This is a genomic window from Streptomyces sp. NPDC041191, from assembly GCF_055591945.1.
Genome location: NZ_JBVIZC010000001.1, coordinates 388,269 through 500,292 on the forward strand (window position 1 = coordinate 388,269; position 112,024 = coordinate 500,292).

The 112,024-nt window shown below is 73.3% G+C and carries 97 protein-coding genes, 1 other RNA gene and 3 pseudogenes (1 of these 101 running past the window's edge); 47 read left to right on the top strand and 54 right to left on the bottom strand.

All coding sequences use genetic code 11. The features are described from left to right. A partial coding sequence (locus ACZ6AQ_RS01725) for a GNAT family N-acetyltransferase (RefSeq protein ID WP_468756696.1) occupies positions 1-496 on the bottom strand: 496 nt, incomplete at its 3' end. Between the two features lie 50 nt (positions 497-546). Between ACZ6AQ_RS01725 and ACZ6AQ_RS01730 the strand changes: the two genes are divergently transcribed. Together ACZ6AQ_RS01730 and ACZ6AQ_RS01735 are read left to right on the top strand one after the other, a co-directional pair. Continuing rightward, positions 547-1,467 (top strand): TIGR01777 family oxidoreductase, encoded by a 921-nt coding sequence (locus ACZ6AQ_RS01730; protein WP_468756697.1) that lies wholly within the window; start codon positions 547-549, stop codon positions 1,465-1,467. A gap of 360 nt (positions 1,468-1,827) precedes the next feature. Continuing rightward, positions 1,828-3,138: an NAD(P)/FAD-dependent oxidoreductase gene (locus ACZ6AQ_RS01735; protein WP_468757058.1), complete on the top strand. Its 1,311-nt coding sequence runs from the start codon at positions 1,828-1,830 to the stop codon at positions 3,136-3,138. A gap of 15 nt (positions 3,139-3,153) precedes the next feature. Here ACZ6AQ_RS01735 and ACZ6AQ_RS01740 read toward each other — a convergent pair whose 3' ends face one another. Beyond that, positions 3,154-4,620, bottom strand: a complete 1,467-nt coding sequence (locus ACZ6AQ_RS01740) for a regulator (RefSeq protein ID WP_468756698.1) — start codon at positions 4,618-4,620, stop codon at positions 3,154-3,156. 326 nt (positions 4,621-4,946) lie between these two features. Between ACZ6AQ_RS01740 and lipB the strand changes: the two genes are divergently transcribed. The 4 genes from lipB (at position 4,947) to ACZ6AQ_RS01760 (ending at position 8,013) form a co-directional block, all read left to right on the top strand. After that, a complete protein-coding gene (gene lipB / locus ACZ6AQ_RS01745) occupies positions 4,947-5,744 on the top strand; it encodes a lipoyl(octanoyl) transferase LipB (RefSeq protein ID WP_468756700.1) in 798 nt (265 codons plus the stop codon). 119 nt (positions 5,745-5,863) lie between these two features. Continuing rightward, positions 5,864-6,820, top strand: coding sequence for a lipoyl synthase (lipA, locus tag ACZ6AQ_RS01750; RefSeq protein WP_468756701.1), 957 nt, complete (start codon positions 5,864-5,866; stop codon positions 6,818-6,820). A 262-nt stretch (positions 6,821-7,082) separates the two neighbouring features. Further along, positions 7,083-7,298, top strand: coding sequence for an SCO2195 family GlnR-regulated protein (locus tag ACZ6AQ_RS01755; RefSeq protein ID WP_388696430.1), 216 nt, complete (start codon positions 7,083-7,085; stop codon positions 7,296-7,298). Positions 7,299-7,308: 10 nt separating this feature from the next. Then, positions 7,309-8,013, top strand: coding sequence for a DUF4191 domain-containing protein (locus ACZ6AQ_RS01760; RefSeq protein WP_468756702.1), 705 nt, complete (start codon positions 7,309-7,311; stop codon positions 8,011-8,013). A 130-nt stretch (positions 8,014-8,143) separates the two neighbouring features. Here ACZ6AQ_RS01760 and ACZ6AQ_RS01765 read toward each other — a convergent pair whose 3' ends face one another. Then, positions 8,144-8,611: an RDD family protein gene (locus ACZ6AQ_RS01765; RefSeq protein ID WP_468756704.1), complete on the bottom strand. Its 468-nt coding sequence runs from the start codon at positions 8,609-8,611 to the stop codon at positions 8,144-8,146. A gap of 243 nt (positions 8,612-8,854) precedes the next feature. On the opposite strand from ACZ6AQ_RS01765, the gene glnA reads away from it, so the two are divergent. Further along, positions 8,855-10,279, top strand: a complete 1,425-nt coding sequence (glnA, locus tag ACZ6AQ_RS01770; protein ID WP_388696421.1) for a type I glutamate--ammonia ligase — start codon at positions 8,855-8,857, stop codon at positions 10,277-10,279. Positions 10,280-10,358: 79 nt separating this feature from the next. On the opposite strand, the gene ACZ6AQ_RS01775 is transcribed toward glnA, so the two are convergent. Beyond that, positions 10,359-10,634: a hypothetical protein gene (locus tag ACZ6AQ_RS01775; protein ID WP_468756705.1), complete on the bottom strand. Its 276-nt coding sequence runs from the start codon at positions 10,632-10,634 to the stop codon at positions 10,359-10,361. 147 nt (positions 10,635-10,781) lie between these two features. Between ACZ6AQ_RS01775 and ACZ6AQ_RS01780 the strand changes: the two genes are divergently transcribed. Beyond that, positions 10,782-11,141: an ArsC/Spx/MgsR family protein gene (locus ACZ6AQ_RS01780; protein ID WP_388696412.1), complete on the top strand. Its 360-nt coding sequence runs from the start codon at positions 10,782-10,784 to the stop codon at positions 11,139-11,141. 94 nt (positions 11,142-11,235) lie between these two features. On the opposite strand, the gene ACZ6AQ_RS01785 is transcribed toward ACZ6AQ_RS01780, so the two are convergent. Next, entirely contained in the window at positions 11,236-12,195 is a 960-nt protein-coding gene (locus ACZ6AQ_RS01785; protein WP_468756707.1) for a Gfo/Idh/MocA family protein, read from the bottom strand. Between the two features lie 390 nt (positions 12,196-12,585). On the opposite strand from ACZ6AQ_RS01785, the gene glnII reads away from it, so the two are divergent. From glnII to ACZ6AQ_RS01815, 6 genes are all read left to right on the top strand, one after another. Next, positions 12,586-13,626 (top strand): glutamine synthetase, encoded by a 1,041-nt coding sequence (glnII, locus tag ACZ6AQ_RS01790; RefSeq protein ID WP_468756709.1) that lies wholly within the window; start codon positions 12,586-12,588, stop codon positions 13,624-13,626. A gap of 351 nt (positions 13,627-13,977) precedes the next feature. Beyond that, positions 13,978-14,520: a winged helix-turn-helix domain-containing protein gene (locus ACZ6AQ_RS01795; RefSeq protein WP_468756710.1), complete on the top strand. Its 543-nt coding sequence runs from the start codon at positions 13,978-13,980 to the stop codon at positions 14,518-14,520. Between the two features lie 113 nt (positions 14,521-14,633). Further along, positions 14,634-15,644, top strand: coding sequence for an NAD-dependent epimerase/dehydratase family protein (locus tag ACZ6AQ_RS01800; RefSeq protein WP_468756711.1), 1,011 nt, complete (start codon positions 14,634-14,636; stop codon positions 15,642-15,644). 183 nt (positions 15,645-15,827) lie between these two features. Continuing rightward, positions 15,828-16,631, top strand: coding sequence for a tyrosine-protein phosphatase (locus ACZ6AQ_RS01805; RefSeq protein WP_468756712.1), 804 nt, complete (start codon positions 15,828-15,830; stop codon positions 16,629-16,631). Between the two features lie 157 nt (positions 16,632-16,788). Further along, positions 16,789-17,673 (top strand): metal-dependent hydrolase, encoded by an 885-nt coding sequence (locus ACZ6AQ_RS01810; RefSeq protein WP_468756714.1) that lies wholly within the window; start codon positions 16,789-16,791, stop codon positions 17,671-17,673. After that, positions 17,673-18,734 (top strand): PDR/VanB family oxidoreductase, encoded by a 1,062-nt coding sequence (locus ACZ6AQ_RS01815; RefSeq protein ID WP_468756716.1) that lies wholly within the window; start codon positions 17,673-17,675, stop codon positions 18,732-18,734. Before ACZ6AQ_RS01810 ends, ACZ6AQ_RS01815 begins: the two co-directional genes overlap by 1 nt. Before the next feature lie 19 nt (positions 18,735-18,753). On the opposite strand, the gene ACZ6AQ_RS01820 is transcribed toward ACZ6AQ_RS01815, so the two are convergent. Continuing rightward, the gene (locus ACZ6AQ_RS01820) at positions 18,754-19,425 is read right to left on the bottom strand and encodes a hypothetical protein (RefSeq protein WP_468756718.1); all 672 of its coding nucleotides are present in this window, start codon (positions 19,423-19,425) and stop codon (positions 18,754-18,756) included. 37 nt (positions 19,426-19,462) lie between these two features. On the opposite strand from ACZ6AQ_RS01820, the gene ACZ6AQ_RS01825 reads away from it, so the two are divergent. Further along, entirely contained in the window at positions 19,463-20,197 is a 735-nt protein-coding gene (locus tag ACZ6AQ_RS01825) for a TetR/AcrR family transcriptional regulator (protein ID WP_468756719.1), read from the top strand. Positions 20,198-20,395: 198 nt separating this feature from the next. Here the strand turns inward: ACZ6AQ_RS01825 and pulA are convergent, their stop codons facing one another. The 6 genes from pulA to ACZ6AQ_RS01855 form a co-directional block, all read right to left on the bottom strand. Then, positions 20,396-25,687, bottom strand: a complete 5,292-nt coding sequence (gene pulA / locus ACZ6AQ_RS01830) for a pullulanase-type alpha-1,6-glucosidase (protein ID WP_468756721.1) — start codon at positions 25,685-25,687, stop codon at positions 20,396-20,398. Between the two features lie 521 nt (positions 25,688-26,208). Beyond that, the gene (locus tag ACZ6AQ_RS01835; RefSeq protein WP_388696384.1) at positions 26,209-27,294 is read right to left on the bottom strand and encodes a LacI family DNA-binding transcriptional regulator; all 1,086 of its coding nucleotides are present in this window, start codon (positions 27,292-27,294) and stop codon (positions 26,209-26,211) included. Further along, positions 27,282-28,949, bottom strand: coding sequence for a glycoside hydrolase family 13 protein (locus ACZ6AQ_RS01840; protein WP_468756722.1), 1,668 nt, complete (start codon positions 28,947-28,949; stop codon positions 27,282-27,284). The genes ACZ6AQ_RS01835 and ACZ6AQ_RS01840 overlap by 13 nt, the downstream gene beginning before the upstream one ends. Positions 28,950-28,996: 47 nt before the next feature. Next, positions 28,997-29,869, bottom strand: a complete 873-nt coding sequence (locus ACZ6AQ_RS01845) for a sugar ABC transporter permease (RefSeq protein ID WP_468757059.1) — start codon at positions 29,867-29,869, stop codon at positions 28,997-28,999. Continuing rightward, entirely contained in the window at positions 29,863-30,876 is a 1,014-nt protein-coding gene (locus tag ACZ6AQ_RS01850) for a carbohydrate ABC transporter permease (RefSeq protein WP_468756723.1), read from the bottom strand. The genes ACZ6AQ_RS01845 and ACZ6AQ_RS01850 overlap by 7 nt, the downstream gene beginning before the upstream one ends. Before the next feature lie 20 nt (positions 30,877-30,896). Beyond that, a complete protein-coding gene (locus ACZ6AQ_RS01855) occupies positions 30,897-32,171 on the bottom strand; it encodes an extracellular solute-binding protein (protein ID WP_468756725.1) in 1,275 nt (424 codons plus the stop codon). A gap of 334 nt (positions 32,172-32,505) precedes the next feature. Here ACZ6AQ_RS01855 and ACZ6AQ_RS01860 point away from each other — a divergent pair, with 334 nt between their 5' ends. Together ACZ6AQ_RS01860 and ACZ6AQ_RS01865 are read left to right on the top strand one after the other, a co-directional pair. Next, positions 32,506-33,546 carry a LacI family DNA-binding transcriptional regulator gene (locus tag ACZ6AQ_RS01860; protein WP_468756726.1) on the top strand — a complete coding sequence of 347 codons (1,041 nt, stop codon included), beginning with the start codon at positions 32,506-32,508 and terminating at the stop codon, positions 33,544-33,546. Positions 33,547-33,614: 68 nt separating this feature from the next. Beyond that, positions 33,615-34,529, top strand: a complete 915-nt coding sequence (locus tag ACZ6AQ_RS01865) for a phosphatase PAP2 family protein (protein WP_468756727.1) — start codon at positions 33,615-33,617, stop codon at positions 34,527-34,529. A 238-nt stretch (positions 34,530-34,767) separates the two neighbouring features. On the opposite strand, the gene ACZ6AQ_RS01870 is transcribed toward ACZ6AQ_RS01865, so the two are convergent. Beyond that, positions 34,768-37,755: a bifunctional [glutamine synthetase] adenylyltransferase/[glutamine synthetase]-adenylyl-L-tyrosine phosphorylase gene (locus ACZ6AQ_RS01870; RefSeq protein WP_468756729.1), complete on the bottom strand. Its 2,988-nt coding sequence runs from the start codon at positions 37,753-37,755 to the stop codon at positions 34,768-34,770. 280 nt (positions 37,756-38,035) lie between these two features. On the opposite strand from ACZ6AQ_RS01870, the gene ACZ6AQ_RS01875 reads away from it, so the two are divergent. After that, a complete protein-coding gene (locus ACZ6AQ_RS01875) occupies positions 38,036-40,159 on the top strand; it encodes a PIG-L family deacetylase (RefSeq protein ID WP_468756730.1) in 2,124 nt (707 codons plus the stop codon). Between the two features lie 81 nt (positions 40,160-40,240). Here the strand turns inward: ACZ6AQ_RS01875 and ACZ6AQ_RS01880 are convergent, their stop codons facing one another. Then, entirely contained in the window at positions 40,241-41,485 is a 1,245-nt protein-coding gene (locus tag ACZ6AQ_RS01880; RefSeq protein ID WP_468756732.1) for a cytochrome P450 family protein, read from the bottom strand. A gap of 403 nt (positions 41,486-41,888) precedes the next feature. On the opposite strand from ACZ6AQ_RS01880, the gene ACZ6AQ_RS01885 reads away from it, so the two are divergent. Further along, positions 41,889-42,320: a VOC family protein gene (locus ACZ6AQ_RS01885; protein WP_468756734.1), complete on the top strand. Its 432-nt coding sequence runs from the start codon at positions 41,889-41,891 to the stop codon at positions 42,318-42,320. A gap of 152 nt (positions 42,321-42,472) precedes the next feature. Here ACZ6AQ_RS01885 and ACZ6AQ_RS01890 read toward each other — a convergent pair whose 3' ends face one another. From ACZ6AQ_RS01890 to ACZ6AQ_RS01920, 7 genes and pseudogenes are all read right to left on the bottom strand, one after another. Then, positions 42,473-42,967, bottom strand: coding sequence for a GNAT family N-acetyltransferase (locus ACZ6AQ_RS01890; protein ID WP_468756735.1), 495 nt, complete (start codon positions 42,965-42,967; stop codon positions 42,473-42,475). A gap of 86 nt (positions 42,968-43,053) precedes the next feature. Beyond that, on the bottom strand, positions 43,054-43,440 hold the full coding sequence (locus ACZ6AQ_RS01895; RefSeq protein ID WP_468756736.1) for a hypothetical protein: 387 nt from the start codon (positions 43,438-43,440) through the stop codon (positions 43,054-43,056). 53 nt (positions 43,441-43,493) lie between these two features. Then, positions 43,494-43,946, bottom strand: coding sequence for an NUDIX hydrolase (locus ACZ6AQ_RS01900; protein WP_468756738.1), 453 nt, complete (start codon positions 43,944-43,946; stop codon positions 43,494-43,496). A 24-nt stretch (positions 43,947-43,970) separates the two neighbouring features. Then, a complete protein-coding gene (locus ACZ6AQ_RS01905) occupies positions 43,971-44,609 on the bottom strand; it encodes a hypothetical protein (RefSeq protein ID WP_468756740.1) in 639 nt (212 codons plus the stop codon). A gap of 82 nt (positions 44,610-44,691) precedes the next feature. After that, positions 44,692-44,781 (bottom strand): annotated as a pseudogene (locus ACZ6AQ_RS01910) (glutamine synthetase); the annotation flags it as partial. Between the two features lie 1,261 nt (positions 44,782-46,042). After that, a complete protein-coding gene (locus tag ACZ6AQ_RS01915) occupies positions 46,043-47,467 on the bottom strand; it encodes a hypothetical protein (protein WP_468756741.1) in 1,425 nt (474 codons plus the stop codon). A gap of 13 nt (positions 47,468-47,480) precedes the next feature. Next, positions 47,481-48,371 carry a serine/threonine-protein kinase gene (locus ACZ6AQ_RS01920; RefSeq protein WP_468756742.1) on the bottom strand — a complete coding sequence of 297 codons (891 nt, stop codon included), beginning with the start codon at positions 48,369-48,371 and terminating at the stop codon, positions 47,481-47,483. 314 nt (positions 48,372-48,685) lie between these two features. Between ACZ6AQ_RS01920 and ACZ6AQ_RS01925 the strand changes: the two genes are divergently transcribed. After that, complete coding sequence (locus tag ACZ6AQ_RS01925) at positions 48,686-49,132, top strand: GntR family transcriptional regulator (RefSeq protein ID WP_468756743.1); 447 nt, start codon at positions 48,686-48,688, stop codon at positions 49,130-49,132. Between the two features lie 11 nt (positions 49,133-49,143). After that, entirely contained in the window at positions 49,144-49,713 is a 570-nt protein-coding gene (locus ACZ6AQ_RS01930) for an HD domain-containing protein (protein ID WP_468756744.1), read from the top strand. On the opposite strand, the pseudogene ACZ6AQ_RS01935 reads toward ACZ6AQ_RS01930, so the two are convergent. The 3 genes and pseudogenes from ACZ6AQ_RS01935 to ACZ6AQ_RS01945 all read right to left on the bottom strand — a co-directional run. After that, a pseudogene (locus ACZ6AQ_RS01935) lies at positions 49,701-49,796 on the bottom strand (NUDIX hydrolase); the annotation flags it as partial. The gene ACZ6AQ_RS01930 and the pseudogene ACZ6AQ_RS01935 overlap by 13 nt on opposite strands. 74 nt (positions 49,797-49,870) lie before the next feature. Then, positions 49,871-50,719, bottom strand: a pseudogene (locus tag ACZ6AQ_RS01940) (XRE family transcriptional regulator); the annotation flags it as partial. 78 nt (positions 50,720-50,797) lie between these two features. After that, positions 50,798-52,159 carry a glutamine synthetase family protein gene (locus tag ACZ6AQ_RS01945; RefSeq protein ID WP_388696341.1) on the bottom strand — a complete coding sequence of 454 codons (1,362 nt, stop codon included), beginning with the start codon at positions 52,157-52,159 and terminating at the stop codon, positions 50,798-50,800. A gap of 776 nt (positions 52,160-52,935) precedes the next feature. Between ACZ6AQ_RS01945 and ACZ6AQ_RS01950 the strand changes: the two genes are divergently transcribed. The 3 genes from ACZ6AQ_RS01950 (at position 52,936) to ACZ6AQ_RS01960 (ending at position 54,785) form a co-directional block, all read left to right on the top strand. Next, positions 52,936-53,613, top strand: coding sequence for a DUF3105 domain-containing protein (locus ACZ6AQ_RS01950; RefSeq protein ID WP_468756746.1), 678 nt, complete (start codon positions 52,936-52,938; stop codon positions 53,611-53,613). 2 nt (positions 53,614-53,615) lie between these two features. Continuing rightward, on the top strand, positions 53,616-54,239 hold the full coding sequence (locus ACZ6AQ_RS01955) for a DUF305 domain-containing protein (protein WP_468757060.1): 624 nt from the start codon (positions 53,616-53,618) through the stop codon (positions 54,237-54,239). Positions 54,240-54,365: 126 nt separating this feature from the next. After that, complete coding sequence (locus ACZ6AQ_RS01960; RefSeq protein WP_388696334.1) at positions 54,366-54,785, top strand: CBS domain-containing protein; 420 nt, start codon at positions 54,366-54,368, stop codon at positions 54,783-54,785. Positions 54,786-55,034: 249 nt separating this feature from the next. Here ACZ6AQ_RS01960 and ACZ6AQ_RS01965 read toward each other — a convergent pair whose 3' ends face one another. Both ACZ6AQ_RS01965 and ACZ6AQ_RS01970 read right to left on the bottom strand, forming a co-directional pair. After that, on the bottom strand, positions 55,035-56,270 hold the full coding sequence (locus ACZ6AQ_RS01965; protein ID WP_468756747.1) for an MFS transporter: 1,236 nt from the start codon (positions 56,268-56,270) through the stop codon (positions 55,035-55,037). Positions 56,271-56,586: 316 nt separating this feature from the next. Then, a complete protein-coding gene (locus ACZ6AQ_RS01970) occupies positions 56,587-57,603 on the bottom strand; it encodes an endonuclease/exonuclease/phosphatase family protein (RefSeq protein WP_468756749.1) in 1,017 nt (338 codons plus the stop codon). A 366-nt stretch (positions 57,604-57,969) separates the two neighbouring features. On the opposite strand from ACZ6AQ_RS01970, the gene panB reads away from it, so the two are divergent. The 3 genes from panB to ACZ6AQ_RS01985 all read left to right on the top strand — a co-directional run bounded on the left by panB (position 57,970) and on the right by ACZ6AQ_RS01985 (position 60,835). Beyond that, positions 57,970-58,845, top strand: a complete 876-nt coding sequence (panB, locus tag ACZ6AQ_RS01975; RefSeq protein ID WP_468756750.1) for a 3-methyl-2-oxobutanoate hydroxymethyltransferase — start codon at positions 57,970-57,972, stop codon at positions 58,843-58,845. A gap of 131 nt (positions 58,846-58,976) precedes the next feature. Beyond that, positions 58,977-59,969 (top strand): ATP-binding cassette domain-containing protein, encoded by a 993-nt coding sequence (locus ACZ6AQ_RS01980; protein ID WP_468756752.1) that lies wholly within the window; start codon positions 58,977-58,979, stop codon positions 59,967-59,969. Further along, positions 59,966-60,835: an ABC transporter permease gene (locus tag ACZ6AQ_RS01985; RefSeq protein WP_468756754.1), complete on the top strand. Its 870-nt coding sequence runs from the start codon at positions 59,966-59,968 to the stop codon at positions 60,833-60,835. Before ACZ6AQ_RS01980 ends, ACZ6AQ_RS01985 begins: the two co-directional genes overlap by 4 nt. Positions 60,836-60,876: 41 nt before the next feature. On the opposite strand, the gene ACZ6AQ_RS01990 is transcribed toward ACZ6AQ_RS01985, so the two are convergent. After that, complete coding sequence (locus ACZ6AQ_RS01990) at positions 60,877-64,209, bottom strand: AfsR/SARP family transcriptional regulator (protein WP_468756755.1); 3,333 nt, start codon at positions 64,207-64,209, stop codon at positions 60,877-60,879. Positions 64,210-64,507: 298 nt separating this feature from the next. Here ACZ6AQ_RS01990 and ACZ6AQ_RS01995 point away from each other — a divergent pair, with 298 nt between their 5' ends. Further along, positions 64,508-65,302 carry a site-2 protease family protein gene (locus ACZ6AQ_RS01995; protein WP_468756757.1) on the top strand — a complete coding sequence of 265 codons (795 nt, stop codon included), beginning with the start codon at positions 64,508-64,510 and terminating at the stop codon, positions 65,300-65,302. A gap of 6 nt (positions 65,303-65,308) precedes the next feature. Here the strand turns inward: ACZ6AQ_RS01995 and ACZ6AQ_RS02000 are convergent, their stop codons facing one another. Both ACZ6AQ_RS02000 and npdG read right to left on the bottom strand, forming a co-directional pair. Continuing rightward, positions 65,309-65,545: a hypothetical protein gene (locus ACZ6AQ_RS02000; RefSeq protein WP_388696313.1), complete on the bottom strand. Its 237-nt coding sequence runs from the start codon at positions 65,543-65,545 to the stop codon at positions 65,309-65,311. 59 nt (positions 65,546-65,604) lie between these two features. Next, positions 65,605-66,363, bottom strand: a complete 759-nt coding sequence (gene npdG, locus ACZ6AQ_RS02005) for an NADPH-dependent F420 reductase (protein WP_468756758.1) — start codon at positions 66,361-66,363, stop codon at positions 65,605-65,607. A 184-nt stretch (positions 66,364-66,547) separates the two neighbouring features. Here npdG and ACZ6AQ_RS02010 point away from each other — a divergent pair, with 184 nt between their 5' ends. Beyond that, complete coding sequence (locus tag ACZ6AQ_RS02010; RefSeq protein ID WP_468756760.1) at positions 66,548-67,150, top strand: hypothetical protein; 603 nt, start codon at positions 66,548-66,550, stop codon at positions 67,148-67,150. Between the two features lie 264 nt (positions 67,151-67,414). Beyond that, on the top strand, positions 67,415-68,719 hold the full coding sequence (locus ACZ6AQ_RS02015; RefSeq protein ID WP_468757061.1) for an MFS transporter: 1,305 nt from the start codon (positions 67,415-67,417) through the stop codon (positions 68,717-68,719). 138 nt (positions 68,720-68,857) lie between these two features. On the opposite strand, the gene ACZ6AQ_RS02020 is transcribed toward ACZ6AQ_RS02015, so the two are convergent. Beyond that, positions 68,858-69,088, bottom strand: a complete 231-nt coding sequence (locus ACZ6AQ_RS02020; protein ID WP_468756761.1) for a hypothetical protein — start codon at positions 69,086-69,088, stop codon at positions 68,858-68,860. 59 nt (positions 69,089-69,147) lie between these two features. Between ACZ6AQ_RS02020 and map the strand changes: the two genes are divergently transcribed. After that, complete coding sequence (map, locus tag ACZ6AQ_RS02025) at positions 69,148-70,005, top strand: type I methionyl aminopeptidase (protein WP_468756763.1); 858 nt, start codon at positions 69,148-69,150, stop codon at positions 70,003-70,005. A gap of 62 nt (positions 70,006-70,067) precedes the next feature. Here map and ACZ6AQ_RS02030 read toward each other — a convergent pair whose 3' ends face one another. Continuing rightward, a complete protein-coding gene (locus ACZ6AQ_RS02030) occupies positions 70,068-70,196 on the bottom strand; it encodes a hypothetical protein (protein WP_468757076.1) in 129 nt (42 codons plus the stop codon). On the opposite strand from ACZ6AQ_RS02030, the gene ACZ6AQ_RS02035 reads away from it, so the two are divergent. Further along, positions 70,144-70,770: a biliverdin-producing heme oxygenase gene (locus tag ACZ6AQ_RS02035; protein WP_468757062.1), complete on the top strand. Its 627-nt coding sequence runs from the start codon at positions 70,144-70,146 to the stop codon at positions 70,768-70,770. The genes ACZ6AQ_RS02030 and ACZ6AQ_RS02035 overlap by 53 nt on opposite strands. Before the next feature lie 18 nt (positions 70,771-70,788). Here the strand turns inward: ACZ6AQ_RS02035 and ACZ6AQ_RS02040 are convergent, their stop codons facing one another. Beyond that, entirely contained in the window at positions 70,789-71,457 is a 669-nt protein-coding gene (locus ACZ6AQ_RS02040; RefSeq protein ID WP_388696297.1) for a PhzF family phenazine biosynthesis protein, read from the bottom strand. Between the two features lie 290 nt (positions 71,458-71,747). On the opposite strand from ACZ6AQ_RS02040, the gene efeO reads away from it, so the two are divergent. The 4 genes from efeO (at position 71,748) to ACZ6AQ_RS02060 (ending at position 76,197) form a co-directional block, all read left to right on the top strand. After that, entirely contained in the window at positions 71,748-72,905 is a 1,158-nt protein-coding gene (efeO, locus tag ACZ6AQ_RS02045; RefSeq protein WP_468756764.1) for an iron uptake system protein EfeO, read from the top strand. Positions 72,906-72,919: 14 nt separating this feature from the next. Continuing rightward, on the top strand, positions 72,920-74,224 hold the full coding sequence (gene efeB, locus ACZ6AQ_RS02050) for an iron uptake transporter deferrochelatase/peroxidase subunit (protein WP_468756765.1): 1,305 nt from the start codon (positions 72,920-72,922) through the stop codon (positions 74,222-74,224). 109 nt (positions 74,225-74,333) lie between these two features. Continuing rightward, positions 74,334-75,227 carry an iron uptake transporter permease EfeU gene (gene efeU / locus ACZ6AQ_RS02055; RefSeq protein ID WP_468756766.1) on the top strand — a complete coding sequence of 298 codons (894 nt, stop codon included), beginning with the start codon at positions 74,334-74,336 and terminating at the stop codon, positions 75,225-75,227. After that, the gene (locus tag ACZ6AQ_RS02060; protein WP_468756767.1) at positions 75,184-76,197 is read left to right on the top strand and encodes an SCO2278 family lipoprotein; all 1,014 of its coding nucleotides are present in this window, start codon (positions 75,184-75,186) and stop codon (positions 76,195-76,197) included. The genes efeU and ACZ6AQ_RS02060 overlap by 44 nt, the downstream gene beginning before the upstream one ends. Before the next feature lie 167 nt (positions 76,198-76,364). Here the strand turns inward: ACZ6AQ_RS02060 and ACZ6AQ_RS02065 are convergent, their stop codons facing one another. Together ACZ6AQ_RS02065 and ACZ6AQ_RS02070 are read right to left on the bottom strand one after the other, a co-directional pair. Continuing rightward, positions 76,365-77,144: a bifunctional DNA primase/polymerase gene (locus ACZ6AQ_RS02065; protein ID WP_388696285.1), complete on the bottom strand. Its 780-nt coding sequence runs from the start codon at positions 77,142-77,144 to the stop codon at positions 76,365-76,367. Positions 77,145-77,248: 104 nt separating this feature from the next. Beyond that, positions 77,249-77,989 (bottom strand): TetR/AcrR family transcriptional regulator, encoded by a 741-nt coding sequence (locus tag ACZ6AQ_RS02070; protein WP_468756769.1) that lies wholly within the window; start codon positions 77,987-77,989, stop codon positions 77,249-77,251. Positions 77,990-78,184: 195 nt separating this feature from the next. Here ACZ6AQ_RS02070 and ddaH point away from each other — a divergent pair, with 195 nt between their 5' ends. Then, a complete protein-coding gene (ddaH, locus tag ACZ6AQ_RS02075; protein ID WP_468756771.1) occupies positions 78,185-79,015 on the top strand; it encodes a dimethylargininase in 831 nt (276 codons plus the stop codon). 96 nt (positions 79,016-79,111) lie between these two features. On the opposite strand, the gene ACZ6AQ_RS02080 is transcribed toward ddaH, so the two are convergent. Both ACZ6AQ_RS02080 and ACZ6AQ_RS02085 read right to left on the bottom strand, forming a co-directional pair. Then, a complete protein-coding gene (locus ACZ6AQ_RS02080) occupies positions 79,112-80,089 on the bottom strand; it encodes a small ribosomal subunit Rsm22 family protein (RefSeq protein ID WP_468756772.1) in 978 nt (325 codons plus the stop codon). 9 nt (positions 80,090-80,098) lie between these two features. Beyond that, positions 80,099-81,511, bottom strand: coding sequence for a multidrug effflux MFS transporter (locus ACZ6AQ_RS02085; protein ID WP_468756773.1), 1,413 nt, complete (start codon positions 81,509-81,511; stop codon positions 80,099-80,101). A gap of 88 nt (positions 81,512-81,599) precedes the next feature. On the opposite strand from ACZ6AQ_RS02085, the gene ACZ6AQ_RS02090 reads away from it, so the two are divergent. Further along, positions 81,600-82,604, top strand: a complete 1,005-nt coding sequence (locus ACZ6AQ_RS02090; RefSeq protein ID WP_468756774.1) for a Gfo/Idh/MocA family protein — start codon at positions 81,600-81,602, stop codon at positions 82,602-82,604. Here ACZ6AQ_RS02090 and ACZ6AQ_RS02095 read toward each other — a convergent pair. Continuing rightward, complete coding sequence (locus ACZ6AQ_RS02095) at positions 82,591-84,222, bottom strand: alkaline phosphatase D family protein (RefSeq protein ID WP_468756775.1); 1,632 nt, start codon at positions 84,220-84,222, stop codon at positions 82,591-82,593. The genes ACZ6AQ_RS02090 and ACZ6AQ_RS02095 overlap by 14 nt on opposite strands. 135 nt (positions 84,223-84,357) lie before the next feature. Here ACZ6AQ_RS02095 and ACZ6AQ_RS02100 point away from each other — a divergent pair, with 135 nt between their 5' ends. Beyond that, the gene (locus tag ACZ6AQ_RS02100; protein ID WP_468756776.1) at positions 84,358-85,101 is read left to right on the top strand and encodes an SDR family oxidoreductase; all 744 of its coding nucleotides are present in this window, start codon (positions 84,358-84,360) and stop codon (positions 85,099-85,101) included. Between the two features lie 344 nt (positions 85,102-85,445). Then, a complete protein-coding gene (locus ACZ6AQ_RS02105; protein ID WP_468756778.1) occupies positions 85,446-86,942 on the top strand; it encodes a hypothetical protein in 1,497 nt (498 codons plus the stop codon). 188 nt (positions 86,943-87,130) lie between these two features. On the opposite strand, the gene ACZ6AQ_RS02110 is transcribed toward ACZ6AQ_RS02105, so the two are convergent. Continuing rightward, positions 87,131-87,484, bottom strand: coding sequence for a hypothetical protein (locus tag ACZ6AQ_RS02110; protein ID WP_468756780.1), 354 nt, complete (start codon positions 87,482-87,484; stop codon positions 87,131-87,133). Between the two features lie 281 nt (positions 87,485-87,765). Between ACZ6AQ_RS02110 and ACZ6AQ_RS02115 the strand changes: the two genes are divergently transcribed. Next, on the top strand, positions 87,766-88,059 hold the full coding sequence (locus ACZ6AQ_RS02115) for a DUF6087 family protein (protein ID WP_468756782.1): 294 nt from the start codon (positions 87,766-87,768) through the stop codon (positions 88,057-88,059). 156 nt (positions 88,060-88,215) lie between these two features. On the opposite strand, the gene rnpB is transcribed toward ACZ6AQ_RS02115, so the two are convergent. Then, positions 88,216-88,614, bottom strand: an RNA gene (gene rnpB, locus ACZ6AQ_RS02120) — RNase P RNA component class A. A 104-nt stretch (positions 88,615-88,718) separates the two neighbouring features. After that, complete coding sequence (locus ACZ6AQ_RS02125; RefSeq protein ID WP_468756784.1) at positions 88,719-90,161, bottom strand: RNB domain-containing ribonuclease; 1,443 nt, start codon at positions 90,159-90,161, stop codon at positions 88,719-88,721. A 355-nt stretch (positions 90,162-90,516) separates the two neighbouring features. Here ACZ6AQ_RS02125 and yaaA point away from each other — a divergent pair, with 355 nt between their 5' ends. After that, positions 90,517-91,284, top strand: coding sequence for a peroxide stress protein YaaA (gene yaaA, locus ACZ6AQ_RS02130; protein WP_468756785.1), 768 nt, complete (start codon positions 90,517-90,519; stop codon positions 91,282-91,284). Positions 91,285-91,347: 63 nt separating this feature from the next. Then, positions 91,348-91,989 carry a bifunctional 4-hydroxy-2-oxoglutarate aldolase/2-dehydro-3-deoxy-phosphogluconate aldolase gene (eda, locus tag ACZ6AQ_RS02135; protein ID WP_468756787.1) on the top strand — a complete coding sequence of 214 codons (642 nt, stop codon included), beginning with the start codon at positions 91,348-91,350 and terminating at the stop codon, positions 91,987-91,989. Between the two features lie 54 nt (positions 91,990-92,043). On the opposite strand, the gene ACZ6AQ_RS02140 is transcribed toward eda, so the two are convergent. From ACZ6AQ_RS02140 to ACZ6AQ_RS02150, 3 genes are read right to left on the bottom strand one after another with little or no spacing between them, the layout of a single operon-like run. Then, a complete protein-coding gene (locus ACZ6AQ_RS02140) occupies positions 92,044-93,513 on the bottom strand; it encodes a bifunctional RNase H/acid phosphatase (RefSeq protein ID WP_468756789.1) in 1,470 nt (489 codons plus the stop codon). Next, positions 93,513-94,256, bottom strand: coding sequence for a zinc ribbon domain-containing protein (locus ACZ6AQ_RS02145; RefSeq protein WP_468757064.1), 744 nt, complete (start codon positions 94,254-94,256; stop codon positions 93,513-93,515). The genes ACZ6AQ_RS02140 and ACZ6AQ_RS02145 overlap by 1 nt, the downstream gene beginning before the upstream one ends. Further along, positions 94,253-95,071, bottom strand: coding sequence for a Nif3-like dinuclear metal center hexameric protein (locus ACZ6AQ_RS02150; protein ID WP_468756790.1), 819 nt, complete (start codon positions 95,069-95,071; stop codon positions 94,253-94,255). The genes ACZ6AQ_RS02145 and ACZ6AQ_RS02150 overlap by 4 nt, the downstream gene beginning before the upstream one ends. Before the next feature lie 444 nt (positions 95,072-95,515). Here ACZ6AQ_RS02150 and ACZ6AQ_RS02155 point away from each other — a divergent pair, with 444 nt between their 5' ends. Further along, the gene (locus ACZ6AQ_RS02155; RefSeq protein ID WP_468756792.1) at positions 95,516-96,670 is read left to right on the top strand and encodes a hypothetical protein; all 1,155 of its coding nucleotides are present in this window, start codon (positions 95,516-95,518) and stop codon (positions 96,668-96,670) included. Positions 96,671-96,921: 251 nt separating this feature from the next. Here ACZ6AQ_RS02155 and ACZ6AQ_RS02160 read toward each other — a convergent pair whose 3' ends face one another. The 6 genes from ACZ6AQ_RS02160 to ACZ6AQ_RS02185 all read right to left on the bottom strand — a co-directional run bounded on the left by ACZ6AQ_RS02160 (position 96,922) and on the right by ACZ6AQ_RS02185 (position 107,427). Beyond that, positions 96,922-97,776, bottom strand: a complete 855-nt coding sequence (locus ACZ6AQ_RS02160; RefSeq protein WP_468756794.1) for a MaoC/PaaZ C-terminal domain-containing protein — start codon at positions 97,774-97,776, stop codon at positions 96,922-96,924. Positions 97,777-98,115: 339 nt separating this feature from the next. Beyond that, complete coding sequence (locus ACZ6AQ_RS02165; RefSeq protein ID WP_468756795.1) at positions 98,116-98,946, bottom strand: glycoside hydrolase domain-containing protein; 831 nt, start codon at positions 98,944-98,946, stop codon at positions 98,116-98,118. Between the two features lie 293 nt (positions 98,947-99,239). After that, on the bottom strand, positions 99,240-100,178 hold the full coding sequence (locus ACZ6AQ_RS02170; RefSeq protein WP_468756796.1) for a DUF6891 domain-containing protein: 939 nt from the start codon (positions 100,176-100,178) through the stop codon (positions 99,240-99,242). A gap of 54 nt (positions 100,179-100,232) precedes the next feature. Then, complete coding sequence (locus ACZ6AQ_RS02175; RefSeq protein ID WP_468756798.1) at positions 100,233-101,690, bottom strand: MFS transporter; 1,458 nt, start codon at positions 101,688-101,690, stop codon at positions 100,233-100,235. Between the two features lie 159 nt (positions 101,691-101,849). Next, entirely contained in the window at positions 101,850-102,521 is a 672-nt protein-coding gene (locus tag ACZ6AQ_RS02180) for a hypothetical protein (protein ID WP_468756800.1), read from the bottom strand. A 10-nt stretch (positions 102,522-102,531) separates the two neighbouring features. After that, the gene (locus ACZ6AQ_RS02185; protein WP_468756801.1) at positions 102,532-107,427 is read right to left on the bottom strand and encodes a ricin-type beta-trefoil lectin domain protein; all 4,896 of its coding nucleotides are present in this window, start codon (positions 107,425-107,427) and stop codon (positions 102,532-102,534) included. Between the two features lie 494 nt (positions 107,428-107,921). On the opposite strand from ACZ6AQ_RS02185, the gene ACZ6AQ_RS02190 reads away from it, so the two are divergent. Beyond that, positions 107,922-108,629: an Lsr2 family DNA-binding protein gene (locus tag ACZ6AQ_RS02190; protein ID WP_468756803.1), complete on the top strand. Its 708-nt coding sequence runs from the start codon at positions 107,922-107,924 to the stop codon at positions 108,627-108,629. Between the two features lie 28 nt (positions 108,630-108,657). Here ACZ6AQ_RS02190 and ACZ6AQ_RS02195 read toward each other — a convergent pair whose 3' ends face one another. The 4 genes from ACZ6AQ_RS02195 to ACZ6AQ_RS02210 are packed head-to-tail and all read right to left on the bottom strand — an operon-like array spanning position 108,658 to position 110,719. Further along, positions 108,658-109,179, bottom strand: a complete 522-nt coding sequence (locus ACZ6AQ_RS02195) for an SMI1/KNR4 family protein (RefSeq protein ID WP_468756804.1) — start codon at positions 109,177-109,179, stop codon at positions 108,658-108,660. 13 nt (positions 109,180-109,192) lie between these two features. Further along, positions 109,193-109,627 (bottom strand): hypothetical protein, encoded by a 435-nt coding sequence (locus tag ACZ6AQ_RS02200; RefSeq protein ID WP_468756805.1) that lies wholly within the window; start codon positions 109,625-109,627, stop codon positions 109,193-109,195. A gap of 2 nt (positions 109,628-109,629) precedes the next feature. Beyond that, the gene (locus tag ACZ6AQ_RS02205) at positions 109,630-109,911 is read right to left on the bottom strand and encodes a DUF397 domain-containing protein (protein WP_468756807.1); all 282 of its coding nucleotides are present in this window, start codon (positions 109,909-109,911) and stop codon (positions 109,630-109,632) included. Then, the gene (locus ACZ6AQ_RS02210; protein ID WP_468756808.1) at positions 109,871-110,719 is read right to left on the bottom strand and encodes a helix-turn-helix domain-containing protein; all 849 of its coding nucleotides are present in this window, start codon (positions 110,717-110,719) and stop codon (positions 109,871-109,873) included. The genes ACZ6AQ_RS02205 and ACZ6AQ_RS02210 overlap by 41 nt, the downstream gene beginning before the upstream one ends. 135 nt (positions 110,720-110,854) lie before the next feature. Here ACZ6AQ_RS02210 and ACZ6AQ_RS02215 point away from each other — a divergent pair, with 135 nt between their 5' ends. After that, positions 110,855-111,211 carry an ATP-binding protein gene (locus tag ACZ6AQ_RS02215; protein ID WP_468756809.1) on the top strand — a complete coding sequence of 119 codons (357 nt, stop codon included), beginning with the start codon at positions 110,855-110,857 and terminating at the stop codon, positions 111,209-111,211. A 46-nt stretch (positions 111,212-111,257) separates the two neighbouring features. Continuing rightward, entirely contained in the window at positions 111,258-111,887 is a 630-nt protein-coding gene (locus ACZ6AQ_RS02220; protein WP_468756810.1) for a class I SAM-dependent methyltransferase, read from the top strand. An 81-nt stretch (positions 111,888-111,968) separates the two neighbouring features. Here ACZ6AQ_RS02220 and ACZ6AQ_RS02225 read toward each other — a convergent pair whose 3' ends face one another. Beyond that, positions 111,969-112,024 carry the 3' portion of a hypothetical protein gene (locus ACZ6AQ_RS02225; protein WP_468756811.1) on the bottom strand. Its footprint extends 1,954 nt past the window's final position, so only the last 56 of its 2,010 coding nucleotides appear in the window; the start codon falls outside the window, past its right edge; the stop codon is at positions 111,969-111,971.

A 112,024-nucleotide genomic window follows, 5' to 3' on the forward strand; every position in this document is an offset into this window, starting at 1 on the left:
CCGTCAGCGACCGCCCCATGCACACGTCGTCCACGTACTCCCCGTCGAGCAGGAACTCCCCCGGCAGGACGCCCTCCACCGCGAAGCCCTCGGAGGCGTAGAGCGCGCGGGCCGGCGCGTTGTGGCCGAGGACCCGCAGGGTGAGCCGGGTGGCGCCCTCCTCCCGCGCCCGGTCCACGGCCGCCCGCAGCAAAGCCCGCGCGACGCCCTTCCCCCGGGCGGACTCGGCGACCACGAGTCCCTGGATCTGGCGCACGTGCGCGTGGGAGGGCAGCGGGATCGGCTGGACGACCCGGACGTAGCCCACGAGCACGTCCGCGCGGAGCGCCACGAGGTAGTCCCCGGGCAGGTGGCGCGCGTCGAAGAAGGGCTCGTACGGCGGGACGGGCGCGGGCACCACCGCGTGCAGGGTGGACCAGGTGTCCCGGTCCAGCGCGCCGAGCGCGGCGTCGTCGTCGTGTTCGGCGGTGCGTATCCGAGTCTCCGGGACGGTCATGGCCGACACTGTGCCACGTCCGGCCCGGCTTCCCGCGCGGCGGGGGCAGGATGGGTCCCATGCAGCCTTCAGCCCCCCGCAAGCGCGTCGCCGTCACCGGCGCCTCCGGTCTCATCGGCTCGGCCCTGGTTCGCTCCCTGCGCGCCGACGGCCACGACGTCCTCCGCCTCGTCCGCCGGCCGGCCCGCACCGCCGACGAGGTCGCGTGGGACCCCCGGCGGCTGTACGTGGACGCCGCCGGACTCGTCGGCGTGGACGCGGTCGTGCACCTGGCGGGCGCCGGGGTCGGCGAGCGCCGCTGGAACGAGGCGTACAAGAAGGAGATCCGGGACAGCCGGGTGCTCGGCACGACGGCGGTCGCGCGGGCGCTCGCCTCGCTCGCGGAGCCGCCGGAGGTCCTGGTGTGCGGCACGGCGCTCGGCTGGTACGGGGACACCGGCTCCCGGGCGGTGGACGAGAGCGCGCCCGCCGGGACGGGTTTCCTGCCGTCGGTGTGCGTGGAGTGGGAGGCCGCGGCGGCCCCGGCGGAGGAGGCCGGCATCCGGGTCGCGTACGCCCGCACCGGTCTGGTGGTGGCGCGCGAGGGCGGGGCGTGGGGGCGGCTCTTCCCGCTCTTCCGCGCCGGGCTCGGCGGCCGGATGGGCGACGGGAGCCAGTACTGGTCGTTCATCTCCCTCCACGACGAGGTGGCCGCCCTGCGCCACGTCGTGGACACCCCGTCCCTGTCGGGTCCGGTGAACCTGACGGCCCCCGAGCCGGTCACCAACCGCGAGGTGACGGCGGCGATGGGCCGGGTCCTGCGCCGGCCGACCCTCCTGACCGTCCCGGCACCGGCCCTGCGGATCGCCCTCGGGGACTTCGCACAGGACGTGCTGGGGAGCCAGCGGGTCCTGCCGGGGCGCCTGCTGGAGTCCGGCTTCGCCTTCGCGTTCCCGACGGTCGACGACGCGATCCGGGCGGCGGCCCGCTGACCCCCGCCCCTCCCGCCCCCTCCGCGCCCCCTCTCGCCCCTTCCCCTCGCCCCACGGCCCGGCGCGGGCCGGCCGGCCCCTGCGGAAGCACCGTCCGGGCTCGATGCGACCCGTGAACTCCGGTATCCCGGAGGGTCGTTGGGGGAATAGGCCCCCCACCGGCCGCGCCGACCCGGGGAGGGGCACGTGCTCAGCAGCGCAGACCACACGGACGAGACCGCCAGCACGGACAGCACGGACAGCACGGACAGCACACACCGCGCACACCGCACAGCCAGTACAGCCAGTACGGCCCGTACGGCCCGTACGACCGGCGCGGGGCACAGCCGCCGCACGGACGCCGCGGAGGGCGTCGACGTCGTGATCGTGGGGGCCGGGACCGGGGGGCTCGCCGCCGCCCACCTGCTGACCGGCGCCGGGCTCTCCGTCGCCGTCCTGGAGGCGGAGCCCCGGATCGGGGGCCGGATGGCGACCGAGTCCGCCGACGGCTTCCGGCTCGACCGGGTGGGGCCGCTGCTCACCCTCTCGCACGAGGAGCTGCGGGCCCTGCCGGGGCTCGCGGGGCTCCCGCTGCGTCCCTTCGCGCCGGGGGTCCTCGTGCACAGCGACGGCCGGTACGCGCGATGGGGCGCCCCGCACCCGCTCCGGGCGCCCGGGGCGTCCCGGGCGGCGGGCGGACGGAGCGCGGGGGGAGCGTTCGGTACGACGCGCGCCCTCGCGAGCGCCCCCCGGCATCCGGCGACCCCGCTCGACCAGGCGCGCCTCGGCGCGTCCCTCGTCCGGCTCGCCGCGACCCCGGCGCAGCGGCTGCTCGCCCGCCCGGAGCGGACCGCGCTCGACGCCCTGAACGCGCGGCTGCCCTCCCGGACGGTCCAGGGGGTGCTGCGGCCGCTGCTCGCGGCGCTCCTGGCCGACCCGGACCTCGCCACGTCCAGCAGGCGGGCGGACCTCGCGCTGCGCGCCTTCGCGCGGGGCCGGCTCGCCGTCCCGGAGGGCGGTTCGGCCGCACTCCCCGAGCGGCTCGCCGCCGCCCTGCCGCCGGACACGGTCCGTACCGGCGTCCGGGTCACGGGGGTGTCCGTCTCCCGGGTCACGACGGCGGAGCACGGAGTGTTCCGCTGCCGGTCGGTGGTCGTCGCCACGGGGGCGCGTACGGCGGCGGCACTGCTGCCCGGCCTGCGGACGCCCGCGTTCCACACCGTGACGCTCCTCCACCACACGGCACCGGTCGCGCCCACCGGGGACCCGGTGCTGCTCCTGGAGTCGGACCCGGACGGGCCGGTGGCCCACACGGCCGTGATGAGCGCGGTGGACCCGCGCCGCGCTCCGGCGGGCCGGACGCTGATCACCTCGACGGTGCTCGGGGCGCCGCCGGACGACACGGAGCGCCGGGTGCGCAAGCACCTCGCCACGCTGTACGGCACGTCGACCGACGAGTGGGAGCTGCTGGCCCTCCACCACACCCGGGACGCCGTCCCGGCGATGCGGCCCCCGCACGACGGCCACCGCCCGGTCCGGCTGCTCGCGGGCCTCTACGTCTGCGGCGACCACCGGGCCACGAGCACCCCCCGGGGCGCCCTCCTCTCGGGCCGGCGCGCCGCCCGCGCGCTCCTGGGGGACCTGGGGGTGCGGCCCCCCGCGCGGGACGCGGGGTCCAGGGAGACGGCCTGACCGCGCGCGGCCGGGTCAGCCGAGGGCGGCGACCCGGTCGCGGTAGGCGCGGACCGCGGCGGCGTCGCGGTGGGGTTCGAGGCGGCGCTCGAAGTCCCGTACGTACTCCGCGGCGCGGGCCGAGCGCATCTCGGCGGCCTCCCGGGCGGCCTCGGCACCGAGCGCGCACGCCTGTTCGAGGTCGCCCAGGGCGAGGCGGGAGGTGGCGAGGACGACCCGGCAGAAGAGCCGGCTGCGGGCGAAGCCGGGGGCGCGGAGCTGGAGGGCGCGTTCGGCGTGCTGGGCGGCGAGGCGGTACTGCTGGAGGTCGCGGTGGCAGTGCCCGGTCTCACCGGCGAGCTGCGCCTCGTCGAACGGCCTGGCCCAGTGGGGCACCTCGTCGCCGGGACGGGCCGCCTCCAGGGCCCGGTCGGCCCGCGCCAGCGAGGCCCCGCACGCGCGCGCCTCCCCGAGCACGGCGTGTCCGCGCGCCTCGACCGCGTGCAGCATCGCCTGGACGACGGGCGGCGCGGCGGGCCCGACGCCCTGCTGGGCGACCCGGGCGAGCTGCACGGCCTCCCGCCCGTGGCCGAGGTAGACGGCCTGACAGCTCATGGTGAGGAGCACGTACGAGCCGTACGCCCGGTCCCCGGCCGCCTGCGCGAGGCGCAGCGCCTGGACGAAGTAGCGCTGGGCGAGGCCGTGGGCGGCGATGTCGTACGAGGTCCAGCCCGCGAGCCGGGTGAGGTCGGCGACGGCGGCGAAGAGGCGGCGGCCGGTGGCCTCCCCGTACGTGCCGCGCAGCATCGGCTCGGCCTCGTGCTCCAGGTAGCGGACGAGGGCCTGGCGGGCGTGGCCGCCGCCGTAGGCGTGGTCGAGGGCCCGGAAGAGCTCGCCGACCGAGTGGAGGGCGGCGATGTCGCCGCCGGAGACCCGCTGCCCGGGGCCCCGGTCCGTGCCGCGCTGGCGGGGCACCGAGCCGCGGCCCTGGGGCGGCACCCGGGGATCGCGCGGGGACGTCCCGGCGGCGGAACGGGAGGCGGGCTCCCCGCGCGCGACCCGTTCGTCGGCGCGCCCGATCAGCCAGTCCCTGCTGGGGACGACCAGGCCCGCCGGGGTGAAGGCGATCTTGCGGAGTTCGGCGTGGCTGCCGGAGTCCTTGCGCCACAGGCCGCTGACGATGTCGACGGCCTCCTCGGGGGTGGCCGCGAACTCCAGGCCGGCGTAGACGGGGGCGCAGGCGTCGAGGCCGAGGTCCTGGGCGGACAGCCGGCGGCCGAGACGGCGGGTGAAGACCTCCGCGATGAGGGCGGGGGTGGTGCCGCGCGGCTGCTGGCCGCGGAGCCAGCGGGTCACGGAGGTCTTGTCGTACCGCAGGTCGAGCCCGTGCTCCAGGCCGAGCTGGTCCACCCGTCTGGCGAGGCCCGCGTGGGAGAACCCCGCTTCGGCGATGAGCGCGGCGAGCTGGCGGTTCGGGATGCGCTGCGGGGGTCGTTCCGTCATCAGCTGTGCGGTCTCCTGCCTTCCGGGCCCGGGCGGCAGCCCCCTCGGACCCCCATGGAACGGCGCGAATTTAGCGGCCCCCACGGGCCGTACCACCACCTTCGCCCTACATTCATCCGATCGTGTGAGGATCGGCGGCCCCCTGACGCGGGCGCCCGGCGGGGACGGCCCCGGCCCGGCGCCGGGAGAGCACGGCCCGCGGCACCCCCGCACGGGTGTTCCCGGTGCCGCCGTACAGTGGCATGGGCGCGAACGACGCAGGGCGCCGAGCCGGCCCGGGACGATCCCCGGTCCCCGGCTCCCGGCGCCCAGGAGGAGGCATGGCCGTGAGTGAGCTGCGATTCGTCCGTCTCGGTTTCGGCGAAGAGGCCGTCGACTACCGGGCGGCCTGGGAGAAGCAGCGCGAGGTGCACGCCGCGCGGTTCGCCGACGAGACCGGGGACACCTGCCTGCTCCTGGAGCACCCGCCGGTCTACACCGCCGGCCGGCGCACGACGGAGAGCGAACGCCCGCTGGACGGGACGCCGGTGGTGGACGTCGACCGGGGCGGCAAGATCACCTGGCACGGCCCCGGCCAGCTGGTCGGCTACCCGATCATGAAGCTGCCCCGCCCCGTGGACGTCGTCGCGCACGTGCGCCGCCTGGAGGAGGCCCTGATCCGCACGGCCGCCGACTTCGGCCTGGAGACCACCCGGATCGAGGGGCGCAGCGGGGTCTGGGTGCTCGGCGACCCCGTGCGGGAGCGGCCCCGGCTCGGCGGCCTGTCGCTCGACTTCGACCCCCGGCTGAACGACGAGGAGTTCGACCCGCGCCTGAACGGGCCCGAGTACGCCCCCTCCAACGCCGGCCAGCGCCGCGAGGACCGGAAGCTGGCGGCGATCGGCATCCGGGTCGCCAAGGGCGTCACCATGCACGGCTTCGCGCTCAACGTGAACCCGGACAACGCGTGGTTCGACCGGATCATCCCGTGCGGCATCCGCGACGCGGGCGTCACCTCCCTCGCCAACGAGCTGGGCCGGGACGTCACGGTCGAGGAGGTGCTGCCGGTGGTGGAGAAGCACCTGCGGGAGGTCCTGGAGCACGCGGAGCTCGCGCCGCGGGCCGTGGAGCCCGCGTCCGCCTGACCACGTCCCGCCCCCAGGAATGCGGGGCGCGGGCCAGAGGTTGGCCGGACGTAGGCAAGGCATGGAAGCCACGGGCGTACCCTGGTGTACGCCGAAGAATCGAAGCTACAGGAGCCGATGTGTCCGCAGTCGCACCCGACGGACGCAAGATGCTGCGCCTGGAGGTCCGGAACGCCCAGACCCCCATCGAGCGCAAGCCCGAGTGGATCAAGACCCGGGCGAAGATGGGGCCCGAGTACACGAAGATGCAGGGCCTCGTGAAGAGCGAGGGCCTGCACACGGTCTGCCAGGAGGCGGGCTGTCCCAACATCTTCGAATGCTGGGAGGACCGCGAGGCGACCTTCCTCATCGGCGGCGACCAGTGCACCCGGCGCTGCGACTTCTGCCAGATCGACACGGGCAAGCCGCAGGCCCTCGACCGCGACGAGCCGCGCCGCGTGGGCGAGTCGGTCGTCACGATGGACCTGAACTACGCCACGATCACCGGCGTCGCGCGCGACGACCTGGAGGACGGCGGCGCCTGGCTGTACGCGGAGACCGTGCGCCAGATCCACCGGCAGACGGCGGAGCGCGAGACGGGCCGCACCAAGGTCGAGCTGCTCGCCCCCGACTTCAACGCGGTCCCGGAGCTCCTGGAGCAGGTCTTCGACTCCCGCCCCGAGGTCTTCGCGCACAACGTGGAGACGGTGCCGCGCATCTTCAAGCGCATCCGCCCCGGCTTCCGCTACGAGCGCTCCCTGGACGTCATCACGCGGGCGCGCGACTACGGTCTGATCACGAAGTCGAACCTGATCCTCGGCATGGGCGAGACCCGCGAGGAGATCAGCGAGGCGCTCCAGCAGCTCCACGACGCGGGTTGCGAACTGATCACGATCACCCAGTACCTGCGCCCCTCGGTCCGCCACCACCCGGTGGAGCGCTGGGTGAAGCCGCAGGAGTTCGTGGAGCTGAAGGAGGAGGCCGACGAGATCGGCTTCTCCGGCGTGATGTCGGGCCCGCTGGTGCGTTCCTCGTACCGGGCCGGGCGGCTGTACCAGCAGGCGATGGAGAAGCGGGCCGCCGCACCGGCCGCGTAGCCCGTGTGAACCCCGGCACAGACGCCCGCCGGGGGTTACGGGACGGATTCGACGCGGTCCGTACGGCCCCGCAGCTCAGCGGGGCCGTACGGACCGCGTCGGCGTTCCGGCGCTGGGCCGACCGGCCGCACGCGGGTTTCACCCGTGTTTGACCCCCGGGTCACGCCCTGGTAACACCGATCTGTGAGCGTGGTTCCACACAGCGCCACCCCCCGCACGTGCCCCCGCCCCGTCCCACCCGCCATCGAGGGAGGACCCCGTCATGCCGGCCGCACCGACGCACGTCCGCGTCACCGCGATCCCGTCCGTCACCGACGCCCTGAGGGCCGTCGAGTCGCTGCTCCTGGGAGCCGGGCAGCGCACCGCCCGGCGCAACGCCTGGAACTCCGTCCTGGAGGACCGCCGCCGCGCCAGGGACCGGGTCGAGGCCCAGCGCGTGATGGAGGTCGCGTCCGGCCGGGCCTCCCGGGCCACGTAAACTTCGAAGCATGGCGAGGAAGGCAAACACGAGCAGCGCTGACGCTGCCAATCCCGGGCGACTGAAGCAGATCGCCCTCACGTACAAGATGACCCGGAAGGCCGACCCGAAGGTCGGTCTCGTCGTCGCGGGCGTGGGCATCGGCGTACTCGGTGTCCTCCTCGCGATCGGCTTCCTGATCGGTCATCCGGTCTACCTGGGCATCCTGGGCTTCGTCCTGGGCCTCCTGGCGGCGGCCGTCGTCTTCGGGCGGCGCGCGGAGCGGGCGGCCTTCGGGCAGATGGAGGGCCAGCCGGGCGCGGCGGCGGCGGTGCTGCAGAACGTCGGGCGCGGCTGGACGACGACCCCCGCGGTCGCGATGAACCGCAGCCAGGACGTCGTGCACCGCGCGGTCGGCCGGGCCGGCATCGTGCTGGTGGCCGAGGGCAACCCGAACCGGGTCAAGACGCTCCTCGCGGCGGAGAAGAAGCGCATGAACCGCGTCGTGCCGGACGTGCCCGTGCACGACCTCGTCGTCGGCGACGGCGAGGGCCGGGTGCCGCTGAAGAAGATCCGCACGACCATGCTCAAGATGCCCCGCGTCCTCACCGGCCCGCAGGTCACCACGGCCAACGACCGGCTGCGGGCGATGGGCGACCTGATGAGCAACATGCCCCTGCCGAAGGGCCCCATGCCCAAGGGGATGCGGATGCCCCGCGGCGGAAAGACGCGCTGACGCGCCCTGCCCGACGCGTGAGGGGCCCCGGACCGTGCGGTCCGGGGCCCCTCACGCGTCGGGCAGGGTTCAGGCCGGGAACGGTGACCGCGTCCCGGGGCACGGCGGGCCCCTCACGCGCGCACGGGGTTCAGATGCGGACCTGGACGGCGCCGGAGAGGCGGTCGTGGAGGCCGCGGCCGTCGCGGTCCCAGATGAGGGCCGGGACCGCCAGGCAGACCAGGAGCGCGCGGAGCGCCGCGCGGAGCGGTCCGAGCCGGCCGCCGTTCACGGAGACGACACGCAGGCGGAAGAGCAGCTTGCCGGGCGTGGAGCCGACGGTGCCGACCGTCAGGGCGCTCAGGACGAACAGGATGACGAGGGCCCAGTTGCCCGTGGCCTGGTGGTAGCCGTCGGTGATCAGCCCGTATGCGATCAGCGTGCAGAGGGCCCAGTCGAGGGCGAGGGCGCCGAGCCGGCGCCCGGGGCGGGCGATCGAACCCGGCCCCTCCTCGGGCAGTCCGAGTTGCTGACCGCGGTAACCGAAGTCGACGCCGGCCTCCTCGGCCGCCGCGCGGGGGCCGGAGAGCCAGGATCCGAGTGCGTGCCTGTTGTCCACCCGACCACGGTACTGTGCCCGTTTTCGATTGCTTCGGCCCGGGTCGGGGAAGGCGGGGTGACGGCACCCCGGGGCGTGGCGGACGCACGGCCGACGCTCGCCCCGGTTAACTTCCACGAAACAAATGGGTCATGCTGGAGAAATCCCGTCTGCCTATGGTCGGGACCAGCGTGTACCACCGCACCGACCGCACGACCGAGCCGCAACCCCGCCCCTCCCCGGGACGGGACCAGGAGGAGTGGGATGTCCGAGAAGCACGGGTTCCAGAACGCCGACGAGGTCAGCAAGTTCATCAAGGACAACGACGTCAAGATGGTCGACGTCCGCTTCTGCGACCTTCCGGGCGTGATGCAGCACTTCACGATCCCGGCGACGGCCTTCGACCCGGCGGAGGAGCTGGCCTTCGACGGCTCGTCGATCCGCGGCTTCCAGGCGATCCACGAGTCCGACATGTCGCTCCGCGCCGACCTGTCGACGGCCCGGGTGGACCCCTTCCGCCGCGACAAGACGCTCAACATCAACTTCTTCATCCACGACCCGATCACGGGCGAGCAGTACAGCCGTGACCCGCGGAACATCGCGAAGAAGGCCGAGGCGTACCTCGCCTCCACCGGCATCGCCGACACCGCCTACTTCGGTCCCGAGGCGGAGTTCTACGTCTTCGACTCGGTGCGCTTCGAGACCTCGGCGAACCAGGGCTTCTACCACATCGACTCCGAGGCCGGCGCCTGGAACACCGGTGCGGTGGAGAACAACCGCGGCTACAAGGTCCGCTACAAGGGCGGCTACTTCCCGGCCCCGCCGGTCGACCACTTCGCCGACCTGCGTTCGGAGATCTCCCTGGAGCTGGAGAACGTCGGCCTCCAGGTCGAGCGCCAGCACCACGAGGTCGGCACCGCCGGCCAGGCCGAGATCAACTACAAGTTCAACACGCTGCTCGCCGCGGCCGACGACCTGATGCTCTTCAAGTACATCGTGAAGAACGTCGCCTGGCGCAACGGCAAGACCGCGACCTTCATGCCGAAGCCGATCTTCGGCGACAACGGCTCGGGCATGCACGTCCACCAGTCGCTGTGGTCGAACGGCGACCCGCTGTTCTACGACGAGACGGGCTACGCGGGCCTCTCGGACACCGCCCGCTACTACATCGGCGGCATCCTCAAGCACGCCCCGTCGCTGCTCGCCTTCACCAACCCGACGGTGAACTCGTACCACCGTCTGGTCCCGGGCTTCGAGGCCCCGGTCAACATGGTGTACTCGCAGCGCAACCGCTCCGCCGCCATGCGCATCCCGATCACGGGCTCGAACCCGAAGGCCAAGCGCGTCGAGTTCCGCGCGCCGGACCCGTCCTCGAACCCGTACCTCGCCTTCTCGGCGCTGCTCCTCGCGGGCCTCGACGGCATCAAGAACAAGATCGAGCCGATGGAGCCGATCGACAAGGACCTGTACGAGCTGGCTCCGGAGGAGCACGCCAACGTCCCGCAGGTCCCGACCAACCTGGAGGCCGTCCTCACCGCCCTGGAGGAGGACAACGAGTACCTCCAGGCCGGCGGCGTCTTCACGGCGGACCTGATCGAGACCTGGATCGACTACAAGCGCACGCACGAGATCGCCCCGATCCAGCTGCGCCCGCACCCGCACGAGTTCGAGCTGTACTTCGACCTGTAGGCCGGAACCCCGGCAGTGAAGGCCGCCGCTCCCGGAAGTCCGGGGCGGCGGCCTTCGCCGTCCGGTCGTGCCCTCCCCGTCAGCGCCCGTAGCGGATCAGGGCGCGGACCATGCGGCAGGTGGTGTCCGAGGGCGGGTGGATGCCGAGCTGCTCGGCCGTGGTGCGTATCGTCGCGTTCGTGGCCTTCGACGGGACGTAGACGCCGGCGTCGAGGAGGGCGATCGCGAGGCGCATGGCCTTCAGGCGCCGGTTGTGCGTGACGTACCACTCGCGGGGCCGGCCGGCGGGGAGCGGCTGCTTCCGGAGCGGCTTCCAGGGTTCGAGGGACGGCGTCCGGATCACGGCGAGAGCCATGGGCTACCTCCTGGCGAACGGTGGGTGCGGGCCCTCCGCGGGACCCTCACCTTCACCCTCGATTTTACTGCCCCCCACTGACAATCGGCCCTGGCCAGACCGGGTTTTCGGGGGCGCGGCGGCGGGTCCGGGGGTACCTTGTGCGCCATGGAGATCTGGATCAATCCCGCCTGTTCCAAGTGCCGCGGCGCCCTCACCCTCCTCGATGCCGAGGGCGCCGACTACACCGTGCGCCGCTACCTGGAGGACGTGCCCTCGCCGGACGAGATCCGGGAGGTGCTCGGGCGGCTCGGGCTCGAACCGTGGGACATCACCCGGACCGGGGAGGCCGAGGCCGGGGAGCTGGGGCTGAAGGAGTGGCCCCGGGACGCGGAGCACCGCGACCGGTGGGTCGAGGCGCTCGCCGCGCACCCGAAGCTCATCCAGCGGCCCCTCATCACCGCCGAGGACGGCACCGCCGTCGTGGGCCGGTCCGAGGAGGCCGTGCGGGACGCGCTGTCCCGCTGAGCCCCGGGTCCCGGGGCGGTGGGCGGTCCGGGCCGGACCGTCCAGGCCCCGGGACCGGCCGCCCCGCCGTGGCGGTGCCGGGTGCTCCGGGGACTCAGGCTCCCGCCGCGCCGGCCACCGGCCCGGCCGCCGCCGTGCCCGGCTCCGTCCCCGCCGCGGCCGTCTGCCGTTCCGCCTCCGTCAGGATCTCCGTCAGGCGCAGGCCGAAGCGGGCGTCGCAGGGGTGGGGGACGCCCGTGCGGGCCGCCGTGACGAGGGCGTCCACGGCCGCGCCGAAGGCGTCCACCGCGCCGCCCCACCGGGGCAGCTCGGTCCGGCCCCGCGTGCCGTACAGGGCGAGGGCCGCCTCCGCCGCCTCCGGCGGGGCGCCGAGCGTGAGGGTCGCCGTGCTGCTCGCCCCCGAGGCGTGGCGCAGCACCAGATGGTGGGTGTCGCCCGGCCCCGGCACGGCGGTGATCCCGGTGACGTCGCCGAGGACCGGCAGGTAGACCGAGAGGACGTGCGGGCCGACGTCCCACAGGCCGCCCTTCTCGCGCCGCCAGGGCGACGCCGCGTAGGCGCTGGCCGAGCCGGGGCCGTAGAGCGAGCCCAGCCAGTGCGCCTCGCCGAGGAACCAGCCGTCGGCCGCCGCCTGCTCCTCGATCCAGGCCGCCGTCGCCTCCGCGAACCGCAGCGTGCAGAAGACCACCGACGCGGCCCCGGCCGCCTCCACCGCCTGCACCACCTCGCGGGCCCCGGCCACCGTCGTGGCGACCGGCTTGTCGAGGAGGACGTGGCAGCCGGCGGCGGCGGCCCGTACCGCGAGCGGCGCCTGCACGTCCGGCGGGAGGGCGACGGCCACGGCGTCGCTCGCCGCGAAGAGGGCGTCCACGTCCGCGTACGCGCGCGTGCCCGACGCGGCGGCGAGCGCCTCCGCCGCCTCCGGACGTCTGCCCCACACCCCGCTGAACTCGACGTCCGGGTGCCCGGCGATCGCGGGCGCGTGGGTGCGGCCGGCCCAGGGGCCGGTGCCGAGGAGTCCGATGCGGGGCCGTGCCCCGAGCTGCTTCGCCATGATCCCAGTCTGCCGGGTGGGGCGGTGGTAGGGGCGGGAGGGACCGGGGGGAGCGGGGGGACGGGGTGGCCGGGACCTGGGGCTCCCTGGCGCGCACCGTCGCGCGGAAAGCACGGAAAGCGCGGGACTCGCAGAAAGCGCGGGACCCGCAGAAAGCGCGGAAAGCCGGGTAACACGCGGTTCACACACGGGCAACCGACGGGAAATCCTGTGTTGCGAAGCTCCGGTCCGGAAGCACCGGCACGGACCGCCCCGGGCGGGGCCGTGCGGAGACCGCGGCTTCCCGCGGTGCCGCGAGCCGCCGCGAGCCGCCGCGGGCAGCCGCCCTCGTCCGCCTCCGGGCGCGGGGAACCCCCAGCAGCACGCCACGCCCCCTAAGGATGAGCCCCCGTGACCTTCAAGGCCGAGTACATCTGGATCGACGGCACCGCGCCGACCGCGAAGCTCCGTTCCAAGACGAAGATCATCACGGACGGGACCCCGGTGCTCGGCGAGCTGCCGCTCTGGGGCTTCGACGGTTCCAGCACGAACCAGGCCGAGGGCCACGCCTCGGACCTCGTCCTCAGGCCGGTCTTCGTCTGCCCGGACCCGGTCCGGGGCGGTGACGACGTCCTCGTCCTGTGCGAGGTGCTCCACACGGACATGACGCCGCACCCGTCGAACACGCGCGTCGCGCTGGCCGAGGTCTCCGCCCGGTACGCCGCGCAGGAGCCGGTCTTCGGCATCGAGCAGGAGTACACCTTCTTCGAGGGGACCCGTCCGCTCGGCTTCCCGGTCAACGGCTTCCCGGCCCCGCAGGGCGGTTACTACTGCGGCGTCGGCGTGGACGAGATCCACGGCCGTCCGGTCGTGGAGGCGCACCTGGAGAACTGCCTCAAGGCCGGTCTCGGCATCTCCGGCATCAACGCCGAGGTCATGCCGGGCCAGTGGGAGTTCCAGGTCGGTCCGCTGGCGCCCCTGGAGGTCTCCGACCAGCTGTGGGTGGCCCGCTGGCTGCTGTACCGGACGGCCGAGGACTTCGGCGTCGCCGCGACGCTTGACCCGAAGCCGGTGAAGGGCGACTGGAACGGCGCGGGCGCGCACACCAACTTCTCGACGAGGGCGATGCGCGAGGGACCCGAGGGGTACGACGCGATCGTCACCGCGTGCGAGTCGCTGGGCGAGGGCTCGAAGCCGCTCGACCACGTCAAGAACTACGGCGCGGGCATCGACGAGCGCCTGACGGGTCTGCACGAGACCGCCCCGTGGGACGCGTACACCTACGGCGTCTCGGACCGCGGCGCCTCGGTCCGCATCCCGTGGCAGGTCGAGCGGGACGGCAAGGGCTACATCGAGGACCGCCGCCCGAACGCCAACATGGACCCGTACGTGGTGACCCGCCTTCTGGTGGACACCTGCTGCGAGGCCCTGGAGAAGGCCGGACGGGTCTGATCCCGGCACCCCGGAAGGGGCGTCCGCCGTTCCGTACGGTGGGCGCCCCTTCCGTCATGTGGGACGCACGTCACCGGATCAGGGCCGTCCGGGGGTCGTCCCGGCGTTTCCCTTCTGCTTCAATAGGGATATGGCCCATCCGCAGGACGACACCGTGACGAACCGTCACGACCTCGAGCCGTTCTGGCCTTCCCGGCAGCACCACGACTTCGACCGGGTGTGTTGCCGCGCGAGGAACGCGTCGGCCCTCTAAAGCCCCGATCGGTCCGATCCGATCCCCGGCCTCCGGCCGACGCGCACGACGTACGACGCCTGTCCGTCCGTTTCTCCGCGCGAAAGAGCTGATCCGCCATGGCCCACACCCAGAGCGCCTCCCTCACGGCCGTCCGTCCCGGCCGGCACCGACTCCGTGCCGTCGATCCGAACGAGGTCGTCGACCTCTCCCGGGTGGCGGACTTCCTGCCGCCCGGCGCCACCCTGCTGCCCGCGCCGCAGCACGTGCTGCCGGCGCTGCCGGGCCGTCCCCCGATGGTCGGGTACCTCGTCCTCGTCCCGGCCGACCAGCAGCCGCACCTGCCCGTGGCCGCCCCCGCGCCCGACGCGGCCGGGGAGCGGGGGCCGGTGACCATCGACGCCGTGCGGCGGATCGCCGTCGTGGACGGGGAGCCGATGGACCTGACGTACCTGGAGTTCGAGCTCCTCGCCCACCTGGTGGCCCACCCCCACCGGGTGCACACCCGCGACCAGTTGGTCACCACGGTGTGGGGGTACGGTCACGTCGGCGACGGGCGTACGGTCGACGTCCACGTGGCCCGGCTGCGCCGCAAGCTGGGCGCCGAGCACCGCCACACGATCCAGACCGTGCGGCGGGTCGGCTACAAGTACACGCCCTGACCGCCCCGTTCGCCCCTCCGCCCGCCCCTCCGTCCGTCCGTTCCTCCCCCGGCGGAATCCTCCCGGAGCGGAACCCCCTGGCACCGCTCTCCCCGGCGGGGCAGGCTCGGGCCATGAAGCTGCTGATGCTCGGAGGTACGGAGTTCGTGGGCCGCGCGGTCGCCGGGGCCGCGCTCGGCCGGGGGTGGGAGGTGACGGTCTTCCACCGGGGCCGGCACGCCGCCCCGGCGGGGGCCCGGTCCCTCCTCGGCGACCGCACCGCCGGGCCGGACGGGCTCGCCGCGCTCACCGCCGGTTCCTGGGACGCCGTCGTGGACACCTGGTCGGCGGCGCCCTCGGCGGTGCGGGACGCGGCCCGGCTGCTCGCGGACCGGGCCGGGCGGTACGCGTACGTGTCGAGCCGTTCCGTGTACGCGTGGCCCCCGGCCGCCGGGCTCGCCGAGGACGGCCCGCTGGTGGCGGGGGCGCCGGACGACGGCGACGTGCCGTACGCGGAGGCCAAGCGGGGCGGGGAGCTGGCGGCCGGGGCCGCCTTCGGCGCCGACCGGACGCTGCTCGTCCGCGCGGGCCTGATCCTCGGCCCGTACGAGAACGTGGGCCGGTTGCCCTGGTGGCTGAACCGGATCGCGCGCGGCGGCCCGGTCCTGGCCCCCGGACCGAGGACGTCGCCGATCCAGTACGTGGACGTCCGCGACCTGGCCGTGTGGACGCTCGACGCGGTGGCGGCCGGCCTCTCGGGGCCGTACAACCTCGTCTCGCCGCCCGGGCACACGACCATGGGCGGGCTCCTCGACGCCTGCGTCCGGACCACCGGTTCGGGCGCCGAGCTGCGCTGGACCGCGCCGGACGAGCTGCTCGCGGCGGGGGTGGAGCCGTGGACGGAGCTGCCCGTGTGGCTGCCGCCGGGCGAGACGTACGACGCGATGCACACCGCCGACGTCTCCCGGGCGCTCGCGGCCGGGCTGCGCTGCCGGCCGGTGGAGGAGACGGTCGCGGACACCTGGGCGTGGCTGGAGTCCCTCGGCGGGGTCGCGCCCCAGCGACCGGACCGCCCGGGGGCCGGGCTCTCGCCGGAGCGGGAGGCGGAGGTGCTGGCGGCACTGGCGGCGTCGTCCGGGAGGTGAGGGGGCGGCAAGCGTCCGGGCGGCCCGTCGGCGCGGCCGGGCGGGAGGCCCCGGCAGCCCTGGAGGCCCCGGCGACCCGCGCGGCCGGCGCCCCGGGAGGCCGCCAGAACCTGCCCCTTCCGGCGCGATCGCTTACGGTCGGCAGGAAGGTGTGAAGCGGGACGAACCGGAGGAGTCGACGTCATGGCCGCCATTCCCGCCGTCTCCGTCGCCAACCTCCGCGACCTCGGGGGCCTGCCGCTCTCCGGCGGGCGGGCGGTCCGTCCGGGGCTCGTGTTCCGTTCCGCGCAACTCGACCGGCTGGATCCCGGTGATCCCGCCGTGGCGGGCCTGGGCCTCCGCACGGTCGTGGACCTCCGGACGGACGGGGAGCGCAGGGAGCGGCCCGACCGGCTGCCGTCCGGGGCGCGGCCGCTCGTCGCGGACGTGCTCGCCGACTGGCTCGCCACCAGCGGGCTGCCGCCGGCCGCGCGCCTGAAGAGCCTGCTCTCGCAGCCGGCCCTGGCCGAGGAACACCTGGGCGGGGGCCGGATGCGGGAGGCGTTCGCCCGTACCTACCGGGCCTTCGTGTCCGCCGGTTCCGCCCGCGCCTCCTACGGCGTCCTCCTCGCGGAGCTGGGCGCGCCGGACGCCGGGCCGCTGCTCTTCCACTGCACGGCGGGCAAGGACCGGACGGGGTGGGCGGCGACGGTCGTCCTGTCCCTGCTCGGGGCGGACGAGGAGACGGTGCGGGAGGAGTACCTGTCGGTCAACCCGGCGGTGCGGCGGGCGTTCGCGCCGCTGATCGAGGGGTTCACGGCCCAGGGCGGCGACCCGCAGCTGGCGCTCGACCTGGTCGGGGTGGTGCCGGAGTACCTGGACGCGGCGCTCGACGAGGTGGCGGTGCGGCACGGGTCGATGGAGGCGTACGTGCGGGACGGGCTCGGCGTGCCGGACGAGGTGGTCGGGCGGATGCGCGAGCGGCTGACGGGCGCGCGCGGGGAGTGACGGCGGCGGTCGCGGCCGGCGCCGGGGGTTCGCCGTCCCGTGGCGTGCGGGACCGCCGGGCCCCGGCCCCTTTCCGGAGCGCCGGCGGCTCCCCCACCCGCGAAAAGACTCCCGTCGGCACCTGTTCCCCGCGCGTACTCATCAGTACATTGACAACATGTCCAACAAGCAGCCCGCGCCGGTGGCGTCGGAGCACGCCGAACTCAGGGCCCGCAAGGTCTCCTTCGACTGGGAGGAAACACCGCTCCACTGGGTTCCGGGCGATCCGTTCACCACCCACACCATCAACGTGCTGCACCTGCTGCTCCCGGCCGGCGAGCGCTGGTTCGTGCGCGTCTACGAGCAGGCCCTGCCGTACGTCACGGACGACCGGCTCCGCGAGGACGTCATCGGGTTCATCGGCCAGGAGGCGGTCCACTCCCAGGCCCACGACGACGTCCTGCCGCACCTGCGGAAGCTGGGGCTCGACCCCACCCCGTACACCGCGCAGGTGGACTGGTTCTTCGAGAAGCTGCTCGGGGACCGCACCCTGCCGCCCGGCCGGCCGCGCCGCTGGTGGCTGCGGGAGCGGGTCGCGATGATCGCCGCCATCGAGCACTACACCGCCTTCCTGGGCGACTGGGTCCTCAACGCCGACGCCCTCGACCGGGTCGGCGCCGATCCGACCATGCTCGACCTGCTGCGCTGGCACGGCGCCGAGGAGGTCGAGCACCGCGCGGTCGCCTTCGAACTCTTCATGCACCTCGACGGCGGCTACCGGCGCCGCGTCCGCACCTGGGCGATCGCCTTCTCCGCCCTCGTCTTCCTCTGGCAGCGCGGCATCCGCTTCTTCCTGGAGAACGACCCGCTCCTCGACGCCCCGAAGGCGTCCGTGGCGGACTTCGTGCGCAGGGGTCGGCGGGGCGTGCTGCCGTCCACCCCGGCGGTGCTGCGGTCCGCCCCCCGCTACCTCAGCCGCTCCTACCACCCCTCCCAGGAGGGGAGCACCGAGCAGGCCCTGGCCTACCTGGCCTCCTCCCCCGGCGCCAACGGGGGCCGCTGATGCCCCGGTTGACCGCCGTCGCCCTCGCCGCCGGAACCGCCCTGCTGGTCCGCCGCGCCGTCCGCCGCCGCATGTCCACCGCCCCGCTGTGGCCGATGCCCGCCCTCGACGTGCCCGTGTCCGGGTACGGCCGGGGCCGCACCGTCCCCCGCAAGGTCACGGTGGCCCGCCGCACCGTGCCCGCGGAGGGCGTCGTGGAGCTGCGCCTCGAAGGCGCCGGCCTGCCCGCCTGGCAGCCGGGCGCCCACGTCGACCTGGTCCTGCCCTCCGGGCTCGTCCGGCAGTACTCGCTCTGCGGCGACCCCGCCGACACCGGCGCGTACACGGTGGCGACCCGGCTGATCGGGTCCGGGGAGGGCGGGCGGGGCGGTTCGCGCGAGGTCCACGAACAGGTGCGCGAGGGCAGGGAGATCGAGATCCGGGGACCCCGGAACCGCTTCCCGCTCGTCGCGGCCCCCGCATACGTCTTCGTCGCCGGGGGCATCGGCATCACCCCCGTCCTGCCCATGCTGCGCGCCGTGGAGGCGGCCGGGGCGGAGTGGCGGCTCGTGTACGGCGGGCGGAGCCGGGCGACCATGCCGTACCTCGCCGAGGTCGAGGCGCTGGGCGGCGACCGGGTGACCGTCGTCGCCGAGGACGAGTCCGGCTACCCCGATCTGGGCTTCCTCGGGCAGGTTCCGGACGGGACGGCCGTCTACTGCTGCGGACCCGACGGCCTGATGGACGCGGTGGGCGCGGCGATGCCCGCGGGGCGGGCCCCGCGCCTGGAGCGCTTCTCGGCCGCCGCGCCGACCGACGGCGCCCCCTTCGAGGCCGAACTGCGCCGCTCCGGGCGCACGGTGGCGGTGGCGGCCGGCCAGTCGCTCCTGGACGCGGTGCGCGCGGAGCTGCCCGACGTGCCGTACTCCTGCCGCCAGGGCTTCTGCGGGACCTGCCGGCAGCGGGTCCTGGAGGGCGGGATCGACCACCGGGACGACCTGCTCACCGACGCCGAGCGGGACGGCTCGATGCTGCTCTGCGTTTCGCGCTGCACGGGGAAGCGGCTCGTGCTCGACCTCTGAGCCCCGGGACCGGCCGGCCCTACGGGAGGACCAGCCAGTCCAGGGCGAGCGCGGTGGCGAGGCCCCCCACCAGGAGCCAGGTCGCGAGCCGCGTACGGCCGTTGCGGGACAGCTCGATCACGATCCCGCAGAGGATCATGGCGAGCCCGTACACGCCGACGACCAGGACGGACGTGCGGCTCGCGAGGCGGACGACGAGGACCACGGCGAGGGCGACGAGGAGGACGGAGGCGGCGGCGACGCGCAGCCGCCTCGCCTGCCGGGGGGTGAGGCCGCCGACGGCGTCGTCCTCTTCGGCATCGTCCTCTTCCGCGTCGCCCTCTTCGAGTGCGTCCTCTTCGCGGAAGCCCTGGACGGCCTCTTCGCGGACACCCTTTTCGCGCACGCCCTCTCCACGGACGCCCTCTTCGCGGACGCCCGCCGGATCTTCCCCGGAAGCCGCTCCGGAGCCCTCCCCGGCGGCCCTCCCGGCCGGCTCCTCCGTGTCCTCGCCCTCCGCGTCCTCGTCCTCCGGCCTCCCGCCGGACGTCTCGCGCGGCGCGGGGACGCCGGGGGTCGCCGCGGCCCCGCCGGTCCCCGCGGAGTTCGCGGTCTTCGCCGTCTCCGCGGAGTTCGCGGGGTTCGCGGTCTTCGGGGTCCCGGAGACCTCCGGGGACTCGGCCAACGGGGTGTCCTGGTCGGGAGCGCTCATGGGGCAGGAGCGTAACGGACCCCGTTAGGCTGTTCGCATGACGACCGGGGTGCGCCGCAGGATGGGCGTCGAGGAGCGCAAGCAACAGCTGATCGGGGTGGCCCTCGAACTCTTCGGCCACCGCTCGCCCGACGAGGTGTCCATCGACGAGATCGCGGCGGCCGCGGGGATCTCGCGGCCGCTGGTCTACCACTACTTCCCCGGCAAGCAGAGCCTCTACGAGGCCGCGCTCCGGCGGGCCGCCGACGAGTTGGCGGCCCGGTTCGCGGAACCGCACCGGGGTCCGCTCGGGGCGCGGCTGCTGCGGGTGATGGGCCGCTTCTTCGACTTCGTGGAGGGCCACGGCCCGGGTTTCGCGGCCCTGATGCGCGGCGGCCCGGCGGCGGGCTCGTCCACGACGAACGCGATGATCGACGAGGTCCGGCAGGCCGCGTACGAGCAGATCCTCGCGCACCTCGGGGTCGAGGAGCCGTCCGCGCGCCTGGAGTTGGTGGTCCGGTCCTGGGTGTCGCTCGCCGAGACGACGGCGCTGCTCTGGCTGGACGGGCGGCGGGTGCCGCGCGCGGAGCTGGAGTTGCAGCTCGTGCACGACTTCGCCGCGCTGGCGGCGGTGAGCGCCGCGTACGACCCCGGGATGGCGGAGATCCTGGTCGGCATCCTCGCCGACGAGCCGGCCGACAGTCCCTTCGGGGAGCTGATGGCCCGCCTCGCCGCGTTCGTGCCCGCACCGGGCGCGGCTCCCGCCGCACCGGACCGGCGGGAGCCGCGCTGACGGCGGTGCGGGGGTCCTTCCGGCGGGCGGCCGGGCGGACCGCGGCCCGGCCGGGCCGCCTCGCGGACGGTCCGCGGCCGCGCGCGTACGACGGGGCCGCCGGCCGCCGTGCCGTCGGCGGGGAGCCGGGAAGGCTCGCCGCCGACGGCACGCGCCGCGGGGTCGCCCCGACGGAGCGGGCGCTCCCCCGGGAGCCGGTCATCCGGCCCTGAACACCGCCACCGTCCGCGCCGGGACCGTGAAGGTGCCCGAGCCCTTCTCGTAGGAGGCGGTCCGCACGACCGCGTCGGAGCCCTTCGCCTGGACCGGGTGCAGGGCGTAGCCCCTGCCCGCCAGGCCGGTGACCGTCTGCTTCCGCGTCTCCGGGCTCGCGTTGAAGACGACGACCAGGTCGCCGAGGCGCATGGTGATCACGCCCGGGGTCTCGCCGGGGCCGGAGAGCGGGAAGGACAGGGCCGCCCGCACCCGGTCGGCGGTGGCCAGGGAGAAGACCGGTTCGGTGGTGCGGATCTTCTGGAGGTCCCGGTACGCGGCCGAGGCCCCGTCGATCTGCGCGCAGCCGGGCGTGAGGGACGGGTTCGCCAGGAGCGGCTTCGCGAAGCCCCACTTGGACCTGTTGTCGGCGGCGGGCGGCAGGCCCCGGCCGAAGCCGTTGCCGTCACGGCAGTCCCAGTGGACGGCGTTGAACCAGTCGCCGCTGTCGTACGAGTTGCGGTCGAGGGACTTGGAGCGCAGCAGGTCCGAGCCGGCCTGGGAGAGCGCCGGTCCCTGCGAGAGGGTGGCCGTCGCCATGGCGAGGACCTGCATCCTGGCCCGGTCGGCCGGGGACGTGTCCGCCGGGAGCTTGAAGGCGAGCGCGTCGTACAGGGTCTCGTTGTCGTGGGCGTCGGCGTAGGCCAGGGCGTCGCCGGGGGCGGCGGCGTATCCGGCGGGGGCGCCGTTGTAGTCGACCTCGGAGCCCTTGACCGTGCGCCCGGAGGTGTCGGTGAAGGTGTAGTCGGCGAGGTTGCCGGTCAGGCCGACCTTGATGAGGTCCTGGTAGTGCAGGAGCCGGGCCTTCTGCTCGGCCGGGGTTCCGTTGGCGGCCGAGGCGTTGGGGTCGGTGTAGAGGCCGGAGGCGAAGCCCTGGACGCCGGGGTCCTCGTCGAAGGGGCCGCCGCCGCGCACGGCGTCGCGGGCGCGGTCGGAGAAGGTCGCGATCCCCGTGCCGGCCATGTTCTTCTGGGTGGCCTGGACGAAGCGGGCGTCGTCGGCGACCTCGCCGAAGTTCCAGCCCTCGCCGTAGAGGACGATCGCCCTGCCGTCGACGCCGTCCTTCGCGACGGTCAGGGCGTCGAGGGCCTTGCGGACGGCGAGGACGTTCTCCTTCGGGTGGTGGCCCATGAGGTCGAAGCGGAAGCCGTCGACCTTGTACTCCCTGGCCCAGGTGACCACCGAGTCGACGACGAGCCTGCCCATCATGGCGTTCTCGGGCGCGGTGTTGGCGCAGCAGGTGGAGGTGGCGACGGAGCCGTCGGCCTGGAGGCGCTGGTAGTAGCCGGGGACGATCCGGTCGAGGACGGACTTGTCGGACTGTCCGGCGGCGACGGTGTGGTTGTAGACGACGTCCATGACGGTGCGCAGTCCGTCGCCGTTGAGGGCCTGGACCATCCGCCGGAACTCGACCGTGCGGCGGGTGCCTTCGGGGTCGGTGGCGTAGGAGCCCTCGGGAACGGTGTGGTGCAGGGGGTCGTAGCCCCAGTTGTAGGCGTCCTTCGCCGCGGCGGCGGTGACGCACGCCTGCTGCTCCTCGGAGTCGGGGGCGTAGACCTTGAGGTCGCAGGCCGGTTCGGTCCGCGCGGACTTCTTCTCGGGGATGGTGCCGATGTCGAAGGCCGGGAGGAGGTGGACGTGGGAGGTGCCGGAGGCGGCGAGGTCGCGCAGGTGCTTCGAGCCCTTGCTGTCCTTGTCGGTGAAGGCGAGGTAGGTGCCCCGGTGGGCGGGCTTCGCCGTGGGGTCGGCGACCGAGAAGTCTCGGACGTGGAGCTCCTGGATCCGGGCGTCCCGCAGCGGCACGGCGGCGGGCTTCCGCAGGGTCTTCCAGCCGGCGGGGGCGAGCTTCGGGTCGGTGAGGTCGACGGCGAGGCTGTGGGTGGAGTCGGTGGTGAGGGCGGTGGAGTAGGGGTCGGTGACCCGGTTCTCCACGACCTTGCGGACGGTGGGGGCCCAGACCTTCACGACGTACCGGTACGGCTTCCCGGTCCAGGACTTCGGGCCGGTGACGGACCAGACGCCGGAGGCGTCGTCGCGGCGCATGGGCACGGTCCGGCCGTCGAGTTCGAGGGCGGCGGACTGGGCGGTGGGGGCCCACACGGAGAGGGTGACCCGGCCGTCGCGGAAGACGGGGCCGAGGGGGGCGCGGGTGGCCTTCGCCGCGTACAGGTCGTCGAGGACGCCCGCGGTCTGGACGCCGGTGGCGGCGAGCAGGGCGCCGTTGGCGGCGCGCTGGGTGGCGAGGAGCTGGCCGCGCAGGGAGTCGCGGACGCGGTCGGCGTCGCGCGGGTCGACGGTGAAGGCCGGGTAGTCGCGGAGGTGGGGGTGCTTCGCCTTCTGGGCGTCGGTCATCGAAGAGGGCGTGAGGCGGAGCCACCGGCCCTCGTCGCTCAGGGCGCCGTCGGTGACGGTGATCCCGCCGTCCTTCGCGTACACGAGCTGCTGGCTGGTGGCGTCGGTGGTCTTCACCTTCCAGACGACGGTGTTCCGGTCGATCCACTGGGCCTCGGCCCTGCCGAGGTCGAGGTCCGGGGCGCCGCCGGCGGTCGGGAGGAGGTACTTCGGCTGTCCGGAGAGCAGCCAGACCTCGTGGCCGTGGGTGGCGAGGTCGAGGGACTGGTCGGTGGGCAGGTCCTTCTCGTCGCCCTTGTGGAGGATGTACGAGAGGGTGGTGGCGCCCTCGGCGAGGGGGACCTCGTAGACCGCGCCGTACGCGTCGGTGCGGACGGGCATGAGGGGCTTGGACCAGTCGGTGGGCCGGGCGGCGCCGGTCCAGGTGTGGAGGCCCCAGCCGTCGTGGTTCCCGTCGGCCCGCTGGTAGTGGAGGACGGCCTTGGTCCTGTCGGGGGTGGCGGGGGCCGGGTCGGTGTCGGACTGGCCCCCGGCACCCTGCGTGATCCAGACCTCGCCGGTGCGGCCGAGGTCGATGCTGCGCTGCGGCCCGTCGGCGGCGCCGTCCTTCTCGACGGTGTACGGGACGGTGGAGGCGCCCTCGGGGACCTCGACCCAGGCGAAGGCGCCGAAGGCGTCGCGACCGGTGAAGGCGGTCTGCTGATCGGCGGCCTTCAGCTTCCAGCCGTCGTAGTTCCCGTCCTCGCGCCGGTAGTGCACGACGGCGTAGGGGCGCTCGACGGCGACCGGCTTCCCGGGGGCGGGAGGCGCGCCGGCGGTGGTGGCGGCGGTGGCGCTCGCGGTGCGGCCCGCGCCGTCCACGACGACGGCCTTGTAGCGCAGGGCGGTGCCGGCGGGGGCGGCCACGTGCTGGGTGACCTTGTAGGGGGCGTGGTCGGCGGTGCCGAGGGTCTGCCAGCGTCCGTTGCCGACCTGGGCGGCGAAGACGACCCGGGCGAGTCCGTCGCCGGTCACGTCGGCGGAGAGTTCGACGGTGCCGGTGGCTCCGGCGGCCGGGGGCTTCAGCGAGACGCCGGGCCGTACGGCGGGGACCGGGAGGGCCCGGTCGGCCCTGAGGACCAGGGAGGAGAGGGCCGGGACGGTGACGGTGACCTTCCCCCCGGTGGCGGTGGCGGTGCCCCGGCCTCCGTACAGCGCCCGGAAGCTCTCCGAGTCGACGGGGATCGTGACGGTCCGGTCGGTGGGGGCGCCGTTGGCGGCGACGAGGTACTCGGTGCGGTCCTTCGCGTCCGTGCGGGAGAAGGCGTAGACGGAGCCCTCGGCGTACCGCTCCCGCTGGACGCCGTCGCGCAGGGCCGGGTGTTCGCGGGTGAGCTTCGACAGGGCGGCGACGGAGCGGTAGAGGGGGTGGCCGGTGTCGTAGGCGTCGGTGGCGTGGGTGCGGTCGGTGCCGATCTGGTCGTCGTCGAGGTAGTCGGCGGCCCCGGAGGCGAAGAGGGGCTGGCGGGCGTCCTTGTCGCCGCCCGCGCCGGTGAAGCCCTGCTCGTCGCCGGCGTAGACGACGGGGTTGCCCCGGGAGAGGAACATCAGCTCGTTGGCGAGCCGGGCGCGCGCGAGGAGTTCGGCGTCGGAGGCGTCCGGGTTGTCCTGCTTCAGGAAGGTGCCGAAACGGCCCATGTCGTGGTTGCCGAGGAAGGTGACCTGCTCGTAGGCGTTGGCCTTGTCGGTGGTGTAGCGGTGGTCCTCGGCGAAGACCTCGGCGAGCCGGCCGGCCCCGGCGCCCCGGGAGGCGAAGGCGCGGGCGGCGTCCTGGAAGGGGAAGTCGAGGGTGGCGTCGAGACGGCCCCGGGTGACGTAGGGGGCGGTGACGGCGGGGTCGGAGGAGTAGACCTCGCCGAACAGGAAGAAGTCCTCGCGGCCCCGCTTCTTCGCGTAGGCGTCGAGGGCGGTGGCCCACTGGGTCCAGAAGTCCAGGTTCACGTGCTTGACGGTGTCGACGCGGAAGCCGTCGATGTCGAAGTCGTGGACCCACTTCTCGTAGATCCTCTTCATGCCCTCGACGACCTCGGGCCGTTCGGTCCACAGGTCGTCCAGACCGACGAAGTCGCCGTACTCTGCGGACTCGCCGGCCCATGTGGAGTCGCCCCGGTTGTGGTACATCGTGGGGTCGTTGAGCCAGGCGGGCTTCTTGGCGTCCTTCTCCGCGACCGGGGTGTAGGGGAAGGAGTCCGCGTCCACCTCGCGGACGGCGTTCCGGTCGTCGAAGGGGCGGCCCTCCCTGTCCAGGTAGGGGTAGGCGCCCTTGGGGCGGTAGCCGTACTTCTTCTCCGCGTGGTCGACGGTGTCGGCGGTGTGGTTGGTGATGACGTCGAAGAAGACCTTCATGCCCTTGGCGTGGGCGGCGGCGATCAGCTTCCGCAGGTCGTCGTTGGTGCCGAAGTGGGGGTCGACCTGGGTGAAGTCGGTGATCCAGTAGCCGTGGTAGCCGGCGGAGGCGTCCTTGCCGACGCCCTGCACCGGCTTGTTCTTGAAGATCGGCGCCATCCAGATGGCGGTGGTGCCGAGGCCCTTGATGTAGTCGAGCCGCCGCGCGAGGCCCTTGAGGTCGCCGCCCTGGTAGAAGCCCTTGTCGGCGGGGTCGAAGCCGGTCCGCGTACGGCTGCCGGTCAGACCGCCCCGATCGTTGGAGGGATCGCCGTTGGCGAACCGGTCGGGCAGGACGAAGTAGAACTGCTCGCGGGTCAGGTCGTGGCGGGCGGGCTGGGCCGCGAGCACCCGGTCCGACGGCGGGGCGGGCGGTCTCGGCGCGGCGGTCGCGGGGACGGCGGGCACGAGGGCCGCGCACAGGGCGGCGGCCAGTGCGACCGCCGTTCTCTTGCGTATCACGGGGAAGCTCCCTGGAGGTACGGGAAGAGGAGGCCGCCCCGGGTGGGGCGGCCCTGCGGTGCGGGTGGGGATCAGCCGTGGAGCGTGGGGATCAGCCGCGGAAGGTGTCGTTCGCGACGGGCGGCCCGGGGCGGAGACGGGGCCGGGATCGGGGGCGGGAACGGTCGCGGTGCGGTCGGCACCGGGCTCCCGGGGACGTGTCCGGCGACGGGACGGGTGCCGGCCGTGGGCGCGGAGGCGGTGCGATCCGGGGCGGCCGGGGTGGTCTCCCCGCCGGGCAGTACGCCGGTGTCGGTCTCCCCGCCGGGTGGAGCGGCCTGCGCGGGGGCGTTTCCCGTGAGGGCCTCGGCGGCCTCCGTCACCGGGGCGGACGCGGCGGCCACGGATCTTCCGGCCATGCTTCCTCCTGTACGACCTCGGTGTCGCAAGAAGTTGCCGAAAAGTTCAGCAACTGCTTTCAGCCGTGACCGTACGAGCGCCCCGGCGCCCGGTCAACCCTCCGGACGCCCCCGCGCGAGTTTTTACGGAAGCGGCCGCGGCCGCTCGTCGCGGGCGGGCGGCTGCGCGGTCGAGCCGCGCACCACCAGCTCGGGCTGGAAGACGAACTCCGTGCGCTGCACCGGGTTTCCCTCGATCTCCTCCAGGAGCGCGCCCACGGCGGCCGTGGCCATCGCCTGGACGGGCTGGCGGACGGTGGAGAGCGGCGGACTGGTGAAGGCGATCAGGGGCGAGTCGTCGAAGCCGACGACGGAGACGTCCCGGGGCACGTCGAGGCCCCGGGCGCGGACCGCGCGGATCACGCCGAGCGCCATCAGGTCGGAGCCGCAGACGATGCCCGTGCAGCCCTCGCCCAGCAGGATGTCGGCGGCGGCGTGGCCGCCCTCGACGCCGAAGAGGGTGGGCCGGACGAACCGTTCGGCCTCCGCGCGTCCGGTGCCGAGGAGCTCGTACAGCTCGGCGGCGAAGCCCTCGGCCTTGCGGCGCGAGGGGACGTAGCGGGTGGGGCCGATGGCGAGGCCGATGCGCTCGTGCCCCAGCTCGACCAGGTGGCGCACGGCCATGCGGGCCGCCGCCCGGTCGTCCGGGGAGACGAAGTTGGCGTCGATGTGCTCGTTGTAGCCGTTGACGAGGACGAACGGCACTCCCCGGGCCGCGAGCCGGTCGTAGCGGGACGGGTCGGCGGTGGCGTCCGCGTGGAGGCCGGAGAGGAAGACGATGCCGGCGACCCCGCGCTCCACGAGCTGCTCGACCAGCTCGTCCTCGGTGGCGCCGCCGGGCATCTGGGTGCAGAGCACCGGGGTGTACCCGTGCCCGGCGAGGACCTGCTCGACGACCTGCGCGAACGCCGGGAAGATCGGGTTGGTCAGCTCGGGCACGACGAGGCCGACGAGGCCCGCGCTGCGCCGCCTGAGGCGGACGGGGCGCTCGTAGCCGAGCACGTCGAGCGCCGCGAGGACCTTGTGCCGGGTCGCGCCGGCCACCCCCGCCTTGCCGTTGAGGACGCGGCTGACGGTGGCCTCGCTGACTCCGGACTGGGCCGCGATGTCCGCGAGCCGCGGGACGCCGGGAACAACGCCCCGCGGCAGGGGGATCGTCACACCGCCCACCAGACGGTGGTGTCGGCGGGCAGCTCCACCACGCCGTCCCCGGGGGAGACCGGCGCGCTGGAGAGGAGGAACCGGCCGGGCAGCGGGACGGAGAGGGCCCGGCCGGTGGTATTGGCGGTGCAGACGAAGCCGTCGCGCCGGAAGGCGAGGACGCCCTCGGGGGCCTCCAGCCACTCGACGCCGGAGCCCGCGCCGAGTCCGGACCGGGCGCGGCGCACGGCGAGCGCGCTGCGGTACAGCTCCAGGGTGGAGTCGGGGTCGCCGGTCTGCGCCTCGACGCTCAGCTCGCCCCAGGTCGAGGGCTGCGGCAGCCAGGAGCCGCCCGCGCCGAAGCCGTACGAGGTGCCCCCGACGGTCCACGGGATCGGCACCCGGCAGCCGTCGCGGAAGCCGTCCTGGCCGCTGGCGCGCCAGAACGAGGGGTCCTGGCGGACCTCGTCGGGCAGGTCGGTGACGTCCGGCAGGCCGAGCTCCTCGCCCTGGTAGACGTAGGCCGAGCCGGGCAGGGCCAGCATCAGGAGGGTGGCGGCGCGGGCCCGGCGCAGGCCGAGTTCGCGGTCGCCGGCCTCGCGGAGCTGGGTGCCGAGGCCCGCCGGGTTGGCGAAGCGGGTGGCGTGCCGGGTGACGTCGTGGTTGGAGAGGACCCAGGTGGCGGGGGCGCCGACCGGGCGCATCGCGGCGAGCGAGGCGTCGATGACGGTCCGCAGCTCGGTCGCGTCCCAGTGGGTGCCCAGATACTGGAAGTTGAACGCCTGGTGCATCTCGTCGGGGCGCACGTAGTTCGCGGTGCGGTCGACGGTCGGGGTCCACGCCTCGGCGACGAGGATGCGCTCCCCGTCGTACTCGGAGAGGACCCGACGCCAGGAGCGGTAGATCTCGTGGACGCCGTCCTGGTCGAAGAAGGGCATGACGTCGTTGCCGAGCAGTTTGAGCTGGTCGTGGGCGCCGATGTCGGGCAGGCCGGCGGCCTTGACCAGGCCGTGGGCGACGTCGACGCGGAAGCCGTCGACGCCCATGTCGAGCCAGAAGCGCAGGATGGAGCGGAACTCGTCGCGTACGGCGGGGTGTTCCCAGTTGAAGTCGGGCTGCTCCGGGGCGAAGAGGTGCAGGTACCACTCGCCGGGGGTGCCGTCCGGGTTCTCGGTGCGGGTCCAGGCCGGGCCGCCGAAGATGGACTCCCAGTCGTTGGGGGGCAGTTCGCCGTCCGTGCCCTTGCCGGGGCGGAAGTGGTAGCGCTCGCGCAGCGGCGACCCGGGGCCCTCGTGGAGCGCGCGCCGGAACCACTCGTGCCGGTCGGAGGAGTGGTTGGGGACCAGGTCCACGATGATCCGCAGGCCCAGGTCGTGGGCCTCGCGGATCAGCGCGTCGGCGTCGAGCAGGGAGCCGAACATCGGGTCGATGGCCCGGTAGTCGGCGACGTCGTAACCGGCGTCGGCCTGCGGCGAGGCGTAGAACGGCGAGAGCCAGACGGCGTCGACGCCCAGGTCCCTGAGGTAGGGCAGCCGACTGCGCACGCCCTCCAGGTCGCCCATGCCGTCGCCGTTGCCGTCGGCGAAGCTGCGGGGGTAGACCTGATAGATCACGGCGTCTCTCCACCAGCCCGTGTGCGTGCCGGTGGTGGGGGCGGCGGCCGGGGCGGCAAGATGCTGGGTCATGTCTTCCCTGGGAGGTATGGAGGGGCGTACGGAGGCGGTGGTCGGGCTCAGCCCTTGACGGCGCCGGCGGACATGCCGGTGACCAGGTGCCGCTGGGCGAAGAGGAACACCAGGGCGGCGGGGATGGCGATGAGCACCGAGGCCGCGGACATCGGGCCCCACTGGGCGCCGTACTGGTTGACGAACTTCTGCAGTCCGCCCGCGAGGGTGAGGTTCTCGTCGCCCACCATGAAGGCGGAGGCGTAGGCGACCTCGCCCCAGGCGGTGATGAAGGAGTAGAAGGCGGTGACGGCGATGCCCGGCTTGGCGAGGGGCAGGATCAGCCGCCAGAAGGTGCCGAACGGGGTGAGGCCGTCGACGTAGCCGGACTCGTCGATCTCGCGCGGGATGGTGTCGAAGAAGCCCTTCATCATCCAGGCGCAGAACGGGACGGCGATGGTCAGGTAGGTGATGACCAGGCCGGCCGGCTGGTTGAGCAGGCCCATCGACGACATGATGTTGTAGATCGGCACGATCAGGACGGCGACCGGGAACATCTGGGTGACGAGCAGCGTCCACATCAGGCCGCGCTTGCCGGGGAAGCGGAAGCGGCTGACGGCGTAGCCGGTGGTGGCGGAGATGAAGACGCCGATCAGGGTGGTGAGGGCGGCGACGAGCAGCGAGTTGCCGAACCAGGTGAGGAACGGGGTGTCCTTCAGCAGGTTCGTGTAGTTCTCGAAGGTCGTCTCCTTCACGAAGTCCGTGGTGGTCGCGTACTTCGCCGGCTTCAGCGAGGTCAGCAGCACCCAGAGCACCGGGAAGACGGCGATCACGGAGGCGACGACCAGGGTGAGGTGCAGCCCGGCCGAGGCGAGCGGCGAACGGCGTCCGCGCACCGGGGCGTTCGGGATCTGGGGGGCGGGGGTCGTGGTGGTCACCAGACTTCTCCCTGCTTGCGGAGGACGCGCCGGTAGACCGCGGCGAAGACCATCAGGAGGATCAGGATCAGCACGCCCCACGTGGAGGACTGGGCGAAGTCGCGCGGGCTGATCTCGAAGGAGAACTTGTACGCCTGGGTGACGAGGATCTGGGTGGCCTCGCCGGGTCCGCCCCGGGTGAGCAGGAAGATCACCGGGAACATGTTGAAGGTCCAGATGGTGGAGAGCAGGATCACCGTGGTCGAGACCGGGCCGAGGCCCGGCATGGTGATGTTGCGGAAGCGCTGCCAGGCGTTGGCGCCGTCCATCTCGGCGGCCTCGTACAGCTCGCCGGGGATGGACTGGAGGCCGCCGAGGAGGGCGACCATCATGAACGGGACGCCGAGCCAGACGTTGACGGCGACGACCGCGAACTTCGCCACCGTCGGGTCGTTCAGCCAGGGCACGGCGGAGATGCCGCCGCCGGCCAGGATCTCGTTGAGCAGGCCGCGGCGCTCGTCGAAGAGGAACCGCCAGGCGAACACGGAGACGAAGCCGGGGACGGCCCAGGGCAGGACCAGCAGCATCCGGTAGACGGAGCGGCCGGCGATCCTGCGGTTGAGCACGTTGGCGAGGGTGAGGCCGAGGGCGAAGGTGATCGAGACGCAGGCCACCGTCCAGACGACGGTCCAGAGGAGCGTGCCGAGGAACTGGGTCCCGGTGAGCGCCTCGGTGTAGTTGTCCAGCCCGACGAACTCGTACGTGGCCGGGATCTGGTTGACGCCGATGGACCGGGCGACGTTCCGCTCGTTCGCGTCGGTGAACGACAGGTAGATGCCACGGACCAGCGGGTAGCCGATGATCACGCCGATCACGACGACCACCGGGGCGACCATCGCCCAGGCGTACCAGTGGGTGGCGAGGGAGCGCTTCCGCACGCTCCGGCGCTTGCCAGTTCCGCGGCTCCGGCCGCGGGCGACGGTGTCGCCCGCGGCCTTCGCCACCGACTGGCCGGTGGTGTCCACAGCCATCAGCCGGTCTGCCTTCCTTCTTACTTCCAGTCCTTGAGGAGCTTGCGGTAGCGGTCGCCGACCGCCTTCGCTCCCGCCTCCGGGGTGGTCTGGCCGGTGAGCACCTTGGTGTACTCGACCTTGAGCGGCTCGAAGAGGCTGCCGCCCTCGGGGATCCAGGGGCGCTCGACGGCCTTGTCGACGACCGGCTTGAAGAAGGCGATCATCTCGTTGGTCGCGATGTCCGGCTTGATGTAGACGGACGAGCGGGTCGGGAGGAGGCTCAGCTCCTTCGTCACCTTCGCCTGGGACTCGACCGAGGTCATGTACTCGACGAACGCGTAGGAGGCGTCGAGGTTCTTGGAGCCCGCGTAGACGGCGAGGTTGTGGCCGCCCTGCGGGGCGCCCTGGCCGGCCGAGCCGGCCGGGACCGGGGCGATGCCCAGGTTGGCCTTGTCGGCGAACTCCTTGCCGGTGAAGGTGTCGGCCACGGCCCACGGGCCGTTGATCATCATGGCGACCTTGCCGTCCTTGAAGGCGGCCTGCATGTTGTCCCAGCCGTTGGTCGCGTCGGTGATCGCGGCCTTCGAGTCGACCAGGTCCTTGACGGTCCTGAACGCCTTGACGCCGGACTCGTCGTCGACGGTGACCTTCTTCTGGTCGGCGTCGACCATGTCGCCGCCCTCGCCGTACAGGAAGGGGAGGAACCAGTACGGGTCGTCGCCGCGGAGGTAGAACCCGGTCTTGCCGGTCTTCTCCTTGATCCTGGCGGAGGCCGTCTTCAGCTCGTCGACGCTCTTGGGAACCGCGACGCCGGCGTCCTTGAAGATCTTCTTGTTGTAGAAGACGCCCAGGGAGTCGATGACCTGCGGGACGGCGTAGGTCTTGTCCTTGTACTTGACGGAGGCCGCCGCCTGCTTCAGGAAGTCGTCGGCGTCCTTGAGGGCCGGGGTGCCGTCCAGCGGGGCGAGGTAGCCGAGATCGGCGAACTCGGGGGTCCAGGCGACCTCGGAACGGATGACGTCGGGCGCGCCGGAGCCGGACTGCGCGGCGTTCTTGAACTTGTTCTGCGCCTCGCCGAACGGCACGTTCACGTACTTGACCGTGACCTTGGGGTGCTTCTTGGTGAAGTCCTCGGCGAGCTTCTTGAAGACCTTGTCCTCGGAGCCGACCGTGGAGGTGTCCCACCAGGTCACGGTGCCGGAGAGCTCGCCCGAGCTCTTCGAGCCGCCGTTCGAATCGTCGCCGCTCCCGCACGCCGCCAGGGTCACGCCCAGGGCCGCGACCAGCGCGGTGGCCGCTATGCCACGCCGCATGTGAACTCCTTCAACTGATCCCGGGGGGACGAGGGGCTGGAACCTTCCTCATGCGACCGCTCCCTCGCGGCGCTCCGGGTTGCCAGGAACGTAACAGGGATGAAAACGCGCCGAAAGACCTTGCGGGAATTTTCTGCAAGAGCCGGTGATCGTTACATCCGCGTGTCCCTGAGGTTGCCGGCGGGCCGCTCGGCAGGGGCGAACGCCCTTCCCTCCGCCCTCCCCGCCCCCGCAAGGCGCCCCGCAAGGGCTGCAAGTCCTTGCGGAAAGGGGGACGAGTCCCCGCCGCCGGGCCGGTGGGCAATACGCCCCGTGCCCGGTACAGTCCCCTTCCATGACCGCGCGGCTCTCCGACATCGCAGCCCAGGCGGGGGTCAGTGAAGCCACAGTCAGCCGCGTGCTCAACGGAAAGCCCGGCGTGGCCACCACCACCCGCGAATCCGTCCTCGCCGCGCTCGACGTGCTCGGTTACGAGCGGCCCGTGCGCCTGCGGCAGCGCAGCGCGGGGCTCGTCGGCCTCATCACCCCCGAACTCGACAACCCGATCTTCCCCGCCCTGGCGCAGGTCATCGGGCAGGCGCTGACCCGGCAGGGCTACACGCCGGTCCTCGCCACCCAGACCCCCGGCGGGTCCACCGAGGACGAGCTCACCGACATGCTGGTGGAGCGCGGCGTCGCCGGCATCATCTTCGTCTCCGGACTGCACGCGGACACGACGGCCGACATGACGCGCTACGACCGGCTGCGCGGCAAGGGCGTCCCCTACGTGCTCCTCAACGGCTTCTCCCCCAAGGTCCGGGCGCCCTTCGTCTCGCCCGACGACCGCGCCGCGATGCGGCTCGCCGTGACGCACCTGGCCTCGCTGGGGCACACCCGGATCGGGCTCGCGGTCGGACCGAAGCGGTTCGTGCCGGTGCTGCGCAAGATCGAGGGCTTCCGCAAGGGCATGGAGGAGCGGCTCGGCCTCGGCCCCGAGGAGGCCGAGGAGCTGATCCAGCACTCCCTGTACACCCTGGAGGGCGGCCAGGCCGCCGCCGGGGCGCTGCTCTCCCGGGGCTGCACGGCCCTCGTCTGCGCGAGCGACATGATGGCGCTCGGCGCGATCCGGGCGGCCCGGCAGCAGGGGCTCGACGTGCCCCGGGACGTCTCCGTCGTCGGCTTCGACGACTCCCCCCTCATAGCGTTCACCGATCCGCCGCTGACCACCATCCGGCAGCCCGTGCAGGCGATGGGCCAGGCAGCGGTCCGCGCGCTGCTCGAGGAGGTGGGCGGCACCCCGGCCCCGCACTCCGAGTTCGTCTTCATGCCCGAGCTGGTCGTCCGGGGCTCCACCGCCTCCGCGCCGTCCCCCCTCAGGACTCCGACCTCCGACTGACCGGGTGCGCCCGGGACCCGACCGAGGGATGATCGGTCGGGGGCGGCCATCTGGCAGACTCTCTCCCCATGGGTGAAACGACCGTGAAGAGTGTGGACCACCGGACGACCCCGTCGTCACCCATCGCGGCCGACGACCGGCTGTCGCGGCCGCGCGCCCGCCTCCCCCGGCGCCCCACGATCTGGTTCGAGATCCTGCTCATCGCGGTGAGCTACTGGACGTACTCGCTGGTCCGCAACGCGGTGCCGGAGCAGAAGGCCCAGGCCCTGCGGAACGCCGACTGGATCTGGCGGACCGAGGAGTCCCTGGGACTCGCCTTCGAGCACACCGTGAACCACGCCGTGAACTCGGTGACGTGGCTGATCGTGTCGATGAACTACTACTACGCGACGCTGCACTTCGTGGTCACCATCGGCGTGCTGGTGTGGCTGTACCGCCGGCAGCCGGGCCGTTACGCGGCGTTCCGCACGGTCCTGTTCGCCACCACCGGCGTGGCCCTGGTCGGCTACTACCTCTACCCGCTCGCGCCGCCCCGGCTCATGAACGGCCAGGACTTCGTCGACACGGTCCTCGTCCACCACACCTGGGGCTCGATGGCCTCGGGCAACCTCAAGCACGTGTCGAACCAGTACGCGGCGATGCCGTCGATGCACATCGGCTGGTCGCTCTGGTGCGGACTGACGATCTTCCTGCTCGCCAGGGCGCCCTGGGCGCGGATCCTGGGCCTGCTCTACCCGGCGGCGACGCTCGTCGTGATCGTCGCCACCGCCAACCACTTCTGGCTGGACGCGGTCGGCGGGATGATCTGCGTGTCCTTCGGATTCCTGGTCTCGTACTTCTGGTACGGCTCCCGGCCGCACCGGCTGCCGAAGCTGGTCGGCCCCGCGGAGCCCGCCGGGGTCGTCGCCCACGGCGGTCCGCCCCCGGAGGCGGGGACGGACCGGGGGGCGGACGCGGAGCGTCCGATCGGCTCCGGGAGGTAGGACGCCCCCGGTCCCGGCGGCGGCTCAGACCTGCCGGCGCGTGGTCGTCCCCTCCAGGGCCATGGGCCCCGTGAGCCCGTGCCGGGCCGAGGCGGCGCCGCGCGGGGTCCGGGGGGTGGCGAGGACCTGCCGGGCGTCGTAGGAGGCGACGGGCCGGTCGGAGCCGAGTGCGAGGTGCGCCCCGGCGTCCCCCCGGAAATTCCGGCCGGGGGCTCCGCCGGAAGCCGGGACCCCGCGCCTACGCCCCGTAGAACAGCTCCTCCACGACCGCGCGGGCCCGGCGGGTGATCCGGCGGTAGTCGTCCACCATCTCGCCGACGTGCCCCGACTCGTACCCCAGGTACCGCCCCACCGCCGCGAGTTCGCGCGGCTCCGTGGGGAAGGTGTCGCCGGGCCGGCCGCGCACCAGCATCACCGCGTTGCGGACGCGGGTGGCGAGCACCCACGCCTCGTCCAGGGTCTGCGCCTCCTCCGCCGGGACGAGCCCGGCCGCGTGGGCGGCGGCCAGCGCCTCGCGGGTGCGGGTCGTGCGCAGCCCCGGCTCGGACCGGCCGTGGCGCATCTGGAGGAGCTGGACCGTCCACTCGACGTCGCTCAGGCCGCCGCGCCCCAGCTTGGCGTGGAGCGTCGGGTCGGCGCCGCGCGGCAGCCGCTCGGACTCCATCCGGGCCTTGAGGCGGCGGATCTCGCGGACCGCGTCCTCGCCGAGCCCCCCGGCCGGGTACCGCAGCGGGTCGACGAGTTCGATGAACCTCTCGCCCAGGTCGCGGTCGCCCGCCATGTGTTCGGCGCGCAGCAGCGCCTGGCTCTCCCAGACCAGCGACCAGCGGCGGTAGTAGGCCCCGTACGACTTCAGGCTGCGGACCAGGGGGCCGCTCTTGCCCTCCGGCCTGAGGTCCGCGTCGATCAGCAGCGGCGGGTCGGCGGTGGGCAGCTGGAGGAGCCGCCGCATCTCCGTGACCACCTGCTGCGCGGCCCGGGCCGCCTCCTGCTCGTCCACTCCCTCGCGGGGCTCGTGCACGAACAGCACGTCGGCGTCGGAGCCGTACCCCGCCTCGTGGCCGCCGAAGCGGCCCATGCCGATGACCGCGAACCGGGTCGGCAGTTCGTCGCCCCAGCCGGCGCGCACGGCGGCCCGCAGGGCGCCCGCGATCGTGGCCGCGTTGAGGTCGGTGACGGCCTCCCCCACCCGGTCCACGAGGGCGCCCGGGTCGGACTCGCGGGGGTTGTCCTCGGTGCCGTACGAGCCGATGAGGTCGGCCGCGGCGGTGCGGAACAGCTCCCGGCGGCGCACCCCGCGCGCCGCGGCGACCGCCTGTTCGGCGTCGTCCGCGCGTCCGACCGCCGCCAGGACCTCCTGCTCCAGGTGGTCCCGGTCGCGCGGCTTCAGGCCCTCCGGGTCGCCGAGGATCGCGACCGCCTCGGGGGCGCGGAGCAGCAGGTCGGGGGCGAACCGGCCGGCGGAGAGCACCCGGGCCAGGTTCTCGGCGGCGGCGCCCTCGTCCCGGAGCAGCCGCAGGTACCAGGGGGTCTTGCCGAGGGCGTCGGAGACCTTGCGGAAGCCGAACAGTCCGGCATCCGGGTCGGCCGAGTCCGCGAACCAGCCGAGCAGCACGGGCAGCAGGGTCCGCTGGATCGCGGCCTTCCGGCTCACCCCGGAGGAGAGCGCCTCCAGGTGGCGCAGGGCGGCGCCGGGGTCCGCGTACCCCAGGGCTTCGAGCCGCTGCACGGCCGCCGCGGGGCTGAGCCGGATCTCGCCGGGGGCGAGCTGGGCCACCGCGTCGAGCAGCGGGCGGTAGAAGATCTTCTCGTGCAGCCGCCGGACGACGGCCGCGTGCCGCTTCCACTCCTTGTTGAGCGCGGCGACCGGGTCGGTGCGCAGGCCGAGCGAGCGGCCGAGGCGGCGCAGGTCGGTCTCGCCCTCGGGGACGAGGTGGGTGCGGCGCAGCCGGTAGAGCTGGATGCGGTGCTCCATGGTCCGCAGGAAGCGGTACGCCTCGTCCAGCTGGGCCGCGTCGGCCCGGCCCACGTAGCCGCCGGCGGCGAGGGCGGCGAGCGCGTCGAGGGTGGTGCCGCTGTGCAGGGTGGCGTCGCTGCGGCCGTGGACGAGCTGGAGGAGCTGGACGGCGAACTCGACGTCCCGCAGTCCGCCGGGGCCGAGCTTCAGCTCGCGGTCGATCTGGGCGGCCGGGATGTTGTCCACGACCCGGCGGCGCATCCGCTGCACGTCGGGGACGAAGTTCTCGCGTTCGGCGGCCTGCCAGACGAGCGGCGAGACGGCCTCGATGTACCGCGCGCCCAGCTCCGGGTCGCCGGCGACCGCGCGCGCCTTCAGGAGGGCCTGGAACTCCCAGGTCTTCGCCCAGCGCTGGTAGTAGGCGAGATGCGAGGAGAGGGTGCGGACGAGGGGGCCGTTGCGGCCCTCCGGGCGCAGGTTGGCGTCGACGGGCCAGATGACCCCCTCGACGGTGGTCTCCGAGCAGATCCGCATCAGGTGGGAGGCGAGCCGGGTCGCGGCCCGGAGGGCCTCCCCCTCGTCGGCCCCGTCGGCCGGTTCCGCGACGAAGATCACGTCCACGTCGGAGACGTAGTTCAGCTCGTGGCCGCCGCACTTGCCCATCGCGATCACCGCGAGCCGGCACCGGGCGGCGTCCTCGGGCGCGTCGGCCTCCGCGAGGGCGAGCGCGGCGCGCAGGGTCGCCGTCGCCAGGTCGGCCAGTTCGGCGGCGGTCTGGGCGACGTCGGTGGTGCCGCACACGTCGCGGGCGGCGATGGCGAGCAGACAGCGGCGGTAGGCGACCCGCAGCGCGACCGGGTCGGCGGCGCCGGCGAGCCTCCGCTCGAACTCCTCGACCCCCGGGTGCAGATCGGCCGCCTCGTAGGTGACGAGGGTCTCCCAGTCTCGGGGGTGGCGGGCCAGGTGGTCGGCGAGCGCCTCCGAGGCGCCGAGCACGCCGAGGAGCCGGTCCCGGAAGGGCTTGGCGGAGAGCAGCGTGGCGGTGAAGGCGTGCCGCTCCGCCTCGGGCTGCGCCTCGACGAGCCGGACCAGGCCGCGCAGGGCCAGATCGGGGTCGGCGGTGGCGCCGAGGGCGTCCAGGAGCACGGGGTCGCCGCGCAGTTCGGACAGCTCGGGCACGTCGAGCAGCCGCTCGGCCCCGGAGGGGTCGGTGAATCCGTGCCGCAGCAGACGTGTGAACGTACTGCTCCTGCGTCCGGGCACCGTCATTCCGCCGCTCCCTCCGAACAGGTCCGGGACAGGTCCAAGCCCAGGGACTGGCCCGGGGGACCGAGCCTATCCGGCGCGGGGCGCGGGGGCGTCCCGGCCTTCGGAACACAGTGGGACACAGGTGACATCCCGCACATTGGTGGCTTTTCGCGGTGAGTAAACCGTATTTCTTGAAAGTCCGTCTAGCTGTTCGCGAGACCCGCCCGTCCGTCCGTTCGACCGGCACACCCCGCCGGGGCTCGTCCGTCCGTCCGACCTCTCGAAAGTGCGTTGCCGACCCATGCCCACCCGCCTTCGCCGTTTCCGCCGCTCCGCCCTCCGGTCCCGCCGCAGGGCCGCTGTGACCGTGGTCACCGCCGCCCTGCTGGGCGCCGCCGCCGCCGGAGCCCTCACCATGACGGGAACGCCCGACGGAGGAGAGGCGCACGCGGTCTCCGAACCGCGAGGGGCCCGCGCCGTCCCGGGGGCCGAGGTGCCCGCGAAGGGCCCGGCGTACCCCGCATCCCGGGGCGTGCTGCCGTCCGAGATACGGATGAGGCCCGCGCGGACCCCGGCGGCCCCGGTCTCGGTGCTTCAGGTCGTCGCGCACCCGGACGACGACCTGTACTTCATGAACCCGGACATATCCCACTCCCTCCGCTCCGGCAGCCCCCTGACCTCGGTGTACCTCACCAGCGGCGAGGCGGACGGCATCAACTCGCGCTCGCGCCGCGTCCGGCCGACGCCCGACAAGGCGGGCTACGCCGAGGCGCGGCAGAACGGCATCCGGGCCGCGTACGCCGAGATGGCGACCGGCAAGAGGACCAGCCCGTGGACCCGGGCCTCGATACCCACGGCCGGCGGCGCGTGGGCCGAGATGGACACCCTGCGGGCGAACCCCCGCGTCAAACTGGTATGGCTGCAGATACGCGAGGCCGGCTCCATCAGCGGCAACCGCCCGCACAGCCTCAACGGCCTCTGGAACGGCCGAATAACCGCGCTCGCCTCCCAGCGCTCCGTCGGCACCCCGGTCCCCGCCGACTTCACGTACACGAAGGAACAGGTCGTCGCGACGCTGACCGGGGTGCTGGAGCGCTTCCGGCCGACCTTCGTGCGCATGCAGGATCCCAGCCCCGGCAAGAACCCGAAGACGGGGAAGATCCAGGACCACCAGGACCACCTGTACGGGGCGCGGTTCACGCAGGAGGCGCTGGCCCGGTACGCGAAGAAGGCCGGGCACCCGCACGTGGGCGTGCAGAACTACCTCGGCTACCCGATCAGCGACATGCCGCACACCCTCGACGCCGAGGCCGCGGGCGCGAAGCTGAGGACCATGAAGACCTACGCGTGGATGGACGAGGTCAGGGACTGCGGGCCCCTCGCGGGCTGCGGTGACCTGAAGGTGGCCGCGCGGCCCGGCGGCCGGGGCTGGACCCAGAGCATCCGGTACGCCCGGAACACCTCCACCTCCTGGGTTCAGCGGGACCCGGCCGGCGGCCTCCGCGCCTTCTCCGTCCTGGACGGGCGGCTCGCGGTCTGGCACAAGCAGGCGGACGCCGTCGCGTGGCAGGGCCCGGAGCTGCTGCCCGGCGACGGCCTCGACAGCGGGGTCACCTCCGTGACCCTGCCGGACGGCCGCATCTCCGTCTACGGCACCCGGACGGTGCTCGTGAACTACCGCCGGGAAGTGGTGAGCACGACCCAGAAGACGCCGGGCGGCGCCTTCGGCCCGTGGCGCGCGCTCGGCACGCCCGAGCGGAACGACGCCGTCGGCACCTCGGACATCAGCGCGCCCGCCGTGACCGTGAGTGCCGACGGCAGGGCGTCCCTGTTCCTGCGGAACGGCCGCCGTCAGCTCGTCGTCCGCGAGCAGCGCGCCGACGGCGGCTGGGGGCCGTGGCGGGTCCTGGGCGGCGGGGACGTGTTCGGCGACCCGGTGGCGGCGACGGACGCGAGCGGACGCGGATACGTCTTCGCGAGCACCCCGAAGACCGTCCTGTCCTGGACGCAGCGGTTCCCCGGCGGACCGGTGACGGGTCCGGTGCGGACCGGTCTGCCCACGACGACGCTGGCCCTGAGCGCGACCCGGACGCCGGACGGCGACGGCGTCCGCCTCTGGTTCCGCAAGCCGTCCTCCGGCGAGCTGCGGAGCGCCGACTTCAGGGGGCCGAACCCGGCCGCCCCGTTCACCGAGCTCCCGGGCACCGGGGTCGCCGGCTTCGGCCCGGTGAGCGGCGGCGACGGCATCCTCGCGGTCCGCTCCCGCACCGGCTTCCTGGCGACCGCCTCGTACGGCAGGACGGGGGCGCGGCCGGCCTGGACGGTGGACCCGTTCCTCTTCTCGGGCGCGCCGGACGCGGGCGCGGACGGGGTCGCGGCGATCGGCCTGGACGGCCGGCTGCACTGGACGCCGGCGGGTCGCTGAGCGGGAGTCCGGAGGCACGGGGCGCGGGGCTCCGGGCCGTCGGGCACCAGAAGGGCGGGGCCCGGGTTCCGGGCCCCGCCCTCAGGCGTCGAGGAGGACGGGAAAAGCCTCCAGGTCGTTCTGCGTCATCACGGGAAGCCTGCGGAGTCCGTCGTCGGGCACCGCGAGCCGCAGCCGGGGGAAGCGCGCGAAGAGGGCGGGCAGGGCGATCCCGGCCTCGAGGCGGGAGAGGGCCGCGCCGGGGCAGATGTGCGGGCCGTGCCCGAACGCCATGTGCCGCACGGGCGCGGGCCGGGTGACGTCGAACGCGTCGGCGTCGGGGCCGTGCTGTCCGGTGTCGCGCCCGACCGCCCGGTAGGAGACGACCACGCCCTCCCCCTCGGGGACGACGTCGTCGCCCACCTCGACGTCCTCGGTGGCGAACCGCATCAGGAGGTGGGTGGTCGGGGTGTCCCACCGCAGGGTCTCCTCGATCACGGCCTCCCAGGAGACCGCTCCGTCCAGGACCTTCCTCAGCTGGCCGGGGTGGGCGAGGAGGGCCCGTACGGCGTTGAGGATGAGCCCGATCGTCGTCTCGTGCCCGGCGGCGACCATCGCCTTGAGGTTGCCGATCGCCTCCTCCTCGGTCAGCGGCTCGCCGCCCTCGTCGGCGAGGATCAGCGCGGAGGTCAGGTCGTCGGCGGGCCGCGCGGTCTTCTCGCGGACGAGACCGGCGTAGAAGACGTCGAGGTCGGCGAGGAGGGCGAGGCGTTCGTCCTGCGGGGTGAGCATGGAGAAGAACTTCTTGTACTGACGGGTCAGCATGGCGTTCTCGGCGGGGTCGACGCCCATCAGCATGCCGACGACCCGCATGGGCAGCGGCTGCGCGAACACGGCCTTGAGGTCGACGACGGCCCCGTCCTTCCCGCCCTCCTCCAGCGCGTCGAGGAGTTCGGCGGTGAACCTCTCGACGGCGGGGCGTATCGCTTCGAGGCGGCGGGGGGTGAGCGCCTGGGAGGTCTTGGCCCGCAGCCTGCGGTGCTCGTCGCCGTCGACGGTGAACATGGACCGCCCGGCGTCGATCATTCCGATGAGCGGCCACGCGTGCGTCACCTCGCCGCTCCGCCACCGGCTCCAGGCGCCGAGGTCCTTCACCAGCCGGGGGTCCGTCAGGAGCCGCCGGGCGTCGGCGTGCCGGGTGACGGCGAGGGCGGGCACGCCGAGCAGGTCGATCCGGGCCAGCGGTCCGGCGTCGCGCAGCCGCGCCGTCTCGCCGTCGAGGTCCCGGACCATCGGGTCGATGACGACGGTCCCGCCGGCCTGGGTGGCGGTGTGGGGGCACTTCACGAGGGGCTCCTGTCGTACGGGCGGGATGCGGGCGGGGCGGGCGGGGAACGGCGTGCGCGCCGCGCGGAGGAGCGGAGGACACGGCGGTCCGGTGCGGCCCCGGCGCGAGGAGGGCGCACCACGGATTCCGGACTCCCGGACTCCCGGACTCCCGGGCGGTGGCCGTACGCGCCGCGTTCGCGTGCTCAACGGTGGCTCACTATAGGGACGTTGCGTGTCGCGGGGACCTTCGTCCGCGACCGGTTCTCCGCGTCGTACGGCACGAAGGGGGACGTACCGGAAGGCGGGCCGGAAAGAACGGCGTTCCGGGGGGCCGTACCGGCGGGTCGGGGTGCGCGGAGCGGCTCTCCGGGCGACGGTGGGGTGGTCCTGCGGAATCCCCCGGCGGAGAAAGAGGAACCTCATGAACTGGACGCTGGAAGTCGTCCCCGTCCCGGTCACCGACGTGGACCGGTCGAAGGAGTTCTACGGCGAGAAGTGCGGCTTCACCGTCGACCTGGACAACGAGGTGGCCCCGGGCGTGCGGATCGTCCAGGTGACCCCGCCGGGCTCGCGCTGTTCGATCGCGCTGCTGAGCGGGATGCCGACGATGCCCGGCGCGAAGGAGACGGCCCCGGGCGGCCTGCACGGCCTCCAGGTCTGCGTCACGGACATCGAGGCGGCGCGGAAGGAGTTGGTGGACCGGGGCGTCGAGGTCTCGCCGGTGATGCACGTGGGCGCGACGGGCTGGGAGGAGGGGAAGGGCGACACCTGGAACTCGTTCATGACCTTCGAGGACCCGGACGGCAACGGCTGGGTGGTCCAGGAGGCCCCGTCGGAGCTGTCGGAACGCTGAACCGGACGGGTCCGGGCCCCGGGGGCCGCGCAGGCTCCGGGTCCCGGGGTCCGGACGACCGGGCGGGCCCCGGACCGCCGGCCAAACGGGCGGGACTCGGAGCCCCGGGCGGCCGGACAGACGCTCCGGAATCCCGGGCGACCGGGCGGGTCTCAGAACCCCAGATAGAAGTGCCGGAGTCCGTCGCCCTCCGCGACGCGCCGCATCCCGGCGGCCTCCATGACCCGGTGCGAGGCCGGGTTGTCCAGGTCGGCGTCGCCCTTCACCCCGGCGACGCCGGCCACCCGCGCGGTTTCGAGGAGCGCGCGCAGGGCCTCAGAGGCGTACCCGTTCCCCCGGACACCGGGCACGAGCCCGTACCCCACGGTGACGACCCCGACCTCGTCGGGCGGCCCGTGGAACCCGATCCCGCCGACGGCGGCACCCGTGTCCCGGAGCCGTATCTCGTACGGCCGGAACACCCCCGGGTCCCCGCGCCCGGCGACCCCCCGCAGGAGCCCGGTGCACGCGCGGACGTCACCGTCCTGGGGGTACCCCTCCGCCCAGAGGTCCCCGGCGAGGGGCGCCCGAGCGACGATCCGCTCGGCCTCGTCGGCGGTGAGCGGGTGCAGGAGGAGTCGCGCGGTGGCGACGGGAGAGATCTTCACCCCGGAAGTCTGATCGGCCGCCGGGACGCCGGGCAACGGCTTTTGCCGACCCGGTGACCGCACCGCGTACGCCGTGCCCGGCCCGGTCAGCGGGATCGGCGCGACCGGGGCCGGGGCGGCTCCGACGGCTCGACCCGCCCGAGCACCTCCGCGAACGGAACGCCGGTCCGGGCGGCGGCGACACGCCGGGCCCGCACCTGGGCCCGGGTCCGGGGCCGGAACTTCGGCTCCCGCCCGCACCCGCACGCCTCGAACCCCTCGTACCGGAGCCCGGCCCGGAGCACGACCGCGACGACCGACCACGCCTTCCGGTCACTGCGCCGGGGCGCCGCGAAGTCGTGCCCGGCGCACAGCATCGGTTTGGAGCAGCGGGGACACGTGTGCCCGGCACTGCGGGGGTGCCGCTTGAAACTGATTCGGCACGGCACGCAGGCGTAGTGCAGCTTGTAGTGGACGAAGGCGTAAGTGCACATGTCCGGACCGTACTTGCGATGCTCGACCGCCGACCACCGAACAACCGGCGCCTCTACGAAACGAACCGCTGCCCGTCATGAGCGCGCACATGGGGCCCCGCCCCGTCAAGGGCGTCGAGGAGCCGCACGGCGTACACCTCGGCCATCCGCTCCCGGACCTCGGCAGGAGCGAGCCACTCGACGGCGGTGGCCTCGTCGGAGGTCCGTTCGCCCCCGCCCACGGGCTGGCACCGGAACACCAGGGCGACGATCCCCCGGGCGAGGTTCTTGTAGACCCCGGTGAGCTGCCCGACCTCGACCTGAACCCCGGTCTCCTCCAGAACCTCCCGCACGACCCCTTCCTGCGGAGTCTCGCCGAGTTCGAGCACCCCACCCGGCAGCTCCCACGTACCGTTGTCGGCCCGACGAACGGCCAGCAACCGCCCGTCCTCCCGCACGACGGCCCCGGCCACGGAGACCGAGTGCAGGGGTGACGTCGACCGGGCTCCGGAAGCGCTGTTACTCATGCGCGGAAGCCTAGGAGGGCCCCCTTACCCGGTCTCCAGGACCACGGAGGGAAGCGGCTCCTCCAGGACCCGGGCACGGGGCAGGGAGAGCCCGAAGTGGCGTTCCAGGACGTGCAGTGAGGTGCGGTGGGCGTCCCGGGGAGGAAGGCTCTCGTCGGGCAGGCCGGCCTCCGCGAGCAACCGCTCGACGTGCGGGGCGACGCCGGGGTCCCCCTCCACGCCGCTGGAGCCCCACGAGCGGTCCAGGTGGAGGTTGAGGTCGCACATGACGCGCCCGTCGTGGAAGTACCGGAAGAACGGCGGTACCGGCTTGCCGTTCTCCTCCTCGAATTCCAGGTGGAAGACGTGGGCACCGCCGCGCGAGACGGGCTCCAGGCTCTCGAACTCGCCCTGCCAGAGCCCGTACATGACGGCGAAGACCCACGCGCCGTCCCGGCCGAGACGCAGCGCCGTCTCCTCGGAGTCGTACGCGTCCTCCAGCTCCTCGATCAGGTCCGCGCCGGTCAGCTCGCCCAGCGGACGCACGGTACGCCGGTCCCCGTACACCGCCTCCGCGAGCCGGGACGCAAGCCCTTCCTCGTCCAGGCCGCGCGCCAGAACCACGCCGTAGCCGCCGTACGCGACCGCCCGGGGAGCGGCGAGCCAGGTTATTCCGTCGGTCATGCCCACCATGGTGACGGACGACGGAACGGCCCGGCGCCGGCGGTGCGCAGCCGTCGGCTCCGGGCCGCGCCGACCGAGGGGGTCACAGCACCGGCAGATTCTTCCTCAGCTCGAACGCCGTCACCTCGGAGCGGTACTCCTCCCACGCCTGCTTCTTGTTGCGCAGGAAGTAACGAGCCATCTCTCCGGCTTCCCTAGATCGCTGATATGGCAGTTGGGGGAGCCTCACATGCGGTGGTCCTTGGTGGCCAGTGGTGCCTCTGGGCCGCCCTCGGAGGGCCCCGGGACGGCCCAGGGTAGGGAACCGGTAGCGGGATAGTACGCAGGCCATTGCTAACGAGGCCTGAGTGAAGTGGGCGGGACAGCCGAGTTCATGAGTACGAGGCAACCCCAGGTGCTCGTCTTCGGGCAGCCAGACCTCACACTCATAGATCCGTCACACATGACCGTTCAGCTAGGGAGGCCCAGTCGGGTTGCCGTGAAGCGATAGGTGATCACCTACCAGCGCACATGTGTTGACGTCATGCGCGTCGATGACTAGCCCCGACAGCTGGGGATGTTTCGGGCACGACCCGAACGGAATCGCCGTTAGAGGGAATTAGATGAAGATTCCCAAGGTTCGTCCGGTGGACGTAGCCGCAAGCAGGCTGAAAGCCTATACTTACTCGCGGAGTCTAAGCCGAGGAGCACGAGCGTGCCGAAGGAACAATTCGCAAGGGAAGCGGACATGCTAGAGCCGATTGCGAAGCAAGCCGCTCAATTAATGCCAGGTAGAAGCGAAACCCTCTTCGAGGTGCAAACAAGTGCCGGGATCCCCGACATCGTATTCTGCGACTTTAACAAGCGCGCCATAAAGCGAAGACTGACCAGTCGAAAGTCTTTCATTACCGACCTCTCGGACATGAGTGTCACACTCGCCATTAACAGCTTCCCCGATGAAACCGTGACAGCCGCAGATCTGGCAAATCAGCTCCCTTGGAGCTCAAAGTACATCTCATCTACCGTTTTGCCACGCCTGGCAGAATGCGGACACGTAGAGAGGGAACGCCGAGGCCATTGGCGCGCTATCTCTAAATTCGAAAGTCTCGCAAGACGTGTCTGCACAATCGAAGTGAAGATCCGAGATTGGCGTGGCGGCTACGGACAAACCCTTAGACACGGAGCTTCTGCGGATGAATCTTGGCTAGTCCTCGATTCGTCTCACTCAGGACCCGCCTCGGCGCACGAGGAGTGGTTTACACGCGCAGGTATTGGGCTAGCAACTTTGCACGCAAAAGACGGCATCAAGCGAGTGGTCTCTCCCAGCCCGAAAGGTCGTGGGCGCGCAATGAACGTATACCGGGAGCTGTTGGTCGAGCGGGCCGCCCACCTGTATGCGAACGGCCAGGTGAGCGGCCCCGTCGGCCTTGTTTTTGGGGTCAATCTGACGACTACTACAGGACCTGATCCCAGGCGGCCAAATGGCGAGGAAAATCACTCGTACCAAGAGGCAGCCCACTTGCCCACTTCATAGCCGCAGCCACAATTCTCCTGACTGCCGCATGACGACCACCGGGACGGGCCGACTCATCGTGAACCTTGGCCGTCAGCGCACCCATACTGTAGAGATGATGCAAAGCGGAAAGTACATGTGACCACGGTTCATTCCGGAGAAGGTCCGTGCAATAGGCGCAGTCACACTGAATGTAACCAGGGGTGGATGCCACGACGTCGTGTGCAGCCCGGTCTACCGTGTGCAGCATTTTCCGCTCGAAGTACCTCTGCGCCAGCTGCTGCCCCGAGCGGCCCCGCCGAAAGACATATTCTGCGAAGCACTGATCAGTACCGCTTACACCCAAGCCATAGCCCGTAGCGCCGTGAGCGAGAGCAAACCAACCCGTAAGGCCTGTCTGCGGAAGAAGCAGGGACCTCTCTTCGTCCTGACAGAGGTTGGCCAGCTTCTTTATTCCTGTGAGAAGCGCAGCATCCTCGGTAGGCGCGAATGCCTTGCTCTGAGACCACTGGGTTCGAACATAAAGAACGTCGAAATGATCCTGGTCGAGGATCTCGTCCAGCAGCCTGTTGCGCAAAGCTTCATTGGTGAGCCAACGAGAAGGGAGCGTTATATTCAGCGCTAGACGCTCACCTTGCTCCATCAACGCCAGAGCTTTATCGGCGCTTTGGAACATCGAGTCCAATGATCCCTGCGGGTCATCAGGATCCAGAGCTCTCCCTGGCGTCAGCAAAAGGTTCGCATTAACATCCCTTTGGGCATCCAGGACCCGCTGCTCCCAATCAGCCGCTTCGGTGGAAGCAAGGTACGGCGCATAGTCCCACGCACGCTTTCCGATAGGCTCCTTATCGAGGCGGAGCACCTTCCCATCTAGGCGATAGCACTGAGGGTCCGCAATTCGCAGCGAAGCCACCGAGGCCTGCGCGAAGAAAGATCGCAGCTTGTCCCCTTTAACTGCCGGCAGGTACGCCACAGTTCCTATCGACATGGAGTGGCCATACTGGTGATGCAGCTGTCCCATCACCAAGGGAAGGAGGTCACCTCGCTGCCCTCCCCGATGCACGAGGTAAACTGGCAGCTTACCCTGCAACGTCTCATCTCTGCTTTTCAATGCTGGCGCGGCGGAGGAGGCCGTCAAGGCGGACCCCGGCGGCAGAGCGGACACAACGCTACCGCCCTCCGCACCTCCCACTACCAGATATCCGGTTCCATCGGCCATGGGAACGTATTCGTCTTCAGCAGCCAAATACGCCTCTGCTGCGGCATCCTCTAGCTGTCCCTCGTCGACCGCTTCCGCGATGCTGCCTTGCTCATCCAGCCAGTCGAGACTTTCCTCAGACATCGGATCCGGCTCCTCGTGCGCCACCCTAACCTCCTTGTTATGCCCCGAGCCGCATAAGATTGCTGGCACTACTGCCTCGTTCGTGCTCTACAACCGCAGTGAGCCTGCCCAAAACGGTTTTAACGTTCTCCGGGCAACTCTCGGGAAGGCGTTCAGGCCCCTCCATCAGCTTCGCATGGGCTTCTTCGATACTGTATTTCTCATCCGGCAGATAGAACGGATGCCTTCCAGTAATGAGCTGGCGAACCGAGACTCCAACAGCCCAAAGGTCAGCCGCCTTGCGCGCGCGACGCCCCTCCAACTGCTCGGGCGCCATATATGGCGGGGTACCAATGTGACCGGGGTACACGGTAATGGTATTGGCATCTATATGCTTAGATAGGCCGAGGTCTAGCAGCACCGGCTGCGCCCAATCCCCATTACGGAGGGAGATGTTGGCCGGCTTTACGTCCCTGTGGATCGTGGAGGCCTTATGGAGAGCTTGGACCCCCAGAAGGAGGCCTCGCAAAAAATCGGCAGCGGACTCTAGCGGAACCACCTCACCCCGCTTCAAAACCCCCTCAACATCCCCGCCGGATATATATTCAAAGCGTAGAGTAGGGCGAACCTTTCCCCCGAGGTCGAGCTCTGTCAGTCCGCGAAAATTCACCACATAGGGCGAGTTAACGCGCGTAAGTCCTTCCACTTCACGCTCAAGACGAGCTTTCGGGTAGTCATCTCCGCAGATGACCTTTACAGCCTCGTCGCCGACTTTCCACGTGTCGCCGAACGCACCCGATCCGAGAAACGTCACAGGTGCGCCCAAACAATTAGCAACCTCATCGGCGCTGAAACGTGGGGCGATATGGGGTTGGTTCAAAGACGTCTCGCTTCGCAACTTGTTCGGTGGACTGCGGTACGTGGGAGGCGATGACTTGCTGTAGTTCAATCATCCAGTTTCCAGAGCGCGCCGCAAGTGGTTGCAATGATTTGCCCCACCAGACTGAGGAAGGCGGACGTCGAAATTTACGCAAAAGCAGACAGGGCAAGCTAAGGGGAAAATTTAGACTATCCAGTCAATTTAGGATAGTGATTTACGCCATTGGCTAGATCCCGCCCTATACGGCGAGTTCTTTGACTCTGATCTCCACGGACGCCTAGGGCGCGAGTTGGATACGGCCAGGCCCCTGGCGTTCAACCGAGCCGCTTCATCGCAGCGCCCCTGGCATGCGCCCCTCACAGGGGACTAAGAGAGGAGTCACCGTGGCGGAGGCGAACCCTCGCGGAACATACCTGGTCATCGCGACGTCGATTCGCACCGAGATCGAAGACGGAGTGATCACGGAGGCCTTGTCGTCCGAGGCCACCCTGACGCGTTCACGGAACGTCTCGCGCAACACCGTCCGTCGGGTGCTGAAGGTATTGGAGGCTGAAGGAGTTGTGGAGTCCTCCCCCGGTGTCGGTTGGCGAGTAGCGGCCGGCGCTCAGCGTCGGCCGCTGATTGATCTGATGACAGACGTCATTGCACTGGACTCGCTAGGGGTGGGCGACGCCTTCCCGTCCGAGTCAAAGCTCTGCGAGCGCTTCGGAGCCTCCCGCACGGCCGTCCGCCGTACGCTCGCGCAGATGGAGGGGAACGGGTTGCTCGACACCGCTCATGGCAAAGGACGCACAGTACGCGTTCTCCCGACTTCTTTCGCTCGGCCGTAGCCTTGTCCCTCATGGGGCTTACCAAGTGGGCGTACTCACTCTCTGAATCGCTGCTGTCCGAGCCGTTGCCGCGCCGCTGGGCGCATTCCCTAGGGGTGGCCAAGCGGGCCCGATCCCTCAGCCCGATCCTGGGACGGGACGCTGAGCTGCTGGAGGCCGCGGCTGTCCTGCACGACATCGGCTATTCCCCCTCCATCGCCATCACCGGCTTCCACCCTCTAGACGGTGCACGATTCCTCCGAGACGAAGAAGGCGCCGACGAGCGGGGCGTCCGGCTCGTGGCCCACCACTCCTGCGCGCTCCTAGAAGCAGAAGAGCGGGGCCTCCGGCATGAGCTGGAGACGGAGTTCGAGCTGGAGCGCCCCGAGCTGGTGGACGCGCTCATCGTGTCCGACATGACGACGACGCCCACCGACGAGCACACGACGCCGGCAGCCCGGCTGGACGAGATCGTGCAGCGGTATGACCCGGACACGATCGTGGGGCGGTTCATCCAGCGGGCGACGCCTGAGATCCATGCCGCCAACGAGCGCGTGGAGGGCCGCATGGCCGCCGTCACAGGTGGCGCTCAGCCGATGTAGGGCTCGCGCCGCGACTCGTCCAGGCCGTGCTGGATCCTCAGCCTCATAGACGGATGGATGTCCAAGTCATCGAGGTCTGCCGGAGCCATCTAGCGGACCTCTTTGACTCATGGGCTCCGGCACACTCTGGCCCTGCTCCACATCCTCGCGTCCCGGTCTAGAGGCGCCCGGTAAGAAGCTCCACGCACCGGCGATACCGCACGGAACCCGTACTGTTCGCCAGCGACCGGGCCTTCTGAAGGTGGGTCCGCGCTTCGTTCAGCTCGCCCCAGGCGAAGTGCGCCTGGGTGGAGTCGCAGTGAATGCCGGAGTTCGCACGCACGAAGGTCTCGTCGGCACTTCGGAGCGACGCGTACAGTTCCTCCATCGCTGAGGCGTCGCCGAGCATGGCCAGGACGTTCCCTCGCCACCTCGTCAGGTGAACGGTGTTGAGGAAGATGCTCAGCATGTCGGCGTCACGCACCTCGCCGTCGTCCGGAAGGAGCGCGGTCGCCCGCTCAAGCGCCGCCCTCGCTGCCGACTCCATCGCCGCCTCGGCCGCCGCCAGCCACGCCCTGAGGCGAGGTGATTGGCGTTCGGAGTGGGTGCGCTGAGCACCTCGCACCAGCTCGACCGCCAGTTGAGGTCGACCGGCGTCCGCGAGGACGTACGCCTGCTCGCCCATGGCGTGCGCCAGGTACCACGGGGACTCGGCGTCCTGGGCCGCTTTCTTGGCAAGCTCGTACCACCACCATGCCCGGTCCACTGCGCCGACATCCAGCGCCTGCCAGGCGGCGAGGGTGGATGCTCCCGCGAGGGCAGTCGTGATGGGCCGTCGCGCCCCCGGCAGCACGGCGAAAGCCAACGTTTCCTGCATGGCCGCCAGGTGGCCGTTCATCTGGTCGACCAGGCCGGTCGCGCCCATCTGTCGGTCCATGGTTCGGAGCAGTTCGGTCTGGGCCAGGAACGACGGGACCATGGACTGACTCAGGCTGCCGGCCGCGTCAATCCGGCTCAGTAGGTCCGCGCAGGACTCAGGGTCGACGGGTCGTCACCCCGTCGACCCTGAACGTCAGTTCCAGGTTCTACCTGCCCTGACCTGCGGTCACAGCACCGGCAGGTTCTTCCGCAGCTCGAACGCCGTGACCTCGGAGCGGTACTCCTCCCACTCCTGCTTCTTGTTGCGCAGGAAGAAGTCGAAGACGTGTTCGCCCAGGGTTTCCGCGACCAGTTCGCTCTTCTCCATCAGGGCGATCGCCTCGCCGAGGTTCTGCGGGAGGGGTTCGATGCCCATCGCGCGGCGTTCCGAGTCGGAGAGGGCCCAGACGTCGTCGTCGGCGCCCGCCGGGAGTTCGTAGCCCTCCTCGATGCCCTTGAGGCCGGCGGCGAGGAGGACCGCGTAGGTGAGGTACGGGTTGGCGCCCGCGTCGATGGAGCGGACCTCGACGCGGGAGGAACCCGTCTTGCCCGGCTTGTACATGGGGACGCGGATGAGGGCCGAGCGGTTGTTGTGGCCCCAGCAGATGTACGAGGGGGCCTCGCCGCCCGAGCCCGCCGTGCGGGAGGAGCCGCCCCAGATGCGCTTGTACGAGTTGACCCACTGGTTGGTGACGGCGGAGATCTCGCCGGCGTGCTTCAGGAGGCCCGCGATGAAGGAGCGGCCCACCTTGGAGAGCTGGTACTCCGCGCCCGACTCGTAGAAGGCGTTCCGGTCGCCCTCGAAGAGGGAGAGGTGGGTGTGCATGCCCGAACCCGGGTACTCCGAGAACGGCTTGGGCATGAAGGTGGCCTGCACGCCCTGTTCGAGGGCCACCTGCTTCATGACCAGGCGGAAGGTCATGATGTTGTCGGCGGTCGAGAGCGCGTCGGCGTAGCGGAGGTCGATCTCCTGCTGGCCCGGGGCGCCCTCGTGGTGGGAGAACTCCACCGAGATGCCCATCGATTCGAGCATCGTGATGGCCTGGCGGCGGAAGTCCATGCCGACGTTCTGCGGCGTGTGGTCGAAGTAGCCCGAGTTGTCGGCCGGGGTGGGCCGGGAGCCGTCGAGCGGCTTGTCCTTGAGGAGGAAGAACTCGATCTCGGGGTGGGTGTAGAAGGTGAAGCCCAGGTCCGAGGTCTTGGCGAGGGCCCGCTTGAGGACGTAGCGCGGGTCCGCGAAGGACGGGGAGCCGTCCGGCATGAGGATGTCGCAGAACATCCGGGCCGTGCCCGGGGCCTCCGCGCGCCACGGCAGGATCTGGAAGGTGCCCGGGTCCGGCTTGGCGATCATGTCCGACTCGTAGACGCGGGCGAAGCCCTCGATCGCGGAGCCGTCGAAGCCGATGCCCTCGTCGAACGCCTGCTCCAGTTCGGCGGGGGCCACGGCCACCGACTTGAGGAAGCCGAGCACGTCGGTGAACCACAGGCGCACGAAGCGGATGTCGCGCTCTTCGAGCGTACGGAGCACGAATTCCTGCTGCTTGTCCATTTCCACACCCATCCTCGCTGGTCGGGCCGCCTGATCCCACCGCCTCGGGCTCATCGGGGGCACCTGAGCATCCCACCACATGGTTTCGCGCACGTTGCACACCCATACTGCCCGCTCAACGGTGGCCCGGGTAACGGGGGAGGGGCGGATCCGGGCCCCCGTTCCCCCCTTTCCCCGTCCGCCCGCCGGTACCCGCGGGTACCCCGTTCGGCCCACGGGGGGCCTTCGCCCACTACGATCTGCCCCCATGGGGGGACCGCGGCTCGTACGCCCGTTCCGGCACGCACGTCCCACGGCGCTGGTGAGTGCCGTGGCGACGCTCCTCGCCATGCTCTTCCTCTGTTCCGGGACGGGGCCGGAAGCCCGGCACGGGGCCCGGGCGGAACAGCGGGCGTCGACGGTGAGCCCGGTCTCCGCCGAGTACGTCTGTCCTCACGACCGGAACGGCTGCTCGCTCGTCCCCTCCCCCTCCCCCGCGGTGCTCGGCGCGCCCCCGCTCGACCCCCCGCTCCACGCGGCGGACGGGCTTCCGCGCCCCGCCCCGGCCTCCGGCGACGGGCCGGCGCGCCGTTCGGGCGTCCGGCCGCGCGCACCGGACCTGCACGTCCTTCAAGTTCTCCGGACATAGCGGCGACGGGCCTCCCGCCCCCGTCCGCACGTCCGTCCCCGGACCCCAGCCGTCCCCGGACACCGCCCGTTCCCGAAGAATCCCCGAAGAACTCCCGGGACCCCTCCGCGGGTTTCCCGAAGACTTCCCGAAGAAGGACGACACCACCATGGCCGCCAACCGTTCCGCCACCGCCGACCGCCGCGCCCGAATAGAGGAGATGCGCCGCGCCGAACAGGCCCGTGAGCGCCGCAACCGTCTGATCACCATCGGCGTCTCCGCCGTCGTCGTGCTGGGCCTCGTCGGCTTCGGCTCCTTCGTCCTGATGAAGAAGTCCGACGAGCGGGAGCAGAAGGAGGCCGCCGCCAAGGCCCCGATCTCCGCCGAGAAGAGCTGGGACCCGGCCAAGCTGGGCCGCAACCACGTCGAGACGGCCGTGAAGTACGACATGAAGCCGCCGGTCGGCGGCGACCACAGCCCGGTGTGGATGAACTGCGACGGCGACGTCTACACGAAGGCGATCCCCGAGGTGAACGCCGTCCACTCGCTGGAGCACGGCGCCGTCTGGGTCACGTACACCAAGAAGGCCCCCGAGGCCGACGTGAAGAAGCTGGCCGACAAGGTCGGTAAGACCAAGTACTCGCTGATGAGCCCGGTGGACGACCAGGCCGGGGCGATCATGCTGTCCGCCTGGGGCAAGCAGGTGACCGTGGACGGCGCGGACGATCCGCGCGTGGACGCCTTCTTCACCAAGTACGTGCAGGGGACGCAGACCCCCGAGCCGGGCGCGGCCTGCACGGGCGGCCTCGACGCGAGCGGCGCGGGCGGTGCGGGGATGGGGCAGTGAGGCTGGGCCGTACGCAGGGCGCGGCGGTCACCGCCGTCGTCCTCGCGCTGCTCTTCGCCGGGGGCGCCGTCACCGTCGCCTCCGCGGACCGCGACGAGGCCCCCGCCACCCCCGTCTCCACGTCGGCGGACGCCGGGTTCGCCCGGGACATGGCGGTCCACCACCAGCAGGCCGTCGAGATGTCGTTCATCGTCCGGGACCGGACGAAGGACGAGGCCGTGCGCCGGCTCGCGTACGACATCGCCAACACGCAGGCCAACCAGCGGGGCATGATGCTCGGCTGGCTCGACCTGTGGGGGCTGCCCAAGAACGAGTCCGGCGTCGAGCCGATGACCTGGATGGGCATGGGCGGCTCGGGCGGCACCGGCCCGCTGGACGGGGCGCTCATGCCGGGCATGGCGACCAAGTCGCAGATCGAGGAGTTGCGGAGGGCCGACGGCCGGGAGGCCGAGGTCCTGTACCTGAAGCTGATGACCGAGCACCACAGGGGCGGGGTCCACATGGCCGAGGGCTGCGTCCGGAAGTGCTCCGTGGGCGCCGAGCGCGCGCTCGCCCAGGGCATGGTCGACGCGCAGAAGTCCGAGATGCTGCTGATGGCGGACATGCTGAAGGAGCGCGGGGCCTGATCGTCCGGCCCCCGTACGGCTCCACGGCCCCCGTGACCCCTGCGGTCGCGGGGGCCGTGCCGCGCGCCGACAATGAGGGGGCTCGGGGACTCGTACGACGACGTTCGACGAAAGGCACGCGACCCCATGACCACGGCGAAGGACATCATGCACTCCGGGGCCCGCTGGATCCCGGCCCACGAGACGCTCGACCGCGCCGCGCAGCTGATGCGCGACCTGAAGGTGGGCGCGCTGCCCATCGCCGACGAGAACGAGCGGCTCTGCGGCATCATCACGGACCGCGACATCGTCGTCGGCTGTGTGGCCATGGGTCACGACCCGGCCAAGGTCACCTGCGGCGAGATGGCGAAGGGCACTCCGCGCTGGGTGGAGGCGGGCGCGGACGTGGGCACCGTCCTGGAGGAGATGCAGAGCCACCGGATCAAGCGGATTCCCGTCATCGAGGACAAGCGGCTCGTCGGCATGATCAGCGAGGCCGAGCTGGCGCAGCACCTGTCGGACGAGCAGATCAGGGCGTTCTGCGTGAGCGTCTACGCCGAGTCCTGACGGGCCGGCCGAAAACGGGGCCGGTCCCGACGGTCCGGTCCCGACGGTCCGGTCCCGACGGGCCTGTCGGGACCGGACGGCCGAGGACGGGCCCGTCCAGGACCGGACGGTCGCCCGGCGGGTGCTTCGCGCGCCCGCCGGGCGACCGTCCGTCGGAGGGCGGGGCTCGGAGAGGTGCCGGTGGCCGTCGGACGGCGGGATCCCGGCGGAGGGCTCCGGCGGAGGGCTCCGCGGGGACCGGGCCTTCCGTCACGAACCGCCGGCGGGAGCCTCCTGCCGGCCGGCGACCGGGTCGGCCGCTCCCGGGTCGCTTCCCGTCACGACGCGGGAGGATCCTTCCGGTGCCCGGCGGTCGAGCAGGCCCGCCACCACGGCGATCACCAGGCCGGCGGCGGTGAGGGCCGCGCCGACGAGGGCCGGGGAGGTCCAGCCCCAGCCGGCGGCGACGGCCGCGCCGCCCGCCCAGGCGCCGCCCGCGTTCGCGAGGTTGAAGGCCGAGTGGTTGGAGGCGGAGGCGAGCGTCGGGGCGTCCTTGGCCTTGTTCATGACCAGCATCTGGAGCGGGGTGGTGGTCATGAAGCCGACCGCGCCGAGCACCACGACCGTGACCAGGGCCAGCCAGGGCACGTGGACGGTGAAGCGGAAGGCGACCAGGGCGAGGACGAGGGCGGCGAGCGAGCCGTACAGGGTGGGGCGCAGCGCCCGGTCGGTCAGGGGTCCGGCGGCGAGCGCGCCGCCGGTCATCCCGAGCCCGAAGAGGGCGAGGACGATCGTGACGGTGGAGTCGCCGAAGCCCATCACCTCGGTCGTCATCGACGCGAGGTAGGAGTAGACGGCGAAGACGCCCGCGAAGCCGAAGACGGCGGTGAGCAGGCCGAGCAGCACCTGCGGGCGGCCGAGGGCGCGCACCTCGCGGCCCGGGCCCCGCCGCTCGTCGAAGGGGATGGGCGGGACGAGGCGGGCGAGCGCGGCCATGGCGAGCAGGCCGATCGCGGAGACCACCAGGAAGGTGGCGCGCCAGCCGAGGTGCTGGCCGAGCAGGGTCGCGGCCGGTACGCCGAGGATGTTGGCGACGGTGAGGCCGAGGAACATCGTGGCCACCGCCCGCGCCTGCCGTCCCTCGCGGACCAGGCGGGCGGCGACGACCGCGCCGAGGCCGAAGAAGGCGCCGTGCGGCAGGCCGGCGAGGGCCCGGCCCGCGACGAGCCAGCCGAAACCGGGGGCGAGGGCGGAGGCGAGGTTGCCGACGGTGAAGAGGCCCATCAGCAGGAGCAGCATCCGCTTGCGCGGGATGCGGGAGCCGAGCGCGGTGAGCAGCGGGGCGCCGACGACCACCCCGATCGCGTACGCCGAGACGAGGTGTCCGGCGGTGGGGACGGAGGTGCCGAGGTCGCCGGCGACCTGGGGCAGGAGGCCCATCATCACGAATTCGGTGGTGCCGATGCCGAAGGCGGAGACGGCGAGCGCGAACAGCGCCAGGGGCATGGGGAGCCTTTCCGGAAGTTAGTTCTTCTGCGGAACAAAGTGTCGCAGGTGAAATGTTCCCGGCGGCTTCGAGGGGGACGATCGGGGGGCAAGGGGGGCAGGGGGGTGCGGGGGCCGAGGAGGGGGCTGCGGAACGGGACCGAATGGGGAAGCCCGTACGGCGTCCGGAGACCCGTACGGAGTCCCGGAGTCCCGTACGGGGCCGGAAGTCCCGTACGGGTCGGTTCCGAGCCCCTACGGGACCCCCTCGGGCCCGTACGGGCCCCCGGAAAGCCCGGCCGGGCGGGCCGGGCGGGGCGGGCGCCCGTGGGCGGGCTCAGAGCCTCACGCGGGCCGCGATCGGGAGGTGGTCGCTCTTCGTGGCGGGCAGCGTCCAGGAGGAGACGGGCTCGACGTTCTTGACCATGATCTGGTCGATGCGGGCCATCGGGAACGAGGTGGGCCAGCTGAAGCCGAAGCCGTCGCCGGCGGCCCCCTGGGTGGAGCGGAGCTGCGAGGTGACGGCGGTGAGGGCGCGGTCGTTCATGGTGCCGTTGAGGTCGCCGAGGAGGACGATCCGCTCGCGCGGGTCGTGGGAGATGGCCTCGCCGAGCGCGTTGGCGCTGGTGTCGCGCTGGTTGGCGGTGAAGCCCGCGTCCATCCTGACCCGCACGGAGGGCAGGTGGGCGACGTACACGGCCAGCTCGCCCTTGGGGGTCACGACGGAGGCGCGCATGGCGCGGGTCCAGCCCATGTGGATGTCCACGGGCTGCGCGGCGCGCAGCGGGAACTTGCTCCAGAGCCCGACGGTGCCCTGGACGGAGTGGTACGGGTACGCCTCGGCGAGGCCCTTCTCGTAGACCGGGACCATCTCGCCCCTCAGCTCCTCCAGGGCGAGCACGTCGGCGCCGGAGCCGGCGAGCTGCCGGGCGGCCCCCTCGGGGTCCGGGTTGTCGGCGTTCACGTTGTGGGTGGCCACGGTCAGGTCGCCGCCGGAGGCCGACTTGTCGGCGACGAGGCCGCCGAAGAGGTTCAGCCACACCGCGCCCGGCAGCAGCAGGGCGATCAGCGCGGTGGCGGACCGGCGGAGCAGGGCGAGGACGAGCAGGACCGGCAGGAGGACGCCGCACCAGGGCAGGAAGGTCTCCGTGAGGCTGCCCAGGTTGCCGACCCGGTTGGGGATGTCGGCGTGGAAGACCATCAGGAGGGTGAGCGCCAGGGAGACCAGCGCGAGCAGGATGCCCCGGCGCCAGATCCCCCGGTCCCGGCGGAGCCGGGCGAGGGCGGTCCGGAACCGGGAGCGCCCGCCGTCCGCGCCGTCGTACTCGGTCTCCGTCATGTCCACCCGCGTCATCGCCTGTCCTCACTGCTGCCTTGCCGCCGTGCGCCGTACCGCCTCGCCGCGACCCTAGGCGATCACGGGACGGCGGTACTCACCCAGGGACGACGCCCGCGCGTGGCGGGTTCCTGCGGAAGGCCGTTACGCGACGGTTGTGACAGAACGCGCACATGCGTACGGGTCCGCGTCCCGGTGCCGGGCGGCGGGGCGGAGCCCCCGCCGTGGTGCCCACGGCCGTCCGGCGGCCGGGCCCGTCCGTGACGGCGGTGTGAACAGCGCCACTGCGGCCCACTTCCCCGTCCGCCCGCCGAAGTGCCACCATGGATGCGGTCCGGGGACGCCGTGAGGGCGCCTCGAGATGACGACAAGGAGCCGTTCGCCATGACGCTTCAGGCTGCCCAGAACCCGCCCGCCGACCACAGCGGCAGCACCAACAAGTCGCTGTACGGGGGGAAGGGCACCCGCCGCATCACCGTCCACGACATCGCCGCCGCCAAGGCGCGCGGCGAGAAGTGGCCCATGCTCACCGCCTACGACGCGATGACCGCCTCCGTCTTCGACGAGGCCGGCATCCCCGTGATCCTCGTCGGCGACTCGATGGGCAACTGTCACCTCGGCTACGACACCACCGTGCCCGTCACGATGGACGAGATGACCCTGCTCTCCGCCGCCGTCGTGCGCGGGACCAGGCGGGCCCTCGTCGTCGGGGACCTGCCCTTCGGTTCGTACCAGGAGGGGCCCGTCCAGGCCCTGCGCAACGCCACCCGGCTCGTCAAGGACGCCGGTGTCGGCGCGATCAAGCTGGAGGGCGGCGAGCGCTCGCTGCCGCAGACCGAGCTGCTGGTCCAGGCGGGCATCCCCGTCATGTCCCACCTGGGCCTCACCCCGCAGTCCGTCAACACCATGGGCTACCGGGTGCAGGGCCGCTCGGACGAGGCCGCCCACCGGCTGCTCCGCGACGCCAAGGCCGCGCAGGACGCGGGCGCGTTCGCGGTCGTCCTGGAACTCGTGCCGGCCGAACTGGCCGCCGAGGTCACCCGTTCGCTGGACGTCCCGACCATCGGCATCGGCGCCGGTGCCGGGACCGACGCGCAGGTCCTCGTCTGGACCGACATGGCCGGTCTGACCGGCGGCAGGGTGCCGCGCTTCAGCAAGCAGTACGCGAACCTCCGCGAGACGCTCGGCGACGCCGCGCGCGCCTTCGCCGAGGACGTCTCCGGCGGGGCGTTCCCGGCCGAGGAGCACACCTTCCACTAAGGGTGCGGGGTCCTCCCGGAAGCTCGGGAACGCCCCACAGACAGCCCGCCGACAGCCCGCCGACAGTCCCGTCGGCGGGCTGTCGGCCGTCTGTCGGGGGACTGTCGGTGGCGTCCTGTTTCCTGAGGGACATGACGCGATCACACACCAACGCCGTCGAGGTCCGGGGCCTCGTGAAGCACTTCGGCGGGACGAAGGCCCTCGACGGGGTCGACCTGGACGTCCGGGAGGGCACGGTCCTCGGGGTGCTCGGCCCCAACGGCGCCGGGAAGACCACGCTCGTCCGCTGCCTGTCCACCCTGCTCGTCCCGGACGCCGGGACCGCCTTCGTCGCCGGGTACGACGTGGTGCGCCAGCCCCGCCAGCTGCGCCGCACCATCGGCCTCACCGGCCAGTACGCCTCGGTCGACGAGAAGCTGTCCGGCCGGGAGAACCTCTACATGATCGGGCGGCTGCTCGACCTCTCCCGCAAGGACGCCCGGAGCCGTGCCGACGAGCTCCTGGAGCGCTTCTCCCTCACCGAGGCCGCCGGGCGGCCCGCGATGAACTACTCGGGCGGCATGCGCCGGCGGCTCGACCTGGCCGCCTCGATGATCGGGAACCCCGCCGTCCTCTACCTGGACGAGCCGACGACCGGTCTCGACCCCCGCACCCGCAACGAGGTCTGGGACGAGGTGCAGCGGATGGTCTCCGAGGGCGCCACGGTCCTGCTCACCACCCAGTACATGGAGGAGGCGGAGCAGCTCGCGAGCGAACTGACCGTCATCGACCGCGGCAGGGTCATCGCCAACGGCAAGGTGGACGACCTCAAGGCCCGGGTCGGCGGCCGCACCCTGAAGGTGCGCCCGGTGGACCCGGCCGACCTGACCGCCATGGCCGCCGCGCTCCGCGAGACCGGTCTCGACGGCGTCGCCGGCGCGACCGTCGTCACCGACGAGGGCGCGCTGTACGTGCCGATCCTCGCCGACGAGCAGCTGACCGCCGTCGTGGGCCTGCTCGGCGCGCGCGGCTTCGGCATCGCCCACATCGGCACCCACCTGCCCAGTCTGGACGAGGTGTTCCTGGCGATCACCGGCCAGAAGACGTCCGCGTCCGACGCGCTTCCCGAGGAGGTCGCCGCATGAGCGCCACCACCACGACCACCCAGCTCTCCAAGTCCCCCGCAGGCGGCCCGGACACGGGCGCGGACCGGGCCCGGACGCTGCCCGACGAGGGCCGGATCGGCCTGCGGGCCAACCTGCGCCACATCGGCGCCCTGGCCCGCCGCAACGCCCTCCAGATCAAGCAGGACCCGGAGTCGATGTTCGACGCCGTCCTGATGCCGATCATCTTCATCCTGCTGTTCGTGTACGTCTTCGGCGGCGCGATCGCCGGCAAGGGCAACAACGACGCGTACGTGAACTACGTGACGCCCGGTCTGATGGCGATGATGGGCATGAACATCGCGATGGCCGTCGGGGTCGGCATCAACGACGACTTCAAGAAGGGGGTCATGGACCGGTTCCGGACGATGCCGATCGCCCGGTCCTCCGTCCTGATCGCCAAGATCGTCGTCGAGGTGGGCCGGATGCTGGTCGCCACCGCGATCCTGCTCGGCATGGGCTTCCTGCTCGGCCTGGACATCAAGACCTCGGTCCTCGGCCTCCTCGCCGCGATCGGCCTGTCGATGGTCTTCGGCGCCTCGCTGATGTGGATCTTCATCCTGCTCGGGCTCACCGTGAAGACGGCGCAGGCCGTCCAGGGGATGGCCATGCTGGTCCTGATGCCGCTCCAGTTCGGTTCGTCGATCTTCGCCCCGCCGACCTCGATGCCCGGCTGGCTGGAGACCTTCACCGACTACAACCCGCTCTCCAACCTCGCGGACGCCGCACGGAACCTGGTCAACGGCGGCCCGGTCGCCCACTCGGTGTGGATGACGCTCGGCTGGTCGGTCCTGATCACGGTCGTCACGGCGCCCCTCGCGGTCGCCAAGTTCCGCAGGAAGACCTGAACCGGCGGCGAAAACCCCCCTGGGGATCGGCCCCCCGGGGGTCAGGACTCGGCGCGTCCTCTGATCGCGTCGGCGGCGCGTCCGAGCAGGGCGGCGGCCTCCTCCGGGGAGAGGCCGCCGCCCTCGGCGCGTGCCGCTCCGAACTCCCCGTCGCCGAGCACGGACCGGACCAGGGCGGTGGCCCGCTCCAGCTGTTCCCGCTCCGCCGGCGACAGCAGGTGCCCCGGCGGGACCAGCGCGTCCCTGGCCCCGAGCAGCACCGCGCCGGTCCGCGCCTCCGGTCCGCCGAGCCCCGCGAGCGCCCAGGCGGCGACGGTCAGGTGCGCCGCCGGCATCTGCGGGCCGATCATCATGGACAGCGGCTCCAGAGAGCGCTCGTACGCCTCCGCGGCGAGGACGAGCCCGGAGCCGTACCGGCCGTCCAGGACGTCCAGCCAGCCCAGGCCGCCGAGGGTGAAGCCCTCGAAGAGGGCGAGGGTCTCGGTGTCGAACTCCTTCCGCAGCGTCAGGAGGTGCTCGCGGGCCTCGTCGGTGCGCCCCGCGCGGCCGAGCGCCACGCCGAGGAACATGCGGGCGCCGACCCGGGGTTCGTGGCCCAGGCCGTGGTCGCCGTCCAGGATCTCGCGCAGGATCGCCTCGCCCTCGTCGAGCCGGCCGGACTCGACGAGCGTGCCGGCGTACCGGGCCCGCAGGAGCAGCACCTGCGCCTGGGCGCCGATCCGTTCGGCGTAGCCGATGGCGGCGGTGAAGTCCGCGGCCGCCTCCTCGAACTCCAGCCGCCGTTCCCTGGCCTCCGCGCGGGAGGAGAGCGCCTCGGCCGCGCCCCAGGCGTCGCCGAACCGGACGAAGACCTCCAGGCTCTCGTCGGCGTCGGCGATGGCCTCGGCGGCCCGGTCGCCCCGGTTGGCGAGCATGTTGGCGCGCAGCTGGAGCACGTTGGCGAGGTCCCAGTCGTAGCCGTACCGGCGGCAGGCGTCGACGGTGACGTCGAGCAGTTCGCCGAGCCGGTCGGCCTCCCCGGCGAGGAGGAGCGCGAAGAAGGCGTAGGTGCCGGGCAGCCGGCAGGACTGGGGCAGGCCGGGGTCGTACACGGCGGTCATCTCGCGCAGCCGCCGCACGCCCTCGGGGCTGGTCCAGCGGCCGGTCTGGTGGCTCATGTTGATCAGTTCGACGAGTCTCACCCCGCGCCGGGCCTCCCACCGCTGCTCCTCGGAGAGCGGCGGCGGCGCGGCCGTGCACGGCTCGTACAGGGGCACGACGGGGGCGGCGGGCGGCGCGAACGGGTCGGGTCCGAGGGCCGCGGCGGCCTCGGTCCAGTACAGGGCGTCGGTGCGCAGGTCGCGCATCTGCCAGTACCAGAGCAGGCAGTGGACGAGGACGAGCGCCTCGTCCTCGTCGCGGGCGTCGACGGCCCGGCGCAGGGCGGTGCGGAGGTTGCCGTACTCGGCCCCGAAGCGGGCGATGGCGGCGACCTGCCCCGGCCCGCGCAGCTCGGGGTCGGTGCGGCGGGCCAGCTCCCGGTAGTACGTCAGGTGCCGCCGCTCCACCGCGGTCCGCTCCCCGGCCTCCTCCAGCCGCTCCCGCGCGTACTCCGCCACCGTTTCGAGCAGCCGGTAGCGCATCCCCGCCTCGCCCGGCGAGGCGACCACCAGCGACTTGTCGACCAGCGCGCCCAGGGCGTCCAGCACGTCCCCGGTGCCGTCGCCGGCGCACACCGCCTCCGCCGCCGCCAGGTCGCACCCGCCCGTGAACACCGCGAGGCGCCGCAGCACCGCCCGCTCCGCCCCGTCGAGCAGGTCCCACGACCAGTCCACCACCGCCCGCAGCGTCTGCTGGCGCGGCAGCACCGTCCGCGCCCCCGCCGTCAGCAGCCGGAAGCGGTCGTCGAGCCGGTCCGCGATCTGCCGCACCGACAGCATCCGCAGCCGCGCCGCCGCCAGTTCGATCGCCAGGGGCAGCCCGTCCAGGCGCCGGCACACCTCCTCCGCCGCCTCCCGGTCCTCCCCCACCGAGAACCCCGGCCGCGCCGCCGCGCCCCGCTCCCCCAGCAACCGCAGCGCCGTCCCCGCCGGCAGCGGTCCCAGCGGCCGCACCGCCTCCCCCGGCACCCCCAGCGGCTCCCGGCTCGTCGCCAGGATCCGCAGCCCGGGGCAGCGGGCGAGGAGGGTCTCGGCCAGCCCGGCGGCGGCGCCGACCACGTGCTCGCAGTTGTCGAGGAGCAGCAGCATCCGGCGGCCGGCGCAGTGCTCGACGAGCCGGGCGAGGGGGTCGTTCCCGGCCCGCAGCTCCTCGGCTCCCGCGCCGCGCAGGACGGTCTCGCGGGCGCCGACGGCCGCGAGGACGGCCTCGGGCACGGCCTCCGGAGCGGTGACGGGGGCGAGTTCGGCGACCCAGACGCCGTCCGGCCAGGCTCCGGCGCCGCGTTCGGCCGCCTCCTGCGAGAGGCGGGTCTTCCCGGCACCGCCGGGGCCGAGCAGGGTGACGAGCCGGGCCGTCCGCAGGTCCTCCTGGAGGGCGGCGATCTCCTCGTCGCGGCCGACGAAGCTGGTGAGCCGCGCGCGCAGGTTGCCGGGGACGGGGGCGGGGGCGGGGAGGGGCGCGGGAGCGGCGGCGGACGCGGGTACGGGTACGGATTCCGGCTCCGGAACGGGCGCGGGCGCGAGCAGTTCCGCGTGGAGGGCCCGCAGGGCCGGGGACGGGTCCGTGCCGAGGCGGCGGGCGAGGGCGCGGCGGACCTCCTCGTAGGCGGCGAGGGCCTCGGCCGCCCGGCCGGTGTCGCGGAGGGCGCGGATCCTGAGGGCCTGGAGGGGCTCGTCCAGGGGGTGGGACGCGCAGAGGTCGGTCAGGCCCGGGAGGGCGGCGGGCGCGTCCCCGAGGGCCAGGGCGGCTTCCAGCCGGGCGCGGCGGGCGTCGAGACGGCGGGCCTCCCAGCGGGGGGCCTCCGCGCCCCGGTCCGGAAGGTCGGCGAGGGCGGGACCGCGCCAGAGGGCCAGGGCCCCGTCGAGGAGGGCGGCGGCGCGGGCCGGGTCGCCGGCGCCGAGCGCGGCCACGCCCCCGGCGGTGAGGCGCTCGAAGCGGTGGGCGTCCACGTCCTCGGGCCGGGCGTCGAGCCGGTAGCCGCCGTCGGCGGAGACCACCCGGTCCCGGCCGAGGGCCCTGCGCAGCCGTCCGACGAGGGCCTGGAGCGCGGCGACCGCGTCGGCGGGCGGCTCGTCGCCGTGCCAGACCTCGTCCACGAGGTCCGCCACGGGCACGGCGCGGCCCGCCCGCAGGGCGAGGACGGTGAGCAGCGCGCGGACCCGGGGGCCGCCGACGGGCACGCCGGTGCCGTCGGGCGCGTGGGCGAGGGTGGGGCCGAGGACGGAGTAGCGCACGGACCCATTCTCCGTGAGTCCGCGAACCCGCTCTCCGCGGGGAGCGGAAACGGGGGCGGAAGCCGGGTGTCGGGGGCGGAGGCCGGGTGTGGGGGGCGAGACGCAGGCCCCGGGGGCGGAGGCCGGGCGTCGGGAGGGCCGAGACGCAGGCCCCGCAGGCGAAAGCCGGGCGTCGGGGGCGGAGACGGAGGCCGGGGCGGAAGCCGGGGCCCGGAACCGGGTCCGCCCCCGGTACGTTCCCCGCACACCACCCCGCACCGACCCCGACCCCGACCCCGTCCCCTTGGGAGCCCCCATCATGACCACGGCCACCACCCGGAGCCACGAGCGGCGGATCAGCCCCGTCTTCCTGGCGATCCTCGCCGTCATGGCCGTCACCGGCTGGGCGGTGTGGACGGACTTCGCCGCCCTGCCCGGTCTGGCGGTCTTCCTCTTCGTGACCTCGGCCTGGGTGGTGTCGCTCTGCCTGCACGAGTACGCGCACGCCCGGACGGCCCTGTACGGCGGGGACGTCACGGTGGGCGCCAAGGGCTACCTGACCCTGAACCCGCTGGCGTACACGCACGCGGTGCTGAGCGTCGTGCTCCCGGTGCTCTTCGTGATCATGGGCGGGATCGGTCTCCCGGGCGGCGCGGTCTTCGTCGACCGGGGCCGGATCGGGAGCCGCTGGAAGCACAGCCTGGTCTCGGCGGCGGGTCCCCTGACCAACGTGCTCTTCGCGCTGGTCTGCACGGCCCCGTTCTGGCTGGACGCGCTGGACGGCGTGCCGCCGGCCTTCCGCTACGCGCTCGCGTTCCTGGCGTTCCTCCAGGTGACGGCGGCGCTCCTGAACTTCCTGCCGGTGCCGGGGCTCGACGGGTACGGGGTAGCGGAGCCCTGGCTGTCGTACGGCCTGAAGCGGCGGATCGAGCCGTACGCACCATACGGCTTCTTCATCGTGATCCTCGTGCTGTTCGTCCCGGCGGTCAACGGGGCGTTCTTCGACGCGGTCGACGCGCTGATGCGGGCCCTCGGGGTGCCGGAGGCGAGCCGGTACTGCGGCGCGCGGCTGTTCCGGTTCTGGGAGGGGTCGCCGGAGTCCTGCGGGGTCTGAGGCGGATCAGCCCCGCGCGGCGGCCTTCTCGACCCTGGCGCGGCGGAGGTAGTACCAGGCCATGTTGGAGGAGAGGCCGGCGAGGAGGATCCAGACGACGCCGAGGAAGCTGCCCTCGACGAAGGAGACGACGGCCGCGACGACGGCGAGGACGCAGACGACGGAGGCGTAGAGGGCGAGGCGGGGCATGGGGGTCGGCTCCTGTCCGGGTACGGCTGACGGTGCCCGTCCAGTGTCCCCCATGCCCGGAAGCTTCCGTTCTCCGGCTCGCCCTCCCGCTCGCGCGCCCCGCCCCGGCCGCCTCAGACGTCGGTGATCCGGAGGCCCGCGTGGGCCTTGTAACGGCGGTTGACCGAGATCAGGTTGGCGACGAGCGACTCGACCTGGTGGGCGTTGCGCAGCCGGCCGGCGAAGACGCCGCGCATGCCGGGGACGCGGCCGGCGAGGGCCTGGACGATCTCCACGTCGGCGCGCTCCTCGCCGAGGACCATCACGTCGGTGTCGATCTCCTCGACGGAGTCGTCCTGGAGGAGGACGGCGGAGAGGTGGTGGAAGGCGGCGGTGACCCGGGAGGCGGGGAGGAGCGCGGCGGCCTGTTCGGCGGCCGAGCCCTCCTCGGGCCTGAGGGCGTAGGCGCCCTTCTTGTCGAAGCCGAGGGGGTTGACGCAGTCCACGACGAGCTTGCCGGCCAGCTCCTCGCGCAGCGACTCCAGCGTCTCCGCGTGGCCGTCCCACGGCACGGCGACGATCACGATGTCGCTGCGGCGGGCGGTCTCGGCGTTGTCGGCGCCCTCGACGCCGTGGCCCAGCGCCCCGGCCGCCTCCCGTGCGCGCTCGGCCGAGCGGGAGCCGATGATCACCTTCTGGTCGGCCCGGGCGAAGCGGTGGGCGAGGCCGCGGCCCTGTTCGCCGGTGCCGCCGAGGACGCCGACGACGAGGTGGGAGACGTCGGGGAGGTCCCACGGGTCCTTGGGCGCCTTGGCCTGCTGCGGCGCCTCGGAGGCCGTGGGGGCGGCGGGGGCGGTGGGGTCCTGGGGCGCGCTGGGGGGATGCGAAGTCATGGACCCGACATTACCCAGCGGCGGGGCGGCCGGGTCGTACCCGTACGGGAGATCCCCGGGGTCCGGGGCGCGCGACGCCCCGTGGCCCTCGGGGCGACCGCGGGAGCGCCCGTGGGACCCGTACGGGTGGAACCCTCGGGGATCGGGCCGCGCGCGGGCCCGGTGTGGTGCAGGATGCGGGCGCATGGACGCCGTACGGGTCGCGCTGCTGCGGGACGTGCTCGCCGGGACGGAGTGGCCGGGGGCGGCCCGCCGGTTCGCGGGGACGCTCCGTTCCTCGGTGACGGCGCACCGGGGCGGGCTGCTCCTGGTCGGCACCGAGGAGTACGAGCCCTGGCACCTGGCGGCGCACCTGGTGGACGAGTCCGCCTGGTCGGGGCTTCCGGAGCTGGCGCCGACGCTGGTGCGGCACCGGGTGCGGCCGGGCGCCCCGGCGCACCTGGCGGTCGGTCTGGGCCGGCTGGAGACGGCGGGGCGCGGGGCGACGCTCCTGGTGGTGGCCCCGGAGCGGCCGGACGCGGGGCTGCTCCAGCGGGTGCACGACGCCCGGCGGGCGGGGGCGACGGTGCTGGCCCTCGACGGGGGCGACACGGAGGTGCGGGGGCTCGCGCACGAGACGCTGACGGTGGCGGAGGGGGCGGAGGTGGACCTGGACACCGTGCAGCACCTGGTGAGCGCGGCGGCCGGGGAGAACAGCGTGCCGTCGCCCCGCGGCGGCCGCCGTCTCCGGGACCGTCTCGCGGAGCTCGCGGACCGCCTGACGGCGCCGCCGCCGCCGCGCTGGTAGGCCCCGCCCCGGCACGGTCTCCCCACGGACCGCCGGACGGGACCCGGCACGGTCTCCCCACGGACCGCCGGACGGGACCCGGCACGGCCTCTCCACGGACCGCCGGACGGGGCCTTCCCCGTTTCGGCCGGTCGCCTCCGGCACCTCCCGTATCGGAACCTCCCCGCTCATCCGGTCGCCTCCGGCACCTCCCGTACGGAACCTCCCCGCTTATCCGGTTGCCTCCGGCACCTCCCGTACGGAACATGACCCCTCGTGTCCTCCGTGCTCTCGAAGCTTTCCGCCGTTCTGCCCGACCTGGCGCCCTGGCGCGCCTCGCGCGACTTCCGGCTCCTGTGGGTCCAGGGGCTCGTGACGTTCTTCAGCAGCGCCATGGCGATGGTCGCCCTGCCGCTGCAGATCAAGGAGCTGACGGACTCGCCGCTCGCGGTCGGGGCGATGGGCGCGGTCGAGCTGGTGCCGCTCGTGGTGTTCGGCCTGTACGGCGGGGCGCTCGCGGACGCGGTCGACCGGCGGCGGGTGATCCTGTGGACCGAGGCGGGTCTCGGCGTGCTCGCCGTGGTCCTGCTGGTCAACGCGCTGCTGCCGGAGCCGATGCTCTGGCCGCTGTACGTGGTCGCGGCCGGGGTGTCGGCGCTCGCGGGGCTCCAGCGGCCCGCGCTCGACTCGCTGTTCGCCCGGATCGTGCCGCACGAGCATCAGACGGCGGCGGCGGCGCTGAACTCGCTGCGCTGGCAGACGGGCGCCATCGCGGGCCCGTCGATCGCGGGCCTGGTGGTGGCGTACGCGGGCCACGCGCCCGCGTACGCGGTGACGGCGGGCGGTTTCGCGGTCTCGGTCCTGATGTGCCGGGGCCTCTCCCCCGCGCCGCCCGCGCACGACGCGGAGAAGCCGTCGCTGCGGGGCATCGCGGAGGGCGCCCGGTACGCCTGGTCGCGGCCCGTGCTGCTCGGCACGTACGCGGTCGACATGGCGGCGATGTTCTTCGCCTTCCCGAACGCGATCTTCCCGTTCCTCGCGGACGACCTGGACGCGGACTGGTCGCTCGGCCTGATGTACGCGGCGGGGTCGGTCGGCTCGCTGGTCCTGGGGCTGACCAGCGGCTGGACCTCCAAGGTGCGGCGGCACGGCCTGCTGGTGGCCGGCGGGGCGGCGGTCTGGGGCCTGGCGATCGCGGCGGCCGGCCTGTTCGGGAACGTCTGGCTGGTGCTGCTGTGCCTGGCCTTCGCGGGCGCGGGCGACATGCTGAGCGGTCTGGGCCGCTCCACCATCTGGAACCAGACGATCCCGGAGGAGCTGCGTGGCCGGCTCGCCGGCATCGAGGTGCTGTCCTACAGCGTCGGCCCGCAGCTGGGTCAGGTGCGGGCGGGCGTGACGGCGGGCTGGACCGGCACCCGGACGGCGATCTGGACGGGCGGAGTGGCCTGCGTGGCCTCGGTGGGGCTGCTCTGCCTGGCGCTGCCGAAGCTCATGACGTACGACTCCGGGACGGACGCGGACTCGTTGCGCCGGAGGGCGCAGCAGGCGGCGGCGGAGAAGGCCCGCACGGAGAGCACCGGGTCCGCCTGAGCCCGCGCGGAGCCCCGGGGCGGCCCCGGACGCGGGGGCCCCGGCGCGGGCGGCCCGGAGGCCCGGGGCCGGGTCCCCGGGTCTCCGTGCCGTTCCTGCTCGGTCCTCCTCGGGTCCCGCCCGGTTCCTCCCCGGGTCCTATTCGGGGTCCTCGTCCTTCCCCGCGCGGTCGTGCCAGCGCGGGTCGGTCTCCCACTCCAGGTTCCGCTCGCGGGCGGTCTCCAGGGCGTGGGCGGCCTCCGCACGGCTGGGATACGGGCCGAAACGGTTCTTCGCGGGGCAGTCGGGGCCTTCCTCGACCTTCTTGTGCTCCAGGCAGTAGTACCACTCGCCCGGTTTGCCCGTGGTGCGCTTCTTGAACAGGGCCATCGTCGGCTCCTTCCTCCGGAGATCATGGTGCCCCGGACCCGGTCGTTACACTCGCTGGCATGTCTGGCCAGTCGCTTCTCGTACCGGGGGAACTCTCCCCCCACCGCTCCGTTCCGGGCTCCATCCGCCGCCCCGAGTACGTCGGGAAGCCCGCCCCGGCCCCGTACACCGGTCCCGAGGTGCAGGATTCCGACACCATCGAGCGGATGCGGGTCGCCGGCCGCATCGCCGCGCGGGCGATGGAGGAGGCCGCCCAGCACATCGCCCCGGGGGTGACCACCGACGAGCTCGACCGGGTCGCGCACGAGTACATGTGCGACCACGGCGCCTACCCGTCCACCCTCGGTTACCGCGGGTTCCCGAAGTCCCTGTGCACCTCGGTGAACGAGGTGATCTGCCACGGCATCCCGGACTCCACGGTGCTGCGGGACGGCGACATCGTGAACCTGGACGTCACGGCGTACATCGGCGGCGTCCACGGCGACAACAACGCCACCTACCTCTGCGGCGACGTGGACGAGGAGTCGCGACTGCTCGTGGAGCGGACGCGCGAGGCCCTGAACCGGGCGATCAAGGCGGTGAAGCCGGGCCGCCGGATCAACATCGTCGGGCGGGTCATCGAGTCGTACGCCAAGCGCTTCGGCTACGGCGTCGTGCGCGACTTCACCGGGCACGGCATCAACACGTCCTTCCACTCCGGTCTGATCGTGCCGCACTACGACTCCCCGCACCACACGACCCTCATCCAGCCCGGCATGACCTTCACCATCGAGCCGATGCTGACGCTCGGCACCCACGACTACGACATGTGGGACGACGGCTGGACCGTGGTGACCAAGGACCGCAAGCGGACGGCCCAGTTCGAGCACACCCTCGTGGTGACGGAGACCGGGGCCGAGATCCTGACGTTGCCCTGACCCGGAAAGCGGGTAGCCCTTCTTGCCGACAGGACGTCGGGAACTGGTTGACTTAGGCAAGCCTAAGTCGGCAGGATCGTCACCGGTTCCCGTCCCCCGGCCCGGAGGTACGCCTTGGACACGCCCTTCTCGACGCTCATCCGCACGGCGTCGCAGGACCAGCACACCGAAGCGGAGACGTCGTCCTTCATGGGCGATCTCCTGGGCGGGCGCCTCGGCGTCGACGCCTACGCGCGCTACACGGAGCAGCTCTGGTTCGTCTACCGGGCCCTGGAGGAGGGCGCGGAGGCGCTGCGCGGGGACCCGGTCGCCGGACCGTTCGTCCGGCCCGAACTGTTCCGCACGGCCGCCCTGGAACGGGACCTCGCCCATCTGCGGGGCCCGGACTGGCGGGCCGGCCTCGCACCGCTGCCGGCCACCGCGGCGTACGCCGAACGGATCGCCGAGTGCGCCCGTGACTGGCCCGCCGGCTACGTGGCCCACCACTACACGCGCTACCTGGGCGACCTGTCGGGCGGCCAGGTCATCCGCGACCGGGCGGAGCGCGCCTGGGGCTTCGCGCGCGGGGGCGACGGGGTCCGCTTCTACGTCTTCGAGGAGATCCCCAACCCGGCCGCCTTCAAGCGGGCCTACCGGGAGCTGCTCGACGGGGTGGACGCCGACGACCTGGAGAAGCAGCGGATCGTGGACGAGTGCCGGCGCGCCTTCGGCTTCAACAGCGCGGTCCTCCGCCGGCTCGGGAGCGAGTTCCCGCTGAGCGCGTGACGCCCGTACGGGGCGGGGTCAGCGGGTGAGCGTGCCCTCCAGGCGGACACGCCCGCCGAGTTCCACGACGCCGTCGGGGCCGGGGGCCGTGAGCAGCTGCGAACCCCGGCCCTGCGTGATGTTCAGGGCCCGCCCCAGCTCCGCCGTGAGGAGCAGCGCCGCCGCCCCGGTCGCCTCGTCCTCGTCGATGCCGTCGCCGCGCCCCGGGAAGGCCCGCGCCCTGATCCGGCCCGCCGCCTCCTCCTCCCAGGCCCAGGCGTAGATCCACTCGCCGGGTTCGGGCACCTCCAGCGCCTCGACCTCGGCCGCGGAGGCGTACCGGCGCAGGGTGCGGGGCGGGGCCCATTCGGCGCGCGCCTCGATCCAGGTGAACTCCCCGTCGCCGCGCACCCACACCTCGCCCGCCGGCGGGTGGACGACCTCCAGGTCGAGGAGCCAGGCCGCGCCGACGAGCGGATGTCCGGCGAACGGCAGCCGCAGACCGGGCGTGTAGATGTCGACGGTCCCGCGCTCCGGGTCGTCCACGAACACCGTCTCGCTGAAGCCGAGCTCCTTGGCGAGCGCCTGCCGCGACGCCTCGTCGGGGTGGGTACGGGCGTCCCGCACGACCCCCAGGGCGTTCCCGTGCCGGCCGTCGCCCGCGCAGAAGACCCGCAGGACGTCGATGTCAGTGGCGGTCGCGTTCATGACGGAATTGAACCACCCGGTCACGCGGCGGCAGGGCGGCATCCGGGATACGGGGGGGTGCGGGACGACGGCCGGACGCCCGCCGCCGACGGACCGGAACCCCGCCCGTCACCTCCCCCTTGACCCTTCCTTGACCGCGGCCTGAGTCCTTCTTGGAACCCCCGTGACCTCCCCGTGTCCGATGTGCCGGGGATGAGAGCCGGATCACTGGACGGACCGGTATGACCACGGTAAGCCTCCGCTAAGTTAGGTCCGCCTCAGTTCCCCGTCCCGCCGTCCCTGGAGCCCCCATGCGAGCCGTCCGCCTCTCCGTCGCCACCGCCGCAGCGACCGCCGCGGCCCTGACCGCCGTCACGGGCTGCGCGGAGAAGGGCGGCGGCGACGCGAAGGACGGCGCGATCACCGTCGTCGCCAAGGACGACTCCTGCGAGGTGTCGAAGAAGGAGTTCCCGGCCGGACACGTGAAGCTGGCCGTCGAGAACCGGGGCTCCAAGGTCACCGAGGTCTACGTCCTCCACCCGGACGACCGGATCGTCACCGAGCGCGAGAACATCGGCCCCGGCACCGGCGCCACGCTCACCGCCGAGATCAAGCCCGGTGACTACGCGATCGCCTGCAAGCCCGGCATGAAGGGCGCGGGCATCCGGCAGCAGATCAAGGTCACCGGCGGTACCGCCACCGCCGCCGGGCGCTCCCCCGAGATGGACGCGGCCGTCGCCGCCTACCGCCAGTACGTCCTGGCGCAGGCCGAGGAGACCCTCCCCAAGGTGAAGGTCTTCACCGACGCCGTCCGCGCCGGGGACGTCGAGGCCGCGAAGAAGGCGTACGCCCTCTCCCGCGTCGGCTGGGAGCGCACCGAGCCGGTCGCGGAGTCCTTCGGCGACATCGACCCCAAGGTGGACGTCCGCGAGGACGGCCTGGAGGACGGCCAGGACCCGGCGAAGGACTGGACCGGCTGGCACCGCCTGGAGAAGGCGCTCTGGCAGGACAAGAAGATCGACACCCGGGAGAAGCAGCTCGCGGACGCCCTGGACAAGGACCTCGCGGACTGGGTGAAGCGGGTCGGCAGGGCCGAGATCACCCCGACCTCCATGGCCAACGGCGCCAAGGAGCTCCTGGACGAGGTCGCGAGCGGCAAGGTCACGGGCGAGGAGGAGCGCTACTCCCACACCGACCTGGTCGACTTCAAGGCGAACGTCGAGGGCGCGCAGATGTCCTTCGGCCTGCTGAAGCCGGTCGCGTCGAAGAACGACCCCGCGCTGGTCGCCGAGCTCGACAAGCAGTTCGCCGCCCTGAACGCGCTGCTCGACAAGTACCGCGCGGACAAGAGCGGCTACGACTTCACCCCGTACGACAAGGTCGGCAAGGAGCAGCGCAAGGAGCTGTCGGACGGCGTCAACGCGCTGGCCGAGCCGCTCTCCAAGCTGGCCGCCGCCGTCGTCAAGTGACCGGAGGCCCCGACATGAGCGAACCCCTTGAAAGGGACGACAAGGTCGACAGGGCCGCCGCGCGGGAGGACGCCGCGCGGGAGACCGCCGCGCCCTCCCGCCGCACGGTCATCGGATGGGGCGGCGCCGGGCTCGCGCTCGGTGCCGCCGCGGCCGGTGGCGCCGTCGCGCTGGCCCGGGACGGGGGCGGCGCGGAGCCGGTCGCCGACGGCGGTGCGGCCGTGCCCTTCCACGGCCCGCACCAGGCCGGCATCGCCACCGCCGTGCAGGACCGGCTGCACTTCGCGGCCTTCGACGTGAAGACGCGGGACCGGGCGGAGCTGGTCCGGCTGCTCCAGGACTGGACGCGGGCCGCCGAGCGGATGACGGCCGGCTCCGAGGTCGGCGAGGGGGCGTACGGCGGTCTGCCGGAGGCCCCGCCGGACGACACCGGCGAGGCCCTCGGCCTCAAGCCCTCCCGGCTCACCCTCACGATCGGCTTCGGGCCCTCGCTCTTCGACGGGCGCTTCGGCCTGAAGGACAGGCGCCCCGGGGCCCTGATCGACCTGCCCCGCTTCCCCGGCGACAACCTGGACCCGGCCCGCAGCGGCGGCGACCTCTGCGTCCAGGCGTGCGCGGACGACCCGCAGGTCGCGGTGCACGCCATCCGCAACCTCGCCCGGATCGGCTTCGGCCGGGTCGCGGTGCGCTGGTCCCAGCTCGGCTTCGGCAAGACGTCCTCGACGACCCCGGACGCCCAGACCCCGCGCAACCTCTTCGGCTTCAAGGACGGCACCCGCAACATCGCGGGCACCGACACCGCCCGCCTCGACGAGCACGTGTGGGTCTCCGGGAAGGACGCGCGGGGCCCGGCGGCCTGGATGGCCGGCGGCTCGTACCTCGTCGCCCGCCGCATCCGCATGAACATCGAGACCTGGGACCGGACCTCGCTCGCCGAGCAGGAGGACGTCTTCGGCCGCGACAAGCGCGAGGGCGCCCCGGCCGGAAGGGCGAAGGAGCACGACGAGCCGTTCCTGAAGGGGATGAAGCCGGACGCGCACGTCCGGCTCGCCCACCCGGACAGCAACGGGGGCGCGGCGATGCTGCGCCGGGGCTACTCCTTCACGGACGGCACGGACGGTCTCGGGCGCCTGGAGGCGGGGCTGTTCTTCCTCGCGTACCAGCGGGACGTCCGCACCGGGTTCCTGCCGGTGCAGACCTCGCTGGCCCGTTCCGACGCCCTCAACGAGTACGTCCAGCACGTGGGTTCGGCGGTGTTCGCGATACCTCCGGGCGTCCGGGACACCGGCGACTGGTGGGGCCGGGCCCTGTTCTCGTGAGCCCGGCCCGCGCCCACCCCGGCCCGTACCGTTCCGGCCCGTACCGTTCCGGTCCGCGCCACTCCGGTCCACACCACTCCGGTTCACGCATTCCTGGGAGGGAGCCGACGTGTTCGGCAACTATCTGATCGGCCTCCGCGAGGGCCTCGAAGCCAGCCTGGTCGTCTGCATCCTCATCGCGTACCTGGTGAAGACCGGGCGGCGGGACGCGCTGAAGCCGGTCTGGGCCGGCGTCGGCGTGGCCGTCGGCGTCGCCCTGGCCTTCGGCGCCGGGCTCGAGTTCGGTTCCCAGGAGCTGACCTTCGAGGCGCAGGAGCTGCTCGGCGGCTCGCTGTCGATCGTCGCGGTGGTCCTGGTGACCTGGATGGTCTTCTGGATGCGGCGCACGGCCCGGCACCTCAGGTCGGAGCTGCACGGGAAGCTGGACGCGGCCCTCCGGATGGGCACGGGCGCGCTGGTCGCCACCGCCTTCCTGGCGGTGGGCCGCGAGGGCCTGGAGACGGCGCTCTTCGTGTGGGCGTCGGTACGGGCGGCCTCCTCGGGCGGTTCCGGGGGCACGTACGCGCCGCTGGCCGGGGTCCTCCTCGGCCTGCTCACGGCGGTCCTGATCGGCTGGCTGTTCTACCGGGGCGCGGTGCGGATCAACCTGGCGAAGTTCTTCACCTGGACCGGCGGGATGCTGGTCGTGGTGGCGGCGGGCGTCCTCGCGTACGGCGTGCACGACCTCCAGGAGGCGCGCTTCCTCGGCGGCCTCGCGGACAAGGCGTTCGACGTCTCGGAGACGATCCCGCCGGACAGCTGGTACGGCACGCTCCTGAAGGGCGTCCTCAACTTCCAGCCGGACCCGACGGTCCTTCAGGTCACGGTGTGGGCGCTGTATCTGGTCCCCACGCTCGCGCTGTTCCTGGCCCCGATAGGGTCGGGTGCGTCCACGCGGCTGAAGAAGCAGAAGGCGACCGATGAGAAGGCTGAGGCTGGGGCGAGCACCGAGAAGACCGCTTGAGCGACGGTCGGCGGGGCTGCTCGCGGTGACCGCCGCCGTGACCGTCCTGGCGCTGACGGCGAGCGGCTGCGTCACGGTGCACGGCGAGACGGCGCTGGTGCCGCCGGCGACGGAGGCCGAGGCGGCGCGGGCCCTCGCGGACTTCACGAGCGCCTTCAACCGGGCCGACAAGGCCCTCGACCCGGCCCTGGACGCGGACCGGGTCACCGGTCCGTTCGGGGAGATCAACCAGGCGGGTCTGCGGGCCCGCGCGGTCCTCGCGCCCGGCGGCAACACGGAGCACAAGCCGCTGGAGCTGACGGACGCGCGTTTCCTGCTGCCCCGCAAGGCGGGCTGGCCGCGCTGGTTCGTCGCGGACGCCGCCTCCAACCTGAACACCGGCCGGCGCTGGCTCCTGGCCTTCGTGCGCAACGGTCCCGGGCAGCGGTGGGAGGCCGCCCACCTCGCCGTCCTGGCCGGGAGCGAGGTGCCCGCGTTCGCCGAGGAGGAGGGGTACCCGGTGCCGGTCGCCGCGGACACCGGCGCGCTGGCGGTCGCGCCCGGGAAGCTGGGCGCGGAGTACGTGGCGTACCTGAAGGACGGACGGGAGGGGCCGTTCGCGGCGGGCCGGCACACCACGGAGTGGCGGGCGCAGCGGCGGAAGACGGCCGAGCGGCCCGGCCTCGCCACCCAGTACGCCGACCGGACCGCCGACCAGGGGGACTTCGCGCCGCTGGCGCTGCGGACCCGGGACGGCGGCGCGTTCGTCTTCTTCGCGATCCGCTACTTCGAGCGGCAGACGGCGGCGCGGGGCTACCGGCCCAAGGTGAGCGCGGACGTCAAGGCGCTGATGACCGGCACGGTCAAGGACACGGTCACCCGGGAGTGGGTGTCCGGCCAGGCGGCCCTGGTGAAGCCGAAGGGCGCGGACCGGGAGGCGGTCACGGTGGTGGGCCGGCTCCAGGGCGTGGTGGGAGCGGTGGGCTCGTAACGCCCCCGGCGCGCGGCGGGCCGGCGCCGTCCGGCCCCGCCCCGTGGGGCGCTTCCCCGTCCGGCCGGGACCCGGCGGTCCGGCGCGAAACGGTGGACCGGCGGATCAGTACGGGTCAGCGGGTCAGTACGGGTCAGCGGATCGGTACGGGTCAGCGGGTCAGCGGGTCAGCGGGTCAGCGGCCAGGCGATCTCGTGGGCCGCGTGTCCGTCGTCGCCGTCCGCCCCGCGCTCGGCGGCGTGGCGGGCGCAGGCGTCCTGAAGGGTCTCCAGGAGGTTCAGCGGGTCGGGCAGCGGGTGCTCGGGGCCGCGCAGCCAGGAGACGACCGGGTGGGCGTCCTCGTCCCCGGGAAGACGGGCCGGCGGTACGAGGACGTAGCTGCCGCGGCAGTGCCAGCGGAGGCCCGGGTGCTCGTCCATGGTCTCCGGGTGGCAGTCCAGCTCGCAGGGCCACCACTCGTCCTCGTCCTCGGGGGTGCCGCGGGTGGCGGTGAAGAAGAGCATCCGTCCGCCCTCGGGGCGGGCGTCGGCCGACTCGGCGACGGGACCGACCTCGACGCCCTCGGCGAGCAGGCGCTCCAGGGCGGCGCGGCCGGCGGCCAGCGGCACGTCGAGGACGTCGTGGACCATGCCGGTGGCGGTGATGAAGTTCGCCGCGGGCTCGTTGCGGGCCCAGCGCTCGATCTGGGCGGGGTCGGTGGTCGACTGGGTCTGCCAGGCGAAGGAGACGGGATGCCGGCCGGGGGTGGGACAGCCGATCCGCTCGCAGGAGCAGCTGTAGCCGACCGGGTACGCGGCGGGGGCCAGGGGCAGCCCGGCGGCGGCGGTGGCCAGGAGCAGCTTCTCCCGGTCGCCCTCGTCGTCGGCCGCGGTGCGTTTGGGACGCCTGCGCAGCCACTGCGCGAGTCTGCCCTCCGTGCCGCGGTAGCGGTCGATGCCGTCGCCCATCTATCCCCTCACAACCTCGTGCTCGCCCGTTCGGCTCCGCCCATGGTCCCACCATCCTGCGCTCCGGGTGACCGGAGTGCGGAACCGGGGTGCCCGTCCGGTCGTCAGGACCTCGGGGCGAGGCCGCGCAGCACGTGGTCGACCAGGGCGTCGGCGTAGGCGTGGGTGAGCGGCAGGGTGCGGTGGAGCCACCGGTGGTGGAGGGGCCCGACCAGGAGTTCGACGGCGAGGCGGGGGTCCGTGCCGGGATCGACGTCTCCGGCGGCCAGGGCGGCTTCGAAGCGGCGCACGTAGAGCTGGAGCTGGGGTTCGAGCAGCGCCCCGGTGAAGCGGGCGCCCAGCTCGGGGTCCACGATCCCCTCGGCGGCGAGGGCGCGGGCGGGGACGTCGAAGACGGGGTCGTTCAGCTCGTCCACGGTGGCGCGGAGGACGTGCTTGAGGTCGGCGGCGAGGTCGCCGGTGTCGGGGATGCCGGCGGTGCCGGGGGTCCCGGCGGTGCCGGAGGTCCCGCCGGTGCCGGAGGTCCCGGTGGTGTCGGAGGTTCCGCCGGTGTCGGAGGTCCCGCCCGCCTCCTCCCCGTCGCGGGCCCCGCCGGGCCGGGCCGCCCCGTCCACGCGGGCCGCCAGGTCGAGGAAGGCGTCGAGGAGGACGGCCGCCTTGGAGGGCCACCAGCGGTAGATGGTCTGCTTGCCGACCCCGGCGCGGGCGGCGATGCCCTCGACGGTGGTCCGCGCGTAGCCGTTCTCGGAGACGAGGGCGAGGGCGGCGTCGAAGATGGCGCGGCGGGAGCGTTCGCTGCGGCGGGAGGCGTCGGGTGCGGCCTTGGCGGGCCCGGTCCTGGACATGCGCCCAACCTAGCACCAGGCGAGACGTGACGTCTCGCCGGATCGGGCGGTCCGCGAACCACCCGAACGGTCCACTGCGCGGAGGGCCCCGAAGGCGGACCATGGGGTCCACCCCGTCCCGGCATCCCGGTGCCTCGGTGTCCCGGCGCCCCGGTGTCCCGGTCCTTCCGCCCTCCCGTCCGTGAGGAGCCCCTCTTGCGCACCACTCCGCGCGCGTCCTCGCCCCGCCGTTACCTGATGTGCCCACCCGCGCACTTCGCGGTGACGTACTCCATCAACCCCTGGATGGACCCCGCCAAACCGGTCGACGTCCCCCTCGCCCTCGCCCAGTGGGAGGATCTGCGCGACCGCTACCGGGCGCTCGGCCACACCGTGGAACTCCTGGAACCGGACCCGGCGCTCCCGGACATGGTCTTCGCGGCGAACGGCGCCACCGTCGTCGGGGGCCGGGTCCTCGGCGCGAGGTTCGCGCACCCGGAGCGCACGGCCGAGGCCGCCGCGCACCTGGCGTGGTTCCGCCGCGCCGGTTGGGCGGAGGAGGACCTGCGGACGCCGGAGCACGTGAACGAGGGCGAGGGCGACTTCGCCGTCACCGCCTCCTGGATCCTCGCCGGGCGCGGCTTCCGCTCCAGCCCGCTCGCGCAGGGCGAGGCGCAGGAGTTCTTCGGCCGGCCGGTGATCGGCCTGGAGCTGGTGGACCCGCGCTACTACCACCTGGACACGGCGCTGTGCGTCCTGGACGACGCCCGCGACGAGGTCATGTACTACCCGGACGCCTTCTCCCCCGGCAGCCGCGCGGTGCTCGCCCGGCTCTTCCCGGACGCCCTGACCGCGACGGCCGAGGACGCGGCGGTCCTCGGCCTCAACGCGGTGAGCGACGGCCGGAACGTCCTGCTGCCGCAGGCGGCGGTGGGGCTCTTCGGGCCGCTGCGCGAGCGGGGCTTCGCGCCGGTCGGCATGGACCTGAGCGAACTCCTCAAGGGCGGCGGCAGCGTGAAGTGCTGCACCCAGGAGCTGCGGCCCTGAGGGAAGCCCCGCGCGGCCCGTGGGGCCGTCCGCGGAGCGGGCCGGCCGTCCCCGCACCACGCCGTGGTGCGGGGACGGCCGCGCGGCGGCGCCGCGTCAGGACCCGTCCGCCCCCGGCGGCCACGGGTCGCCCCACTCGACGTCACGGGCCCGCTTGTAGAGGGGGCCGTGGCGCTTGGTGACCGTCTCGCGCGCGAGTCCGTCCGGGCCGCACAGCTCCAGGAGGACCAGGCCCTTGCGGATCTGCGGCCTCCGGACGACGCGGGAGGTGGCCGGGACCACCGGGACGCGGGTGGCCGCCACGTACGCGTACTTCTCGTCCTCGTACGCCAGCGAACCGCCCTTCACCTGCCGGTGGAGCGAGGAGCGGCTCACCCGGGCCGAGAAGTGGCACCAGTCCGTGCCGGGCACGATCGGGCAGGCCCCGCTGTGCGGGCAGGGCGCGGCGACGGTGAACCCGGCCCCGACGAGCAGGGCCCTGGCCTCGATGATCCGCTCGTAGCCGTCCGGGGTGCCCGGCTCGACCACGACGACCGTCCGCGCGGCGCGGGCCGCCTCGGCGACCAGCGACGCCCGGTCGGCCTCCGTCAGCTCCTTGAGCACGTACGAGACGGTGACCAGGTCCGTGTCGGCGAGGCGCAGCGCGCCGCCGATCCGCTCGTGCCGCCACTCCGCGTCCAGGACGCCGCCGGCCAGCTCGCGGCCGAGCGCGAGGGCGGGCTCGGCCCAGTCGAGGACGGTCGTACGGGGCGGCCGTCCGCCCCACGCCTCCGCGACGGCCCAGCTCGCCGCGCCCGTGCCGCCGCCGACGTCGGTGTGGGTGCGCGGCTCCCAGTCGGGCGCGGCGTCCCGCAGGGCGGCGAGGGCGCCCCGTACCGCCTCGAAGGTCGCCGGCATCCGGTACGCGGCGTACGCGGCGACGTCGGAGCGGTCGCGCAGCACGGGGGCGTCCGTCGGGGTGGTGCCCCGGTAGCTGGCGATCAGCCGCTCGACGGCCCGGGCGGTCCGGTGGGGCGGGAGGCCGTCGAGGACGGCGGCGAGGGCGGCGCGCAGGGAGTCGGCGGAGGCGTTCACCGAGACAGTCTAGGCGGCGGAGCCCCGCGCCTTCCCGGCCGCCGGGGCGGGCACCGCGCCCGCGTCGGCCCGCCCCGGGCGGCACAGGCCCAGGAAGCAGGCGAGGGCGAGGACGGCGCAGGTGAGCTGGACGACGGCCATCGGGACGGCCGTGTGCTCGCCCGCGATCCCGACCAGCGGGGAGGCGACGGCGCCGACGAGGAAGGACGAGGTGCCGAGGAGGGCGGAGGCGGACCCGGCGGCGTGCGGGGTGCGCATCAGGGCCTGGGCGTTGGTGTTCGGCATGGCGAGGCCCATCGCGGACATCAGGACGAAGAGCCCGGCGGACACGGGTACGAGCCCGGCCTTCCCGAAGACGCCGGTGGTCATCAGGAGCAGCGCGGTCGCGGCGAGCAGGATGGTGCCGAGGCCCCAGCCGAGCGCCTTGTCGAGGCTGACGCGGCCGACGAGGAGCTTGCCGTTGATCTGGCCGACGACGACGAGGCCCACGGAGTTGAGGCCGAAGAGCAGGCTGAAGGTCTGCGGCGAGGCGCCGTAGAGCTCCTGCACCACGAACGGCGAGGCCGATATGTAGGAGAAGAGGACCGCGAAGGCGAGGCCGCCGGTCAGCATGTAGCCGGTGAAGACCCGGTCCGCGAGGAGGCCCCGCATGGTGCGCAGGGCCTCGCCCACCCCGCCCTCGTGCCGCCGCTCCGGCGGCAGCGTCTCGCCCAGGAAGCGGTGGACGACGACGGTGAGCAGGACGCCGATGGCGGCGAGGACGTGGAAGACGCCCCGCCAGTCGGTGATCCGGAGGATCTGGCCGCCGATGAGGGGGGCGACGATCGGGGCGACGCCGGAGATCAGCATGAGGGTGGAGAAGAAGCGGGCCATCTCGACGCCGTCGTAGAGGTCGCGGACGACGGCGCGGGCGATGACGATGCCGGCGGCGCCCGCGAGGCCCTGGAGCAGCCGGAAGCCGACGAGCGTCCCGGCGGTGGGCGCGAAGGCGCAGGCCGCGGTGGCGAGGACGTACACGACCATGCCGGCGAGCAGCGGGCGGCGGCGGCCCCACTTGTCGCTCATGGGGCCGACGACGAGCTGGCCGAGGGCCATTCCCGCGAGGCAGGCGGTGAGGGTGAGCTGCACGGTGGCGGCGGGCGCCCCCAGCGCCCCGGTGACCTCGGGCAGCGCCGGGAGGTACATGTCCATGGAGAGCGGGGGGAGGGCGGTGAGGCCGCCCAGGACGAGGGTGACGAGCAGTCCCGTCCGCCGGGCGGCGGTGACGCCGGGGGCGGCGGGCGCGGGAGCGGCGGGGTCGGGGGCCGCGGCGGGGACGCCGGCGGCGGCGAGGGCGCCGGGCGCGTCGGGAGCGACGGGCCCCGTCTCGTCTCTGTTCCCTCGCGTCGTCTTCTGACCGCTCTCCGGCATCGATCGCTCCATTTCGTTGAAACCTTGCCTATGCTCTCAGCTCGACCGGCATGGTCGAGACCTCTGCGAGACGGGCGGGGACATGGGGACGGGCGGGCACATGGGCGAGAAGGTGCGCTGGGGGATCCTGGCGACGGGCGGCATCGCGGAGCGCTTCACCACCGATCTGCTGACGCTCGACGGCTCCGAGGTGGTGGCCGTGGCGTCCCGCAGCGAGGCGCCCGCGAAGGCGTTCGCGGAACGGTTCGGGATACCGAGGGCGTACGGGGAGTGGGCCGGTCTCCTCGCCGACGAGGACGTCGACGTGGTGTACGTGGCGACCCCGCACCACGCGCACCGGGCGGCGGCCGGCCTCGCCCTGGAGGCGGGGAAGGCGGTGCTCTGCGAGAAGGCGTTCACCCTCAACGCCCGGGAGGCGGAGGAGCTGGTCGCGCTCGCCCGGGATCGGGGCCTCTTCCTGATGGAGGCCATGTGGACGTACTGCCATCCGCTGGTCCGGCGGATCGCGGAGCTGGTGCGCGACGGGGCGATCGGCGAGGTCCGCACGGTCCAGGCGGACTTCGGGATCGCGGGCCCGTTCGCGGCGGACCACCGGCTGCGGGACCCGGAGACCGGCGGCGGGGCGCTGCTCGACCTGGGGGTGTACCCGGTGTCGTTCGCGCAGCTGCTGCTCGGGGAGCCGGACACGGTCCGGGCGCACGCCCTGCTCTCGCCGGAGGGCGTCGATCTGAACACGGGCGTGCTCCTGGGCTGGTCCGGGTCGGGGGCGTCGGCCCTGCTGTCCTGCTCGATCGTCGCGGACACGCCGCGGACGGCCTCGGTGACGGGGACGCTCGGGCGGATCGACGTGCCGCGCGCCTTCTTCGCCCCGGAGCGGTTCACCCTGCACCGCGACGGCCGCGAACCGGAGGAGTTCGTGGCGGAGGGCGACCCGCACACCCTGCGGCACGAGGCCGCCGAGGTGGCGCGCTGCCTGCGGGCGGGCGGGACGGAGTCCCCGCTCGTACCGCTGGACGGCTCGCTCGCCGTGATGCGGACGCTCGACGCGGTACGGGACCGCATCGGCGTCCGCTACCCCGGGGAGGCTCCGCTCACGCCGGGGTGAGCCCCGGGTTGCCCGCCTCGGTGACGAAGGAGGCGGCGGTGGTGACGGGGGCGCCCGGGGTCGTCACGTAGGGGACGGCGCGGAAGTCGGCGCGGGCGCTCTCCCGGCCGAGGGAGACCTTCACGTAGCCGCGCCGCCCGTGGAAGAACCGCAGGTGCGGGTTGGCCCGCATGAGCTTGTCGTAGTTCGCGGGCCGGTCGGCGCCGTCCTTGCCGCTGGTGATCGAGGTGGTGACGATCTCGGTGCCGACGGTCCGGGAGGACGGGTCGCGGAAGTCGGCCTTGAGGTCGAGGCCGTAGGCCACGTGGACGTCGCCGGTGAGCACCATCAGGTTCTCGACGCCGGCGGCCTCTGCGCCCGCCAGGACGCGCCGCCGGGAGGCCGGGTAGCCGTCCCAGGAGTCCATGGAGAGCTTGAAGTCGGCGGTGGGCCGGTCGCGGCGCTCGGCGAACACGACCTGCTGCGGCAGGACGTTCCAGCGGGCCCGGGAGCGGCGCCAGCCGTCGAGCAGCCAGCGCTCCTGGGTGGCGCCGGTCAGGGTGCGCGACGGGTCCTCGGACGCGGGGCCGGGGACCTGCCAGCCGTCGCCGTACGCCTGGTCGGAGCGGTACTGGCGGGTGTCGAGGATGTCGAACTGCGCGAGCCGCCCGAAGGACAGCCGCCGGTACAGCCGCATGTCGGGGCCGTCGGGGAGCTGGGGGCGGCGCAGCGGCTGGTGCTCCCAGTAGGCGCGGTAGGCGGCGGCGCGGCGGAGCAGGAACTCCTCCGGCGGAACGCCGTTCTCGGGGGTGTCGCCCGCGTAGTTGTTCTCGGTCTCGTGGTCGTCCCAGGTGACGACGAAGGGGTGGGCGGCGTGCGCGGCCCGCAGGTCGGGGTCGGTCTTGTAGAGGGCGTAGCGCAGCCGGTAGTCCTCCAGGGTGATCGTCTCGCGGTCGAAGACGGCCGGGAGGACGCGGTCGGTATGGGCGCGGGCGCCGCCGGTGGCGTTGACGGCGTACTCGTAGAGGTAGTCGCCCAGGTGGAAGACGACGTCCACGTCCTCCTCGGCGAGGTGGCGGTAGGCCGTGAAGTAGCCGTCGTGGTACGCCTGGCAGGAGACGGCCGCGAGCGAGAGCGCCGCGTTGTGGGCGCCGGGGGCGGGGGCGGTGCGGGTGCGGCCGACGGGACTGGTCCAGGCACCGGCGCGGAAGCGGTAGAAGTACACGCGGCCGGGCTCCAGGTGCTCGACCTCGACGTGCACGGTGTGCCGGAACTCCGGGTGGGCGGTGGCGGCCCCGCGCCGCACGGGCCGCCGGAAACGCTCGTCGCGGGCGAGTTCCCAGTGGACGGTGACCCGGTGGGCGGGCAGTCCGCCGTCGGGTTCGAAGGGGCGGGGCGCGAGCCGGGTCCAGAGCAGGACGGAGCCGGGCAGCGGGTCGCCGGAGGCCACGCCCAGGGTGAAGGGGTCCTCGGTGACGTGCCGGGCGTCGAGTTCGGCGGCGGCGGCCGAACCGGCGGCGGGCAGTTGGGTGGCGAAGGCGAGCGCGGCGGCGGCCCCGGTGGCGGTGAGGAATCCCCGCCGCCCGAAGTGGCGTGCGGCGGCCCGGAGTTCCCCGGAGTGCTGGTGGACGTGGTTCATGTGCCCCTCCCCTGACGGTTGCTGTGCGCCCGTCATTCCACGGGCACGGGGCGACACGGCGCTGTCGGCCACGGGGCATCCACGTGTCGGACGGATGAGTTCACGGGGCACGCGTCTCGCGTACGCTGCGCCCCCATGAGCATCGCAGTGGTGACGGGAGCGGGTTCGGGCATCGGCCGGAGCGTGGCGCTCGCCCTCGCGGCGGCGGGCTGGTCGGTGGCGCTCGCGGGCCGCCGGACGGGCGCCCTGGAGGAGACGGCGGCGGCCCTTCCGGCGGGCGACTTCCTGTGCGTCCCGACGGACGTGACCTCGGAGGACGAGGTGGCGGCCCTCTTCGCGGCGGTACGGGACCGGTACGGGCGCGTGGACCTGCTCTTCAACAACGCGGGGACGTTCGCGGGCGGCGGCGTCCCGGTCGAGGACCTGGACCCGGCGACCTGGCGGGCGGTGGTGGACGTCAACCTGACGGGGGCGTTCCTGTGCGCGCGGGCGGCCTTCCGGGCCATGAAGGAGCAGGAGCCGCGGGGCGGCCGGATCATCAACAACGGCTCGGTCTCGGCCCACGCGCCGCGCCCGCACTCGATCGCGTACACGGCGACGAAGCACGCGGTGACGGGCCTGACGAAGTCCCTCTCCCTGGACGGGCGTCCGTACCGGATCGCCTGCGGCCAGATCGACATCGGCAACGCGGCGACCGACATGACGGCCCGCATGCGGACGGGCATCCTCCAGGCGAACGGCGAACTGGCCCCGGAGCCGGTGATGGACGCGGCGGACGTGGCGGCGACGGTGGTCCACATGGCGAACCTGCCGCTGGAGGCGAACGTGCAGTTCGCGACGGTGATGGCGACGGCGATGCCGTACGTCGGCCGGGGCTGAGCCCGGCCGACGTACGGCCCCGGTCGGGGGTGTCGTCCTCGTGCCCGGGTTCCGGGAAGGTATGCGCGGCGGCGACCGGGTGCCCGGGGACGCAGGGCGGGGGCCGGGGGCCGGGGCGAGCGGCGAGGTCCGGGGCGGGCGGCGTCCCCCCGTCCCGGCTCCCCGGGGGGACCCCGCCGTACGCACGCGCGTGCCGGCGGCCGGGCTCGGGCCACCCGGGCGAGCGGGACGGGCCGTACACGGGCCGCCGTGGCTCCGCCGCGACGGGGCCACGGCCTCTCGGCACGGTGACGGCGGTGGTTACGCTTCGGCCCGTCGCCGAGGACAGATGCGGGAGCGTGTGCGTGAGCGGGCAGGAATTCGACCGGGCCGGGGCCGTCGTCCGGACCTTGCGGGAAGCGGCCCGCCGGGGCGGGGAGGGATGCGAGCTGTCCGCCGGCTTCACGGACGCCGAGATGGACGGCTGGGGCGTGCCGGTGCCGCCGGAGGTACGGGCCGTGCTGCGGGAGATCGGCGGGATGCGCCTCGCCGGCTCCCCCGGCGTGACGCACAGGTTCGGCCCGCACCGCCACCTGGAGGTCCTCGACGGCTTCTGGCACCTGGGGGACATGGAGACCGGAGAGGGCTCGCTGCTCGTGGGCGCGCGGGCCGCCGGATGGGGACCGGTGGTGAGCGCGGACCAGTGGAGCGACGTGTGCGAGGTGACGGTCGAGGCGCCCGACTTCCTCGGCTGGCTCACCGACCGCGCCGAACGCCTGGTGTCCGGCGTGCCGGGCCGGCCCGGACCGAAGGCGTCCGTCGAGGCGGTGGCGAGCATCGAGGTGGCGGGAGGAGCCGACGCGGAACTCGCCGGACTGGTCGGGGAGGGCGACCCGCTGACCGACCTGGTCGACCTGCGGGCCCTGCCCGGCTACCCGTGCCGGGTGGACTGGGAGCCGTACTTCTCCACCGCGGACGACACGCCCGGCACCGGTAACAGCCTGGTCCACTACCGCCTGGCGGGCGACGGCCGGGCGATGCTGCTGCACAGCGAGGTCACCGGGGACTTCCTGAGCCGGCCGGTGCGGCGGCACGCGGTCCCGGCGGACGCCGCGGCGCGGGCGATGGCCGAACTGCGCTCTCTCGCCCAGGAGTTCCCGGGCTACGTGACGATCGCACCCGGCTGCGACGACACAGAGATGGACGGATGGCCGGTCGCGGTGCCCGAGGACGTCCGCCGGGTGCTGCGGGAGACCGGCGGGGTGACCGTCGAGGGCATGCCCGGACTGCGGATGCGCCCCCGGGAGGCCGGGGCCGGGGTGGACCCGGACGTGCACCGGATGCTGGGCGGCGACGGCACGTACTGGCCGCTGGCCGAGGTCCACGGCCAGAGCGTCAGCACCCTGGTGCAGATACGCCTCGACCCGGAAACCGGGGAGTGGGGATACGCGGTCTCCGTGCCCGCCGACGTCCCGTCCCTGCGGGAGTACCCGGAAGTGACGCTGCTCGCGGAATCGCTGCCCGCCCTGCTCCTCGAGTACGCCCGGCGCGCCCGCCGGGCCACGGCCGAGCCCGGCTTCGCGGGCCGGGCCGCCGACGGCGGCGCCTGGCTCTTCTGCAACACCGGGAACCCGTGGCCGCGCCCCGTCGAGGTCACCGAGTGGAACGGCTCGGCCGACCCGCTCCTGGCGGAGGCGGCCGGACTGCCCCCGGGCAGCCGCGCCGCCGACCTGCGCACCGCCCCCGTACCGGGCGACCTGTGCTTCTACCGGGACAACGACTGGCCGTACCCCGACGAGGTCGACCGGCTGCACTTCCTCGGCGGCGGCCGGGTGGTGGCCGCGGTCCCCGCCGGGCGCTGAGGGGTTCGGCGGCCGGGCGTCCGGGCGGGGCGGGCGTCCGGCCGGAGCGGGCGTCCGGCCGGAGCGGGCGTCCGGCCGGAGCGGGCGTCCGGCCGGAGCGGGCGTCCGGCCGGGGCGGGCGTCCGGCCGGGGCGGGCGTCCCCGTCCGGATCGACTCCGTACGGGGACGCCCTCCGTCGCCCCTGGGGTCAGACGGTCCGCTCGACGCGTTCGAAGATGTCCGCGCCCGTCTCCCGCTGCCAGACCGGCAGGTCGGCCCAGTCGGCAACGTATCCGGGCTTCGGGTCCTCGAAGTGCCTGAACATCTGGGCGGTCCAGCAGATCGCGACGAAGCGGCCCTTCTGCTCGCGGGTGAGCCGGGCCGCGTGTCCGCCGCTGACCTCGATGAAGTCGCGCACCTGCCCGTACACGGCGGCCGCCGCCTCGCGCTCCCACGCGGGTGTCTCGTCCGACGGCGTGACGTAGCCGGGCTTGGGCTCGCCGGGGTAGTGCTTGTTCACCCCGTCGATCCACGCCTCGCGGAAGATCCGGCCGTCGTTCATGCGCGTGTCCCTCTCGTCGTGCGGTGCGCGGAAGCGCCGCGATCCGGTGATCAAGAGTCGAGACTCGGTCATCGGACATGAGCGGGGCAAAACGCCCTCGAAGCCCGTCCGGCTTCTTGCCGATGAATCCCGAATTCGACCGGTCGGCCGTCGGACGCCGGCGCCCCGCAGATCGACTCCGTACGGCTCCGCGTGACGCCCGCGTTCCACCGGTACTGGACCGGCCGGGCCCCTTTCCCGTGCTGGGAGCACCGGATCGCCCGACCCACCACCCTCCGGCCATGGACGACGAATCGCTCTCCCGATGGGCCGAGCGTCGGGACGCGAGGATCGGGCAGCTCCGCGCCGTACCCCTCGTGACCGGAGACGGCCCGAGGGCATCGCATCTGCACCCTGACGCGCCCCGCGCGATCCAGCGGTGGAACGGCCATCTGTGGGAGCCGCACGGCTTCGCGGCGAAGCTGACGGAAGCCAGGCGTGTCCTGTTTCCCGACGCCGAGTCCGCCGCCGCCCCCGAGGCGGCGCCGAAGCTCGGTCCGGGGACCGGCAGACACCGGAAACCTCCGGCGCCCTGACGGCTCCGCCGAGTGCCGGCCCGTCTCGTGCCGGCCGCCCGGCGCGGCTGCTTTCCCAGCGGCGCGGTCCGGTACGGGCCGGGGCGAAGTCTCAGCCACCCGCTCATGGGAAAGAGCCCCTGACCCGCTCTTTCGCTGGTCAGAGGCCCTGAGGGGCAGACGAGTCGGGCTGTACGCCGGGTTCTGTACCCCGGGACCTCGCGGTCGTCGGGGTGACGGCCATCCATCTAGGACCGGCGTTGCCGCCGGCCTCCTGCGGTCTACCCGCGGACTCGGGCGAGCAGCCCTCGAACATCCGCGCAGGGACACCGGGGTGTCCCCTCTTGACCTTGCTCCGAGTGGGGTTTACCTAGCCGCCTGAGTCACCTCAGGCGCTGGTGGTCTCTTACACCACCGTTTCACCCTTACCGAGGACCGGAGTCCCCGGCGGTCTGTTTTCTGTGGCACTGTCCCGCGGGTCACCCCGGGTGGCCGTTAGCCACCACCCTGCTCTGTGGAGCCCGGACGTTCCTCGGGAAGATCCGGAGATCTCCACGCGGCCGCCCGCCCGGCTCGTCTGCCGTGCCGCCCATGCTACCCGCCGCGCCGACCCGTGCTCGACCCCGCCGTGGCGCCGGGCTCCCGCCGGGCACGGGCCCGGCGCCACGGCGGGGTCGCGCTCACGCGGGCGCGAACAGCACCTTCGCCCGCCCCGGGTCCGCCTCCGCCAGTCTGACCCGCATCCACTCCCCCAGCGGCAGCGCGGAGTCGCCGCCCTCGATCCGGGCGACCACCGCCGGGTCGTCCAGGTGGACGGTGCCGGTGGACGGCTCGCGCTCCTTGACGTCGATCACGTACGCGTCGAAGAGTTCGCCGACCCGGTCCTTCAGGAGCGCCGCCTCCACGATGTCCACGCTCTCGCGCTCCACGGTGCCGGCGCGGCGTGAACCCGCGGCCATCTCCTCGGGCAGGGCCGGCAGGGCGGCCCGTACCCACTCGGGCGGTTCGTCCCCCGCCACCGCCGCCACGCACAGCTCGCTCGCGTACCGGTCGACGAGGCGGCGCAGCGGGGCGGTGCAGTGGGTGTACTCGTCGGCGACGGCGGCGTGCACGGCCGGGACGGGGACGTGGCCGTCGGTGAAGACGGTGTACCCGGCGCCCCGCAGGAGGGTGGTGCACTCCTGGAGGAACGCGGCGTGGCGCGGGTTCGCCGGGTCGGCGGAGCGGACCACGTCCGCGTACGGGACGTGGGGCGGCCAGTCGACGCCGAGGGCCCGCGCGGAGCGGCGGAGCCGGGCCACCGCGCCGTCGGGCGCGGTGGGGAGGGTGCGCAGGACGCCGGTGCCGGCGGCGGTCATCAGGTCGGCGGCGGCCATGCCGGTGAGCAGGGAGAGCTGCGCGTTCCAGCCCTCGGAGGGGAGCGGGGCCCGGTAGGCGAGGTCGTAGCCGCGGTCCCGTTCGACGACCTCCTGCTCGGGGACGTCGAGGGAGATCCCGCCGCGCTCGGTTTCGAGGGCCTCGCGGAGGCGTCCGATCTCGCGGAGCAGGGCGACGGGCTCCTCGGCCGTGCCGGAGTCGATCTGCCGCTGCACGCCCGCGTAGTCGAGTTTGGCGCGGCTGCGGACGAGGGCGCGGCGGACGTCGGTGGCGACCCTGCGGCCCTCGGCGTCGAGGTCGATCCGCCACAGCACGGCGGGGCGGACCTCGCCGGGGAGGAGGCTGGCGGCGCCCTCGGAGAGGACGGCGGGGTGGAGGGGGACCTTGGTGTCGGGGAAGTAGAGGGTGAGGACCCGCCGGTGGGCCTCGGCGTCGAGCGCGGAGCCGGGCGCGACGAAGGCGGCGACGTCGGCGATGGCGTAGTGGACGCGGTAGCCGCCGTCGGCCCTGCGGGACAGGTGCATCGCCTGGTCGAGGTCGGTGGAGGAGGGCGGGTCGACGGTGAGGAACGGCAGGTCGGTGGCGTCGTGCGCCGGGAGACGGGGTGCCTTCGCGGCGGCCTCGGCCTCGGCGAGGACGGCGGGCGGGAAGTCCTCGGGGATCGCGAGTTCGGTCCGGAGTGCGCGCAGGGCGGCCCGCAGGGGAGCCTCGGCTGCGCCGGTCACGTGGATGGGGCGGCGGGGCATGGAGAGAGCGTAGGGGGCGGGGGCGGTTCCGTCATGTCGGGAGGAGGCCGCGAGGGAGGCTCCGCCGTTCCGTCGTGGTACCTCGCGGGAGGCTCCGCCGTTCCGTCGCGGTACGGGGCGTTCGCGGCGGCCGTCGCGTACGAAGGCACCCCCGGGCCGTCGCGTACGAAGCTTCCCGGGCCTTCACCCACGAAGGCGATCCCGGGCCTTCCACGGCGCGGTGACGCCCACGGGCGTTCGCCGTGGAAGGCGCCCCACGGCCGTTCGCCCGCCGTACGGAGGTGCCCGCGGGCCCTTTGTAGGCTTGACCGCCGGGGCCGCGCCCCGGCCCCCGCCCGTACGAAGGAGAACCACCGTGCTCGTGCTGCTGCCGCCCTCCGAAGGCAAGGCCCCGTCGGGGAGCGGGGCCCCGCTCAAGCCGGAGGCGCTGTCCCTGCCGGGGCTCGCGGAGGCGCGGGCGGCGGTCCTGGACGAGCTGGTCGAGCTGTGTGCCGCCGACGAGGAGAAGGCGCGCGAGGTGCTCGGCCTGAGCGAGGGGCTGCGCGGCGAGGTCGCGAAGAACGCGGAGCTGCGGACGGCGGGCGCGCGGCCGGCCGGGGAGATCTACACCGGTGTCCTGTACGACGCGCTGGGCCTGGCGACCCTGGACGCGGCGGCCCGGGAGCGGGCGGCGGACTCGCTGCTCGTGTTCTCGGGGTTGTGGGGCGCGGTGCGGGTGACCGACCGCGTTCCGTCGTACCGCTGCTCAATGGGGGTCAGGCTGCCGGGCCTCGGCGCGCTCGGCGCGCACTGGCGGGGCACGATGGCCTCCGTGCTGCCCGGGGTGGCCGGGGACGGGCTCGTCCTCGACCTCCGTTCGGCGGCGTACGCGGCGGCGTGGAGGCCGAAGGGGGAGGTCGCGGCCCGGACGGTGACGGTACGGGTCCTGCACGCGCCGACCCGGAAGGTGGTCAGCCACTTCAACAAGGCGACGAAGGGCCGGATCGTGCGGAGCCTCCTGGAGGCGGGCGTGGTGCCGGACTCCCCGGCGGAGCTGGTGGAGGCGCTGCGGGACCTGCGGTACGTGGTGGAGGAGGGCGGGAAGCCGGGGGCCCTGGACGTGCTGGTGGACGAGATCCACTGAGACGTCGTTGCACCCTGCGCAACGCTCGTTGCGGAGAGCGCTCACCCTCGGCAGGATGAGGCCATGACGAGCGTGTTCGACCTTGCCCCGGAGTGCCCCGTCGTCCCCGTGGTGGTGATCGAGGACGCGGCCGACGCGGTCCCCCTGGCCCGCGCCCTGGTGGCCGGCGGGCTGCCGCTGATCGAGATCACCCTGCGCACCCCGGCGGCGCTCGACGCCCTGCGGGCCGTCGCGGACGAGGTGCCGGAGGCGGTCGTCGGCGCCGGGACCGTCGTCTCGGCGGCCGGGGCCGCCGACGCGGTCGGCGCCGGGGCCCGGTTCCTGGTCAGCCCCGGGTGGACCGGGCGGCTGCTCGGCGCCATGGAGGAGTCGGGGGTGCCGTTCCTGCCGGGGGTCTCGACGGTCTCGGAGGTCGTGGCCCTGCTCGAACGGGGCGTGGACGCCATGAAGTTCTTCCCCGCCGAGGCGGCGGGCGGCGTCCCGTACCTGAAGTCCCTCGCGGGCCCGCTCCCGGGGGCCCGCTTCTGCCCGACCGGCGGCATCTCGCCCGCCTCCGCCCCGGCCTACCTCGCCCTGCCGAACGTCGGCTGCGTCGGCGGCACGTGGATGCTGCCGCCCGACGCGCTCGCGGCCCGCGACTGGGCCCGGGTCGAGTCCCTGGCGCGCGGGGCGGCGGCGCTGCGGGCACCGCTCGGCGGCCGTTGAGCACGGCGGCCGAGCCAGGCGGTCACCCGGCGGTGGGCGAGCCCCCCGTCGGCTCTACCGCAGGTGCGAGGTGTCGTTGAGGAGGCGTACGGAGGCGTTGCCGTCGGCGTAGTAGGCGACGGCCGAGAGCGAGGCGGCCGACAGCTCCATGCGGAACAGGGATTCCGGCGGGGCGCCCAGGGCGAGCCGGACCAGGGTCTTGATGGGCGTGACGTGGGTGACGAGGAGGACCGTGCGGCCCGCGTGGGCGGCGGTCAGGCGGTCCCGGGTCGCGGCGACGCGGCGGGCGACGGTCGCGAAGCTCTCGCCGCCGCCGGTCGGCGCCGCCTTCGGGGAGGCCAGCCAGGCGTCGAGGTCCTCGGGGTACCGGGCGCGGACCTCGCCGAAGGTCAGTCCCTCCCAGGCGCCGAAGTCGGTCTCCCGCAGCCCCTGGTCGATCCGGACGTCCAGTCCGAGCCGGGCGGCGACGGCGGCGGCGGTCTGGCGGCAACGGGTCAGGGGCGAGCTGACGATCTCCTGGACCGTGCCCCGCGCGGCGAGCGCCCCGGCCACGGCCTCGGCCTGCCGCAGTCCGGCCGCCGACAGCCCGGGGTCGCTCCCCCCGCTCCCCGAGAACCGCTTCTCGGGCGTGAGCGCGGTCTCCCCGTGCCGCAGCAGTACGAAGGTCGCGGGCGCTCCCATGTCGGGGGCGGCCCAGCCCTGTCCCGGCGCGGCCGGGGCGGTGGGCTCCGCGTGCGTCACGGCGGCGGCCTCGGCCTCGAAGTCGCCGGTGGCCCCGCCGGGCGGGAACAGGCCGTCGTCGGGCCGGTCGGGAAGGGCCGTTCCCGAGGGTCCCGACGGCCGGGGAACGGACCCCGGCCAGGCGCCCGCACTCGTGCCCGTGCTCGTACCCGTGCCCGAACTCGTGCCCGTCGTGGCACCGGGAGTCCCGGCGGAGGGGGCCGGGCCGGAGGTCCCGGAGCCCGCACCCGTGAACAGCGCCGCCCGCGCCCGCGCGGCTCCCGCCGCCGCGTCGCCCGGAGGGCCCGACGGCGGCGGGGCGGCGGCGTTGCGGGCGGCGGAGGCGTCGAGGGCCGCCGTGGAGCCGGACGGCTCCCACCGCCGGCCGAGCCGCCCCGCGTCCATCGCCTCGTTCGCGAGCCGGTCCGCGTGCTTGTTCCGCTCGCGCGGGATCCACTCGTACCGGACCCGGCCCGCCGGGAAGACCCGGCCGGCCTCGGCCGCGAGCGGCTTCATGTCCGGGTGCTTGATCTTCCAGCGGCCGGACATCTGCTCGACGACCAGCTTGGAGTCCATGCGGACGTGCACGGTGGCGTCCGGGAAGAGCTCCCGGGCCGCCTTGAGGCCGGCGACCAGGCCCTTGTACTCGGCGACGTTGTTCGTCGCCACTCCGATGTACTCGGCGGTCTCCGCGAGCGTCTCGCCCGTCGCCGCGTCCAGGACCACCGCCCCGTAGCCGGCGGGCCCCGGGTTGCCCCGGGAGCCTCCGTCCGCCTCGACGACGAGTTCGCGCGCAGGGGTCATTACAGGCCGGACTCCGAGGTGCGGACCAGGATCCGGCGGCAGTTCTCGCACCGGACGACCGCGTCCCGGGCGGCGGCGCGGACCTCGTTCAGCTCGGTGATGTTGAGCTCGATGTGGCAGCCCTCGCACTTGCGCTGGTACAGCCGGGCCGCGCCCACGCCGCCCTGCTGCTCGCGCAGCTTCTCGTACAGCTTGAGCAGGTCGGCCGGGACGGAGCCCGCGATCAGCTCGCGCTCCTTGGCGACGGAGGCGGCCTCCGCGTCCAGCTCGGCCTGGGCGGCGTCGCGGCGGGCGGCGGCGTCGTCGGCCTTGGCCTGGACGGCGGAGACCCGCCCGGTCAGTTCGGTGAGGCGCTCCTGCGCGGACTCGCGGCGCTCCATGACCTCCAGGACGACCTCTTCCAGGTCGCCCTGGCGCTTGGCGAGGGAGACGATCTCGCGCTGGAGGTTCTCCAGGTCCTTCGGGGAGGACACGGCGCCGGAGTCGAGGCGCTGCTGGTCGCGCGCGGCGCGCTGGCGGACCTGGTCGACGTCCTGCTCGGCCTTGGTCTGCTCGCGGCCGCAGTCACTCTCCTCGGTCTGCGCGGCGACGAGCAGGTCGCGCAGCTGGTTGAGGTCCTTGGTGAGCGCCTCGATCTCGGCGTGCTCGGGCAGCGAGCGGCGCTTGTGGGCGAGCTGCTGGAGGCGGGTGTCCAGGGCCTGGACGTCGAGGAGGCGGATCTGGTCGGCGGGCGCGGCGTTCAGTTGGGGGCTCCAGGGGAGGTGTGGTGGGAGGACCAGGGGTCGGTGACCGTCTTCGAGACGTGGACGCGGAGGTCCCAGCCGTGACGGTCGGAAATCGCGTCGAGCTGGGCGGCGGCCTGCTCGCACCAGGGCCATTCGGTGGCCCAGTGGGCGGCGTCGACCAGGCCCAGCGGGGTCTGCAGGACGGCCTCGGAGGCGGGGTGGTGGCGCAGGTCGGCGGTGAGGAAGGCGTCCACGCCCGCGGCCCGTACGGCGTCGAAGAGGCTGTCGCCGGAACCGCCGCTGACGGCGACCCGGCGGACGGTCGTGCCGGGGTCGCCGGCGACCCGGATGCCCTGCGCGGTGGCGGGCAGCCGCGCGGCGGCGCGGGCGGCGAACTCGGCGAGGGTCTCGGGCTGGTCGAGCTCGCAGATCCGGCCGAGGCCGTTCTCCGGGACGAGCGGGCCGGTGACCCGCAGGCCGAGGGCGCCGGCGAGGGCGTCGGAGACGCCGGGGTCGGCGGTGTCGGCGTTGGTGTGCGCGACGTGGAGGGCGATGTCGTGCTTGATGAGGTCGTGCACGACGCGGCCCTTGAAGTGGCCGGCCGCGACCGTCGTCGTACCGCGCAGGTAGAGCGGGTGGTGGGTGACGATCAGGTCGGCGCCCAGGGCGACGGCCTCGTCGGCGATCTCCTGGACGGGGTCGACGGCGAAGAGGACGCGGCCGACCCGGGCGTCGGGGTCGCCGCAGACGGTCCCGACGGCGTCCCACTGCTCGGCCCGGTCGGGCGGCCAGAGGGCGTCGAGCTCGGCGATGACTTCAGACAGACGGGGCACGGGGGAAAGGCTACCTGTCCCCCGCGCCCCGCCGTCCTGGCCTGTGGACGACCCCGCCCCGCCGCCGACCCCGGCCCGCGAAGGGCCCCGCCCCGGGGACGACCCCGGCCCGCGAAGAGGTCCCGCCCCTGGAGCGCCCCCGAACCGCGAAGGCCCCCGCCCCGGGGGCGTCCCCGAACCGCGAAGGGCCCCGCCCCGGGGATGCCCCACGGCCGGGCGGTCCGCGTCCCGCCGCATCTCCGCCGCGCCCCCGCCGCGCCCCGCCGGGCGCCCGGCTTCGGTGAGGCTCCCCTTACTCCCCCTCACCGCGCGTCACTCCAGCACACACGGCCCCCTCTGCTCAGCCGAACCGCCGCAGGGCCACCCTTATGTGTGAAGTGACCGGGCTCGTGTTGTCCGCCGGGAACCGCGAAAACTAGCTTCGTCGCCGGAGGTGACGAGTCGATGACAGCCTGTGCCATCGAGATCCCGGCCGAGGACGACGACGCCGAAGGGAAGGACGACGGGAGGGCCGGCCGGCCGGCGGGGTTCGTGATCACGGCGAACGGCGCGTACGCCGCCGGGCTCGCGGGGACCGGGGACGCCCTGTACGCGGAGAGGTGGACCCTCGACGGCCCGGAGCCGTACGCCGTGCCGCTCCCGCTCGACCAGCCGGAGGAACCGCACACGCAGCTGCTGCCCCTCGCGGACGGCCGGGTCCTCGTCTGCCGCCGTGTGGACGGACGGCGGCACACGTTCTCGCTGCTCTACCCCACCGGCCCGGCCACCGGCGAGCTGCGGCTCGGTTCGGTGGACGCGCCCGGCTCCGAGCGGCTCGTCCTGCTCCCGCCCTCGCCGGACGGCATCTGCGCGTACGCGATGTGCGTCGGCCCCGACACCACGACGCTCTGGCTGGTGGCGGGCGGGGCCTTCGGCCCGGAACGGGTGGCGGAGGTCCGGGGCCACTGCGCGGGCGGCGTCTGGCTCGACCGCACGGGCCGGATGCTGGCCCTGGACCGGCGGCTCGGCGACGGGCCGGTGAAGGCGGTCGCCGTGGACCTGGAGCGGGGCGGCGAGGTGACGCCGCTGCTCCAGATCGCCGAGGACAGCGACGACCGGCTGCTGCTCGCGGACCCGGACAGCGGTCTGCTCCTGATCCGCTCGGACGCGCCGTCGCCGGGGCACGACCGGCTCGGCTGGGGCGTCCTCGGGAGCCTGCTGCCGGTGCGCTTCCCGGAGTGCCTGCGGCTCGACGACGCGGCGGTGACGCCGTTCGCGGTGCAGCCGGGGCAGGTGCTGATGCCGGAGAGCTGCGCGGTGGCGCTGCGGATCGACGCGGCGGCCGGGAGCTGGGTGGGGATCTGGCGCCCCTCGTCCCGCCGGATGGACCAGCTGGCCGCCCCCCGGGGCTGGGTGGCGGGCACGGGCCTGTGGACGGCCGGGGGCGTGCTGCGGCTGCCGTACGCGACGCCCGGGGCGCCGTGCGGCCTCGCGGCCCTGGAGGTTCCCGAGGAGCCGGAGGCCCGGCCGGAGCCGGTGGAGGTCCCCGAGGAGCCCCGCGTGTGCCGCCCCGTACCGCTCCAGCAGGCTCCCCTCACCGACCGCGGACCCGTTGGCTAGAATCGCGGGCCGCACGGCACGATCGATTTCTACGGGGTGAGTCGCACCATGTCGGAAGCAAGCACGGAGGGTACGGAGTCGAACGGCTCCGGACGGCATCGTGGCGGGGCCGCGCCGGCGGAGGACTCCTCGTCCTCCCCGCACGGCCGTCACCGCCGCGAGCCCGACGCGCAGTGACCGGAGCGTCCTGACGCTCGAACGGGCCTGAGGGCCCCGGGGTTTCCCGGGGCCCTCCGGCGTTCCCGGGCGTCCTACGCGTGCTCCACGAGCGCGTCCGTGAGCACGGGGGCGTCGTCGCGCTCCACCGCGGTGGCCGTCACCTGGACGCGGCCCTCCCCGGTCCACATCCGGATCCGCAGGGTCTCGCCGGGGAAGACCACCCCGGTGAAGCGGGCGTGGTACGCCCGGACGCGGGCGACGTCCCCGCCGAGCAGGGTGTCCACGACGGCCTTGAGGACCATGCCGTAGGTGCACAGGCCGTGCAGGATGGGCCGGTCGAAGCCGGCGAGGGCCGCGAACTCGGGGTCGGCGTGCAGCGGGTTCCAGTCGCCGGAGAGGCGGTAGAGCAGGGCCTGTTCCTCGCGCACGTGCCGTTCGACGGTCCGGTCGGGCTCGCGGTCCGGGGTGTCCAGGCGCCCGGAGGGGCCCCGGTCGCCGCCCCAGCCGCCCTCGCCGCGCACGAAGATCCGGGCCTCGCTGGTCCACAGCGGGCCGTCGGCGTCGGCGGTCTCGGAGCGCAGGACGAGGACGGCGGCGCTGCCCTTGTCGTGGACGGCGGCGACGCGGGAGGTGGAGACGGCGCGTCCGCCGGTGGGGAGGGGCCGGTGGAGGGTGATCGACTGGGCGCCGTGCAGGACGGCCATGAGGTCGACGTCGACGCCGGGGGCGGAGAGCCCGTCGACGATCCCCATGCCGCCGCCCGCGACGGTGGCAAAGCTGGGCAGGACGTGGAGCCGGGACTCCAGGGTGTAGCGGAGTTCGGCGGGGTCGGTCGCGGGCACTCCGGCGCCGAGGCCGAGGTGGTAGAGCTGGACGTCCTTGTGGTCCCAGGAGATCTCGGTGCTGCGGGGTTCGGCGGCGACGGCCTTGGCTGCGTCGATGGGCATCGGGCTGCTGCTCCTCGTGACGTGGGAGAACCCGGCGCGGCCGTCCGTGCCGGGTCCGGCCGGGAACCGTCCCGCACGCGGCTGTTCTAGAACGCGTTCTAGGCCGGTGGTCCCCATGTATAGCCGAGGCCCGGGAGGTTGGGAACCCTTGTGACGGTGCGTCAATAGTCGTACGGGAGAAGGCCGTCGGGACGTCCGTCGCGACCGGTCCCGTACGCCCGCGCCCGCCGGGCCGGGGCCTCCGCTCCGGCGTCGCGGCCGCGAGGAGAGGGCCCGCGAGGGGACGGGAGGTCCCCTCGCGGAGCCCGCTCACCCGCCCCGGCCCGCCGGAGGAGCCGGTCAGCCGATGATGGCGACCGGGGCGTCCCAGGCGTTGCGGTCGACGTTGATGGTGTGGCCGCCGCGGGTCTCCCTGCTGTTGGCCTTGTACTGGTGGCCCCGGCTGTGGTCGGTGTACAGCTTCGGGTTCCAGGGCCAGTCCCTGGTGGTGGTCTCCTGGCCGTTCCACTGGGCGTACCAGAGGTTGCCCGGCAGGTCCGTGCGGTTCTGGGCGGTGGCGATCGCCTTGGCGCCGGAGCTGCTGAAGCCGTAGAGGCCGGCGCGGTAGGTCCTGGCGCGCAGGGTCTTGCTGAAGGACCGGACGTAGGTCAGGGTCGCGTCGTTGCACGCCTTGTCGGCGGTGTTGTACGACTCCAGGTTCAGGTAGATCGGGCTGCCGGGCCTCATGCCGAGCGCCGACGCCTTGGCGACCGCGTCGTTGGCGTTGCTCGCTCCGACCGAGGCGGCGGTGGCCGCGGTGAACCGCTCCTTGTTCCCGCTCTTCTGGCAGGGCGGCTGGGCGCCGACGTACAGCGGGATGACCCGCCAGCCGAGGGTGTCGACCGACTTCACCCAGGACTTGGTGAGGTTGGGCTGGGCGCAGCCGCGGTTCTTCCCGCCGACGTAGACCGCGACGCCGCCGTAGTAGCCGTCCTTCCTCCACGCCTTCATCGCGGTGAGCGAGGGCGCGGTGCAGGTGTCGAACGCCCGCCCGGTGTAGGTCTTCTGCGCGGGCCACGCCGGGGCGGCCGTCGAGGTCTGCGCCGCGATCCCGGCGCCGGCGACGACGGCGACGCCGGTCGTCGCCAGGGCGATGTAGCGGCCTCTTCTGGACAGCCGGTGCTTCGGCATTTCCCACCCCATCCGAACTCACGCCCCGGCCCTCCGGGGCCCGTTCAGCCTAACCGGCCCCGGCGGGGGCCCGGGCCGGGGAGGGGCGCGAGGCGCCCGGCCGGACCGGCGTCGGGCGTCGGGCGTCGGTGCGGCACGTCCGGTCCGTCACCGGTCACGACGCGCCCTGTGCCGCCGGTTCGTGACGCGCGCGACCAGCGCGGGGACTCCGGCGGGCCGGGGTGATCCGAGCCGGTTGCGTAACGCGTCGGCGCCCCCTGGGCGGGCGTGATCCTCGGTCTCGGTGCCCGTCCCTAACCGACCAGGCGGCGGCGCCAGTCCAGGGGGGTGACGGTGATGGCCCGGCCGGGGTCTCCGTCCCATTCGGCGGGGAGGCCGACCGCCGTGAGGGCGGCCACGACCTCGTGGCCGACGGCCGCGGTGGTCCCGGGCGAGCCGTCGAAGCCGCCGTAGAGAAGCGTCAGTCCGTGGCCGGCCGCGGCGGAATCCGTGCACTGGGTGTGGAAGTAGACGAAGCCGCGGGCGTCGGGCTCTCCTTCACCGCCGATCTCGGACTGCCCGCAGGCACGGCAGCAGGTGAAGTTCTCGCGGGCGGTGATGCCGGCCTCCTCCAAGGCGGTGAACGCGCGGGTGAGCCGCTCGGGGTCGGTCTCGCCCCGCCACGCGGCCTGCTCCGCGACCCGCTCCAGCCACAACCGGTCGGCCAGCGCCTGCGCCTGTTCGCGCGAGACGGGCCGGCGGTCCCCGGTGACCAGGTACTCCTCCGCGACCTCGGCCAGTTCGGCGCGGGAGGCGTAGCCGCCGGCCAGCACTTCGCGGACGCGCCTCTCCAGCTCCTCGCGCTCGTCCTCACCGAGGTCGAGCGGCGGCACCTCGCGGGCGGGGCCCATGTCCAGCGGCGACCAGGACAGGCCGTCGTCCCAGCCGGCCTCCCGGCGGGCCCAGCCGGCCTCCCGGCGGGCCCAGCCGGTCATCGCGGCGGCCACGTCCCCGGCCCGGCCGGCCCCGGCCTGGAAGTGCCGGTCGGCGGAGCCGTCGCGGTGCTCCAGCGTGTAGTCGCCACCGGTCTCGTGCCAGACCTGGGCGAAGACGTCGGGCAGGTCGGGCACCCGCTGGACCACCAGGAACCGGTCGCCCTCGCCGCCGATGCGCCGGACCAGTCCGGCCAGCTCCTCGGCGGACACGCGGACGTGCCGCTCCCCGTTCTCCGTCTTCACCACGATGTCGAGCATGCGCAGACTCTGACACACCCCTCCGACAAAGGGCCCGCTGGGGACCAGCCGGTCCTACGGGCACCCGGCACCCCGGCGTCCGGACCCCGGCAGCCACAGCAGCATCAGGAGCGTCGCGCCGAGCAGGATCGCCGCCGAGACGCGGAAGGCCGCCGCGTAGCCCGCGGTGAGGGCGACCGGGTCCGGGGTGCCGTGGACCGGGCCCGTGACGGCGGCGGCGACCGTGGAGAGGGTCGCGAGGCCGAGGGCGCCGCCCATGGTGCGGGAGGTGTTGACGAGGCCCGAGACCAGGCCCGCGTCGCCCGGGGCGGCGCTGGAGGTGGCGAGGGTGGCCAGCGGGGTGGTGGCCAGGCCGATGCCGCCCATCATCAGGACGCCGGGGCCCAGGATCGTCGTCAGGAAGGTGCCGTCGGCGGTCATCGTGGACTGCCAGGCGAAGCCGGAGGCGGCGACGAGGGCGCCGGCGACGGCGAGGCGGCGGGCCCCGAGGGCCGGCATCAGGCGGGGCGCGGCCTTGGAGCCCAGGACGACGGCGAGGGAGCTGGGGACGAGGGCCAGACCGGCCTGGAGCGGGGTGTGGCCGAGGACGTTCTGCGCGTACACCGTCATGAAGAACCACATGCCGAAGGAGCTCGAACCGAACAGCAGGATCGCCGCGTTGGCCGCCGCGACCGTCCGCGTACGGAAGATCTTCAGGGGCATCAGCGGGGCCGCCGTACGGGCCTCGACCGCGACGAACGCGCCGAGCAGGACGAGCGCGCCGAGGAGCGTCAGGAGGGTCCTCGGCGCGCCCCAGCCCGCCTCCTCGGTCTGGACGATGCCGTACGCGAGGGTGGCGAGCCCGCCGGTGACGAGGACCGCGCCCGGCAGGTCGAGGCGGCGGGCGGTGCCGGGGCGGCTCTCGCGGAGCGAGAGGAGCGCGCCGACGAGGACGAGGACGCCGACGGGGACGTTGACGAGGAGGACCCAGCGCCAGGACAGCAGGTCGACCAGGAGCCCGCCGACGAAGCCGCCCGCCGCGCCGCCGGCCGCGCCGACCGCCGTCCAGGTGCCGATGGCCCGGGTCCGGGCGGGCCCGGGGGCGACCGCGTCGGTGATCAGGGTGAGGGTGGCGGGCGACAGGACGGCCGCGCCGAGGCCCTGGACGGCGCGGCCCGCGACGAGCTGCCAGCCCTCCTGGGCGAGGCCGCCCGCGACGGAGCCGGCGGTGAACACCGCGAGCCCGAGCAGGAACATCGCCTTGCGCCCGTAGAGGTCGGCGGCCCGTCCGCCGAGCAGCATGAACCCGGCGAAGGCGATCGCGTACGCGTTGAGCACCCACTGCAGGCCGAGCGACGAGAGCCCGAGGTCGGCCCGCAGCGACGGCAGCGCCACGTTCACCACGGAGACGTCGAGCACGACGAGGAACTGTCCCGCGCAGGCGATCAGGACGACCGCCCAGGGGCGGGAGGGGGGTATGGAGGGGGTGGTGGACGTGCTGGTGGCGGAGTCGGTCCGGGGCATGGGTGTCATGGTCGCAGACGCCTTCAGCCCCGTACATACGCCGGGGTCCCCCGCACGCGCGCCGGGACCCCGGGCGGCACGGGAAAGCCCGGCCGGAGCCCCGGGCGGCACGAGGAAGCCCCGCCGGAGACCGTCCGGCGGGGCTTGGTTCTCATCGGTTCGGCCCGCTCACCCGTCGTACAGGGCGGCGCGCAGACGGGCGGTCAGGTCGTCGCCCGGCACCTCGGTCCAGTCCGCCCCGGGCACCCCGGCGCGCAGGACCTCGTACCGTCCCTCCTCCGTTTCCCGCACCAGGACCTGTCGGCTCTCCCAGTGCATCGGGTCCACGCGCAGGCGGACGGCGCGGTGCGTCACCGTCGGGAACGCGTTCCGCAGCACCGCGTCCGCGTGGAGGCGGCGCAGGAGGTCCCGCAGTCCCCGGTGGTACGCGGACGAGAGGAGGTCGGCCCACTGCGTGGCGGTGGGCTCCCCGGCTTCGAGCGCCGCGGTGAACGCGGTGAGGTCCAGGAAGCCGAACCTCGCCTCCAGTTCCCCGTTGGGCACGCCCTCCCGCCACGCGGCGACCGCGTCCACGAGCGTCCCGAGGTCGTCCGTGGCGCCGATGTCCCAGCCGGCCTCGGGGATGTGGACGCGCAGCCGGAACGAGCGTTCCCCGGTCGCGGCGCCGACCGTCACCGTCAGGTAGCCCCTCGGCGTGTCGATGACGGCTTCGTCGGCGTCGGTGGCCCAGGGCGAGAGGCCGATGTCGCGGCCGCGCCGCTCCGCCGTCCGCCGCAGGGCCGTGACGAGGCCGCCGGCGGCGGTCACGTCCGGGTACCGGTCTTCCTGGTGCGCGTCCATGTCCGGCTCCTCAGCAGTGGCAGTAGCCGATGACCGAACCCTTCACCGGGGACAGGTCCCCGGTGAGTTTCGACAGGTCCGGCATCGCCGTCGGAGCGGCGAGCTCCATGGCCCCGCCCGGTCCGGTGGGCGTGTAGAACTGGATCGAGCTCCACGGTCGCTGGCCGTTGACGAGGGCCCTCGCGATCATGGACATCTCGTAGTCCGTGGCCCGTCCGGCCTCACCGTACTTCAGGCCGCGCTGGGCGGCGTCCACGAAGGTTCCGTACTGGCTCAGTCCCGTCATGTTGACGTGCAGGATCACCTTCGGGTCGGCGACGGCCTTCTCCACGATCTGGGCGAAGTCCCTCGGGGACGCGATGGAGAAGGTGGCGAACTTGTTCGCCCTGGCCCACTTGTCGAGTTCGCCACCGCGCTGCCAGCCCAGGGCCACGTTGCAGTTGTGGACGAGGACCGGGGTGACGCCCGCCACCACGAAGAACGTGTGCAGGTCGTCGACCGTGAGGTCGTGGACCGTGCTCGGGGCCAGGCCCGGGCGGTCGAGGAGGGCGGTCACCGCGCGGACGGAGCCGTCCGGGGTGCGCAGGCGGTCACCGGTGTGCAGGTCGGAGACCAGCGTCCAGCCCCGGTCCACCACGTAGAACTTGTGGCCGGCGGTGCTGGAGAGCTTCCCTCCGCCGGCGACGGTGATGTCCACCAGGCGCCGGGTGTCGTGCACGAAGGTGTCGGTGACCCGGCGGGCCCCCGTCCGGCCGGTGGCCGGGTCGGTGGCCCGGACGAGGTCGCCCACGCCCACCCGGCTGATGGGCCGCTGCGAGCCGTCCGCCATCAGCACCCGGGTGGTGCCGGGGAAGCTGTTGACCTTGCAGGCGGTGTACAGGGCTTCCTCGGCGTTGACCATGGCGTTGAGCTTGGCGAGGGTCCCGGGGTCCAGGTCGAGGACCTGGAGGGCCTTGAACGCGTCGCGGATGCCGGTGCCGGTCTTCATCGCGGCGTCCAGGGCGCGGATGCCTTCGAAGACCTTGCCGAACGCCTTGCCGGGGATGAAGTTGCTCGCCGCCCAGGCGCAGCCGGTGGCGCTGCCGTGCCAGCAGTCGACGAAGTCCTGGACCAGGACCGCCTTGATGAGCTTGTAGGTGAGGGTCTCCTGGATGAGCTCCAGCTTGGAGAAGTAGCGGGTGACGTCCTTCTTCAGGCCCGGGATGCGCTTGCTCTCGATGAGCAGGGTGTCCGCCCTCGGGCAGCTGCCCCCGCCGGTGGCCATGGTGGGGTCGGTGCAGAGGAAGAAGTCGACCACCGCGCTGAACGTGACGGTGAAGGTGGTGGTGCAGCCCTCGAAGCCGATCGTGATCACGCAGGGCTCGTGCTGCTTGGCCTCGGTGATCTCGATGCTGTCCTCGTCGACGACGTACCACGTGCCGCCGACCCCGGTTCCGGCACCGGTCGAGACCTGCTTGTTCGCGGCGTTGCGGGCCGCTTCCTCGGCCGCCTTCTGTGCCTCCTGGGCGTACTTGAGGGCGTCCTTGGCGGCCTGTTCGGCCTCGGTGGCGGCGGCGTCGGCGCGGTCGGCGGCGGCGCGGGCGTCCTTGGCGGACTGTTCGGCGGCGGCGGCGGCCTCGCGGGCGGCCTGGGCGTCGAGGGCGGCCTGGTCGGCGGAGGCGCGGGCCTGCTGGGCGTAGCCCTCGGCGCGTCCGGCGGCCTTGTCGGCGGCGGCCGCGTCCTCGGTGGCCTTGCGGTCGTACTCGACGGTGCGGGCCAGCGACTGGGACGCCTTCGCGGCAGCGGCGGCGGCGTCGGCCGCGTAGCCCAGGGCCTCCTTGGAGTAGGCGCGGGCGTCGGCCGCGTGTCCGGCGGCGTTGGCCGCGTACTGGTAGGCGATCTTCGCGTCGCCGACGGCCTGGTCGGCGACGTTCTTGGCGGCCGCCGCCTCCGCCCGCGCGTTCTGGGCGTGGGCGTCGGCGACGGCCTTCTGCTGGTCGGCGATGGTCTTGGACGCCTGGCCGGTCAGGACGACGAGGCCGGCGGCCGAGTCGGTGGTGACGTAGGGCGAGCCGAGCTGGATCGCGTCGTTGGCCGGCTTGGCGACCTGGACGGCGGCGTTGCCCGCGTCCTCGGCGGCCTGCGCGGTGACGTGGGCGAAGCCCGCGGCCTTCGCGGCGGCGGCGAGGGCCTTGGCGGCCTCCTTCTTCGCCTCGTCCGCCTGGGTCATGGCGGTCTTGGCCAGCTTCTCGGCCTCCTCCGCCAGCCTGACGGCGGTCCGGGCCTCCTCGGCGGCGTGCTGGGACGCCTTGATGGCGTCGGCGGCGGCGCTGGTCGCGGTCCGCACCGCGGCGTCGGCCCTCAGCTTGGCGGCCTGGGCGGCGTCCGCGTTCGCGCGGGACCGCTTGGCGGCGGCCTCGGCGCGGGTGGCGGCGGCGTCGGCCTCGGCGGCGGCCTGCGTGGCGGCGTCGGCGGCGGCACGGGCCCGGCCCGCGGCGGCTTCGGCGTCGTTCGCGTAGGCGTTGGCCGAGTCGGCGGCGGCCCTGGACGCCTGGGCCTGCTCGTCGGACTCGTGGGCCTCGGCGTACGCCTTCTTGGCGTCGGCCTTGGCGCGGGCCGCGTCCGCCTTCTGCGCCGCGTCCCACGCGTCGGCGTTGAGGTCGCGGGCGTTGTCACGCGCCTTGACCGCGTCGTTCTTCCGCGCGACGGCGGTCGCCTCGGCGGCCTCGGCGTTCTCCTTGGCGGTCTGGGCCTTGCCCGCCTCGGCCTGGGCGGTCTGCTTGTGCTGGGCGGCCTCGTTCTGCTTGACGGCGGCGGTGTCCTTCTCCGCCTTCGCCGTGGCCTCCTCGGCCTCGGCCGCGAGCCGCTTGGCGTGCGCGTCGGCCGCGGCGGCCTTGGCGTCGCCCTCGGCCTTCAGCGCGGCGGCGAGCTTGGCCTCCGCCGTCTCCTTGTCCTTCTTGGCGTTGTCGCGGTGGATCTTGGCGGCGTCGGCCGCCGCCTTCGCCTGCAGTTCGGCCGCGTGCGCGGCCTCCTTGCGGAACTCGGCGTTGACCTGCGCGGCCTGCGCGAGGGCCCGCTGGGTGATGGTGGCGCTGTCGCCCGCGGCGGCCCGGGTGGCGGCCTCGGCGGTCTCGCCGGCCTTCACCATCGCCGTCAGCGCGGCGACGGCGCCCTTGGTGACCTGGGCCTTCTGCTGTCCGACCAGGAGGCCCCGGCCGCGCGGGGCGCCCGCGGCGTCCGCGACGCCGTACGCGGCCTGCAGGGCCGCGTCGGAGGAGGTGGCCGACGTCTTGGCCTTCTCCAGCTGGGTCCTGATCGTGGCGAGGTGGGTCTTGGCCGCCGTCTGGGCGTCGGTGACGCCCTTCTTGGCCCGGTCGAAGTCCGCCTTCTCCGGGTAGGACAGGCTATCGGTGCCCTGGTGGCCGGACGGCTTGATCAGGTACTTCTGCGCGGCGGTGCCCTTGCAGTCCCACAGTCGCGCGTCGGTGCTCTTGGTGAAGGCGCTCAGGTCGAGGCACTTGCCCGTCGAGACGCTCTTCAGCGGCGCGGCGGCGCGGACGTCGCCCTGCCACGACTGGCCCTGGGACTTGTAGCAGTCCGAGATCTGGATCTTCGTGCCGTTGGCCGAGGCGTTCCCGGCGACGTCGAGGCACTTCTGCGAGCCGACGTTGCGGAGGTGGAGGTCGTCCTCACCGCCTTCGAGCGTCCACTGCTGGGCGGCGCCGCCGTTGCAGGTGTAGATCTGGACCGGCGTGCCGTTGGTCTTGCCGCCGCCCGCGACGTCCAGGCAGCTGCCCGCCGCGCCCGGCACCTGGATGGCGACGGGGCTGTCGCCGATCCAGCCCACGCCGCCTGCGGACCAGTGGTCCTGCCAGCGGGTGTAGTAGTCGGCGAGCCACGACTGGCCGAGGACCATGCTGAGGGCGTAGGTGCCGTCCTGGAGCGCCTTCGAGGCGTCCTTGCCCGCGGTGAGGATCTGCTGCCGCTGGGTGGCCTGGCCGGCGATCTCCCGCTGCCACTCGGCGTCGGCCTGCGCCACCTGCTTGCCCAGGACCCGGTTCGGGTCGATCGGGTCGTGCCAGCCGCACGCCCCGAAGCGGGCCTTCAGGTCCTCGACCGCGATCCGGAACTCCGGGGTGTCGGGTTCCGGAGCCGTACGGGGGAAACCGCCGGAGGCCAGGAAGATGCGGGCGTCGTCCGCGAACACCCGGGGGACGAAGAACTGGTTGGGCTCGATCTTCCCGGAGTTCTTCTTCCAGAGCGCCCAGGCCTCCTGCTCCTTGGCGTTCCCGCCCGCCGTGTAGAGCGGGTCACCGATCGCGAGCGCGGCGGCCTTCGTCTTGTCGTCGGCGGTGGGCGAGGAGTCGTAGAAGGGGTTGAACAGGTTGAGCGGGTCCGAGAACCCCTGGTACAGCCACGGGAGGAGTCCGGTCCGGTCGAAGATCTCGTCCGGGTCCTTCGGCTCGCCGGGGTAGGACTCCAGGCCGCTGGTGGCGGTGTTCCAGGCGTAGCCCTGGTTCCGGACCTTCTCGAGCCACTGGTCCTGGAGGGCGCGGTCCGCGTTCCAGGCCGCGTGCAGCGGGGTCTTGTCGTTGTACATGTCCCGTTCGAGCTGCTTGTGCATCTGATCGGGAGGCAGAACGAGGGCGTTCTGCGCGAGGGCGTGGATGTTGGGTCCGCCCATGCGCAGGCCCTCGGTGCCCATGCACTGGTCCTCGCGGAGCCGCTGGGCGGCCGTGGGGTCGTAGCCGTCGTACGAGTCGGCCGCCGCGGCCACGGGCACCGGGTCCGGCACGGCCCCGGGCCGCACGGCGAGGCCGCCGAGGACGGCCAGGGCGGCGACGGAGGTGACGGCGGTGGTGAAGGTGGTGGAGAGGAGGGTGGACGAGCGTGGTCGGGGGCTGAACAACCCCGTGGTGAACCGCAAGGGGGGCTTCCTTCACAGCGAACGGGAGCGGGCAGGGGTGACCCGGGCGACGTTCACAGCGAACGGGCACCGCGGCATGGCGGTGCCCTTCTCCCCGTGGCGGCACTGTCCCCCGACCGCCGATGACGTGCGCGCACCACGACGGAGTGGTCAGCTCCGGTACGCGCGGCGTTACTTAACCCCGAGTAAACCTCGCCCGGCAAGGGTCGATTCGGCGTCCGGAAGGCGGGACGGAAAACCGTTTGCGTGGACCCCCCGGCCAGGGAACACGCATTGGACAAGCTCACGAGCGGTGCGGCCTGTGGGGAAGCTGTGAAGGAACGCCACACACAAGGACGGTTACCAGCCACAGTTTGGCTGGTAACCATTCCTGACACGGGCCGCTGGCGAGGCGACCGCACGGTCGCCTTCCACGCCTGCCGGGACGGCCGTCACCCCGACCGGCGCGGCGCCCCCGGGCGATGCCGCTCCGGGGCCCCGCGTACGCTCCACCCATGGACGAGCAGAGACCGCCGCTCCCCCCGGCCGGTGACGTGCGGCGGGCGTGGGGGCGGATCACCGGGTGGCTGGAGCGGCACTCCCCCGCCGTCTTCGCCTCCCTCGGCGGCCCCGGGGACCCGGCGGCCCTCGCCGCCGCCGAGGAACGCATGGGCGTGCGGCTTCCGGAGGAGATGCGGCAGTGGCTCCTGACGAACGACGTCGGTCCCGCCGGGCGGTCCGGTGACACCGGGGGTCCGCTCGCGTCCGGCCGCGAAGGGGTCCTGCCCGACGGGGGTCTCCTGCTGGGGCTCGCCGGCGTCGAGCGCGTCCACCTCCACATGACGGCCGCGGAGGAGTCGGAGCCGTCCGGGGACCCCGGCCACCCTTCCTGGCGCCGCGAGTGGGTCCCTGTCTCCTCCGAGAGCGACGGTTTCCACGGAAGGTTCCTCGACGCGCGCACCGGCCGCGTCGGACGCTGGAGCGAGGGGTCCGGTCCCGTGGAAGGCGAGTACGCGTCCCTGTCCGCCTTCTTCGACGCCGTGGCGGACCGGCTGGAGGGGGTCCCGCCGGAAGGCCGGAGCGGAACCCCCGACGGCCCCGTGCGCGTCCGGGGCCACGACGCCGGGGCGATACGCCGGTGGGCCCGCGCGCACGGTCACCTCGTGAACGACCGGGGGCGCATCCCCGCCTCCGTCGTCGACGCGTACGTGGCGTCCCTGTGAGCGGTACGGGGCGCCCGCCCCGCTCCCGTCACGGCAGGAACGCGTAGAACGGCCCGTCCGGCGCGAGGTCGCGGGAGCACAGCGTCACGTCCCTGCCCTCCAGGTAGGCCAGCAGCCACGCGCCGAACGTCATCTCGTAGAGGGTCCAGGACGGGCTGTCCATCTCCTGGACCACGACCCGCCAGGGCGCCGAAGGCCCGTCGGGGACGCGGAGGAACACCGCCTCCCCCGTCGTGGCCGACGCCACCGGCAACAGCTCGCCCGGGTTCCCTCCGACCGGAGCCGGCAGGAACTCCGCCATGTCCTCCTCGCGCCAGAACGCGAGGTCTTCCCGGATGTTCCTCCCCAGGCTGTGCAGGAGGTGACCGGCCGGGTGCTTCAGGTAGAGCTGGTCGTTGACCTGGACCGATCCGTAGGCATCCACGATCTCCCGGAAGTCCGCCGGGAGTTCGACGCCGATCTCCCGCTCCAGTGCGGTCCAGGGTGCCGGATCGGTCCAGTGGAACCGGGGCTCGCCCAGCAGGTCTGTTATCTCCGGAAGCGTCACCACTCACGGATTCCTTTCAAGAGGGCTTTCCCGGAGAGGACGTGATCACCAGGACGATGCCCGTGACGGTCGCGGCGACGGCGGTGACCGCCAGGACGAGGAGTCCCGGGTTGACCCACCACGGGACGATCTCCGTGCCCCGGCACACCAGGCTGACGGGGAGCACCCCGCTGCGGTCCGGACGGACCTTCATTCCCGCCTTGAACCAGCAGGCGTCCTCGGGGAAGAGGAACGGCATGTACGAGAGGCCGTACAGGTGCAGTGCGCCGCCCGCGAGGTACGCGAACGCGGCGGTCCGGGCGGCTTTCCTGGCGGGTGTACGCGGAGGCCGGGACGGCTGGAGCGGGGGCAGTTCGCCGCCCCTGCGGGCCCGGACCAGGCCCACGTACGTGATCCCCGCCCAGGCGGGCAGCGCCAGGGCGAGGATCACCACTCCCACGAGGGTCGCCACGGTCAGCGGCCGAGACGCCCCTCGGCGGCGGCCGTCACGAAGGCCGCGAAGGCGGCCGGGGCGGCGAGGAAGGCGGGGCCTTCGGGGTTCTTGGAGTCGCGGACGGCGACGTGGGCGGCGAGGTCGGCGACCTCGACGCAGTTGCCGCCGGTGTCGCCGCTGTACGAGGACTTGCGCCAGGCGGCGGTGCCGAGCGGGGCGCACTCGATGCAGTCGCCACCATTGTCGCCGCTGTACGAGGACTTACGCCAGCGGGCGCCCATCAGGTTCTGGTCGGTCCCCATATCGTTCCTCCATGACACTGGCGATCAGTTCGGCCGATTTTTCCACCGAGAGAGCAGCGGCCCGGAGGTGATCGTAACGGAGTGACCCCTCTCTGAACGCGGCTGAATCCGCGGTCATATGACCCTGAACGAAGTCCTCGGTGTAGACAAGGTCGGGGTCATCCTCGAAGCGCAGCAGGTTGAACGAGCCCATCAGGCCCGCGTGCGCCCCGGCCGCGAACGGAAGGATTTGGATCTTCACCCACTCCCGCTCCTGCATGCACAGCAGGTAGGTGAGTTGCTCTCGCATCACCTCTTGCCCGCCGATCTCTTGGTGCAACACCGCCTCGCTCAGGACGACCCAGAGCAACGGCGGAGTCTCGCGGTCCAGAATTCGCTGCCGATCGATGCGGGCCGCGACCTTGGCATCAAGGTCGTCTTCGGTCCTGGCACCCAGAACAGCTCGGGCATACGCGTCCGTCTGGAGCAGGCCGTACACCACTTGGTCTTGGAAGGTGGAGATGTACGTCGCCCGCGCCTCCATCTCCGCGTACGGCTGGAACCACGTCGGCAACTGGCTCTTCAGCACGAGACCCACCAGGCGCGAGAACGTCCCTCCCGTCATCAACGCGGCGTCCAGTTGTTCCGAGAACTTCCTGGTGGGGACCTTCTTCGCCGTCTCTATCTGGCCGATGAGCGAACCCGTGCAGTAGACGACCGCGCCGAGTTGCCCCTGGTTCAGTCCGGCCGCCTCCCTCAGACGGCGTAATTCCGCTCCGTAGTAGTCCAGCGGCGAGGCGCTGGGATCGAGGCTGCGGATGTTGACCACGGCCGGGTCACCCCCAGATCGACGCGACGATGCGTTGTGTTCGTGCCGTTGCCGAGCGTAACGAAAGGCGTCCACTCTGGGGGCATGAATCAGGCAACAGACCTCTACCCTGCGGAACTTACGACGAGTTACCGCATGGGTTTCACGGTGGGTGAGCACTCGGCCGGTCACATGCGCCGCATCCTGCACATGTTCCTCACGCGCTGGGAACTCGTCCGGTTGTCCGACGCCGCGACGCTCGCCCTCACCGAGCTGGTCGCGAACGTCGTCCGGCACGTGCCGGGGCGCCGCTGCGGCGTCCTCATCCTGTGGGAGCCGCACGGGCTGCGGGTGGAGGTCTCGGACGGCGTGTCCGGGGCGGTGTTCGCCAAGGCCGCCGACCCGCTGGACGAGGGCGGCCGGGGGCTCGTCCTGGTGGAGGCCGTGACGGACCGGTGGGGGGTGACGGAGACGGCCGGCGGGAAGACGGTGTGGTTCGAGTGCGACGCGTAGGGCACGATGGGCGCCCGTACCCGCGTACCCGCCAGTAGGAGTCACCATGTCCGAGCCCTCCCCCGCGATCCTTGCCGCCTTCGAGGCCGCGAAGGGGTTCATGCCCGTCGGGGAGGGGCTGGCGCTGTACGGGGCCGCCGCCGAGGCCGCGAAGCTGGGGCTGCCGCTCCTGGAGGTCGGGACGTACTGCGGGCGGTCCACGATCCTGCTCGCGGAGGCGGCCCGGGAGGCGGGGACGGTCGCGGTCACCGTGGACCACCACCGGGGCAGCGAGGAGCAGCAGCCGGGGTGGGAGTACCACGACCCGACCGTGGTGGACCCCGAGGTCGGGCTCATGGACACGCTGCCGACCTTCCGGCGGACCCTGCGCAGGGCGGGTCTGGAGGAGTACGTGATCGCGGTCGTCGGGCGGTCGCCGCAGGTGGCGAAGGTGTGGGCCGGGCAGCTCGGTCTCGTCTTCGTGGACGGCGGGCACACCGACGAGCACGCCGTGAACGACTACGAGGGCTGGGCCCCCAAGGTCGCGCCCGGCGGGCTCCTCGTCATCCACGACGTCTTCCCGGACCCGGCGGACGGCGGCCAGGCCCCGTACCGGATCTACCTCCGCGCCCTGGAGTCGGGCGACTTCGAGGAGGTCTCGGTCACCGGTTCGCTGCGGGTGCTGCGCCGCCGCTGAGCCCGGGTCCGGTTCCGGTGGACGCCCGTGGCCGCCCCCTCGGCGTGAGGGGGCGGCCACGGGTTCCGCGTCGCGTCCGGGTCAGAAGCCGGACGTCACGTACAGGCAGTTGGTGTAGGTGTAGCCCGGTTCGATCT

What these genes read in the sequence shown, in the direction of transcription:
- ACZ6AQ_RS01945 (WP_388696341.1), bottom strand. Translation starts at nt 52,159, where the DNA reads ATGGACAAGCAGCAGGAATTCGTGCTCCGTACGCTCGAAGAGCGCGAC.
- ACZ6AQ_RS02215 (WP_468756809.1), top strand. Translation starts at nt 110,855, where the DNA reads ATGGGTTTCACGGTGGGTGAGCACTCGGCCGGTCACATGCGCCGCATC.
- ACZ6AQ_RS01800 (WP_468756711.1), top strand. Translation starts at nt 14,634, where the DNA reads ATGAAGCTGCTGATGCTCGGAGGTACGGAGTTCGTGGGCCGCGCGGTC.
- ACZ6AQ_RS01755 (WP_388696430.1), top strand. Translation starts at nt 7,083, where the DNA reads ATGCCGGCCGCACCGACGCACGTCCGCGTCACCGCGATCCCGTCCGTC.
- ACZ6AQ_RS01730 (WP_468756697.1), top strand. Translation starts at nt 547, where the DNA reads ATGGGTCCCATGCAGCCTTCAGCCCCCCGCAAGCGCGTCGCCGTCACC.
- ACZ6AQ_RS02000 (WP_388696313.1), bottom strand. Translation starts at nt 65,545, where the DNA reads ATGGGGGACACTGGACGGGCACCGTCAGCCGTACCCGGACAGGAGCCG.
- ACZ6AQ_RS02060 (WP_468756767.1), top strand. Translation starts at nt 75,184, where the DNA reads ATGAGAAGGCTGAGGCTGGGGCGAGCACCGAGAAGACCGCTTGAGCGA.
- ACZ6AQ_RS01900 (WP_468756738.1), bottom strand. Translation starts at nt 43,946, where the DNA reads ATGAGTAACAGCGCTTCCGGAGCCCGGTCGACGTCACCCCTGCACTCG.
- ACZ6AQ_RS01775 (WP_468756705.1), bottom strand. Translation starts at nt 10,634, where the DNA reads ATGGCTCTCGCCGTGATCCGGACGCCGTCCCTCGAACCCTGGAAGCCG.
- ACZ6AQ_RS01815 (WP_468756716.1), top strand. Translation starts at nt 17,673, where the DNA reads ATGCCCCGGTTGACCGCCGTCGCCCTCGCCGCCGGAACCGCCCTGCTG.
- ACZ6AQ_RS02065 (WP_388696285.1), bottom strand. Translation starts at nt 77,144, where the DNA reads ATGGGCGACGGCATCGACCGCTACCGCGGCACGGAGGGCAGACTCGCG.
- ACZ6AQ_RS02020 (WP_468756761.1), bottom strand. Translation starts at nt 69,088, where the DNA reads ATGGCCCTGTTCAAGAAGCGCACCACGGGCAAACCGGGCGAGTGGTAC.
- map (WP_468756763.1), top strand. Translation starts at nt 69,148, where the DNA reads ATGTCTGGCCAGTCGCTTCTCGTACCGGGGGAACTCTCCCCCCACCGC.
- ACZ6AQ_RS01760 (WP_468756702.1), top strand. Translation starts at nt 7,309, where the DNA reads ATGGCGAGGAAGGCAAACACGAGCAGCGCTGACGCTGCCAATCCCGGG.
- ACZ6AQ_RS01840 (WP_468756722.1), bottom strand. Translation starts at nt 28,949, where the DNA reads ATGACCCAGCATCTTGCCGCCCCGGCCGCCGCCCCCACCACCGGCACG.
- ACZ6AQ_RS02095 (WP_468756775.1), bottom strand. Translation starts at nt 84,222, where the DNA reads ATGAACCACGTCCACCAGCACTCCGGGGAACTCCGGGCCGCCGCACGC.
- efeB (WP_468756765.1), top strand. Translation starts at nt 72,920, where the DNA reads ATGAGCGAACCCCTTGAAAGGGACGACAAGGTCGACAGGGCCGCCGCG.
- ACZ6AQ_RS01860 (WP_468756726.1), top strand. Translation starts at nt 32,506, where the DNA reads ATGACCGCGCGGCTCTCCGACATCGCAGCCCAGGCGGGGGTCAGTGAA.
- glnA (WP_388696421.1), top strand. Translation starts at nt 8,855, where the DNA reads ATGTCCGAGAAGCACGGGTTCCAGAACGCCGACGAGGTCAGCAAGTTC.
- ACZ6AQ_RS01870 (WP_468756729.1), bottom strand. Translation starts at nt 37,755, where the DNA reads ATGACGGTGCCCGGACGCAGGAGCAGTACGTTCACACGTCTGCTGCGG.
- ACZ6AQ_RS01995 (WP_468756757.1), top strand. Translation starts at nt 64,508, where the DNA reads ATGACCACGGCCACCACCCGGAGCCACGAGCGGCGGATCAGCCCCGTC.
- ACZ6AQ_RS02175 (WP_468756798.1), bottom strand. Translation starts at nt 101,690, where the DNA reads ATGACACCCATGCCCCGGACCGACTCCGCCACCAGCACGTCCACCACC.
- ACZ6AQ_RS02125 (WP_468756784.1), bottom strand. Translation starts at nt 90,161, where the DNA reads ATGCCCCGCCGCCCCATCCACGTGACCGGCGCAGCCGAGGCTCCCCTG.
- eda (WP_468756787.1), top strand. Translation starts at nt 91,348, where the DNA reads ATGACGAGCGTGTTCGACCTTGCCCCGGAGTGCCCCGTCGTCCCCGTG.
- ACZ6AQ_RS01965 (WP_468756747.1), bottom strand. Translation starts at nt 56,270, where the DNA reads ATGCCCCTGGCGCTGTTCGCGCTCGCCGTCTCCGCCTTCGGCATCGGC.
- ACZ6AQ_RS02165 (WP_468756795.1), bottom strand. Translation starts at nt 98,946, where the DNA reads ATGCCGAAGCACCGGCTGTCCAGAAGAGGCCGCTACATCGCCCTGGCG.
- ACZ6AQ_RS01985 (WP_468756754.1), top strand. Translation starts at nt 59,966, where the DNA reads ATGAGCGCCACCACCACGACCACCCAGCTCTCCAAGTCCCCCGCAGGC.
- ACZ6AQ_RS01895 (WP_468756736.1), bottom strand. Translation starts at nt 43,440, where the DNA reads ATGTGCACTTACGCCTTCGTCCACTACAAGCTGCACTACGCCTGCGTG.
- ACZ6AQ_RS01855 (WP_468756725.1), bottom strand. Translation starts at nt 32,171, where the DNA reads ATGCGGCGTGGCATAGCGGCCACCGCGCTGGTCGCGGCCCTGGGCGTG.
- ACZ6AQ_RS01780 (WP_388696412.1), top strand. Translation starts at nt 10,782, where the DNA reads ATGGAGATCTGGATCAATCCCGCCTGTTCCAAGTGCCGCGGCGCCCTC.
- ACZ6AQ_RS02115 (WP_468756782.1), top strand. Translation starts at nt 87,766, where the DNA reads ATGGACGACGAATCGCTCTCCCGATGGGCCGAGCGTCGGGACGCGAGG.
- ACZ6AQ_RS02160 (WP_468756794.1), bottom strand. Translation starts at nt 97,776, where the DNA reads ATGCCCATCGACGCAGCCAAGGCCGTCGCCGCCGAACCCCGCAGCACC.
- ACZ6AQ_RS01805 (WP_468756712.1), top strand. Translation starts at nt 15,828, where the DNA reads ATGGCCGCCATTCCCGCCGTCTCCGTCGCCAACCTCCGCGACCTCGGG.
- panB (WP_468756750.1), top strand. Translation starts at nt 57,970, where the DNA reads ATGACGCTTCAGGCTGCCCAGAACCCGCCCGCCGACCACAGCGGCAGC.
- ACZ6AQ_RS02170 (WP_468756796.1), bottom strand. Translation starts at nt 100,178, where the DNA reads ATGCTCGACATCGTGGTGAAGACGGAGAACGGGGAGCGGCACGTCCGC.
- ACZ6AQ_RS01740 (WP_468756698.1), bottom strand. Translation starts at nt 4,620, where the DNA reads ATGACGGAACGACCCCCGCAGCGCATCCCGAACCGCCAGCTCGCCGCG.
- ACZ6AQ_RS02155 (WP_468756792.1), top strand. Translation starts at nt 95,516, where the DNA reads ATGACAGCCTGTGCCATCGAGATCCCGGCCGAGGACGACGACGCCGAA.
- ACZ6AQ_RS02030 (WP_468757076.1), bottom strand. Translation starts at nt 70,196, where the DNA reads ATGAAGGACGACGTCTCCGCTTCGGTGTGCTGGTCCTGCGACGCCGTG.
- ACZ6AQ_RS01785 (WP_468756707.1), bottom strand. Translation starts at nt 12,195, where the DNA reads ATGGCGAAGCAGCTCGGGGCACGGCCCCGCATCGGACTCCTCGGCACC.
- ACZ6AQ_RS02190 (WP_468756803.1), top strand. Translation starts at nt 107,922, where the DNA reads ATGGACGAGCAGAGACCGCCGCTCCCCCCGGCCGGTGACGTGCGGCGG.
- ACZ6AQ_RS01885 (WP_468756734.1), top strand. Translation starts at nt 41,889, where the DNA reads ATGAACTGGACGCTGGAAGTCGTCCCCGTCCCGGTCACCGACGTGGAC.
- ACZ6AQ_RS02140 (WP_468756789.1), bottom strand. Translation starts at nt 93,513, where the DNA reads ATGACCCCTGCGCGCGAACTCGTCGTCGAGGCGGACGGAGGCTCCCGG.
- ACZ6AQ_RS02040 (WP_388696297.1), bottom strand. Translation starts at nt 71,457, where the DNA reads ATGAACGCGACCGCCACTGACATCGACGTCCTGCGGGTCTTCTGCGCG.
- ACZ6AQ_RS01930 (WP_468756744.1), top strand. Translation starts at nt 49,144, where the DNA reads ATGGGGCTTACCAAGTGGGCGTACTCACTCTCTGAATCGCTGCTGTCC.
- ACZ6AQ_RS01875 (WP_468756730.1), top strand. Translation starts at nt 38,036, where the DNA reads ATGCCCACCCGCCTTCGCCGTTTCCGCCGCTCCGCCCTCCGGTCCCGC.
- ACZ6AQ_RS02180 (WP_468756800.1), bottom strand. Translation starts at nt 102,521, where the DNA reads ATGGACGCGCACCAGGAAGACCGGTACCCGGACGTGACCGCCGCCGGC.
- ACZ6AQ_RS01850 (WP_468756723.1), bottom strand. Translation starts at nt 30,876, where the DNA reads ATGGCTGTGGACACCACCGGCCAGTCGGTGGCGAAGGCCGCGGGCGAC.
- ACZ6AQ_RS01825 (WP_468756719.1), top strand. Translation starts at nt 19,463, where the DNA reads ATGACGACCGGGGTGCGCCGCAGGATGGGCGTCGAGGAGCGCAAGCAA.
- ACZ6AQ_RS02220 (WP_468756810.1), top strand. Translation starts at nt 111,258, where the DNA reads ATGTCCGAGCCCTCCCCCGCGATCCTTGCCGCCTTCGAGGCCGCGAAG.
- ACZ6AQ_RS01980 (WP_468756752.1), top strand. Translation starts at nt 58,977, where the DNA reads ATGACGCGATCACACACCAACGCCGTCGAGGTCCGGGGCCTCGTGAAG.
- ACZ6AQ_RS02070 (WP_468756769.1), bottom strand. Translation starts at nt 77,989, where the DNA reads ATGTCCAGGACCGGGCCCGCCAAGGCCGCACCCGACGCCTCCCGCCGC.
- ACZ6AQ_RS02010 (WP_468756760.1), top strand. Translation starts at nt 66,548, where the DNA reads ATGGACGCCGTACGGGTCGCGCTGCTGCGGGACGTGCTCGCCGGGACG.
- ACZ6AQ_RS01820 (WP_468756718.1), bottom strand. Translation starts at nt 19,425, where the DNA reads ATGAGCGCTCCCGACCAGGACACCCCGTTGGCCGAGTCCCCGGAGGTC.
- ACZ6AQ_RS01810 (WP_468756714.1), top strand. Translation starts at nt 16,789, where the DNA reads ATGTCCAACAAGCAGCCCGCGCCGGTGGCGTCGGAGCACGCCGAACTC.
- ACZ6AQ_RS02085 (WP_468756773.1), bottom strand. Translation starts at nt 81,511, where the DNA reads ATGGAGCGATCGATGCCGGAGAGCGGTCAGAAGACGACGCGAGGGAAC.
- ACZ6AQ_RS01970 (WP_468756749.1), bottom strand. Translation starts at nt 57,603, where the DNA reads ATGACGCGGGTGGACATGACGGAGACCGAGTACGACGGCGCGGACGGC.
- ACZ6AQ_RS02110 (WP_468756780.1), bottom strand. Translation starts at nt 87,484, where the DNA reads ATGAACGACGGCCGGATCTTCCGCGAGGCGTGGATCGACGGGGTGAAC.
- ACZ6AQ_RS01905 (WP_468756740.1), bottom strand. Translation starts at nt 44,609, where the DNA reads ATGACCGACGGAATAACCTGGCTCGCCGCTCCCCGGGCGGTCGCGTAC.
- ACZ6AQ_RS02090 (WP_468756774.1), top strand. Translation starts at nt 81,600, where the DNA reads ATGGGCGAGAAGGTGCGCTGGGGGATCCTGGCGACGGGCGGCATCGCG.
- npdG (WP_468756758.1), bottom strand. Translation starts at nt 66,363, where the DNA reads ATGACTTCGCATCCCCCCAGCGCGCCCCAGGACCCCACCGCCCCCGCC.
- ACZ6AQ_RS01865 (WP_468756727.1), top strand. Translation starts at nt 33,615, where the DNA reads ATGGGTGAAACGACCGTGAAGAGTGTGGACCACCGGACGACCCCGTCG.
- efeO (WP_468756764.1), top strand. Translation starts at nt 71,748, where the DNA reads ATGCGAGCCGTCCGCCTCTCCGTCGCCACCGCCGCAGCGACCGCCGCG.
- ACZ6AQ_RS01795 (WP_468756710.1), top strand. Translation starts at nt 13,978, where the DNA reads ATGGCCCACACCCAGAGCGCCTCCCTCACGGCCGTCCGTCCCGGCCGG.
- ACZ6AQ_RS02100 (WP_468756776.1), top strand. Translation starts at nt 84,358, where the DNA reads ATGAGCATCGCAGTGGTGACGGGAGCGGGTTCGGGCATCGGCCGGAGC.
- ACZ6AQ_RS01950 (WP_468756746.1), top strand. Translation starts at nt 52,936, where the DNA reads ATGGCCGCCAACCGTTCCGCCACCGCCGACCGCCGCGCCCGAATAGAG.
- ACZ6AQ_RS02205 (WP_468756807.1), bottom strand. Translation starts at nt 109,911, where the DNA reads ATGGGGACCGACCAGAACCTGATGGGCGCCCGCTGGCGTAAGTCCTCG.
- ACZ6AQ_RS01960 (WP_388696334.1), top strand. Translation starts at nt 54,366, where the DNA reads ATGACCACGGCGAAGGACATCATGCACTCCGGGGCCCGCTGGATCCCG.